At 73.8% G+C, this 108,437-nt stretch carries 117 protein-coding genes, 1 tRNA gene and 1 pseudogene (1 of these 119 running past the window's edge); 46 read left to right on the forward strand and 73 right to left on the reverse strand.

The genetic code is table 11. From position 1 onward, the window contains the following. Positions 1-117 precede the first annotated feature (117 nt). A complete protein-coding gene (locus tag ABZ452_RS10460; protein WP_357941093.1) occupies positions 118-648 on the reverse strand; it encodes a hypothetical protein in 531 nt (176 codons plus the stop codon). A 99-nt stretch (positions 649-747) separates the two neighbouring features. On the opposite strand from ABZ452_RS10460, the gene ABZ452_RS10465 reads away from it, so the two are divergent. Both ABZ452_RS10465 and ABZ452_RS10470 read left to right on the forward strand, forming a co-directional pair. Beyond that, positions 748-1,968, forward strand: a complete 1,221-nt coding sequence (locus ABZ452_RS10465) for a GNAT family N-acetyltransferase (RefSeq protein WP_357941095.1) — start codon at positions 748-750, stop codon at positions 1,966-1,968. A gap of 99 nt (positions 1,969-2,067) precedes the next feature. Next, positions 2,068-2,502 carry a hypothetical protein gene (locus ABZ452_RS10470; RefSeq protein ID WP_357941098.1) on the forward strand — a complete coding sequence of 145 codons (435 nt, stop codon included), beginning with the start codon at positions 2,068-2,070 and terminating at the stop codon, positions 2,500-2,502. A 37-nt stretch (positions 2,503-2,539) separates the two neighbouring features. Here the strand turns inward: ABZ452_RS10470 and ABZ452_RS10475 are convergent, their stop codons facing one another. The 4 genes from ABZ452_RS10475 to ABZ452_RS10490 all read right to left on the reverse strand — a co-directional run bounded on the left by ABZ452_RS10475 (position 2,540) and on the right by ABZ452_RS10490 (position 5,467). Beyond that, entirely contained in the window at positions 2,540-3,010 is a 471-nt protein-coding gene (locus ABZ452_RS10475) for a ribose-5-phosphate isomerase (protein ID WP_357941100.1), read from the reverse strand. A gap of 72 nt (positions 3,011-3,082) precedes the next feature. Beyond that, complete coding sequence (locus ABZ452_RS10480; RefSeq protein ID WP_357941102.1) at positions 3,083-4,282, reverse strand: DUF1015 family protein; 1,200 nt, start codon at positions 4,280-4,282, stop codon at positions 3,083-3,085. A gap of 78 nt (positions 4,283-4,360) precedes the next feature. Next, positions 4,361-4,723 carry a hypothetical protein gene (locus ABZ452_RS10485; RefSeq protein ID WP_357941104.1) on the reverse strand — a complete coding sequence of 121 codons (363 nt, stop codon included), beginning with the start codon at positions 4,721-4,723 and terminating at the stop codon, positions 4,361-4,363. 120 nt (positions 4,724-4,843) lie between these two features. After that, positions 4,844-5,467, reverse strand: coding sequence for a disulfide bond formation protein DsbA (locus ABZ452_RS10490; protein ID WP_357941106.1), 624 nt, complete (start codon positions 5,465-5,467; stop codon positions 4,844-4,846). 224 nt (positions 5,468-5,691) lie between these two features. Between ABZ452_RS10490 and pepN the strand changes: the two genes are divergently transcribed. Further along, positions 5,692-8,238 carry an aminopeptidase N gene (pepN, locus tag ABZ452_RS10495; protein WP_357941108.1) on the forward strand — a complete coding sequence of 849 codons (2,547 nt, stop codon included), beginning with the start codon at positions 5,692-5,694 and terminating at the stop codon, positions 8,236-8,238. A 139-nt stretch (positions 8,239-8,377) separates the two neighbouring features. Here pepN and ABZ452_RS10500 read toward each other — a convergent pair whose 3' ends face one another. The 16 genes from ABZ452_RS10500 to ABZ452_RS10575 all read right to left on the reverse strand — a co-directional run bounded on the left by ABZ452_RS10500 (position 8,378) and on the right by ABZ452_RS10575 (position 22,032). After that, complete coding sequence (locus ABZ452_RS10500; RefSeq protein WP_357941110.1) at positions 8,378-8,791, reverse strand: DUF5130 family protein; 414 nt, start codon at positions 8,789-8,791, stop codon at positions 8,378-8,380. Continuing rightward, positions 8,778-9,065 (reverse strand): hypothetical protein, encoded by a 288-nt coding sequence (locus ABZ452_RS10505; protein WP_107076375.1) that lies wholly within the window; start codon positions 9,063-9,065, stop codon positions 8,778-8,780. Before ABZ452_RS10505 ends, ABZ452_RS10500 begins: the two co-directional genes overlap by 14 nt. 74 nt (positions 9,066-9,139) lie before the next feature. Next, on the reverse strand, positions 9,140-10,603 hold the full coding sequence (locus tag ABZ452_RS10510) for an amidase (RefSeq protein WP_357941112.1): 1,464 nt from the start codon (positions 10,601-10,603) through the stop codon (positions 9,140-9,142). Between the two features lie 72 nt (positions 10,604-10,675). Next, a complete protein-coding gene (locus tag ABZ452_RS10515) occupies positions 10,676-11,104 on the reverse strand; it encodes a PIN domain-containing protein (protein WP_357941114.1) in 429 nt (142 codons plus the stop codon). Continuing rightward, positions 11,101-11,319 (reverse strand): type II toxin-antitoxin system VapB family antitoxin, encoded by a 219-nt coding sequence (locus ABZ452_RS10520; protein WP_357941116.1) that lies wholly within the window; start codon positions 11,317-11,319, stop codon positions 11,101-11,103. Before ABZ452_RS10520 ends, ABZ452_RS10515 begins: the two co-directional genes overlap by 4 nt. A gap of 28 nt (positions 11,320-11,347) precedes the next feature. Next, entirely contained in the window at positions 11,348-12,358 is a 1,011-nt protein-coding gene (locus ABZ452_RS10525; protein ID WP_357941118.1) for an amidohydrolase family protein, read from the reverse strand. Next, positions 12,358-12,882 carry a 3-hydroxyanthranilate 3,4-dioxygenase gene (locus ABZ452_RS10530; RefSeq protein WP_262284602.1) on the reverse strand — a complete coding sequence of 175 codons (525 nt, stop codon included), beginning with the start codon at positions 12,880-12,882 and terminating at the stop codon, positions 12,358-12,360. Before ABZ452_RS10530 ends, ABZ452_RS10525 begins: the two co-directional genes overlap by 1 nt. Beyond that, positions 12,879-13,301, reverse strand: a complete 423-nt coding sequence (locus ABZ452_RS10535) for a RidA family protein (RefSeq protein WP_357941121.1) — start codon at positions 13,299-13,301, stop codon at positions 12,879-12,881. The genes ABZ452_RS10530 and ABZ452_RS10535 overlap by 4 nt, the downstream gene beginning before the upstream one ends. Beyond that, complete coding sequence (locus ABZ452_RS10540; protein ID WP_357941123.1) at positions 13,298-14,071, reverse strand: fumarylacetoacetate hydrolase family protein; 774 nt, start codon at positions 14,069-14,071, stop codon at positions 13,298-13,300. Before ABZ452_RS10540 ends, ABZ452_RS10535 begins: the two co-directional genes overlap by 4 nt. After that, positions 14,068-15,132 (reverse strand): 4-hydroxy-2-oxovalerate aldolase, encoded by a 1,065-nt coding sequence (dmpG, locus tag ABZ452_RS10545; RefSeq protein ID WP_357941125.1) that lies wholly within the window; start codon positions 15,130-15,132, stop codon positions 14,068-14,070. Before dmpG ends, ABZ452_RS10540 begins: the two co-directional genes overlap by 4 nt. Then, positions 15,129-16,118 (reverse strand): acetaldehyde dehydrogenase (acetylating), encoded by a 990-nt coding sequence (locus ABZ452_RS10550; protein ID WP_357941127.1) that lies wholly within the window; start codon positions 16,116-16,118, stop codon positions 15,129-15,131. The genes dmpG and ABZ452_RS10550 overlap by 4 nt, the downstream gene beginning before the upstream one ends. After that, the gene (locus tag ABZ452_RS10555) at positions 16,115-16,909 is read right to left on the reverse strand and encodes a fumarylacetoacetate hydrolase family protein (protein ID WP_357941129.1); all 795 of its coding nucleotides are present in this window, start codon (positions 16,907-16,909) and stop codon (positions 16,115-16,117) included. The genes ABZ452_RS10550 and ABZ452_RS10555 overlap by 4 nt, the downstream gene beginning before the upstream one ends. A gap of 56 nt (positions 16,910-16,965) precedes the next feature. Further along, a complete protein-coding gene (locus ABZ452_RS10560; RefSeq protein ID WP_357941957.1) occupies positions 16,966-18,447 on the reverse strand; it encodes a 2-hydroxymuconic semialdehyde dehydrogenase in 1,482 nt (493 codons plus the stop codon). Positions 18,448-18,467: 20 nt separating this feature from the next. Continuing rightward, complete coding sequence (locus tag ABZ452_RS10565) at positions 18,468-19,802, reverse strand: NAD(P)/FAD-dependent oxidoreductase (RefSeq protein ID WP_357941131.1); 1,335 nt, start codon at positions 19,800-19,802, stop codon at positions 18,468-18,470. Further along, positions 19,799-21,133 carry a kynureninase gene (kynU, locus tag ABZ452_RS10570; protein ID WP_357941133.1) on the reverse strand — a complete coding sequence of 445 codons (1,335 nt, stop codon included), beginning with the start codon at positions 21,131-21,133 and terminating at the stop codon, positions 19,799-19,801. Before kynU ends, ABZ452_RS10565 begins: the two co-directional genes overlap by 4 nt. A gap of 14 nt (positions 21,134-21,147) precedes the next feature. Then, entirely contained in the window at positions 21,148-22,032 is an 885-nt protein-coding gene (locus ABZ452_RS10575) for a tryptophan 2,3-dioxygenase family protein (protein WP_357941135.1), read from the reverse strand. A 142-nt stretch (positions 22,033-22,174) separates the two neighbouring features. On the opposite strand from ABZ452_RS10575, the gene ABZ452_RS10580 reads away from it, so the two are divergent. From ABZ452_RS10580 to ABZ452_RS10590, 3 genes are all read left to right on the forward strand, one after another. Then, positions 22,175-22,645 (forward strand): Lrp/AsnC family transcriptional regulator, encoded by a 471-nt coding sequence (locus tag ABZ452_RS10580; protein WP_357941137.1) that lies wholly within the window; start codon positions 22,175-22,177, stop codon positions 22,643-22,645. Positions 22,646-22,736: 91 nt separating this feature from the next. After that, complete coding sequence (locus tag ABZ452_RS10585; protein WP_357941139.1) at positions 22,737-23,246, forward strand: hypothetical protein; 510 nt, start codon at positions 22,737-22,739, stop codon at positions 23,244-23,246. 12 nt (positions 23,247-23,258) lie between these two features. Then, entirely contained in the window at positions 23,259-24,194 is a 936-nt protein-coding gene (locus ABZ452_RS10590) for a class F sortase (protein WP_357941141.1), read from the forward strand. Positions 24,195-24,201: 7 nt separating this feature from the next. On the opposite strand, the gene ABZ452_RS10595 is transcribed toward ABZ452_RS10590, so the two are convergent. After that, positions 24,202-24,741 (reverse strand): HNH endonuclease, encoded by a 540-nt coding sequence (locus ABZ452_RS10595; protein WP_355060238.1) that lies wholly within the window; start codon positions 24,739-24,741, stop codon positions 24,202-24,204. A 206-nt stretch (positions 24,742-24,947) separates the two neighbouring features. On the opposite strand from ABZ452_RS10595, the gene ABZ452_RS10600 reads away from it, so the two are divergent. The 3 genes from ABZ452_RS10600 (at position 24,948) to ABZ452_RS10610 (ending at position 28,179) form a co-directional block, all read left to right on the forward strand. Continuing rightward, positions 24,948-26,075: a mechanosensitive ion channel family protein gene (locus ABZ452_RS10600; RefSeq protein ID WP_357941144.1), complete on the forward strand. Its 1,128-nt coding sequence runs from the start codon at positions 24,948-24,950 to the stop codon at positions 26,073-26,075. 249 nt (positions 26,076-26,324) lie between these two features. Then, positions 26,325-27,710: an MFS transporter gene (locus ABZ452_RS10605; RefSeq protein ID WP_357941146.1), complete on the forward strand. Its 1,386-nt coding sequence runs from the start codon at positions 26,325-26,327 to the stop codon at positions 27,708-27,710. Between the two features lie 79 nt (positions 27,711-27,789). After that, on the forward strand, positions 27,790-28,179 hold the full coding sequence (locus ABZ452_RS10610; protein WP_357941959.1) for a globin: 390 nt from the start codon (positions 27,790-27,792) through the stop codon (positions 28,177-28,179). A 40-nt stretch (positions 28,180-28,219) separates the two neighbouring features. Here ABZ452_RS10610 and ABZ452_RS10615 read toward each other — a convergent pair whose 3' ends face one another. From ABZ452_RS10615 to ettA, 4 genes are all read right to left on the reverse strand, one after another. Beyond that, the gene (locus ABZ452_RS10615) at positions 28,220-28,804 is read right to left on the reverse strand and encodes a YbjN domain-containing protein (protein ID WP_357941148.1); all 585 of its coding nucleotides are present in this window, start codon (positions 28,802-28,804) and stop codon (positions 28,220-28,222) included. A 131-nt stretch (positions 28,805-28,935) separates the two neighbouring features. Then, positions 28,936-29,604 carry a hypothetical protein gene (locus ABZ452_RS10620; protein WP_357941150.1) on the reverse strand — a complete coding sequence of 223 codons (669 nt, stop codon included), beginning with the start codon at positions 29,602-29,604 and terminating at the stop codon, positions 28,936-28,938. After that, positions 29,601-30,044, reverse strand: a complete 444-nt coding sequence (locus ABZ452_RS10625) for a thioesterase family protein (RefSeq protein WP_357941152.1) — start codon at positions 30,042-30,044, stop codon at positions 29,601-29,603. Before ABZ452_RS10625 ends, ABZ452_RS10620 begins: the two co-directional genes overlap by 4 nt. Continuing rightward, positions 30,037-31,713: an energy-dependent translational throttle protein EttA gene (gene ettA / locus ABZ452_RS10630; protein WP_357941154.1), complete on the reverse strand. Its 1,677-nt coding sequence runs from the start codon at positions 31,711-31,713 to the stop codon at positions 30,037-30,039. Before ettA ends, ABZ452_RS10625 begins: the two co-directional genes overlap by 8 nt. 306 nt (positions 31,714-32,019) lie before the next feature. On the opposite strand from ettA, the gene ABZ452_RS10635 reads away from it, so the two are divergent. Further along, positions 32,020-33,420, forward strand: coding sequence for a trehalose-6-phosphate synthase (locus ABZ452_RS10635; RefSeq protein WP_091269672.1), 1,401 nt, complete (start codon positions 32,020-32,022; stop codon positions 33,418-33,420). Between the two features lie 35 nt (positions 33,421-33,455). Continuing rightward, a complete protein-coding gene (otsB, locus tag ABZ452_RS10640) occupies positions 33,456-36,017 on the forward strand; it encodes a trehalose-phosphatase (RefSeq protein ID WP_357941961.1) in 2,562 nt (853 codons plus the stop codon). 62 nt (positions 36,018-36,079) lie between these two features. Here the strand turns inward: otsB and cobA are convergent, their stop codons facing one another. The 3 genes from cobA to cobC form a co-directional block, all read right to left on the reverse strand. Continuing rightward, positions 36,080-37,357 (reverse strand): uroporphyrinogen-III C-methyltransferase, encoded by a 1,278-nt coding sequence (cobA, locus tag ABZ452_RS10645; RefSeq protein WP_357941156.1) that lies wholly within the window; start codon positions 37,355-37,357, stop codon positions 36,080-36,082. 124 nt (positions 37,358-37,481) lie between these two features. After that, on the reverse strand, positions 37,482-38,552 hold the full coding sequence (gene cobT / locus ABZ452_RS10650; protein ID WP_357941963.1) for a nicotinate-nucleotide--dimethylbenzimidazole phosphoribosyltransferase: 1,071 nt from the start codon (positions 38,550-38,552) through the stop codon (positions 37,482-37,484). Next, positions 38,552-39,634, reverse strand: a complete 1,083-nt coding sequence (gene cobC / locus ABZ452_RS10655; RefSeq protein ID WP_357941158.1) for an Rv2231c family pyridoxal phosphate-dependent protein CobC — start codon at positions 39,632-39,634, stop codon at positions 38,552-38,554. The genes cobT and cobC overlap by 1 nt, the downstream gene beginning before the upstream one ends. Before the next feature lie 133 nt (positions 39,635-39,767). Between cobC and ABZ452_RS10660 the strand changes: the two genes are divergently transcribed. Beyond that, positions 39,768-41,900 carry a transglycosylase domain-containing protein gene (locus ABZ452_RS10660; RefSeq protein ID WP_357941160.1) on the forward strand — a complete coding sequence of 711 codons (2,133 nt, stop codon included), beginning with the start codon at positions 39,768-39,770 and terminating at the stop codon, positions 41,898-41,900. A 118-nt stretch (positions 41,901-42,018) separates the two neighbouring features. Here ABZ452_RS10660 and ABZ452_RS10665 read toward each other — a convergent pair whose 3' ends face one another. Both ABZ452_RS10665 and ABZ452_RS10670 read right to left on the reverse strand, forming a co-directional pair. After that, positions 42,019-42,588, reverse strand: coding sequence for a GNAT family protein (locus ABZ452_RS10665; protein ID WP_357941163.1), 570 nt, complete (start codon positions 42,586-42,588; stop codon positions 42,019-42,021). After that, positions 42,585-43,949 (reverse strand): cobyrinate a,c-diamide synthase, encoded by a 1,365-nt coding sequence (locus tag ABZ452_RS10670; protein ID WP_357941165.1) that lies wholly within the window; start codon positions 43,947-43,949, stop codon positions 42,585-42,587. The genes ABZ452_RS10665 and ABZ452_RS10670 overlap by 4 nt, the downstream gene beginning before the upstream one ends. Before the next feature lie 135 nt (positions 43,950-44,084). Here ABZ452_RS10670 and ABZ452_RS10675 point away from each other — a divergent pair, with 135 nt between their 5' ends. Both ABZ452_RS10675 and ABZ452_RS10680 read left to right on the forward strand, forming a co-directional pair. Continuing rightward, positions 44,085-44,900, forward strand: coding sequence for an SURF1 family protein (locus tag ABZ452_RS10675; protein WP_357941167.1), 816 nt, complete (start codon positions 44,085-44,087; stop codon positions 44,898-44,900). Between the two features lie 96 nt (positions 44,901-44,996). After that, positions 44,997-45,734, forward strand: coding sequence for a hypothetical protein (locus ABZ452_RS10680; protein WP_357941169.1), 738 nt, complete (start codon positions 44,997-44,999; stop codon positions 45,732-45,734). Positions 45,735-45,776: 42 nt separating this feature from the next. On the opposite strand, the gene ABZ452_RS10685 is transcribed toward ABZ452_RS10680, so the two are convergent. The 4 genes from ABZ452_RS10685 to ABZ452_RS10700 all read right to left on the reverse strand — a co-directional run bounded on the left by ABZ452_RS10685 (position 45,777) and on the right by ABZ452_RS10700 (position 49,797). Then, the gene (locus tag ABZ452_RS10685) at positions 45,777-47,369 is read right to left on the reverse strand and encodes an ATP-dependent DNA ligase (protein WP_357941171.1); all 1,593 of its coding nucleotides are present in this window, start codon (positions 47,367-47,369) and stop codon (positions 45,777-45,779) included. 99 nt (positions 47,370-47,468) lie between these two features. Further along, positions 47,469-47,675 carry a hypothetical protein gene (locus tag ABZ452_RS10690; protein ID WP_151464953.1) on the reverse strand — a complete coding sequence of 69 codons (207 nt, stop codon included), beginning with the start codon at positions 47,673-47,675 and terminating at the stop codon, positions 47,469-47,471. Between the two features lie 79 nt (positions 47,676-47,754). Beyond that, positions 47,755-49,107: a dipeptidase gene (locus ABZ452_RS10695; protein WP_357941965.1), complete on the reverse strand. Its 1,353-nt coding sequence runs from the start codon at positions 49,105-49,107 to the stop codon at positions 47,755-47,757. A gap of 36 nt (positions 49,108-49,143) precedes the next feature. Continuing rightward, positions 49,144-49,797: a hypothetical protein gene (locus ABZ452_RS10700; RefSeq protein WP_357941173.1), complete on the reverse strand. Its 654-nt coding sequence runs from the start codon at positions 49,795-49,797 to the stop codon at positions 49,144-49,146. 110 nt (positions 49,798-49,907) lie between these two features. Between ABZ452_RS10700 and ABZ452_RS10705 the strand changes: the two genes are divergently transcribed. Then, positions 49,908-50,309 carry a rhodanese-like domain-containing protein gene (locus ABZ452_RS10705; protein ID WP_357941967.1) on the forward strand — a complete coding sequence of 134 codons (402 nt, stop codon included), beginning with the start codon at positions 49,908-49,910 and terminating at the stop codon, positions 50,307-50,309. Positions 50,310-50,511: 202 nt separating this feature from the next. Here ABZ452_RS10705 and ABZ452_RS10710 read toward each other — a convergent pair whose 3' ends face one another. From ABZ452_RS10710 to ssb, 3 genes are all read right to left on the reverse strand, one after another. Next, the gene (locus tag ABZ452_RS10710) at positions 50,512-52,053 is read right to left on the reverse strand and encodes a cobyric acid synthase (RefSeq protein WP_357941175.1); all 1,542 of its coding nucleotides are present in this window, start codon (positions 52,051-52,053) and stop codon (positions 50,512-50,514) included. Then, positions 52,050-53,063, reverse strand: a complete 1,014-nt coding sequence (locus tag ABZ452_RS10715) for a cobalamin biosynthesis protein (protein WP_357941177.1) — start codon at positions 53,061-53,063, stop codon at positions 52,050-52,052. Before ABZ452_RS10715 ends, ABZ452_RS10710 begins: the two co-directional genes overlap by 4 nt. 93 nt (positions 53,064-53,156) lie before the next feature. Continuing rightward, positions 53,157-53,954 (reverse strand): single-stranded DNA-binding protein, encoded by a 798-nt coding sequence (ssb, locus tag ABZ452_RS10720; protein ID WP_357941179.1) that lies wholly within the window; start codon positions 53,952-53,954, stop codon positions 53,157-53,159. Between the two features lie 277 nt (positions 53,955-54,231). On the opposite strand from ssb, the gene ABZ452_RS10725 reads away from it, so the two are divergent. After that, positions 54,232-54,642, forward strand: coding sequence for an HPF/RaiA family ribosome-associated protein (locus ABZ452_RS10725; RefSeq protein WP_357941181.1), 411 nt, complete (start codon positions 54,232-54,234; stop codon positions 54,640-54,642). An 88-nt stretch (positions 54,643-54,730) separates the two neighbouring features. Continuing rightward, positions 54,731-55,756 (forward strand): alpha/beta hydrolase, encoded by a 1,026-nt coding sequence (locus tag ABZ452_RS10730; RefSeq protein ID WP_357941183.1) that lies wholly within the window; start codon positions 54,731-54,733, stop codon positions 55,754-55,756. A gap of 16 nt (positions 55,757-55,772) precedes the next feature. Here the strand turns inward: ABZ452_RS10730 and ABZ452_RS10735 are convergent, their stop codons facing one another. Next, positions 55,773-56,504 (reverse strand): hypothetical protein, encoded by a 732-nt coding sequence (locus ABZ452_RS10735; protein WP_357941185.1) that lies wholly within the window; start codon positions 56,502-56,504, stop codon positions 55,773-55,775. Between the two features lie 167 nt (positions 56,505-56,671). On the opposite strand from ABZ452_RS10735, the gene ABZ452_RS10740 reads away from it, so the two are divergent. Continuing rightward, a tRNA-Arg gene (locus tag ABZ452_RS10740) sits at positions 56,672-56,744 on the forward strand. A gap of 247 nt (positions 56,745-56,991) precedes the next feature. Here ABZ452_RS10740 and ABZ452_RS10745 read toward each other — a convergent pair. The 4 genes from ABZ452_RS10745 to ABZ452_RS10760 form a co-directional block, all read right to left on the reverse strand. Further along, entirely contained in the window at positions 56,992-57,666 is a 675-nt protein-coding gene (locus ABZ452_RS10745) for a cytidylate kinase family protein (RefSeq protein ID WP_357941969.1), read from the reverse strand. Between the two features lie 132 nt (positions 57,667-57,798). After that, entirely contained in the window at positions 57,799-58,353 is a 555-nt protein-coding gene (locus ABZ452_RS10750; RefSeq protein ID WP_357941187.1) for an alpha/beta hydrolase, read from the reverse strand. Between the two features lie 105 nt (positions 58,354-58,458). After that, entirely contained in the window at positions 58,459-59,205 is a 747-nt protein-coding gene (locus tag ABZ452_RS10755) for a phosphotransferase (protein ID WP_357941189.1), read from the reverse strand. 65 nt (positions 59,206-59,270) lie between these two features. Continuing rightward, entirely contained in the window at positions 59,271-59,705 is a 435-nt protein-coding gene (locus tag ABZ452_RS10760) for a hypothetical protein (RefSeq protein ID WP_357941191.1), read from the reverse strand. Positions 59,706-59,904: 199 nt separating this feature from the next. On the opposite strand from ABZ452_RS10760, the gene ABZ452_RS10765 reads away from it, so the two are divergent. Beyond that, the gene (locus tag ABZ452_RS10765; RefSeq protein ID WP_357941193.1) at positions 59,905-60,093 is read left to right on the forward strand and encodes a hypothetical protein; all 189 of its coding nucleotides are present in this window, start codon (positions 59,905-59,907) and stop codon (positions 60,091-60,093) included. Between the two features lie 58 nt (positions 60,094-60,151). Here the strand turns inward: ABZ452_RS10765 and ABZ452_RS10770 are convergent, their stop codons facing one another. The 5 genes from ABZ452_RS10770 to ABZ452_RS10790 form a co-directional block, all read right to left on the reverse strand. After that, complete coding sequence (locus tag ABZ452_RS10770; protein WP_357941195.1) at positions 60,152-60,706, reverse strand: GrpB family protein; 555 nt, start codon at positions 60,704-60,706, stop codon at positions 60,152-60,154. Between the two features lie 44 nt (positions 60,707-60,750). Then, on the reverse strand, positions 60,751-61,296 hold the full coding sequence (locus ABZ452_RS10775; RefSeq protein ID WP_357941198.1) for a hypothetical protein: 546 nt from the start codon (positions 61,294-61,296) through the stop codon (positions 60,751-60,753). Positions 61,297-61,389: 93 nt separating this feature from the next. Further along, a complete protein-coding gene (locus ABZ452_RS10780; RefSeq protein ID WP_357941200.1) occupies positions 61,390-61,962 on the reverse strand; it encodes a GrpB family protein in 573 nt (190 codons plus the stop codon). Positions 61,963-62,067: 105 nt separating this feature from the next. Next, entirely contained in the window at positions 62,068-62,676 is a 609-nt protein-coding gene (locus ABZ452_RS10785) for a dihydrofolate reductase family protein (protein WP_357941202.1), read from the reverse strand. Continuing rightward, positions 62,649-63,440 (reverse strand): class I SAM-dependent methyltransferase, encoded by a 792-nt coding sequence (locus ABZ452_RS10790; protein ID WP_357941204.1) that lies wholly within the window; start codon positions 63,438-63,440, stop codon positions 62,649-62,651. The genes ABZ452_RS10785 and ABZ452_RS10790 overlap by 28 nt, the downstream gene beginning before the upstream one ends. An 80-nt stretch (positions 63,441-63,520) precedes the next feature. Here ABZ452_RS10790 and ABZ452_RS10795 point away from each other — a divergent pair, with 80 nt between their 5' ends. Continuing rightward, positions 63,521-64,369: an alpha/beta hydrolase gene (locus tag ABZ452_RS10795; protein WP_357941206.1), complete on the forward strand. Its 849-nt coding sequence runs from the start codon at positions 63,521-63,523 to the stop codon at positions 64,367-64,369. 54 nt (positions 64,370-64,423) lie between these two features. Here the strand turns inward: ABZ452_RS10795 and ABZ452_RS10800 are convergent, their stop codons facing one another. Beyond that, a complete protein-coding gene (locus ABZ452_RS10800) occupies positions 64,424-64,870 on the reverse strand; it encodes a hypothetical protein (protein WP_357941208.1) in 447 nt (148 codons plus the stop codon). 84 nt (positions 64,871-64,954) lie between these two features. Between ABZ452_RS10800 and ABZ452_RS10805 the strand changes: the two genes are divergently transcribed. From ABZ452_RS10805 to ABZ452_RS10825, 5 genes are all read left to right on the forward strand, one after another. Beyond that, on the forward strand, positions 64,955-65,794 hold the full coding sequence (locus tag ABZ452_RS10805; protein WP_357941210.1) for a class I SAM-dependent methyltransferase: 840 nt from the start codon (positions 64,955-64,957) through the stop codon (positions 65,792-65,794). Between the two features lie 109 nt (positions 65,795-65,903). Continuing rightward, positions 65,904-67,079, forward strand: coding sequence for an ATP-binding protein (locus ABZ452_RS10810; RefSeq protein ID WP_357941212.1), 1,176 nt, complete (start codon positions 65,904-65,906; stop codon positions 67,077-67,079). Next, positions 67,069-68,271, forward strand: coding sequence for a hypothetical protein (locus ABZ452_RS10815; protein WP_357941214.1), 1,203 nt, complete (start codon positions 67,069-67,071; stop codon positions 68,269-68,271). Before ABZ452_RS10810 ends, ABZ452_RS10815 begins: the two co-directional genes overlap by 11 nt. Next, entirely contained in the window at positions 68,241-68,957 is a 717-nt protein-coding gene (locus ABZ452_RS10820) for a response regulator transcription factor (RefSeq protein WP_357941216.1), read from the forward strand. The genes ABZ452_RS10815 and ABZ452_RS10820 overlap by 31 nt, the downstream gene beginning before the upstream one ends. Positions 68,958-69,030: 73 nt before the next feature. Beyond that, on the forward strand, positions 69,031-69,774 hold the full coding sequence (locus ABZ452_RS10825; protein ID WP_357941971.1) for a hypothetical protein: 744 nt from the start codon (positions 69,031-69,033) through the stop codon (positions 69,772-69,774). A gap of 7 nt (positions 69,775-69,781) precedes the next feature. Here the strand turns inward: ABZ452_RS10825 and ABZ452_RS10830 are convergent, their stop codons facing one another. The 3 genes from ABZ452_RS10830 to ABZ452_RS10840 all read right to left on the reverse strand — a co-directional run bounded on the left by ABZ452_RS10830 (position 69,782) and on the right by ABZ452_RS10840 (position 72,279). Further along, positions 69,782-70,774 (reverse strand): DJ-1/PfpI family protein, encoded by a 993-nt coding sequence (locus ABZ452_RS10830; RefSeq protein ID WP_357941218.1) that lies wholly within the window; start codon positions 70,772-70,774, stop codon positions 69,782-69,784. Positions 70,775-70,778: 4 nt separating this feature from the next. Beyond that, positions 70,779-71,435, reverse strand: coding sequence for an isochorismatase family protein (locus tag ABZ452_RS10835; RefSeq protein ID WP_357941220.1), 657 nt, complete (start codon positions 71,433-71,435; stop codon positions 70,779-70,781). A gap of 94 nt (positions 71,436-71,529) precedes the next feature. Continuing rightward, positions 71,530-72,279: a lysophospholipid acyltransferase family protein gene (locus tag ABZ452_RS10840; protein WP_357941222.1), complete on the reverse strand. Its 750-nt coding sequence runs from the start codon at positions 72,277-72,279 to the stop codon at positions 71,530-71,532. Positions 72,280-72,390: 111 nt separating this feature from the next. On the opposite strand from ABZ452_RS10840, the gene ABZ452_RS10845 reads away from it, so the two are divergent. Then, on the forward strand, positions 72,391-73,038 hold the full coding sequence (locus ABZ452_RS10845; protein WP_357941224.1) for an alpha/beta hydrolase: 648 nt from the start codon (positions 72,391-72,393) through the stop codon (positions 73,036-73,038). A 19-nt stretch (positions 73,039-73,057) separates the two neighbouring features. Beyond that, positions 73,058-73,450, forward strand: coding sequence for a VOC family protein (locus tag ABZ452_RS10850; protein WP_357941226.1), 393 nt, complete (start codon positions 73,058-73,060; stop codon positions 73,448-73,450). A 54-nt stretch (positions 73,451-73,504) separates the two neighbouring features. Here the strand turns inward: ABZ452_RS10850 and ABZ452_RS10855 are convergent, their stop codons facing one another. From ABZ452_RS10855 to ABZ452_RS10885, 7 genes are all read right to left on the reverse strand, one after another. After that, complete coding sequence (locus ABZ452_RS10855) at positions 73,505-75,565, reverse strand: glycogen debranching N-terminal domain-containing protein (RefSeq protein WP_357941229.1); 2,061 nt, start codon at positions 75,563-75,565, stop codon at positions 73,505-73,507. Then, positions 75,565-75,936: an SCP2 sterol-binding domain-containing protein gene (locus tag ABZ452_RS10860; protein WP_357941231.1), complete on the reverse strand. Its 372-nt coding sequence runs from the start codon at positions 75,934-75,936 to the stop codon at positions 75,565-75,567. The genes ABZ452_RS10855 and ABZ452_RS10860 overlap by 1 nt, the downstream gene beginning before the upstream one ends. A gap of 163 nt (positions 75,937-76,099) precedes the next feature. Then, positions 76,100-76,516 (reverse strand): CBS domain-containing protein, encoded by a 417-nt coding sequence (locus ABZ452_RS10865; protein WP_357941233.1) that lies wholly within the window; start codon positions 76,514-76,516, stop codon positions 76,100-76,102. A gap of 75 nt (positions 76,517-76,591) precedes the next feature. Then, a complete protein-coding gene (locus tag ABZ452_RS10870) occupies positions 76,592-77,032 on the reverse strand; it encodes a PPOX class F420-dependent oxidoreductase (protein WP_357941235.1) in 441 nt (146 codons plus the stop codon). 4 nt (positions 77,033-77,036) lie between these two features. Beyond that, positions 77,037-78,062 carry an aspartate-semialdehyde dehydrogenase gene (locus ABZ452_RS10875; RefSeq protein WP_357941237.1) on the reverse strand — a complete coding sequence of 342 codons (1,026 nt, stop codon included), beginning with the start codon at positions 78,060-78,062 and terminating at the stop codon, positions 77,037-77,039. Between the two features lie 233 nt (positions 78,063-78,295). Continuing rightward, positions 78,296-79,642 carry a pitrilysin family protein gene (locus tag ABZ452_RS10880; RefSeq protein ID WP_357941239.1) on the reverse strand — a complete coding sequence of 449 codons (1,347 nt, stop codon included), beginning with the start codon at positions 79,640-79,642 and terminating at the stop codon, positions 78,296-78,298. Continuing rightward, positions 79,639-80,931, reverse strand: coding sequence for a pitrilysin family protein (locus ABZ452_RS10885; RefSeq protein ID WP_357941241.1), 1,293 nt, complete (start codon positions 80,929-80,931; stop codon positions 79,639-79,641). Before ABZ452_RS10885 ends, ABZ452_RS10880 begins: the two co-directional genes overlap by 4 nt. Before the next feature lie 81 nt (positions 80,932-81,012). Here ABZ452_RS10885 and ABZ452_RS10890 point away from each other — a divergent pair, with 81 nt between their 5' ends. Continuing rightward, positions 81,013-81,735, forward strand: coding sequence for a phosphodiesterase (locus ABZ452_RS10890; RefSeq protein WP_357941243.1), 723 nt, complete (start codon positions 81,013-81,015; stop codon positions 81,733-81,735). Here the strand turns inward: ABZ452_RS10890 and ABZ452_RS10895 are convergent. Then, positions 81,702-81,917, reverse strand: a complete 216-nt coding sequence (locus ABZ452_RS10895) for a hypothetical protein (RefSeq protein WP_357941245.1) — start codon at positions 81,915-81,917, stop codon at positions 81,702-81,704. The two genes, ABZ452_RS10890 and ABZ452_RS10895, sit on opposite strands and share 34 nt — an antisense overlap. Positions 81,918-82,181: 264 nt before the next feature. Between ABZ452_RS10895 and ABZ452_RS10900 the strand changes: the two genes are divergently transcribed. Genes ABZ452_RS10900 through ABZ452_RS10910 form a run of 3 tightly spaced genes read left to right on the forward strand, consistent with a single transcriptional unit; the run spans position 82,182 to position 83,791 of the window. Then, complete coding sequence (locus ABZ452_RS10900) at positions 82,182-83,267, forward strand: 3-deoxy-7-phosphoheptulonate synthase (protein ID WP_357941247.1); 1,086 nt, start codon at positions 82,182-82,184, stop codon at positions 83,265-83,267. Between the two features lie 49 nt (positions 83,268-83,316). Further along, positions 83,317-83,541 (forward strand): hypothetical protein, encoded by a 225-nt coding sequence (locus tag ABZ452_RS10905; RefSeq protein WP_357941249.1) that lies wholly within the window; start codon positions 83,317-83,319, stop codon positions 83,539-83,541. A 40-nt stretch (positions 83,542-83,581) separates the two neighbouring features. Next, positions 83,582-83,791, forward strand: a complete 210-nt coding sequence (locus ABZ452_RS10910) for a hypothetical protein (RefSeq protein WP_357941251.1) — start codon at positions 83,582-83,584, stop codon at positions 83,789-83,791. Between the two features lie 60 nt (positions 83,792-83,851). Here the strand turns inward: ABZ452_RS10910 and ABZ452_RS10915 are convergent, their stop codons facing one another. The 3 genes from ABZ452_RS10915 to ABZ452_RS10925 are packed head-to-tail and all read right to left on the reverse strand — an operon-like array spanning position 83,852 to position 85,045. Beyond that, positions 83,852-84,391, reverse strand: a complete 540-nt coding sequence (locus tag ABZ452_RS10915; protein WP_357941253.1) for a DUF1360 domain-containing protein — start codon at positions 84,389-84,391, stop codon at positions 83,852-83,854. A 31-nt stretch (positions 84,392-84,422) separates the two neighbouring features. Next, positions 84,423-84,746 (reverse strand): hypothetical protein, encoded by a 324-nt coding sequence (locus ABZ452_RS10920; RefSeq protein WP_357941255.1) that lies wholly within the window; start codon positions 84,744-84,746, stop codon positions 84,423-84,425. Further along, positions 84,746-85,045 carry a DUF6158 family protein gene (locus ABZ452_RS10925; protein ID WP_313718536.1) on the reverse strand — a complete coding sequence of 100 codons (300 nt, stop codon included), beginning with the start codon at positions 85,043-85,045 and terminating at the stop codon, positions 84,746-84,748. The genes ABZ452_RS10920 and ABZ452_RS10925 overlap by 1 nt, the downstream gene beginning before the upstream one ends. A 122-nt stretch (positions 85,046-85,167) precedes the next feature. Between ABZ452_RS10925 and ABZ452_RS10930 the strand changes: the two genes are divergently transcribed. Further along, positions 85,168-85,590 carry a hypothetical protein gene (locus tag ABZ452_RS10930; RefSeq protein ID WP_357941257.1) on the forward strand — a complete coding sequence of 141 codons (423 nt, stop codon included), beginning with the start codon at positions 85,168-85,170 and terminating at the stop codon, positions 85,588-85,590. 25 nt (positions 85,591-85,615) lie between these two features. Further along, positions 85,616-85,945 carry a DUF3817 domain-containing protein gene (locus tag ABZ452_RS10935; RefSeq protein ID WP_357941259.1) on the forward strand — a complete coding sequence of 110 codons (330 nt, stop codon included), beginning with the start codon at positions 85,616-85,618 and terminating at the stop codon, positions 85,943-85,945. Between the two features lie 9 nt (positions 85,946-85,954). Here ABZ452_RS10935 and ABZ452_RS10940 read toward each other — a convergent pair whose 3' ends face one another. Continuing rightward, a complete protein-coding gene (locus ABZ452_RS10940) occupies positions 85,955-86,473 on the reverse strand; it encodes a DUF6232 family protein (protein ID WP_357941261.1) in 519 nt (172 codons plus the stop codon). A gap of 498 nt (positions 86,474-86,971) precedes the next feature. Here ABZ452_RS10940 and ABZ452_RS10945 point away from each other — a divergent pair, with 498 nt between their 5' ends. Then, positions 86,972-87,940: an NlpC/P60 family protein gene (locus ABZ452_RS10945; RefSeq protein WP_357941263.1), complete on the forward strand. Its 969-nt coding sequence runs from the start codon at positions 86,972-86,974 to the stop codon at positions 87,938-87,940. Positions 87,941-88,008: 68 nt separating this feature from the next. Here the strand turns inward: ABZ452_RS10945 and ABZ452_RS10950 are convergent, their stop codons facing one another. From ABZ452_RS10950 to ABZ452_RS10960, 3 genes are all read right to left on the reverse strand, one after another. Continuing rightward, a complete protein-coding gene (locus ABZ452_RS10950) occupies positions 88,009-88,998 on the reverse strand; it encodes a sigma-70 family RNA polymerase sigma factor (RefSeq protein ID WP_357941973.1) in 990 nt (329 codons plus the stop codon). 460 nt (positions 88,999-89,458) lie between these two features. Continuing rightward, positions 89,459-90,406: an N-acetylmuramic acid 6-phosphate etherase gene (gene murQ / locus ABZ452_RS10955; RefSeq protein ID WP_357941265.1), complete on the reverse strand. Its 948-nt coding sequence runs from the start codon at positions 90,404-90,406 to the stop codon at positions 89,459-89,461. Beyond that, positions 90,403-91,317, reverse strand: a complete 915-nt coding sequence (locus ABZ452_RS10960; RefSeq protein ID WP_357941267.1) for a MurR/RpiR family transcriptional regulator — start codon at positions 91,315-91,317, stop codon at positions 90,403-90,405. The genes murQ and ABZ452_RS10960 overlap by 4 nt, the downstream gene beginning before the upstream one ends. 301 nt (positions 91,318-91,618) lie before the next feature. Between ABZ452_RS10960 and ABZ452_RS10965 the strand changes: the two genes are divergently transcribed. Beyond that, complete coding sequence (locus ABZ452_RS10965) at positions 91,619-92,305, forward strand: SDR family NAD(P)-dependent oxidoreductase (RefSeq protein ID WP_357941269.1); 687 nt, start codon at positions 91,619-91,621, stop codon at positions 92,303-92,305. Here the strand turns inward: ABZ452_RS10965 and ABZ452_RS10970 are convergent. Beyond that, complete coding sequence (locus ABZ452_RS10970; RefSeq protein ID WP_357941271.1) at positions 92,290-93,021, reverse strand: dTMP kinase; 732 nt, start codon at positions 93,019-93,021, stop codon at positions 92,290-92,292. The genes ABZ452_RS10965 and ABZ452_RS10970 overlap by 16 nt on opposite strands. A gap of 151 nt (positions 93,022-93,172) precedes the next feature. Here ABZ452_RS10970 and ABZ452_RS10975 point away from each other — a divergent pair, with 151 nt between their 5' ends. The 5 genes and pseudogenes from ABZ452_RS10975 to ABZ452_RS10995 all read left to right on the forward strand — a co-directional run bounded on the left by ABZ452_RS10975 (position 93,173) and on the right by ABZ452_RS10995 (position 95,587). Beyond that, the gene (locus ABZ452_RS10975) at positions 93,173-93,754 is read left to right on the forward strand and encodes a nucleotidyltransferase (RefSeq protein ID WP_357941273.1); all 582 of its coding nucleotides are present in this window, start codon (positions 93,173-93,175) and stop codon (positions 93,752-93,754) included. A 56-nt stretch (positions 93,755-93,810) separates the two neighbouring features. Further along, entirely contained in the window at positions 93,811-94,020 is a 210-nt protein-coding gene (locus ABZ452_RS10980) for a hypothetical protein (protein WP_357941975.1), read from the forward strand. Positions 94,021-94,030: 10 nt separating this feature from the next. Next, positions 94,031-94,808, forward strand: a pseudogene (locus ABZ452_RS10985) (metallophosphoesterase). Further along, complete coding sequence (locus ABZ452_RS10990; protein ID WP_357941275.1) at positions 94,799-94,945, forward strand: GPGG-motif small membrane protein; 147 nt, start codon at positions 94,799-94,801, stop codon at positions 94,943-94,945. The pseudogene ABZ452_RS10985 and the gene ABZ452_RS10990 overlap by 10 nt, the downstream one beginning before the upstream one ends. A gap of 147 nt (positions 94,946-95,092) precedes the next feature. Then, positions 95,093-95,587 carry a TspO/MBR family protein gene (locus ABZ452_RS10995; protein ID WP_357941277.1) on the forward strand — a complete coding sequence of 165 codons (495 nt, stop codon included), beginning with the start codon at positions 95,093-95,095 and terminating at the stop codon, positions 95,585-95,587. A 36-nt stretch (positions 95,588-95,623) separates the two neighbouring features. On the opposite strand, the gene ABZ452_RS11000 is transcribed toward ABZ452_RS10995, so the two are convergent. Beyond that, positions 95,624-96,397: a peptidoglycan DD-metalloendopeptidase family protein gene (locus ABZ452_RS11000; protein WP_357941279.1), complete on the reverse strand. Its 774-nt coding sequence runs from the start codon at positions 96,395-96,397 to the stop codon at positions 95,624-95,626. A gap of 262 nt (positions 96,398-96,659) precedes the next feature. Between ABZ452_RS11000 and ABZ452_RS11005 the strand changes: the two genes are divergently transcribed. From ABZ452_RS11005 to ABZ452_RS11025, 5 genes are all read left to right on the forward strand, one after another. Beyond that, positions 96,660-98,000, forward strand: a complete 1,341-nt coding sequence (locus ABZ452_RS11005) for an ABC transporter substrate-binding protein (RefSeq protein ID WP_357941281.1) — start codon at positions 96,660-96,662, stop codon at positions 97,998-98,000. A 71-nt stretch (positions 98,001-98,071) separates the two neighbouring features. Then, a complete protein-coding gene (locus ABZ452_RS11010; protein WP_357941283.1) occupies positions 98,072-99,118 on the forward strand; it encodes a sugar ABC transporter permease in 1,047 nt (348 codons plus the stop codon). A gap of 1 nt (position 99,119) precedes the next feature. Further along, positions 99,120-100,079 carry a carbohydrate ABC transporter permease gene (locus tag ABZ452_RS11015; protein ID WP_357941285.1) on the forward strand — a complete coding sequence of 320 codons (960 nt, stop codon included), beginning with the start codon at positions 99,120-99,122 and terminating at the stop codon, positions 100,077-100,079. A gap of 61 nt (positions 100,080-100,140) precedes the next feature. Then, on the forward strand, positions 100,141-101,211 hold the full coding sequence (locus ABZ452_RS11020; protein ID WP_357941287.1) for a LacI family DNA-binding transcriptional regulator: 1,071 nt from the start codon (positions 100,141-100,143) through the stop codon (positions 101,209-101,211). A 36-nt stretch (positions 101,212-101,247) separates the two neighbouring features. Then, a complete protein-coding gene (locus ABZ452_RS11025; RefSeq protein WP_357941977.1) occupies positions 101,248-102,891 on the forward strand; it encodes a glycoside hydrolase family 13 protein in 1,644 nt (547 codons plus the stop codon). A gap of 54 nt (positions 102,892-102,945) precedes the next feature. On the opposite strand, the gene ABZ452_RS11030 is transcribed toward ABZ452_RS11025, so the two are convergent. From ABZ452_RS11030 to xylA, 4 genes are read right to left on the reverse strand one after another with little or no spacing between them, the layout of a single operon-like run. Next, a complete protein-coding gene (locus ABZ452_RS11030) occupies positions 102,946-104,361 on the reverse strand; it encodes an MFS transporter (protein ID WP_357941289.1) in 1,416 nt (471 codons plus the stop codon). Positions 104,362-104,415: 54 nt separating this feature from the next. After that, positions 104,416-105,525: a DUF5925 domain-containing protein gene (locus ABZ452_RS11035; protein ID WP_357941291.1), complete on the reverse strand. Its 1,110-nt coding sequence runs from the start codon at positions 105,523-105,525 to the stop codon at positions 104,416-104,418. Positions 105,526-105,568: 43 nt separating this feature from the next. After that, a complete protein-coding gene (xylB, locus tag ABZ452_RS11040; RefSeq protein ID WP_357941293.1) occupies positions 105,569-107,014 on the reverse strand; it encodes a xylulokinase in 1,446 nt (481 codons plus the stop codon). 11 nt (positions 107,015-107,025) lie between these two features. Beyond that, positions 107,026-108,213 (reverse strand): xylose isomerase, encoded by a 1,188-nt coding sequence (xylA, locus tag ABZ452_RS11045; protein WP_357941295.1) that lies wholly within the window; start codon positions 108,211-108,213, stop codon positions 107,026-107,028. A gap of 52 nt (positions 108,214-108,265) precedes the next feature. Between xylA and ABZ452_RS11050 the strand changes: the two genes are divergently transcribed. Next, a protein-coding gene (locus tag ABZ452_RS11050) for an ROK family protein (protein WP_357941297.1) crosses the window boundary here: on the forward strand, positions 108,266-108,437 show its 5' portion. It continues 1,088 nt past the right edge of the window; only the first 172 of its 1,260 coding nucleotides appear in the window; it begins with the start codon at positions 108,266-108,268; its stop codon lies off the right edge, out of view.

Consider the following 108,437-nt stretch of genomic DNA (forward strand, 5'->3'; position numbering starts at 1 on the left):
GCGGCGGGCGGGTTATGGGGCGGGCGGGGGGGGTGGTGTGCGCCGGGGGGGGGGGGGGGGCGGGGGCGGGGGGCGCGGGGGGGGGGGGGGGCCCGCCCCGCCCGCGGCCACGGTGGTTCAGTTGCCGGTCACCCAGTTCCAGGCCGAGACCACCCATTCGGTCTGCTGGAGGTAGGCCACCCCGACGCCCACCAGGAAGAGTGCGGTCACCAGGTGCGCACCGCGCGCGCTGCGCCGCACCCGGCCGAGCTGCCGCTCCAGGACCAGCCGGCCGAGCAGGCGGGCCAGAGCGAACAGGCCGGCCGCGGTGAGCAGGCTGAGCACGAAGGTGAGCAGCGGGGCGGTCAGATCGCCCCGGCCGGAGATCGCCCAGATGCCCCAGCAGACGAAGGCGAACAGCCCGCCGGCCGCGCTCCACTCCCCGCCCTTGCGGAGCTGGGCGACATGCCAGCCCACCGGCCGGCGGGGGGCCGACTCGGCGGTCCAGTCGCCCGCGTCGACCGTGGGGAACGGCTCGGTCCGGGGCGTACGCGACTGGCCGACCGCCGCCACCCCGCGCCGGAACGCGTCCCGCTGCGAGGGCACCACGGCGGGCTGCGGCGGCACCTCGACCGTCCGCTCGGCCCACGGCTGTGTCTCGTCCGCCATCTCGTGTCCTCCCCCTCGACCGACGCCGGCCACGGTTCCGAGGGTAGCGAGCCGGCAAATCGGGTGCCGACCACGACGGTGATGGGTTACACACACCGGATGACCGACGCGCTGGTCCCCCGGGCCGAGGACTTCGACGAGATCTCCGCACTGCTGACGCTGGCCTTCCACGGCGATCTCGACCCCGAACTGCGGGAGGTCGAGCGCGTCGTCTTCGAACCGGACCGGTCGCTGCTGGTCCGTGACGGCGGGACCGCCGTGGCGCATGCCGGCGCGTTCAGCCGCGAGCTGGCCGTGCCCGGGGCCAGCGTGCCGGCCGCGCACGTGACCATGGTCTCGGTCGCCCCGACACACCGCCGGCGAGGGCTCCTCACCGGCCTGATGCGCCGGCAGCTCCGCGAGATCCACGACGCCGGCCGCGAGCCGCTCGCCGTCCTGTGGGCCAGCGAGGGCCGGATCTATCCCCGGTTCGGCTACGGCCTGGCCGCGCAGCGGCTCGTCCTGGCCGGCGACACCCCCGGGCTGCGCCTGCCGGACCCGACGCCCGCCGAGGGCACCCTCCGCCTGGACCGCCCGGCGCCGCACCGGGCCGAGCTGGCCCGGCTGTACGAGCGGGTGCGCGCCGACCGCCCCGGCTGGTCGCGCCGGGACGAGCGCTGGTGGGCGTACGTGCTGGCCGACGTGAAGGGGCTGCGGGGCGGCGCCACCGAGCGCCGGGTGCTGCTGCACGAGGGGCCGGACGGCCTCGACGGGTACGCCCTCTACCGGACGAAGGAGGAGTGGGCCGACACCGGGCCGCGCGCCGAGGTCCAGGTGGGCGAGGTGGTGGCCGCCCGGCCGGAGGCGTACCTGGCGCTGTGGCGGCTGCTGCTCTCGATCGACCTGACCCGCCGGGTGTCCTTCTCGATCGCCGCCGTGGACGAGCCGCTGTTCCGGCTGGTGGACGAGCCGCGGCAGCTCAACGCCCGGCTCGCCGACGCCCTCTGGGTCCGCGTCGTGGACGTGCCGGCCGCGTTGGCCGCCCGGCGGTACGCCACCGATGTCGACGTCGTGGTCGAGGTCACCGACGACCTGCTGCCGGAGAACAGCGGCCGGTGGCGGCTGGTCGGCGGCCCGTCCGGGGCGGAGTGCACGGCCACCTCGGCGCCGGCCGCGCTGGCCTGCGACGTCCGCGCCCTCGGCGAGCTCTACCTGGGTGGGGCCGGCCTGGCCGCGCTCACCGCCGCCGGGCGGGTGCGGGAGCTGGTCCCGGGCACGGCGGCGGCGACGGCACCGGCGCTCGGCTGGCACCGGGCCCCCGCTCCCATGGAGGTCTTCTGACCGACCGCCCCGGATCTCGGCGACCTGCCGTCAGCTCCGGACGGCAGCTCGCCAACATCTCGGGTCGAAGCGTGACCCCCCGGGCGGTACGGTCGGCTGATGGGGGATGCGGATCGGCGCCGGCGGCGGCTGCGGCACCACGGCGACACCGGGACACCGGAGCGCGAGGACGCGAGCGCGAGCACGGCAGCCGTGCACGACGACGACGCCCCCCGGTCGCCACGCGGCGCCAGACGCCCCGAGCCGGAGACATCGTCGGACGACGGCTCCAGGTCGCCGCGCGGCGCCAGACGCGCCGAGCTGGAGTCGTCGGAGCATCGGGGCCGGCGGGCGGGCCCGCCCGCCGAGGAGGGCGAGCGAGGGCTGCGCGGCCTGGTCGGCTCGGGTTCCTCGCAGGTGAGCGTGACCGCCGCGCTGCGGGCGCGGGACGCCGCCCGGCCGACCGACGAGGACCTGGCCGAGGCCGAGGCCCGGGTGGTCATCGTCCGCCGCAACTGGGTGCCCCGCGAGGAGCTGCCCCGCACCGGGCGGTGACGGGCGCGACCCGACGGCCGCACCCGTCGGCGGCGCGTCAGGCGGGCAGGTCGGGGAGCTCGCGGCTCTGCTCGTAGTCGGCGACCTGGGCGATCCGGCGGGCGTGCCGCGGGTTGCCGGAGAACGCGGTGGTCAGGAACGCCTCCACCAGGGCGGTGGCCTCGTCGAGGGTGTGCTGCCGGGCGCCGACCGCGATGATGTTGGCGTCGTTGTGCTCGCGGGCCAGCTGGGCGGTGTCGATGTTCCAGGCGAGCGCCGCCCGGACTCCGGCGATCTTGTTGGCGGCGATCTGCTCGCCGTTGCCGGACCCGCCGATCACCACGCCGAGGCTGCCCGGGTCGCCGACCACGCGGTCCCCGGTGTGCAGGCAGAACGCCGGGTAGTCGTCGTCCGGGTCGAAGGCGTGCGGGCCCACGTCGACCACCTCGTACCCCTGCTTGGCCAGGTGGTTGGCGAGGTGCACCTTCAGCTCGAAGCCCGCGTGATCGGATCCCAGGTAGACGCGCATACCGCGCAGTCTGACAGGCCCGCCCCCGTGCCGGCGCGCGGGCGGCGGCACGGAGGCGGATTCGTCACACGGTCAGCGGGGCAGTTCGGCGACGACCAGGCCGGCCCGCGCCTTCGGGGTGAACCAGGTGCTCTTGCGCGGCATCTTCTCCCGGGCCAGGTTGACCGCGACGAAGTCGTCCACGGTCACCGGCGCCACGAGGACGGCCAGCTCGGCCCGCCCCGCGTCGACCTCGCCGGTGAGCCAGCTCGCCGGGTAGTCGCCGCCCACGTAGGTGATCCGCTTGTCGCCCGGGTCGAGGCCGAGCGCGTCGCGCAGCAGCAGCCGCTCGACCAGGGCGTGGTCGAGGTTCTCCAGCCGGCCGCCACCGACGTGCGGCAGGCGCACCGCGTACCCCTGGCCGGCGAGGTGGAGGTGCACGGCGCCGCCGGTCGCCGGGACACCGGCCGGGCCGGCGACCGGGGTGATCTCCGCGCCTGCGGCGCGGAGCCGGTCGAGCAGTTCGTCCGGGGTGGTGGTCAACTCGCTGACCAGCCGGTTGTAGGGCTGGATGGCGACCGAGGCCGGCGTGGTGATCACCGACAGGAAGCGCGGAAAGCCGCCGGTCTGCGCGGCCAGGCTGCGGTGGTTGCCGTCGGCGACCACCAGCTCGCCGCCGCCCGCCAGGGCGGTCAGCTCGTCCTGCGCCGAACCCGGGCCGAGCAGCCAGATGGCGTGGGTGCGGCCGGCCTGGTCCACGTCGGTGGCGGCGGGGGCGCCGGCCGACTCGGTCGCCGCCGCGAGCGCCGCGTGCAGCTCGTCGCCGCGCCCGGTCTGGAGCAGGAGTACGGGCGAGAGCAGGTGACCCAGCGTCTCGGCCAGGGCGACCCGCTCCCGCACCTTGGCGATGAACACGTCCTCGTTGCGGATCACCAGGCCGGGCTCGTCGGCGCGGGTGGAGATCTGGTCGGTGTCGACCATGGCGAACAGCCCGTACGCGTTCTCCTCGCCCGGCGCGCTGATCCGGTAGAGGACCACGACCTGCTCGGCGGGGGTGTAGCTGCCGTCCGCCTTGGCCTCGGCGAGGCGGGCCACCGCGTCGGGGAGCGCGTCGAGGAAGGACTTCCCGAGGCTCCCCGGCGCCCGGTGAGGCATCTCGATGCCCAGGGCACTGTGCGGATTCGCCTCGACGATGGCGGTGATCTCCGCGTCGTCGGCGAACTCGTCGTAGTTCTGCGCGCCGGTGCCGCCAGTGGTGATCCAGGCCCGGGCGATCGGATGCACGACCGTCATGCCCGCTGACGCTACCCGCGCCGTCGGGACCGCTGGTGCCGGACCCGCACGCCGTCCACCAGATGAAAGGCGACCCGGTCAGCCGTTGCGGTGCCGGCCGGGGGCCGGTCGGCGGCCCGGCGTCGGGGCGGCCGGGCGGGCGCCGCCGCCGGACGTGGTGAGTCGGACCGTCGTCGTCCCGGCCGGGGCCGGGCGGCCGGCCGCGGCGCCGGTGCGGACCGCGCCGGGTGCCCGCGCGGGCAGGCCGGCGTCGGCGGGCGGGGTCATCCGCGAGGTCGCCACCACCCGGGCGACGCCGACCACGATGGGCGGGGCCAGCAGGTCGGCCATCTCGGCCGGGACCGCCGGCCAGTCGCCCTCGGCCACCGACCAGTACGTCGCACCGGAGTCCCCGGTCGCCGGCTCCGGCGCCTCGTCGGACAGGTGGCGGTGCTTACCCATGGGAACGCCTCCAGGAGCTGCCGGGCTGCGGCCCCGGGCGGGCCGCCGGCTGGGACACCCGGTGAAACGAGCCCCGCACCGGCCCGGTGACGGGGCGGCGCGGGGCTCGTCCGGCGCGGCTCAGTCGAAGACCGGGCCGACCTCACGGGTGCGCTTGAGCTCGTAGAAGCCGGGCGTGCCGGCCACCAGCAGGACGCCGTCCCAGAGCCGGCCGGCCGCCTCGCCCTTCGGCGCCGGGGTGATCACCGGGCCGAAGAAGGCGACCTGGCGGCCGTCCGGGCCCGGGGCGTGGATCACCGGGGTGCCCACGTCGGTGCCGACCGGCCGCATGCCCGCCTCGTGGCTGGCCCGCAGCGCCTCGTCGTACTCCGTCGACTCGGCGACGTCGGCGAGCGCCGGGTCCAGGCCGACGTCGGTGAGAGCACCGGCCAGCATCTCCCGGCCCAACTCCTCCTTGCCGAGGTGGATCCGGGTGCCCATCGCGGTGTAGAGCTTGCCCAGCGTCTCCCCGCCGTGCGCCTGCTCGACGGCGATGCAGACCCGCACCGGGCCCCAGCCCTTCTTCATCAGATCCTGGTACTGCTCCGGCAGGTCCCGGCCCTCGTTGAGCACGGACAGGCTCATCACGTGGAACCGGATCTCCACGTCCCGGACCTGCTCGACCTCCAGCAGCCAGCGGGAGGTGATCCACGCCCACGGGCACAGCGGGTCGAACCACATGTCCACGGCGACACGTTCGGTCACGGTGTCATCCCTTCACGACTTCACGCGCCGGAGCTCCGGCGCCTTCCCCTCCGATCCTCACCCCATGCGGCATCGACCGGTACCGGAATGAGAGCGTGACCTCGGCCACCGAAGGGTGACCGTGCATGGAAGACTCGGTTTCGGACGGCCGTCACGAGCGGGCCGGGAGGCCGGTGCCGCGGGGCGCGGCGAGACGAGTGGGATGGAGACGAACAGTGCCGGGAGTGCGCAACCTGACCCAGGTCGAGGCCACCGAGCGGGCCCGCCTGCTCGACGTCACCGGGTACGACATCAAGCTTGACCTGTCGACCGCGGTGCAGGCCGACGGCCGCACGTTCCGGTCGGTGACCGAGGTCCGGTTCCGCTGTGCCGAGCCGGGGGCGAGCACCTTCATCGAGACGGCCGCCGAGTCGGTGCGGTCGGCGACGCTGAACGGCACGCCGGTCGACCTGTCCGGCTGGTCGGCCGAGAAGGGCCTCACCCTCACCGGTCTGGCCGCCGAGAACGTCCTCGTGGTCGACGCCGACTTCGGTTACTCCAACAGCGGGCAGGGCCTGCACCGCACGGTCGACCCGGTCGACGGCGAGACCTACCTCTACAGCCAGTTCGAGACGGCCGACGCGCAGAAGGTGTTCGCCTGCTTCGACCAGCCCGACCTGAAGAGCGTCTACACCTGGCACGCCACCGTCCCGGAGCACTGGCGGGTGGTGTCCAACATGCCGGTGGAGCGCGAGGAGCCGGCCGGCGAGGCGCTCAAGACCGTCCACTTCGTCGAGTCGGCGCGGATGAGCACCTACATCACCGCGCTCTGCGCCGGCCCGTACCACGAGGTGCGCGACAGCCACGACGGCATCGACCTGGGTGTCTACTGCCGGGCCTCGATGGCGCAGTACATGGACGCGGACGACCTGTTCCTCATCACCAAGCAGGGCTTCGACTTCTTCCACGAGAAGTTCCAGGTGCGCTACCCGCTGCCCAAGTACGACCAGCTCTGGGTGCCGGACTTCAACGCCGGCGCCATGGAGAACTTCGGCTGCGTGACGCACGCCGAGTCGCACTACATCTTCCGCTCGCAGGTCACCGACTTCGAGTACGAGCAGCGGGCCAACACGATCCTGCACGAGCTGGCGCACATGTGGTTCGGTGACCTGGTCACCATGCGCTGGTGGAACGACCTGTGGTTGAACGAGTCGTTCGCCGAGTGGGCCAGCCACTGGTGCAACACCCACGCCACCCGCTTCTCCGACGCGTGGACGACCTTCCTGTCCATCCGGAAGAACTGGGGTTACCGGCAGGACCAGCTCTCCTCCACCCACCCGGTCTACTGCGAGATGCCGGACCTGGAGGCGGTCGAGGTCAACTTCGACGGCATCACCTACGCCAAGGGCGCCAGCGTGCTCAAGCAGCTCGTCGCGTACGTGGGCGAGGAGCCGTTCCTGGCCGGCCTGCGGGCCTACTTCGGCAAGCACGCCTGGGGCAACGCCACCTTCGACGACCTGCTGTCCGAGCTGGAGACGGCCTCCGGCCGGGAGCTGCGCAAGTTCGCCGCCCAGTGGCTGGAGACCGCGCAGGTCAACACGCTGCGCCCCGAGGTGGTCATCGGCGCCGACGGCGCGTACGAGCAGGTGCTGGCGCGGCAGGAGGCCCCGGCCGGGCACCCGACGCTGCGGACCCACCGGATCGGGGTGGGCCTCTACGACCTGACCGGCGGGCGGCTGCTCCGGCGGGAGCGGGTCGAGGTCGACGTGACCGGCGAGCTGACCGAGCTGTCCGTGCTGCACGGCAAGCCGGCCGCCGACGTGCTGCTGCTCAACGACGACGACCTGACCTACACCAAGCTGCGGCTGGACGAGCGGTCGATGGCGACCGTGGTGCAGCACATCGCCGGGTTCGAGTCGTCGCTGGCCCGGGCGCTGTGCTGGACCGCCGCCTGGGACATGACCCGCGACGCCGAGCTGTCGGCCCGCGACTACGTGGCGCTGGTGCTGGCCGGGCTGCCGGCGGAGACCGACATCAACCTGGTCACCGCCACCCTGCGCCAGGCCACCACCACGCTCACCTTCTACGCCGACCCGGCCTGGGCGCCGACCGGCTGGGCCGACCTGGCCCGCGCCGCCCGCACGGCGCTCGCCGCGGCCGAGGAGGGCAGCGGCTTCCAGCTCGCCTGGGCCCGGGCGTACGCCTCCGCGGCCCGCTCCGGCGAGGACCTGGCCACACTGCGCGGCTGGCTGGAGGGCGGCGAGGTGCCGGCCGGGCTGACCGTGGACACCGAGCTGCGCTGGACCGTCCTGCAGTCGCTGGTGGCCAACGGCGCGGCCGGGGCCGCCGAGGTGGAGGCCGAGCTGGCCCGCGACCGCACCGCCAGCGGCGAGCGGGAGGCCGCGTACGCGCACGCGCTCGTGCCGACCGCCGAGAACAAGGCCGCGGTGTGGGCACAGCTCACCGGCCCGGAGGCACTGCCGAACTGGCGCAACCGGGCGCTGCTGCAGGGCTTCACCCACCCGGCGCAGGTGGAGCTCACCGCGCCCTACCGGGAGAAGTACTTCGCCGCGGTGGCGCAGGTGTGGGCGCAGCGGGACAGTGAGCCGGCGCAGGAGTTCGTCCAGCTCGCCTACCCGGCGTACCTGGTCGAGGACGACACGGTGACCGCCACCGACGAGTGGCTGACCCAGGAGGGGCAGCCGGCGCCGCTGCGCCGGCTGGTGGCCGAGGGCCGCGACGGCGTGGCCCGGGCCCTCAAGGCCCGCGCCCGGGACGCCCGGACCGCCTGACCGAGGAGCACGCGGCCGGGGCCGGCGCGGGTGGGAACCCGCGCCGGCCCCGGCCGTTGTCGTCTGGACAGGCTGACGGCACCGACGGGAAAGCCCGGCCCGCGAGACGCGGGCCGGGCTTCGTCGTGTGCGGGAGGGCTCAGCCCTTGCCGGCGTGGCTGGCGAGCTGGTCGAGGCCCTGGATGATGCCGCCGGCCAGGTCGCCGCCGCCGAACGAGGCCACCATGGAGAGCGCGGCCAGCTTGGCGTACGTGTCCGGGATGCGCTTGCGCGCGTAGCGGCCGGTGACGATCTCGAGCTGCCGCTGGTTGGGCGACACGGCGATCAGCACCGACTTGTCCGGCTCGGCGAGCTGGCGGTGCAGCCGCCCGGCGTGCTCCCGGATCGGCTCGTCGAGGCCGCCCACGTAGACCGAGAACACCAGGCCGGTGCCCTGGTCGGCCAGGCGGAGCGCCTCGTCGATGCGGAGCAGCTGACGGGTCGAGAACGGCCCGTCCAGGACCTCCGGCGGGTTACCGGTCCCCGTCGCGGCCTGCTTCTCACCAACGGTCACTTGCGCCTCCGGTTCCACCGGCCGGTGCCTCCCGGCCGGCCTGCTCCTGCTTGCGGCTGGTCAGCGCCGGCGCCTGCGCGCCGGCGGCCAGTGCGGTGCCGGCCGAGTCGGCCAGCTGCTCCGGACGGCCCAGGAACCAGACCGGAGTGAAGTCGAAGGGCCGGCCCGGCCGGTAGCGCTTCGCGCCGCCACCGCCGCCGCCGCGACTGCCGGCGGCCGCCAGTCCGGCGATCACCAGCACGGCGGCCGCCGGGATGCCGACGAAGACCAGCAACGTCTCGGTAACAGACAATCCCAACGCCCCCAGGCGGAAAGAGAGACCAGGAATGTTCCGGGTCGGGTGGACGGTCATGACGACGCGCGCCCGACTCCGCTTGTGCTGTTCACGTTAGCGGAGTCGACGGCCCGCCAGATTGCGGGGTGCTGATCCCACCCGCCACAGCCGTGCTCCACTTGCGCGGCAGTGCCTATCAATGTCGCGTCGTCGCCGTACCGGCCGGTGAGCAGCACGCCGACCGGCATCCCGTCGCCGGTGCGGCCCACCGGCAGCGAAACGGACGGGTCGCCGGTGACGTTGAAGATGGCGCAGTACGGCGAAAACCGCCGCTGCCGGTCGAAATCCTCGGCCGGATCGAGGCTCGCGAACGCCCCGACCGGTGCCTGCGGCGCGGCCAGGGTCGGGCAGAGCAGCAGGTCGCAGCCGGCGGTACGGCGCACGCCACGGCGTACCTGGGCCTGGAGTTCGCCGAGCGCGGTCATCAGCGGGCCGGCCCCGACGGCCGTGCCCCGGGCCCGGAGGAAGCGGGTCAGCGGCAGCAGGTCGCTCTCCCGTTCGGTCGGCACCGGGGCGAGCGCCAGCACGTACCAGACGGTCTCGAAGAGCGGCCACGCCTCGGGGCCGAGCGGCGCGGGGACGTCGACCACCTCGTGGCCGGCCTCGGTGAGCAGCGCGGCGGCCCGGTCGACGGCGGCCACGCAGTCGGGGTGGACCGGCTCGTCGGCGAGCATCGGTGCGGTGAACCGGCCGATCCGCAGCCGGCCCGGCGCGGCGGCCCGGGCGGCGCCCAGGTAGCCGCCGGTGGGCGCGGCCGGCGGCAGGTAGGGCTCACCGGGCACCGGTTGCGCCAGGACGTCCAGCAGCGCGGCCGCGTCGGTCACGGTCCGGCCGAGCGGGCCGCTGATGGGCAGCCCGAACGCGCCGAAGCCGACCGGGCCGCCGGAGACCAGGCCCCGGCTGGGCTTGTAGCCGACCAGACCGCAGAGTGCCGCCGGGATGCGCAGCGAGCCGCCACCGTCGGAGCCCTGCGCCACGGGCACCAGGCCGCCGGCCACGGCGGCCGCCGCCCCGCCGCTGGACCCGCCCGCGGTGTTGGCGAGGCCCCACGGGTTGCGGGCCGGCGGCGCGACGAGGCCCTCGGAGTAGAGCGAGCAGCCCAGCTCGGAGGTGGTGGTCTTGCCGAGGCTGACCATTCCGGCGGCGGCCATGAACCGGACCACGTCGGCGTCGACGGGCGGCACGAAGTCGGCGAACGCCGCCGAGCCGAAGGTGGTGCGGACTCCGGCGGTGAGCGTGAGGTCCTTGATGGCGGTCGGCACCCCGTGCAGCGGGCCGCGCCGGTCGGCCGGCACCGCGTCGGCGGCGGCCGCGGCGGCCCGCGCGCGTTCCGGGGTGACGGTGACGAACGCGCCGAGGGTGTCGGCGAGCGCGTCCACCCGCCGCAGGTGGTGCTCGACCAGCTCCACGCTGGACAGCTCACCCCGGCGGATCGCGGCGGCCTGCTCCAGGGCGGTCAGGTCGTGCGGCTCGGCCATGCCGTCATCCTGCCCGGTCGGCGGCCGGATAATCGGGCGACACGACCGTCGGGCACGACTCGCTCCAAGCGGTCAGGACAGGGTTCCGGGTGGCGCCACCCATTCAGATCGAGGACCACCGACCGCCGCCAACAGGTCGAAGTCGCGGTCGTAGTGCAGAACGGTCGCGGAGTACTCGGCGGCCACTGCGGCAACCGTGAGGTCGACCGGACTGACGGCCCGATGATGGCCACGCGCGGTCAGCGCCAACTGCAGGTCCCTGGCGCGGGTCGGGACAGCGGGGGTTATCGGCAGGTCGACCATGACCTGAGCGCGACGGGCGCGAATCGTCATGGCGTCGCGGAAATCGCGCGCGCTACGCCCGTCCTCGAGATCCAGCGGAAGACATGTCGCCGCCAGCCGCTCCTCAAGCAGCACGGTCACCCGCTTCGCGACCACGGGCAGACGCAGCCGTGCCCACGCCGAGGTGTCGACCAGGTAGAGGCCGGCAGGCACCGTCACGCGGCGCCCTTCTCACTGTCGGGGGTCTTGTCGTCGTCGACGATGCCCGTCCAGTCGCGGTCGATCGACAGGAGCTCCCGGATCGCCTCCATCCGCTCACTTCGCTCTGCGACCAGCCGCAGGGCCGCATGGATCGTGTCCTTCTTGCTCTTGGTGCCGAGCTCCCGTCGCGCTCGTTCGAGCAGCTCATCATCAAGATCGATAACAGTCTTCACCCAGCAAGTATATACGACGTGGCGAGCTCTATATACTGACCTTGCCGAGGAAATGGAGGGCGTTGTCGCCGAGGAGCTTGGCCCGCTGCGCATCGGTGAGGAAGTCCGCCTTGCGGACCACCTGCCCGACCGGGCGCTCCCCCAGCGGGTACGGGTAGTCGCTGCCCACGAGCACCCGGTCCTCGCCCATGGTGTCGACGAGCAGCCGCAGCGCCGCCGGCTCGAAGACCACCGAGTCGACGCTGAACCGGTCGACGTAGGCGCTCGGCGGGGCGCTGGACGCGCCGCGGACCAGGTCGCCGCGGCGGTGCCAGGCGTTGTCCGCGCGGCCCAGCCAGAACGGGAAGCTGCCGCCGCCGTGCGCGAAGCAGATCCGCAGCGTCTCGGGCACCCGGTCGAAGACCCCGCCGAGGATCAGCGCCAGCACCGACAGGTGCGTCTCGGCCGGCATCCCGGTCAGCCAGCGGGCCATCCACCGGTCCAGCCGGGGTCCGCCCGGCATGTCCCACGGGTGCACGAAGACCGGCGCGCCCACCTCGGCGCAGTGGGTCAGGAACTGCACGATGCCGGCGTCGTCGAGGTCGCGGTCGCCCACGTGGTTGCCGATCTCCACCCCGGCGTGCCCGGCGGCCAGGCAGCGGTCCAGCTCGGCGCAGGCGGCGTCCGGGTCCTGCAACGGCACCTGGCAGAACGGCACCAGCCGGTCCCCGCCGCCCGCGGTGACCGCCAGGGTGAGGTCGTTGAAGATCCGGGCCACCTTGACGGCCTGGTCGGCCGGGCGGTCATAGCTGAAGAACACCGGGGTGGGCGAGACGACCTGCACGTCGACGCCGTCGGCGGCCATGTCGGCGAGCCGTGTCTCCGGGTCCCAGCACTCCGCGCCGACCGGCCGGAACTCCGTCTCCCCCACCATGATCATGGCGGCGCGCTCGGAGTCCACCCGCAGCCAGGGCCAGCCGGACCCGCCGCAGGCCGCGGCGAGGTCCGGCCACCCCTTGGGTACGACGTGCGTGTGCACGTCGACGACGGGTGGGCGCATCAGCCCTTGCCCGGGTGCAGCGCGCCGCAGTTGGTGCAGGTGCGGGCCTTCTCGTCGGCGTAGAACGCCGCGAAGACCGGCGGCAGGTCGGCGGCGATGTCGCGCACCTGGAGCTCCACCTCGTGCACCTTGTGGCTGCACTCGGTGCAGTACCACTGGAACTTCTCCAGCGTGCCCTCCTCGCGGACCCGCTCGATCACCATGCCGATCGAGCCGGCCTCGGGGCGCTGCGGCGAGTGCGGGGTGTTGCGCGGCAGCATCCACATCTGACCCTCGCGCACGTGCACCGTACGCGGGCCCTCGGGCAGCATGAGGTTGATGTGCATGTTGCCCTTGACCTGGTAGAAGAACTCCTCGTACGGGTCGACGTGGAAGTCGGTCCGCTGGTTCGGGCCGCCGACCACCATGACGATGAAGTCGTCGCTGCCCGGCAGCATCTCCTTGTTGCCCACCGGCGGCTTGAGCAGGTGCTGGTTCTCCCCGATCCAGCCGGAGAAGCTGAACGGCTCGGCGATCTCACTCATGACGGACCTCCCGACGGAAGTAGGGCCACGGCCTGCATCTCGATCAGCAGGTGCGGGTGCGGAAGCTGGTGCACGGCCACCGTGGTCCGGGTCGGCCCGGTGACGTCGAAGAACTCCGCCCACACCTCGTTGTAGCCACCGAAGTCGTTCATGTTGACCAGGTAGCTGGTGACCTGCACCAGATCACTCAGGTCGGCGCCGGCCGACTGGAGCAGGTCCCGGATGTTCTCGATCACCGCCCGGGTCTGCGCCCGGATGTCGAGGTCGGTGGTGCCGAACTCGTCCACCGCCACACCGGCGAAGGTGTTGTCCGGCCGGCGCGACGACGTACCCGAGACGAAGACGAACCCGCCGGCGACCTTGACGTGCGGGAACGCGCCGCGCGGCACGGCCTTCCCGGCCACCACCCGGGCCGTCATGAGGCCGCCTTCAGCGTCGCCGTGCCGAGCTTCTCCACGACGGCGCGGACGTGCGCGCCGGGGCGCAGCGGCACGGCGGCGGTGGCCGCGCCGGCCAGGAAGACCCAGCCCTTGCGCAGCCGGACACCGTGCCGGCCGGCCAGGCGGATGCCCTCGTCCAGGGCGCGGCGCGGGTCGCCGAGGATCGCCGCGGTCGAGCCGACCTGGGCGACCCGGCCGTCGATCTCCAGCAGCACGCCGAGGTTGTCCAGGCCCTCGGGCACGGGCGACCAGGGGCCGACGACGAACGCGGCGGCCGAGGTGTTGTCGGCCACGACGTCCGGCAGGGAGAAGGTGAAGTTGGCGTACCGGGAGTCGATCAGCTCGATGGCCGGCGCCACGGCGCGGACGGCCCGGGTGAACGCGCCGACCGGCTCGCCCGGCTCGGGGAGGCGGTCCAGCAGGAACGCCACCTCCGGCTCGACCCGGGGGTGAATGAAGCCGGCCACGTCGACCGTGCCGCCGTCGGGCACCCGCATGCTGTCGGTGAGCCGGCCCCAGATCACCTCGTCGACGCCGACCTGGGCCATCTTGGCCTTGCTGGTCAGCCCCATCTTCAACCCGACGAGCCGCTCGCCCCGGTCGAGGCGACGCTGCAGCAGCGCGGCCTGCACGGCGTACGCGGCGTCCACGTCGAGGCCGGTCTCGGCGGCGAGCTGCGGGATCGCGGTGGCCGTGTCGGCGGCCGCGCCCAGCTTCTCGGCGATCCCCGCGATGTCCGGTCCGATCATGCCGCGTCCCCCTTGCCGGCCAGGTCGAGTGCCACGTCCACGATCATGTCCTCCTGGCCGCCGACCATGCGGCGCCGACCCAGCTCGACGAGGATCGATCGGACGTCCACCCCGTACTTCGCGGAGGCCCGCTCGGCGTGGCGGAGGAAGCTGGAGTAGACCCCCGCGTACCCGAGGGAGAGCGTCTCCCGGTCGACCTGGACGGGCCGGTCCTGGAGCGGGCGGACCAGGTCGTCGGCTGCGTCCATCAGCGCGAACACGTCGCAGCCGTGCTTCCAGCCGTGCAGTTCGGCGACCGCGACGAAGACCTCCAGCGGGGCGTTGCCGGCGCCCGCGCCCATGCCGGCCAGCGACGCGTCCACCCGGACGGTCCGGCCGTGCGGGGCGTCCGCGCCGGCCGGCCCGGGGCCGGGGATGCGGCCGTGCTCGACGGCGAGGACGCTGTTGGCCACGCCGAGCGACAGGTTGTGGTGGGCGTGGATGCCGATCTGCGTCTCCGGGTCGAGCACCTGCCGGTAGGCGTCGACCCGCGCGGCCACGTCGGACATGAGCAGCCGCCCGCCGGAGTCGGTGACGTAGACGCAGTGCGCCCCGTACGACTCCATGAGCTTGGCCTGGGCGGCCAGCCCGGCCGGGTCGTTCATGTGCGACATCATGAGGAACCCGGAGACGTCCATGCCGTTCTCGCGGGCCCAGGAGATGTGCTGGGCGGAGATGTCCGCCTCGGTGCAGTGGGTGGCGATCCGCACGCTGGTCACACCGAGCGCCTTGGCCGCCTTCAGGTCGGCGATGGTGCCGATGCCGGGCAGCAGCAGGGTGGTGAGCCGCGCGCCGGTCAGCACCTCGGCGGCGGCGGCGATCCAGTCGGCGTCGCCGGCCGCGCCGTGGCCGTAGTTGACGCTGGAGCCGGCCAGGCCGTCGCCGTGCGCCACCTCGATGGCGGCCACCCCGGCCGCGTCCAGCGCGGCGGCGATCGTCCGCACCTGGTCCACCGTGTACCGGTGCGCGATGGCGTGCATGCCGTCGCGCAGCGTCACGTCCTGGATGTAGAGGTCGGTCATCGCGCGTCCGCCTTCCGGAGCGTGACCAGCCGCTCGGCGGTGCGCAGCGCGGCCGAGGTCATGATGTCGAGGTTCCCGGCGTACGCGGGCAGGTAGTGCCCGGCGCCGGAGACCTCCAGGAAGACCGACACCTGGAGCCCGGCGAAGTGCCGGCCCAGCACCGGCGCGTACGTGTCCACCCGGTCGAACTGCACGTCCTGCTTGAGCCGGTAGCCCGGGACGTACTCCTGCACGGTCTTCACCATGTCGGCCACCGAGGCGGCGATCGCGGTCCGGTCGGCGTCGGCGTCCGGGCAGAGGCAGTAGACGGTGTCCCGCATGAGCAGCGGCGGGTCGGCCGGGTTCAGCACGATGATGGCCTTGCCGCGCTCGGCGCCGCCGACCACCTCGATGGCCCGGGCCGTGGTCTCGGTGAACTCGTCGATGTTGGCCCGGGTGCCCGGCCCGGCCGACTTCGAGGCGATCGAGGCGACGATCTCCCCGTACGCGACCGGGGTGACCCGGCCGACCGCGTGCACGATCGGCACGGTGGCCTGCCCGCCGCAGGTCACCATGTTCACGTTGGGCTCGTGCAGGTGCTCGTCGAGGTTGACCGGCGGCACCACGTACGGGCCGATCGCGGCCGGCGTCAGGTCGACCACGGTCCGGCCGTGCGCGCGCAGCACCGCGTCGTGGTGCCGGTGCGCGCCGGCCGAGGTCGCGTCGAAGACCAGCTCGACGTCGGCGAACTCCGGCATGGCGACCAGGCCGTCCACGCCCTCGGCGGTGGTCGCCACGCCGAGCCGGCGGGCCCGGGCGAGGCCGTCGGACGCCGGGTCGATGCCCGCCATCGCCACCATCCGCAGGCTCGCCTGGGAGCGCGAGGAACGCAGCGAAGCGGAGTCCCGCAGTCGCGACCCATCAGCAGCACTGCTGAGCCGCAGCACCTTGATCATCAGGTCGGTGCCGATGTTGCCCGACCCGAGCACCGCCACGCCGACGGTCATGAGGCCTCCTTGGAGAAACAGGTCCGCACCGAGCCGAGCCCGGAGATGCGCGCCTCGTACGCGGCGCCGGGCGTCACGGGCACCATCGGGCCCAGCGCCCCGGACAGCACCACGTCCCCGGCCTTCAGCGGGTCGCCGGCGCGGGCCATGGTGCCGGCCAGCCACTCCAGCGCGTGCAGCGGGTTGCCGAGGCAGGCCGCCCCGGCGCCGACCGAGACCGGCTCGCCGGCGTGCTCCAGCACCATGCCGCAGAGCCGCAGGTCCACGTCGGCCAGCCGGCGCGGCGCGGTGCCGAGCACGAACAGCCCGCTGGAGGCGTTGTCCGCCACCGTGTCCACGATGGAGATGTCCCAGCCGGCGATCCGGGAGTCGACGATCTCGATGGCCGGCAGCACGTGGTCGACGACCCGGATGAGGTCGACGGTGGTGACCCGCTCGTCGGGCAGGTCCGCGCCGAGCACGAAGGCGATCTCGGCCTCCACCCGGGGCTGGAGCAGCCGGCTCATCGGCACCTCGACGCCGTCGCCGACCGCCATGTCGTCGAAGAGCACGCCGAAGTCGGGCTGGAAGACCCCGAAGTTCTCCTGCACGGCGCGCGAGGTGAGGCCGATCTTCGCGCCGACCCGGCGGTGGCCCTTGCCGAGCCGCTGCCGGGTGTAGACCTGCTGCACCTGGTAGGCCGCCTCGATGTCGCCCTCCGGCAGCAGCCGCCCGCGCAGCGGCGGGCACGGCTTCTCCTCCTGCCGGGCCACGGCCAGCTCCCGGTTGGCGGCTTCGATGTCGACGGTCATCCCGGCTCCTCGCTGCGAACGCTTACGGCGCGAGCCATTCTGCCCCGAGTGCGCACTCATGAGAGGTCCACGCAGACGTTGGTGAGTTCGGAGTAGAAGTCGAGCGAGTGGACCCCGCCCTCCCGGCCGATGCCGGAGGCCTTCACCCCGCCGAACGGGGTGCGCAGGTCGCGCAGGAACCAGGTGTTCACCCAGACGATGCCGGCGTCCAGTCGGGACCCGGCCCGGTGCGCCCGCCCCACGTCCCGGGTCCAGACCGTCGCCGCCAGGCCGTAGTCGGTGCCGTTGGCCAGGGCGTACGCCTCGTCCTCGTCGTCGAACGGCGCGACGTGCACCACCGGGCCGAAGATCTCCTCGGTGTTGGTGCGGGCGTCCGGGCCCAGCCCGGTGAGCACGGTCGGCTGCACGTACGCGCCGCCGTCACGGGCGTCGCCGAAGCGCGGCGTCCCGCCCCCGGCGCGCACCTCGGCGCCCTCGGTGCGGGCCAGGTCGTAGTGGCCGAGCACCTTGTCCCGGTGGGCGTGCGAGATCAGCGGCATGTTCACGGTCGCCTCGTCGGCCGGCCAGCCGTACGCCAGCTCGTCGGCGCGCTTGGCCAGCCGGGCGGTGAACTCCTCGAAGACCGGCCGCTGCACGTAGATCCGCTCGGTGCAGAGGCAGACCTGGCCGCCGTTGGTGAAGCTGGACCGGACCGAGCCGGCGACCGCCGCGTCCAGGTCGGCGTCGGCGAAGACCAGGCCGGCGTTCTTGCCGCCCAGTTCGAAGCTGACCGCCTTCACCCCGTCGGCGGCGGCCCGCATGATGGCGCTTCCGGTGGCCGACTCCCCGGTGAAGGTGATCGCGTCGACACCCGGGTGCCGGGTGAGGTGCTCGCCGGCCGAGCCGGGGCCGAAGCCGTGCACCAGGTTAAACACGCCCTCGGGCACGCCCGCCGCGGCCATCACCTCGGCGAGCAGGGTCGCCGACGCCGGGGTCTCCTCGCTGGGCTTGACCACCACGGCGTTGCCGCAGGCCAGGGCAGGGGCGACCTTCCAGGTGAGCAGCAGCAGCGGCAGGTTCCAGGGCACGATGATCGCGACCACGCCGACCGGCTTGCGGACCGCGTAGTTCAGCGCCCGGCCGCCCGTCGGGGTGACCGTGGTGAACGACTCGGTCGGCGCGGTCGCCACGATCTCGGCGAACGCCCGGAAGTTGGCCGCACCGCGCGGGATGTCCAGCGTGCGGGCCTGGGAGATGGCCTTGCCGGTGTCGGCGACCTCGGCGGCGACCAGGTCGTCGAAGCGGCGCTCCAGCTCGTCGGCGACCCGGCGGAGCACCTCGGCGCGCTCCCGCTCCCCCATCCGGCCCCACGGGCCACGCAGCGCCGCCCGGGCGGCGGTCACCGCCTCGTCCACCACGGACTCACCGGCCTCGACCACCTCGAAGACCGGTTCGCCGGTCACGGGGCTGCGCTTGGTGAACCGCGGCCCGGCGTCGGTGAAGGAACCGCCGACGAAGTTGCGCAGCAGGCCGGGGCCATCCGGCGCGTGCCCGGCCATCAGCCGGGGATCCCAGAGGGTCATCCTCGCCTCCCTCGGCCGAGCGCCACGGCCACGCCGGCCAGAGCCGCCACCGCGCCGGCGGCCACCGCACCCACCACCCGGTACTGGCGGCGCACCCGGCGGCGCACCTCGGCGTACGGGGTGGTGGAGAACGAGACCAGCTCGTACTGCGAGACGTAGCGGCCGGGCAGGGCGCGCTCCAGCGCGTGCTCGATCTTCTTGCGGGTCTGGAACACCGGCGAGGCGACCTTGTCCCGCATCTCCACGAAGTTGGTCAGCGCCATCCGGGCGATCGCCTCGGCGTTGGCCTGCCTGCGGTGCTGGAACAGCGGCAGCGCCGACGCCCACTGGTCGCCGCACTCGTCCAGGCAGCGGTCCAGCTCGACCACGTCCTCGAAGGCGCAGTTCGCGCCCTGGCCGTAGAACGGGACGATGGCGTGCGCCGCGTCGCCGAGCAGGCCGACCCTGCCGGCCACCTGCCACGGGGTGCAGCGGACCGTGCCGAGCACCCCGACCGGGTTGTGCTGGTAGTCGTCCACCAGGTTCGGGGCGAGCGGCACGAGGTCCGGGTAGTGGGTGGCGAAGTACGTCTCGATGGCGGCCGGGCTGCCCAGCGAGGCGAAGCTCTGCGTGCCGTGGGTCGGCCAGAACAGCGTGCAGGTGAAGGAGCGGTCCGGGTTGGGCAGCGCGATCATCATCGAGGTGCCGCGCGGCCAGATGTGCAGCGCGCCCGGGTCCAGGGCGAACTCGCCGCCGATCGGCGGGATGGTGAGTTCCTTGTAGCCGTAGTCGAGGAAGTCGAGGCTCTCGCTCACCGCCCCGTACGCCAGCAGTTGCCCGCGCACCGCGGAGCCGGCGCCGTCCGCGCCGAGCACCACCGAGGCGGTCTCGCCGACCTTGCCCTGCGGGGTCTCGAAGGTCATCTCGCCGGTGACCGGGTCGAGCCCGACGAGCCGGTGGTCGAAGGCGATCCGCACGCCGGGCAGCGCGGCGGCGGCGTCGAGCAGCGCGTTGTTCAGCGCGCCCCGGCTGATCGAGTTGATCGCCCGGTCGCCGGAGACGCTGTACGACTGGAACTGCGGCTCACCCTCCACCGGGTGGATCATTCGGCCGCGCATCGGCAGCGCGTCGGCCATGACCTGGCGGTCCAGGCCGATCCGGCGCAGCGCGTCCAGGCCGCGCTCGGAGAGCGCCAGGTTGATCGAGCGGCCCCGCTCGACCTTCCCGGCGCGCGGGTCCGGCCGCCGCTCGTAGAGGGCGACCGGGTAGCCGCGCCGGGCCAGGAAGCAGGCCAGCAGGCAGCCGGCCAGCCCGGCACCGACGACGGCGATCTCCTCGCGTTCCGTGCTCATGAGGCATGCCCGCCTTTCGTTCGCGACTGCGGGGCTCGCAAACCCTGCTCACTCCTCGCGCTCACCGGCACGGTCGCGGCCAGCGCGTCGGCGACCCGCCAGCAGTCGTGGTACGTCGAGTAGAGCGGCACCGGCGCGAAGCGCACGATGTCGGGCTCGCGGGCGTCGGCGATCACGCCGTGCTCGTGCCGCAGCCGCTTGGTCAGCTCGTTGGCGCTGCCCGTGCCGATCCGCACGGAGAGCTGGCAGCCGCGGCGGGCCGGGTCGCGCGGGGTGACCACGGTCAGCGGCCGGTCGGTGGTCACCTCGTCGAGCAGCCGCTCCAGGTAGCCGGTGAGCCGGAGGCTGCGCTCGCGCAGCGCGGGCATGCCGACCGAGTCGAACAGCTCCAGCGAGGTGCGCACCGGGCCCATCGCGAAGATCGGCGGGTTGGAGATCTGCCACGCCTCGACGGTGGCCGGCGGCCGGGACACCGGGGTCATCTCGAACCGGGTGGCCGCCTCGGTGCTCCACCAGCCCTCGAAGCGCGGCAGCTCGGGGTCGCCGAGGTGGCGCTCGTGGACGAAGACGCCGCCCAGCGCGCCGGGCCCGGAGTTCAGGTACTTGTAGGAGCACCAGGCGGCGAAGTCGACGTCCCAGTCGTGCAGGGCCAGGGGCACGTTGCCCGCCGCGTGCGCCAGGTCCCAGCCGACCACCGCGCCGGCGGCCCGCCCGGCGGCGGTGATCGCCGGGATGTCCATGAGCTCGCCGGTCAGGTAGTTGACCCCGCCGAGCAGCAGCAGCGCGACGGTGTGCCCCTCGGCGGCCAGGAAGTCCAGGACGTCCTGGGTCCGCAGGGTGTCCTCGCCGGGCCGCGGCGCGAGCCGGACGACGGCGGTGTCCGGGTCGAGGCCGTGGAAGCGCGCCTGGCTGCGCACCGCGTAGCTGTCCGAGGGGAAGGCGCTGTCCTCGATGACGATGCGGGTCCGCTCGCCGGCCGGCCGGTAGAAGCTCACCATGAGCAGGTGCAGGTTGACCGTGAGGGAGTTCATCACCACGGTCTCCGCGGGGCGCGCGCCGACCAGTCGCGCGGCCGGCGCGGTCAGGAGTTCGTGGTACGGCAGCCAGGGCCGCTCCGCCTCCAGGTGCCCCTCCACGCCCAGCCGCCGCCAGGCGTCCAGGTCGGCGAGGAGTTCCTCCCGGGTGGCCCGGGGCTGCAGGCCCAGCGAGTTGCCGGCCAGGTACGCCACCTCGGGATAGCGGCCGCCCTCGGCCGGCGGCACGAGGAACAGGTGCCGGTGGCCGGGGTCGGCGGCGTCGCGGGCGCGCGCGTCTTCTTCAGGGGTGTGCATGCTGCTCTCTCCGGTCACATCACGGTACGGGCCGACCACAGCTCCGGGAAGACCACCCGGGCCATGCTCCGCTGCAACCAGGCCAGCCCGGCGGAACCGCCGCTGCCGACCTTGGCGCCCATCGAGCGCTGCACCGCCTTGATGTGGTGCCAGCGCCAGTCGCCGAACCCTTCGGCCACCTCGGTCAGCGCCTCGCCGAGCAGGCGCAGGTGGTTGTCGGGGCCACCGTCGGCGTAGATCCGCACCCAGGCCGCCTCGACGGCGGGGTGCGACTCGTGCTCGATCGCCACGTCCCGCTCTAGCAGGTCGGCGGGCAGCTCGAAGCCGCGCCGGGCGAGCAGCGCCACCACGTCGTCCCAGAGGCTCGGCGTGGCCAGCGCGGCGGTCAGCTCGGCGTGCACCTCGGTCTGCCGGCGGAACGGGCGGATCAGCGCCGGGTCGCGCAGGCCGAGCAGGAACTCCAGCTGGCGGTACATGGCCGACTGGAAGCCGGAGCCCTCGCCGAGCCGGTCGCGGAAGCGGTTGAAGTCGGCCGGGGTCATCCAGCGCAGCCCCTGCCAGGCGGCGTTGAGCCCCTCCAGGTGCAGGGCCGCGCGGCGCAGCGGGGGCAGCGCGTCCCAGATCCGGTTGGCCCGCAGCTCGCGCTGGGCGTGCCGCAGCTCGTGGCAGGTCAGCCCGAAGTACAGCTCCATGATCTGGCTGACCATGAGGAAGGACATCTCGCCCGGATCGTCGCTGAGCGGCTGCTGAAGCTGGTGCAGCGTGCTCGCGTGCACGTACGCGTCGTAGGGCACCCGGTCGGCGAACTCCAGGGTGGGTTTGCCACCGTTGCGCGCCGCCCGGGCCGCCCGCTGCTGCGGGGTGGCCGGCCGCACCGCCGTCGTCTGTTCCACCGTCATCTCCCTCCGTACGCCGGGGTAGACGACATGATGCCGCTGGTTGATCCGCAGATGGAATGCCTGTTCGACGGCGCTACGGTGGTCTCACCTGTCGCGCCGAAGGCGTCTTCGGCCCTCGACTTCACGGAAGGAAGGTCACCGCGTGGACGACATGGACTGGGCGCTGCTGCGCGAACTCCAGGCCGACGCCCGACTCTCGTACAGCGAGCTGTCCCGTCGGGTGCACCTGTCCCCGCCAGCCGTGGCCGAGCGGGTGCGGCGGCTGGAGGAGTCCGGGGTGATCACCGGCTACCACGCCCACGTGGACCTGACCCGGGCCGGCCGGACCGTGCTCGCGCTGATCCGGATGTCCTGCTACGGGTCCCGCTGCATCCTGAACGACCCCGCCGTGGCGGACTGGCCGGAGATCATGGAGATCCACCGGATCACCGGCGACGCGTGCAGCATGCTCAAGGTGGCGGCCGGCACCATGGGCGAGTTCGAGGGGGTCATCGACCGGCTCGCCCCGTACGGCCAGCCGTCCAGCACCATGGTGCTCTCCACCCCGCTGGACTGGCACCCGGTCACCCCGCTCCCGCCGCCCGGCGCGTCCCCTACCGGCCGGCGCCGCTGATCCGCCCCGGGTTTGCCCCCAGGTCAGGGGGAATGCATCCCGCGCTGCCCGTCAGCAGGATTCCGGTGCGCCGCACCGGAAGGGGGGAATCATGCGAGGGCTCCTGTCACACCGCGCGCTCTGGGCCGTTCTGGGCCTGCTCGGCCTGGTCGCGGCGTTCGTCCTGACCACCGCGTCGCCGGTCCGCGCCGGGGAGAACGTCTTCGTCGAGGTCACGCCGAACAGCGTCCAGGCCGGCTCCCGGGTGAGCATCCGGGCCAGTTGCGATGACAACAACGACCGGCAGGCCCAGGTCACCTCGGACGCCTTCGGGCGGGTGATGCTCCGGCCGGACAACGGCTTCCTCACCGGAGCGGTCACCATTCCCGGCAACAAGGCGCCCGGTGACTACCCGGTGAACCTGGACTGCTCCAACGGGAAGACGGCCTCCACCATGCTCACCGTGCTGAACATGGCCCAGCCCAGCAAGGGCCCGGCGACCGGCGGCGGGGGCACGGCGGGCGGCCGGGGTCCCGGCTCGCTGCTGCTGGTCGGCGGCCTGGTCGTGGTGGCCGTGGTGGCCGGGGTGGGTGCCCGCCGCAAGACCGGTAGCCGCGTCTGACGAGGTGCGTCCATGGCCCGCTCACCGCGCCGCCACGACCGCACCGGCCGCCGACCGGACCCGCGCCGGGCCGCCGGCGCCGACCGCCGGGGGACCGAGGACACCGCTCGCGCTCCAGAGGACACCGCTCGCGCTCCAGCGGGCCGCCGGGAGCGCCGGGGCCGGCACCGGGCCGGGTCCCGGTTCGGGGCCGGGCTGCGCCTGGTGTCCCGCGCCTCGCGCCGGTTCGCCCGCGTCGCCGGCCACGCCTTCTCCGCCAGCGTCACCACCGCGGACCCGCAGGCCCGCCCGGTGCCGCCGGCACGACAGGCCGCCGGCCGCTGGCGGTACGCCGCCCAGCGCGGTCCCGGCGCCCCGGTGCTGGTGGTCGCGGCGCTCATGGCGCTGATCGTGGCGATGCTCGGGGTGGAACGGTTGACCGGCATCAGCATGCTGCCGGAGCAGCTCACCGCGGGGCTGCGCCCGCCGCCGAAGAAGTTCCCGGTGCTGTCCGGGAGCCCGCCGACGGACCTCACCATCGGCAAGATCGACCTGCGGGCGCCGGTGCACCGGGTCGGCATCGCCCCGGACGGCAGCATCGCGGTGCCGGACGTCGGCCGGGCCGGCGAGGCCGGCTGGTACGAGCAGGGGCCCACCCCCGGGCAGTACGGCCCGGCCGTCATCGTCGGGCACGTCGACACCACCACCGGGCCGGCGGTCTTCCACGACCTCAAGAACCTCGACGACGGCGACCGGATCGAGGTGACCCGGCAGGACCGCTCGGTGGCCGTCTTCGAGGTGACCTCGATCGAGCGGTACGGCAAGGAGCGGCTGCCCGTGCGGGAGGTCTACGGCGACTTCAGCCGGCCCAACCTGCGGTTGATCACCTGCGGCGGCCGCTGGGTGGGCGGCGAGACCGGGTACGCCGACAACCTGGTGGTCTACGCCTCGCTGGTGAAGGCGCGGTGAGCGCCGCTCAGGCCGCCTCGGGCTCCGGCTCGCGCAGGTCGAGCCAGTCCGCCCAGCGCGGGTCGGGCGCCCGGTGGCCGAGCACCCGCCAGGCCGTGCCCTTTGGGGCCGCCGGCAGGTTGTGCAGCCGCCAGCCCAGCTCGGCCGGCGTCTTGTCGCCCTTGGTGTGGTTGCAGCGGGCGCAGGCGGCGACCACGTTCTCCCAGGCGTGCCGGCCGCCCCGGCTGCGCGGGAAGACGTGGTCGATGGTCTCCGCCGGGCCGCGGCAGTAGGCGCAGCGCCAGCCGTCCCGGGCGAAGATCGCCCGGCGGGAGAGCCCGACGTGGGTGCGGTAGGGGACCCGGACGTAGCGGGTCAGCCGGACCACCGAGGGGACCGGGAGCGCGTTGCGCGCGCTGTGCAGGATGCCCTCGCCGTCGGCCACGCAGACGGCCTTGGCGGAGAGCACGAGGATCGCCGCGCGACGCACCGACACGACACACAGGGGCTCATAGGTGGCGTTGAGAACGAGCGCACCGGAGCCCGCCGCGGGTCGTATGTCAGGCATCGCGCTCACCCTCCCGGTCCAGCCGCTCCGGCCACCATGGCGCCGGGCGCGCCCCGCGGGCAGCGGGGAACGACACCGACGCCGGCCGGATCACCGACGTCCGTTGCGCCAATAGTCCCTGATCGCGCCCCGGATTGCACGCACTAATCCGGGGTACCCTCGTGAAGCTTTTTCCGCCCGTGTCAGGATGACCGGTTCCGCCCGGCATGATCGGTCCGCGGCGCCCTCCAGCGGGCCCGGGGCGGGTCGCCAGCGGGCGCCCAGCGGTGTTGCGGTACGAAGGCAGGGTGAGTCTCTCCGACCTGATCGCCACCGTTTTGTCCGCCGTTTCCGACCGGCGCCCGGACTGCCAGGGCAGCAGCTCCTGCGAGTGGGTGTACAAGGTCACCAACTCCGCCTGGTTCGCCGAGAGCAGCTACTGGATCCTGCTGAAGCCGCTGCGGATCGTGCTGATCCTGCTGCTCGCCGTGGCCGCCCGCTGGGCGCTGCACCGCACCATCAACCGGCTGGTCCGGACCACCACCGAGGGCGCGGTGCCCACCATGCTCCGCCCGCTGCGGGAGCGGATCCCCAGCGCCACGCTCGAACCGGAGCAGTTCGTGCCGGAGCGGCGGCGGCAGCGCGCCGAAGCGATCGGCTCGGTGCTGCGCAGCATGGTCACCGCGTTCGTCTTCGGCATCGCCCTGCTCATGGTGCTCAAGGAGTTCAGCTTCGACCTGGCCCCGCTGCTGGCCAGCGCCGGCATCGCCGGTGTGGCCCTCGGCTTCGGCGCGCAGAGCCTGGTCAAGGACCTGATCGCCGGCCTGTTCATGCTGATCGAGGACCAGTACGGCGTCGGGGACACCGTCGACCTGGGTGAGGCGACCGGCGTGGTGGAGGCCGTGGGCCTGCGGGTCACCACGGTCCGGGACGGCCGGGGCGTGCTCTGGTACATCCGCAACGGCGAGATCGTCCGGGTCGGCAACAAGAGCCAGGGCTGGGCCCTGGTCGTGGTCGACCTGCCGATCGGCTTCGCCGGCACCGAGGAGGCCACCGCGGTGCTGCGTACGGCGGCCACCTCGGTGGCGCTGGACCCCGAGCTGGCGCCGCAGATCGTGGAGGAGCCGGAGGTGCTCGGCGTCGAGCAGATGACGGTCGACGGCGCGGTGATCCGTACCGTGGTGAAGACCACCGCGGACGGGCAGTTCGCGGTCGGCCGCGAGCTGCGCCGCCGGCTCGCCGAGGCACTGGAGAACTCGGGCATCACCGCGCGGATCGCGGCGGCCCGGCTCTATGCCGCCCCGCCGACCCGCGCCGCTGGCGGCGGCGAGACGGGCACCGGCGGGGCCACCTGACCCGCGTCGCCGGTCGGCTCGACGGGCCGGACGATTTTCGGGGGTCGCGCACCGCGCGGCCCCTCGGGTATCGTCCGTTCGTTCAGTCGGAGATGTGACGATCAATCCGTTCACCCTAGCTAGTTGTCAGACGATCGGGCAGAATCCGGTGAACACGCTCCCCAAAGGAGCGTGCTGGTGTCCTCGCTGATCCGTAGATCTGACGACGGTTTCCAGGTCGCGCCATCACGAGTGGTCGATCCGGAAACGATGGAGGCGACGGTGTCCGACGAGCGACCCGCCCAGGAGGGGCCGGCCACCTTCCGCGACGTGTTCAGCCTCGCGGAGTTCCGCGTCCTCTTCACGGCGAGCGCTCTGTCCTGGATCGGTGACTACGTCGCGAAGGCCGCGGTAACCGTCCTCGTCTACCGGCAGACCGACTCGGTGGCACTGTCCGCCGCCGCGTTCGCGGCCAGCTACCTGCCCTGGCTGGTCGGCGGCCCGCTGCTCTCCGCGCTCGCCGAGCGCTACCGGTACCGGCAGGTCATGGTGGCCTGCGACGTGGTCCGGATGCTCCTGATGGTGCTGGTCGCCCTGCCCGGGGTGCCGCCCTGGGCGGTCCTCGCCCTGATCTTCGCGGCCACGCTGGCCAACCCGCCGAGCCAGGCCGCCCGGTCCGCGCTGATGCCGCAGATCCTCGCCGGCGACCGGCTGGTGGTCGGCCTGTCGATCTCGGTGAGCAGCGGACAGGCCGCCCAGGTCCTCGGCTACCTGCTCGGCGCGGCGGTGGCCGCGGTCAGCCCGGCCGCCGCGCTGCTGATCAACGCGGCCACCTTCGGCCTCTCCGCGGCGCTGGTCCGCTTCGGCCTGCGGGACCGGCCGCCGGCCATGACCGAGGCGCACCGCAGCCACCTGCTGCGGGAGACCGCGGAGGGGTTCCGGCTCGTCTTCGGCCGCCCGGTGCTGCGCGCCATCGCCGTGCTGGTGTTCAGCGCGATGGTCTTCTCGATCGTCCCCGAAGGGCTCGCCGCGGCCTGGGCCGCCGAGCGGGCCGGGGACGGCATGGACACCGGCACCGCGCAGGCGGTCATCATGGCCGCCAACCCGGTCGGGTACGTGCTCGGCGGGCTCGCCGTCGGGCGGCTCGTCGGCCCGGCCCGCCGGCTGGCCCTGATGCGCCCGCTGGCGGTGATCGCGCCGGCGGTGCTGGTCCCGGCGCTGCTCGACCCGCCGCCGGTCGTGGTGGCGCTCCTCGCCGCCGCGTGCGGTTTCGCGGTGGCGGGGCTCATCCCCGTCGCCAACGGGCTCTTCGTCCAGGCGTTGCCGGAGGGCTACCGGGCCCGCGCGTTCGGCGTGATGGCCAGCGGGACCCAGATCATCCAGGGTGCCGCCGTGCTGGCCACCGGGGCGCTCGCCGAGCGGTTCTCCATTCCCTCCGTGGTCGGCGTGTGGAGTGCCGCCGGCGTGCTGCTCATGGTCCTCGCGGTGCTCACCTGGCCGCGCCCGGCGACCGTACAGGCGGCTGTCGATTCCGCCCGGGCGGAATCCGCCGCCACGGCGGCCCCCGACGGGCGGAGCGGGCACACCCCGGGCCGCGGGGCGGCGGCGGGCGACCGGTCCGGCGAGCGCGGCCGGCGCCGGCACGCGGTGACCTGACTCCCGCCGGCAGGTGGGCGTGGGCCGTCCCCGGGCGGCACCTGGCAGGATGGGTGGCGTGACTTCCCCAGGCGAGTCGATGACCCTCTTCGAGGCGATCGGCGGCGAACCCACCTTCCGCAAGCTGGTGGACGAGTTCTACGCCGGTGTCGCCACCGACCCGCTGCTGCGGCCGATGTACCCGGAGGAGGACCTCGGCCCGGCGGCCGACCGGCTGACCCTCTTCCTCATCCAGTACTGGGGCGGCCCGCACAACTACTCGGAGCAGCGCGGCCACCCACGGCTGCGGATGCGGCACGCCCCGTTCCGGATCGGCGCCGTCGAGCGGGACGCCTGGCTGCGCCACATGCGCCGGGCGGTCGACCGGCTCGACCTGCCGCCGCAGCTCGCCGCCGCGCTCTGGGACTACCTGGAGCGGGCCGCCTATTTCATGGTGAACGTGATGGAGGACCCGGCGGCCGAGGGCTGACCGGGGGCGGTGGGCGGGCCGTGACGGCCGCCCGGAGCAGTCAGAGCAGGGCGCCCTCGTCGTGCAGCCAGTCGACGAAGGTGGTGGCCACCGCCGCGCCGCAGTCGAGCATCTCGACCAGCAGCGCGTCGTGGGTGCCGGCGCCGAGCGGGACCTGGAGCTCCGCGTAGATGGGCAGCTGGCCGCGCTCGGTCGGGTCGCCGATGTAGGCCTTGCAGAACCGCCGGGTGTGGTTCCACTCGTTGACCACCCGGTAGGCGCGGTCGGCCCAGTCCGGCGGGACCGTCGCGTGCGGCCGGGCCCGCATCACCAGGATCTCGTCCTCGGGGCCCTCCAGGGTGACCAGCACCGCGTGCCGCTCCCACATGGCCAGCAGGTTCCCGTCGCCGTCGGCCAGGTAGCGCACGTCGAGCAGGTCGAGCGCGTCGCAGACCCGGCGGAGGGTGACCGGGGCGACGGTTGCCGGCATGTCGGCGATCACGGGCCGCTCGGCGGCCGCCGCGTCGTCCGCCGGCTGACGGGGGGTCGGTGGTCCGACCCGGACGGTGTCATCCACTGTGATCCCGCTTCGAGTTTCCGGGTCGCCGCCTCCGGCGGCACCTGGGCGCCATGACCACCACGGCATCGCTCGCGCACCTCACTCCCCAGCGGATCCAGCCGCCTACGGTGCGTTGGATCCGAGGATGGACGGTACCCGGACAGCCGGCAGGAGGCATCCCCCCAACGGTCGCCCCAAACCGGAAGAATGACCATGGGTCATCCGTTCGGATGAACTCCGATGGGCCTCAGTGCGAGGTCCGCGACCTTCCGCGACCAGGCCGCTCCGTACGGTCCGACGAGGCCGACCCAACGGCCGGCGACACGCACCTGAACGTCGCCGGCGCCGAGGAAGCCCATCCGGACCAGCCCCTGCACCAGCCGTTGCGGCACCTCCACCGGGGCGTCCGGCGCCTCGTCCGGGGTCACCACCACCGCGACGTGGTCCAGCAGCGCGTCCCGCAGCGCCCGCTGGCCCACCGCCCGGCCCGCCACGCCGTGGGTGGCCGCCTCGCGCAGCGTCCCGGCCGCCGCGGCGGCGATCCGCTGGACCTCGGCGGCGGGCAGCGCCTCCACCGCCCGGCTGGCAGCCGGGGGCAGCGGCCAGCGCCACCCGTCGTCCCGGCGCCGGGGCAGCGCGTCGCCACCCGCCGACAGCTCCGCCAGCAGCTCCCCCGCCGCCACCGTGGCGTCGCCCGGCGCCGTGCCGGAGACGGTCCGGACCACGAGCACGTCCCACGGCAGCCGGGCCCACAGGGCGGTGTGCCCGGTTTCCGGCACCGGCCGGAGCCGGACCAGGGTGCCCGGGTCCAGCCGGACGAGGCGGGCCAGGAACGCGCCCGCGTCGGGCACCCCGTCCAGCCCGTGCCGTGCGGCCGGCGTGGTCATGCCGCGAGCCCGGGCGCGTACCGGAGCAGGAAGGCCCGCTCCTCCGGGGAGATCCGGCGGGGCCGCTGCGCGGCCAGGTCGAACGGGACCAGGACCGAGCGGGCCCGGCTGGCCAGCACGTCGCGGTCGTAGAGCTCGTAGGCGACGGTGAAGGACGCCGCCCGGATCTCCTCCACCCACAGCTCGATCCGGACCGTGGGGGCCGCGTCCGCGGTGGCCCGGCCCAGCGCGTAGTCGACCGGGCGCAGGTAGTCGACCTCGTGCCGGCGGATGACCACCCCGTCGGCGAACGAGCCCACTCCCCACGCCCGGCCGCCCGCGAACATCATCGCCACCCGGGCCTCCTCGTAGAGCGTGAGGAAGCGCGAGTTGTTGACGTGGCCGTACGCGTCCAGGTCGGACCAGCGCAGCGCGCAGTCGTAGACGAACCGGTCAGTCACGGGTGAGCTTGCGGTACGTCACCCGGTGCGGCCGGGCGGCCTCCGCGCCGAGTCGGTCGATCTTGTTCTTCTCGTACGCCTCGAAGTTGCCCTCGAACCAGAACCACCGCGCCGGGTTCTGGTCGTCGCCCTCCCAGGCCAGGATGTGCGTGGCGACCCGGTCGAGGAACATCCGGTCGTGGGAGATGACCACGGCGCAGCCGGGGAACTCCAGCAGCGCGTTCTCCAGGCTGCCGAGCGTCTCGACGTCGAGGTCGTTGGTCGGCTCGTCGAGCAGGATCACGTTGCCGCCGATCTTGAGGGTCAGCGCCAGGTTGAGCCGGTTGCGCTCGCCGCCGGAGAGCACCTTGGTCGGCTTCTGCTGGTCCGGACCCTTGAAGCCGAACGCCGCGATGTACGCCCGGGACGGCATCTCGACCTTGCCCACGAGGAGGTGGTCCAGCCCGTCGGAGACCGTCTCCCAGACCGTCTTGTCCCCGGCCAGGCCGGCCCGGCTCTGGTCGACGTACGACAGGGAGACCGTCTCGCCGACCCGGACCGAGCCGCCGGTCGGCTCCTCCAGGCCCACGATGGTCTTGAACAGGGTGGTCTTGCCGACGCCGTTCGGGCCGATCACGCCGACGATGCCGTTGCGCGGCAGCGAGAAGCTGAGGTTGTCGATCAGCACCCGGTCGCCGAACGCCTTGACGAGATCCTTGGCCTCGATCACGGTGCTGCCCAGGCGCGGGCCCGGCGGGATCTGGATCTCCTCGAAGTCCAGCTTGCGGGTCTGCTCGGCGGCGGTGGCCATCTCCTCGTAGCGGTCGAGGCGGGCCTTGGACTTGGTCTGCCGGGCCTTGGCGTTCGAGCGGACCCATTCGAGCTCGTCGTCGAGGCGCTTCTTCATCTTGGCGTCGCGCCGGCCCTCGACCGCCATGCGGGCGGCCTTCTTCTCCAGGTAGGTGGAGTAGTTGCCCTCGTACGGGTAGGCCCGGCCGCGGTCCAGCTCCAGGATCCAGTTGGCCACGTTGTCGAGGAAGTACCGGTCGTGGGTGATGGCGATCACCGTGCCGGCGTACTTGGCCAGGTGCTGCTCCAGCCACTGCACGCTCTCCGCGTCCAGGTGGTTGGTGGGCTCGTCGAGCAGCAGCAGGTCCGGCGCCTCCAGCAGCAGCTTGCACAGCGCCACCCGGCGGCGCTCACCGCCGGAGAGCTGGATCACGTCGGCGTCCGGCGGGGGGCAGCGCAGCGCGTCCATGGCCAGTTCGAGCTTGGAGTCGACGTCCCAGGCGTCGGCGTGGTCGAGCTCCTCCTGGAGCTTGCCCATCTCCTCCATCAGCTCGTCGGTGTAGTCGGTCGCCATCTGCTCGGCGATCTTGTTGAACCGCTCGAGCTTGGCCTTGGTCTCCGCGACCGCCTCCTCGATGTTGCCGAGGACGGTCTTGGCGTCGTTGAGCGCCGGCTCCTGGGCCAGCATGCCGACGGTGTAGCCGGGCATGAGCCGGGCCTCGCCGTTGCTCGGCTGGTCCCAACCTGCCATGATCTTGAGGAGGCTGGACTTACCGGCGCCGTTCGGGCCGACCACACCGATCTTGGCCCCCGGCAGGAAGTTCAGCGTCACGTTGTCGAGCACGACCTTGTCGCCGTGCGCCTTGCGCGCCTTTTCCAGGACGTAGATGAACTGGGCCACGGTGCGGGCTACCTCCGTCGGTTGCGATCGCGAGCTGCGGGCGCGGGCGCGGGCTTCGAGGTCCGCCCGCCGCCGCCGGCCGGGCCGGCCGCGCGCACGCCATCGTCAATCCTGACAGGTACGGCCCGCTCCGCCCACATCGCCCCGCCCCCGAGGACGCGGCGCGCCGCCGCTGTCGACAAGATCACGATGTGGGTTCGGCGCTTCCGGGACGGGTAGGGAACTCCGGCACGGGGCAACAGAGGCCGCAGCTACGCTCAGTACGCTCAGCGCGGTGGACCCGTCAGCAACCGGAGGTGGCCGATCGTGACCGTCCGTAGCTCCTTTGTCGTTGTGGCGAACCGACTGCCGGTCGACGAGGTGAGCACACCCGAAGGGCGGCAGTGGCGACGCAGCCCGGGCGGCCTGGTGACCGCGCTGCACCCGGTCCTCGCCGAGCACCAGGGCACCTGGGTGGGCTGGGCCGGCGGCACCGGCGCCGCCCCCGAGCCCTTCGACCTGGAGGGGATCCGGCTGCACCCGGTGCCGCTGAGCGCCGAGGAGCTGGAGCGCTACTACGAGGGGCAGTCCAACGCGACGATCTGGCCGCTCTACCACGACGCGGTCGAGACCCCGGCCTACAAGCGGCGCTGGCGCGAGGCGTACCGGTTGGTCAACGCCCGGTTCGCGGAGGCCGCGGCGGACGTGGCGGCCGAGGGCGCCACGGTCTGGGTGCAGGACTACCAGCTCCAGCTCGTGCCGGCGATGCTCCGCGAGCTGCGGCCGGACCTGCGGATCGGGTTCTTCCTGCACATCCCGTTCCCGCCGATCGAGCTGTTCATGCAGATGCCGTTCCGCACCGAGATCCTGCGCGGGCTGCTCGGCGCCGACCTGGTCGGCTTCCAGCAGCGGCTGGCGGCGCAGAACTTCGTCCGGCTGGCCCGGCACCTGCTCGGCCTCCGCTACGAGGGGCAGATGATCCAGGTCGACGGCCGGCAGGTGAAGGCCGGTGCGTTCCCCATCTCGATCGACACCCGCGAGATGGAGCGGCTGGCCGAGGACCCGGCGATCCAGGCCCGGGCCAAGCAGATCCGCGAGGAGCTGGGCAACCCGAAGACGATCATCCTGGGGGTCGACCGGCTCGACTACACCAAGGGCATCGAGCTCCGGCTGAAGGCCTTCCGCGAACTCCTCGCTGACGGAAAGTTGACAGTCCCCGACGCGGTCATGGTGCAGGTCGCCACCCCGAGCCGCGAGCGCGTGGAGCACTACCAGGCACTTCGGGTGAAGGTCGAGCGCGAGGTCGGCCGGATTAATGGCGAATTCGGACGGGTCGGCGTGCCGGCGGTGCATTATCTGCATCAGTCGTACAGTCGCTCCGAACTTGCCGCGATGTACGTCGCGGCAGACGTGATGATGGTGACCCCGCTGCGAGACGGAATGAATCTGGTGGCCAAGGAGTACGTCGCATCGCGCGCCGACCAGGGCGGCGCGCTCGTGCTCAGTGAGTTCGCCGGCGCCGCCACCGAGCTGCGCCAGGCCTTCCTGTGCAACCCGCACGACCCCGACGCGGTCAAGGACGCGCTGCTGCGCGCCGTGCACGTCGAGAAACCCGAGGCCCGCCGCCGGATGCGGATAATGCAACGCCACCTGCGCAGCCACGACGTCGGCCACTGGGCCAAGTCCTTCCTGACCGAACTCGGCGTGCCCGATGCGGAGGCTGCGTGAGCCCGAACGCCACCACCACTCCGCCCGGCGGGGTGATGGATCCCGAGCTGCGCGCCGCCATCGGCCGGATCGCCCGGGTCCCCCAGCTCCTGGTCGCCTGCGACTACGACGGCACCCTCGCGCCGATCGTCGAGGACCCGAGCAAGGCCGTGCCGCTGCCCGAGTCGGTGGCCGCGGTCCGTGCCCTGGCGTCCCTGCCGCAGACCAGCGTCGCGGTGGTCTCCGGCCGCGCGCTGCGCGACCTGGCCACGCTCTCCCGGCTGCCCAGCGAGGTGCACCTGGTCGGCAGCCACGGCTCCGAGTTCGACATCGGCTTCGTGGAGCGGCTCACCCCGGAGCTGATCGCGGTCCGGCACCGGCTCCGCAACGAGCTGCGCGAGATCGCCGCGGCCCACCCGGGCATCCGCCTGGAACGCAAGCCGGCCAGCGTCGCCGTGCACACCCGCGGGGTCGACCCGCAGGTCGCGGCCGCGGCCATCGAGGCGGTCCGCAGCGGCCCCGCCACCTGGGAGGACGTCACCGTCACCCAGGGCAAGGAGGTCATCGAGCTGTCGGTGGTGGCGACCCACAAGGGCACCGCGGTCGACCAGCTCCGCACCCAGCTCGCGGCCAGCGCGGTGCTGTTCATCGGCGACGACGTCACCGACGAGAACGCCTTCGGCAACCTGCACGGGCCGGACGTCGGCATCAAGATCGGTCCGGGTGACACCCGGGCCGACTACCGGGTGGCCGAGCCGATCGAGGCGGCCCGGGCGCTGGGCCTGCTGCTGGAGACCCGGCGGCACTGGCTGTTCGGCGAGCGGGCGGTGCCGATCGAGCGGCACTCGATGCTGGCCAACGGCCGTACCGTCGCGCTGCTCACCCCCGAAGCCAAGATCACCTGGCTGTGCCACCCGAAGCCGGACTCGGCGGCGATCTTCGCCGACCTCGTCGGCGGCAGCCCGGCCGGGCACTTCACGGTCGGCCCGCAGCGGGGCGGCATCCCGCTGGGCCAGCGCTACCGCAGCAACACCATGACCGTGGAGACCCGCTGGTCCGGCCTCACCGTGACCGACTGGCTGGACCTGCCGGCGAAGGAGACCACACCGGACGGCCCGGTGGTCGTCACCGGCGACTCGACCCTGGTCCGGGTGCTCAGCGGCACCGGGCGGGCCCGGATCGAGTTCGCCCCGCGCCCCGAGTTCGGCCAGGTGGCCGTGCAGCTCCAGCCGCTGGACGACGGACTGCTGGTGCTCGGCTCCAACGAGCCGGTGGCCCTCTACTCGCCGGGCGTCGAGTGGGAGGTCACCAGCGACGCCGGCTACGAGACCGCCAAGGCCGTGGTGGACCTGTCGGCCGCTGGCGGCCAGGTGGTGCTGGAGCTGCGCTTCGGCACGCAGAGCCTGGAACACCACCGGGTGCCGATCCACGAGCGGCAGGCCGCCGCCGAGCAGCCCTGGAAGGACTGGGTGGCCTCGCTGCGGCTGCCCGCCAGCGCCCGGGACCTGGTGGCCCGCAGCGCGCTCACCCTGCGCGGGCTCTGCCACGAGCCGACCGGCTCGATCCTCGCCGCGGCGACCACCTCGCTCCCCGAGGAGCTGGGCGGCGTCCGCAACTGGGACTACCGCTACTGCTGGCTGCGGGACGCGGCCATGTCCGCCCGCGCGCTGGTCGACCTCGGCTCCACCGAGGAGGCCGAGGGCCTGCTGCGCTGGGTCGACGGCGTCATCGACCGCACCGGCGGGCACCCGGAACGGCTGCACCCGCTCTACACGGTCGACGGCTACGAGCTGGGCGCCGAGGCGGTCATCGACACCCTGCCCGGCTACGCCGGCTCCCGGCCGGTCCGGGTCGGCAACCTCGCCAACCACCAGCTCCAGCTCGACGTCTTCGGCCCGGTCGCCGACCTGATCGCCGCGGTGGCCGACGCCCGGGGCTCGGTGCGCGACGACGAGTGGCGGGTGCTGGAGAACATGGTCGAGGCGGTCCGCCGCCGCTGGCACGAGCCCGACCACGGCATCTGGGAGGCCCGCCTCCCGCCCCGGCACCACGTTTTCTCCAAGGTCATGCTCTGGATGACCGTCGACCGGGCGCTGCACGTGGTGCGGCAGCACGGCGGCGAGGACCGGCCGGAGTGGGTCGAGCTGCGCGACCGGATCGCCGACAACGTGCTGGAGCACGGCTGGCACCCGGAGGCGGAGGCCTACAGCGTCGCCTACGGCTACGAGGAGATGGACGCCTCGTCGCTCTGGATCGGCATCTCGGGGCTGCTCGCCGGGGACGACCCGCGCTTCCTGTCCACGGTGCTGAAGATCGAGGCGGAGCTGCGCAGCGGCCCGGTCGTCTACCGCTACCACTGGGACGACGGCCTGCCCGGCCGGGAGGGCGGCTTCCACATCTGCACGGCGTGGCTCATCGAGGCGTACCTGCGCACCGGCCGGCGCACCGACGCGGAGGAGCTGTTCGTCCAGATGGTCGACACGGCCGGGCCGACCGGGCTGCTCCCCGAGCAGTACGACCCGCTCGCCGAGCGCGGGCTGGGCAACCACCCGCAGGCGTACAGCCACCTCGGGCTGATCCGTTGCGCCCTGTTGCTGGACAACATGCTCAAGCAGTGACCTGACCGGCCACGACGGCGGCCCGGGACCGACTGGTCCCGGGCCGCCTGCTTGCCGGTGGGTCAGGTGTCGAGGGTCCCGACCACGTCGCCGACCACGACGATGGCGGGTGGGCGGAGACCCGCGGACTCGACGTCGGCGGCCACCGCGCCGAGGGTCGAGCGGAGGGCCCGCTGCCCGCTGGTGGTGCCCTCCTGGATCACCGCGGCCGGGGTGTGCGCGGGCCGGCCGTGCGCCACGAGGGTGGCGCTGATCGCCGCGAGGTTCCGCAGGCCCATGAGGATCACCAGCGTGCCGCGCAGGCCGGCGAGGGACTCCCACCGGACCAGGGAGTCGGGCGAGTCGGGCGCGACGTGCCCGGAGACGACGGTGAACTCGTGCGCCACCGCGCGGTGGGTGACCGGCACCCCGGCCGCGGCGGGCACCGAGATCGCGCTGGTCACCCCGGGCACCACGGTCACCGGCACCCCCGCCTCGGCGCAGGCCAGCAGCTCCTCGCCGCCCCGGCCGAAGACGTACGGGTCGCCGCCCTTGAGCCGGACCACGACCTTCCCGGCCCGGGCGCGGTCGACCAGGATCCGGTTGATCTCCTCCTGGGCCCGGGCCGGCCCGTACGGGATCTTGGAGGCGTCGACCAGCTCGACGTCGGCACGCAGCTCGTCGAGGAGCAGACCGGGGACGAGCCGGTCGGCGACCACCACCTCGGCCTCGGTGAGCAGCCGCCAGCCCTTCACGGTGATCAGCTCGGGGTCGCCCGGCCCCGCGCCCACCAACGCCACCCGGCCCACCGACGGCGCGACCGCGGCGGCCTCGGACCCGCCGGCGCCCGGCACGGCCGGCCGAGCCGGCGCGGCAGCGGCGCCCAGCTCAGCGGTCGGCTGCCCGGCGCGGGCGGCCAGCAGTTCGCGGACCGCGTCGCGGACGCTCATGGCGCGGCGGGGGTCACCGCCGCCCAGCACGGCCACGGTGACCGGGCCGTGCCGGGTCACCGCCGGGGTCCACGCGGTGGCGGCGGCCCGATCGTCGGCGCGGACGCAGAAGACGCGGCGCTCGGCGGCGGCGGCGCTCACCGCGGCCGCGGCGACCCGGTCGTCCACGGCGACCTGGACCAGCCAGGCGCCGTCCAGGTCGCCGGGGGCGAACCGGCGCGGCTCCCAGCGCAGCCGGCCGGCGTCCACGTGCGCCCGCAGCGCCGGGGTCAGCTCCGGCGCCACCAGCAGGACGTCCGCGCCGGCGTCGAGCAGCGCGGGCACCCGCCGGGTGGCCACCGCTCCCCCGCCGACCACGACCACCCGCCGGCCGGCCAGCCGCAACCCGAGGGGGTACGGGTTGCCGCTCACGTGACCGCCTCCCCGCCGGACCGGGCCCGCCGCGCCATCCGCCCGGCACCGCCCCGACGCGGCACGCTGAGCCCTCCTGTCGGCGCACCACGACGCGGCACGCTGGCCCGCGGGCTGCGCGCGCTCACTTCTCGGCCACTCCCGCCGAGTCGAAGGTGGCGACCTCGTGCAGCACCCGGACGGCGCCGGTGACGACGGGGAGCGCGAGCAGCGCCCCGGTGCCCTCGCCGAGCCGCAGCCCGAGGTCGATCAGCGGGTCCAGGCCGAGGTGCCGCAGCGCGGCCGTGGCGCCCGGCTCGGCCGAGCGGTGCCCGGCGACCATGGCCCCGACGGCGTCGGGCGCGAACGCGGCGGCCGCCAGGGCGGCGCTGACCGCGATGACGCCGTCCAGCAGCACCGGCACCCGGCGCGCGGCGGCGCCGAGGACCAGCCCGGCCAGCGCGGCGTGCTCCAGGCCGCCGACCGTGGCCAGCACCCCGAGCGGGTCGGCGGGGTCGGGCGCGTGCCGGTCCAGCGCGGCCCGCACCACGCCGACCTTGCGGGCGTACGTCTCGTCGTCCACCCCGGTGCCCCGCCCGGTCGCCGCCGCCGGGTCCACCCCGGTGAACGCGGCGATCAGCGCGGCGGCCGGGGTGGTGTTGCCGATGCCCATGTCACCGGTGAGCAGGATGCCCGCCCCGGCGTCGACAAGTTCCCCGGCGACCCGGATGCCGGTCTCCACGGCCGCGCGCGCCTCGTCGCGGGTGAGCGCGGCGGTGACCGTCAGGTCCCGGGTGCCGGGCCGCACGTTCGCCGCGATCAGGCGGGGGCCGGCGGGGTCGGCGGCGGGGTCGGCCGGGAACGGGGTGGCCACGCCGACGTCCACCACGGTGACCGAGGCGCCGGCCTGCCGGGCGAACGCGTTGACCACCGCGCCGCCGGCCAGGAAGTTGCCGATCATCTGGGCGGTGACCTCCTGCGGCCACGGGGTGACGCCCTGGGCGTGCACGCCGTGGTCGCCCGCGAAGATCGCCACCGCGGCCGGCTCGGGCAGCGGCGGCGGGCAGGTCCCGGCGAGGCCGGCGAGGCGTACGGAGAGCGGCTCCAGGGCGCCGAGCGAACCGGCGGGCTTGGTCAGCCGGCCCTGGAGTTCGCGGGCCGCCGCCATGGCGGCCTCGTCGAGCGGCCGGATCGCCGCGACGGTGGACTCCAACATCATGCCTCCAGGATCTCCGCCAGCACGTCCGTGAAGGCGTCGGTCGTCGCCGGATCACGCACCGCGATCCGCAGCCAGTCCGGGCCCAGCCCGGGGAAGGTGTCGCCGCGGCGCACGGCCCAGCCACGCTCGCGCAGCCGCTCGCGGACCTCGGCGGCACCGGCCAGGTGGACCAGGACGAAGGCGCTGGCGGGGCGGCCGACGACGCGTACCCCCGGCAGGCCGGACAGGCGGGCCACCAGGTGGTCGCGGTCGGCGGCGAGCCCGGCGGCGATTTCGCGCTCGGCCGCGGCGGCGGCGGGGGACGCGCAGGCGGTCGCGGCGGCGAGCGCCGGGGTGGAGACCGCCCAGAGCGGCTGGGCGGCGGCGAGCCGGGCGAGCAGCGCGGGGTCGCCGAGCAGGTAGCCGATGCGCAGCCCGGCCAGTCCCCACGTCTTGGTGAGGCTGCGGACCACCAGGAGGCCGGGCAGGTCGCGGCGGGCGGCGAGCGACTCGGGCTCGCCCTCGACGCCGGGGGCCGCCGTGGTGTCGGCGAACGCCTCGTCGACCACCAGCACCCGGCCGGGGCGGGCCAGCGCGGCGAGCGCCCCGGCGGGGTGCAGCACGGAGGTGGGGTTGGTGGGGTTGCCGAGCAGCACCAGGTCGGCGTCGGCGGGCACCCGGGCCGGGTCCAGCCGGAAGTCGTCGCCCGCGTCGAGCAGCACCCGTTCGACGGTGTGGCCGGCGGCCCGCAGGGCGGCCTCCGGCTCGGTGAACTGCGGGTGCACCACCACCGGCCGCCGGGCCTCGCGCAGCGCCCGGGCGATCAGCACGAAACCCTCGGCGGCGCCGGCGGTGAGGAGTACCTCCTCCGGGGGACGCCCGTGTCGGGCGGCGACGGCGGCCCGGGCGGGGCCGGGATCCGGGTACGCGGCCAGCGCGCCCATCGCGGCGACCAGCGGGTCGGCCAGCCACTCCGGCATGGGGGCGCGTCGGACATTGACCGCCAGGTCCACCAGACCCGGCGTGGCCTCGGCGTCCCCGTGGTGGCCGAGGTCGGGCTCGGCCGCCGCGGCGGCGGTCCCGATCAGCTGAGCACGCATGTCCGCGATCCTGCCGGGAAGCCGCCGCCCGGGACAGCGCATCCCGGCGTGGGCCGCGTCACCACCGCTGAACCCCCTCGCCCGTTTATGAATTCTTCTCATTTCCGAATCGGAAATGTCATAGCTTGACCATGTGAGCAACCGACCCCTTGCCTCCGCTGGTCGTGCCGTGCCCCTCCTCCGCGCCGGACTCATCGCCGGCATCGTGGTCGCCGCCGCGGCCTATCCGCTGGCCGCCGTCACCGGCATCGGGGCCAAGGCCACCGCACACGCAGTGGAGCAGAAGACGAACATCCTCAAGACCGCGCTGCCCGCCGAGACCTCGTACCTGTACGCGCCGGACGGCAAGACCGTGCTGACGATGTTCTACGAGGAGTACCGGCAGTACACCAAGATCGACGAGATGTCGCCGAACATCCAGCAGGCGATCGTCGCCGCCGAGGACAACCGCTTCTACCAGCACCACGGCGTCGACCCGAAGGGCGTGGCCCGCGCCTTCGTGTCCAACGCCCGGTCCGGCGGCGTCTCCCAGGGCGCCTCGACGATCACGATGCAGTACGTCCGGATGGCCCTGCGGGACAGCGCGAAGACGCCGAAGGAGGTCCAGGAGGCCACCCAGCAGACCAGCCTGCGCAAGGTCAAGGAGATGCGCATGGCGCTGGACATCGAGAAGCACGTCAGCAAGGAGCAGATCCTCGAGCGCTATCTCAACTCGGCCTACTTCGGCCACCGGGCGTACGGGATCTACGCGGCCTCGCAGATCTTCTTCTCCAAGACCCCGGCCACCCTCACCCCGGTCGAGGCGGCCACCCTCGCCGGCCTGGTCAAGTCCCCCTCGGAGTACGACCCGATCACCTCCGACCAGAAGGACGCCACCGCCCGGCGCAACTACGTGCTCGACAACATGAGCCGCCTCGGCTATCTCTCGCCGGACGCGGCGGCGGCGGCGAAGGCCGAGCCGATCAAGCTGCGGCTCACCGACCCGCCGAACGACTGCGCCTCGATCAACAACCAGTACCGCACCTGGGGCTTCGCCTGCGACTACCTGAAGAACTGGTGGAGCGCGCAGCCCGCGTTCGGGGAGAACCGGCTCGAACGGATGGACAAGCTGCGCCGCGGCGGTTATCGCATCGTGCTCGCCCTCGACCCGAAGATCCAGGCGGCGGCGGAGAAGAACGTGGGCGCGAAGGACGGCACGGGCAGCCCGTTCGCCAACGGCATCGTGGTCGCCGAGCCGGGCACCGGTCGGATCAAGGCGATGGCGGTGAACCGGAACTATTCGCTCGACCTGAGCGAGAACCCGAACAGTTCCAACCCGGAGGCCGGCCCGAACATCAAGGCGAACTATCCGAACACGGTCGCGCCGCTGCTCGGCGGGGGCACCCTCCCCGGGTACCAGGCCGGATCGACGTTCAAGATGTTCACGATGCTCGCCGCCCTCAACTCCGGGACGAAGCTCTCCGACACCATCAACTCGCCGTACCGCTACCAGTCCAAGGTCTACGACGGGTGGGCGCCCTCGAACGCCAGCGGCGCGATGACCGGCGTGCAGACCATGTGGTCCGGCTTCGGCAAGTCGGTGAACACCTTCTTCGTACAGCTGGAGGAGCAGGTCGGCGCGGAGAAGGGAGTACGCCTGGCCGAGCAGCTCGGGCTGCGCTGGCGTACCGATGTGGACCGCGAGCACGCCGCGCCGGACAAGGCGAACAAGTGGGGCGCCTTCACCCTGGGCGTCTCCGACGCCACCCCGCTGGAGGTGGCGAACGCGTACGCCGCGGTCGCGGCCGACGGCCGGTACTGCGAGGCGATCCCGGTCAACTCGATCATGAACCGGGACGGCACGCCGGCCACGTACCGCACTCCGGGCGGGGTCCAGCGGGAGGTCGCCAAGCCGCGCTGCCGGCAGGTGGTGAGCGCCGACGCGGCCCGGGCGGCCACCGACGCGGCCCGCTGCCCGACCGGCGACACCCCGGCCAAGGGGGGCTGCGGCGGCTGGTCGACCGCGGACAGCGTGCGGGGCACGGTCGGCCGCCCGGTCGCCGGCAAGACGGGTACCACCGACAGCACCCGGTCCGCCTGGTTCGCCGGCTACACCCCGGAACTGGCCGCGGCGAGCTTCATCGCCGACCCGGACAACCCGTTCAACGCGGTGGGTGACGGGTTGTCCCAGGTGCCGGTCAACGCGGTGGCGATGACCCTGCGCGACGCCCTGAAGGGCCAACCCACCCGCCAGTTCACCCCACCGTCCGACCAGATAGTCGGCTGACCCTCCCCGAACCGCCCGGGGGTGCGCCCGGGCCAGTTGATCAAGAGGTTTGCGCGCGGAGTCCCTCGATTCCCGACGCAAACCTCTTGATCAACTTCCGTCCCGGGGCCAGTGCGGGTCAGCGGAGGTCGGCGCTCACGAAGGACCAGAGTTCCAGGTCCACCCGGGCGCCGTGGACGAAACCGGCGTTGCGGAGCAGGCCCTCGTAGCTGAAGCCGGCCTTCTCCGCCACCCGGCGGGAGGCGACGTTGCCGGGGGCGACCCGCAGCTCGACGCGCTGGAAGCCGTGCTCCAGGATCAGCGCGATGGCGACCGCGTCCACCGCCTCGGCGGCCAGCCCGTAGCCCCGGGCGTGCGGGGCGATCGCGTAGGACACCTCGGTCAGCCGGGCGCCCCAGTCGGTGCGGCGGGTCCAGAGGCAGCCGATCACCCGCCGGTCCTCGCGGCGGATCACCGCCCAGTGGTCGCCCTCGCCGCTGTCCCGGCGCTGCCGGGCCAGCTCGGTGCACCAGGCCCGCCCGTCGATCTGCCCCGACGCGTCGGCCAGCGGCAGCCAGCGCTGGGTCTGCCGGTCCGCGAACACCTCGTCGACCGCCTCGGCGTCCGCCGCGACGAGCTGGCGCACCTCGGTGCGCGGGGTGGAGACGGTCAGCGCCGGGAACCGGCGCACCGCCACCTGCCCGATCACGCCGGAGCCTCCGCGGGGGCCACGGCCGCCGCGACCAGCCGGGCCGCCAGCTCCGGGTACGCGGCCCAGTGCGGCACGAGCTGCGAGGCGTGCACCCCCCGCCACACGAAGCCCTCCGGGGCGCCGCCCTCCCAGCGCCAGGCCGCCCGCTCGCCCGCCCGCGGGGTGAGCACCGCGGCGTGCTGCTTGTGCCCCACCACCGTGGTGCCGGCCGGGGCCACCACGCTGTCGACGGCCGCGGTCGCCTCCCGGTAGCCGACCACCACGCCGTCCCGGCTGGCGCCGACCGCGTCGAGCACCCCACACATGGGCAGGCCGTCGAGTTCCCGGGCCAGCCAGAGCAGGCCGGCCCCCTCGGCGATCACGGGACGGCCGGTGCGGGCCAGCTCGGCCACCGCGATGCAGAGCCGGCGGTTGGCGGAGAGCTGCTCCGCGTACGTCTCCGGAAGCCCGCCGCCGACGACCAGCGCGCGGGTGCCCGCGGGCAGCGACTCGTCGCGCAGCGGGTCGACGGTGACCACCTCGGCGCCGGCCGCGCGCAGCAGCTCGGCGGTCTCCGGGTGGCTGTAGCTGCCGCCCGGGCCGCCGGCCAGCGCTACCACCGGCCGCTCCCCGGTCGGCGGACCCGCCGGCTCCGGCGACCACGGCGCGGCGGCCAGCTCCGGGGCGGACCGGGCCAGCGCCAGCAGCCGGTCGAGGTCGACCGTGGCGGCGGCCGCCTCACCGAGGCGGCGCACCGCCCGCTGGGCCTCGGCGTCGCGCTGGACCACGGGCACCAGGCCGTGCCGGCGGGCGGGCAGCACCGGGGGCAGCTCGTGCCGGCGCAGCGCGCCGTAGACCGGCACCCCCACGTCGTCGAGCGCCTCGCGCAGCATCGCCTCGTGCCGGGGCGAGGCCACCCGGTTGAGGATCACGCCACCCAGCCAGAGCTGCTCGTCGTAGGCCCGGAAGCCGTGCACCAGGGCGGCCACCGACTGGCCCATCGCCGCCACGTCGACCACCAGCACCACCGGGCTGCGCAGCGCGGTCGCGACGGCCGCCGTGGACTCGGTCTCCGGCCGGCCGGCGATCGAGTCGTAGAGCCCCATGGTGCCCTGGACCAGCGCGAAACCCGCGTCGGCGGCGCCGTGCGCGAACAGCGGGGCGATCCGCTCCGGGCCGACCAGCCGCGGGTCGAGGTTGCGCCCCGGCCGCCCGGCGGCCAGCCCCAGGTAGGCCGCGTCGACCTGGTCCGGCCCGATCTTGAACCCGGCCACGTCCAGCCCGCGGTCGGCGAGGGCCGCGAGCAGGCCGAGCGAGAGGGCACCGGTGCCGTGCCCCGAGGAGGGCGCGCTCAGCACGACGCGCGGCACGACGGTCATCATCGACTCCTGCTCTGGGGTGGTTTCCGCCCGCGTGACCATACCCGCCCCGACCGACGCGCGGCGGCCGGCGACCGGCCCGTTCCGGCCCGGTGCGGGCCAGTGGCGCCGCTCATACGGGTAGCCTTGGCCAACGTGTACCGGTTCCTGCTGACCCCGCGCTGGCTCGGCTATCTCGCGCTGACCCTGGTCGCGGCCGCGGTGATGGTGTTCCTGGGCAACTGGCAGCTGGACCGCTACCGGGGCCGGACGGCGATCAACGAGCGGATCGACGCCGGCGCCACCATGGCACCCGCGCCGCTGCGCGACGCCCTGCCGGCCCCGACCGGCGGCCCGGGCACCACCGGCCCGGCCCCGGCCGACCGGCTCACCTGGACCAGGGTCACCACCACCGGCCGGTACGACAGCGCCAACGTCGTCCTGGTCCGCGGCCGCACCGTCGACAACAAGGTCGGCTTCGAGGTGCTCACCCCGCTGGTCCTCGCCGACGGCAGCGCCGTGCTGGTCGACCGCGGCTGGGTGCCGCCCGTCCCCGGCGGAAACGCCACCACCCAGCCGGAGGTGCCGGCCGCGCCGGCCGGCGAGGTGACGGTCACCGGCCGGCTGGTGTCCAGCGAGAGCGGCGGCGGCGCGGTCGACCGGCGCGACGGCAAGCTGGAGACCCGACGGATCAGCATCCCCCGCCTGGCGAAGCAGCTTCCCTACCCGGTCTCCGGCGGCTACGTGCTGCTCGACCAGCAGACGCCGGCCGCCGACCCGGCGTTCCAGGCGGTGCCGATCGGGCACACCAACAACTGGCAGAACTTCGGCTACGTGGTGCAGTGGTGGCTCTTCGCCGCCATGAGCCTGGTCGGCTACGGCTGGGTCGCCCGCCGCGAGGCGCGCCGGCTGGCCGGCCTGGACGGGCCGCGCGAGCCGGTGGACCGGGCGGCCGAGCCGGCCTCCGCCTGAGCCGGTCGAGGCGTCCGGACCGGACCTTCGGCGGGCACACCGGGCGACGGGGACGCTGTAGGGTCCGCCCATGATCGTGAACCGTGGGGGGTCGCGGTGACCCCTGATCCCACGATGCCGCTGGCCGCCGAGCCCCCGACCCCGGCGACGTACGACCCGTGGGCCGCCATGCCGCCGGCCGGCGCGCCGCCCACCGAGCGGTTCCCGGCGCTGGCCGCGCCACCGGCGGATCCCCCGGTCACCACCGCGCAGTTCCCGGCGCCGGCCGCGACCCCGGCGCCACCGGCGGCCCCGCAGTTCGCCGCTCCGCCGGCCACCGCCCCGTTCTCCGCGCCGCCCGCGACCGCGCAGTTCCCGGCGCCACCCGCGCAGTTCCCCGCGCCGGCCGCGCAGTTCCCGGCGGCACCCGCGCAGTTCTCCGCGCCACCCGCGCAGTTCTCCGCGCCGCCCGCTCTGCCGGCGGGTCCGCTGCCGCCGGCGCAGTCGGTGGTGGCCGTGCAGATCGGCGAGATCATGGTGACGCCGCCGGTGATCCGCACCCCGGCCGGCGTCCTGCCGCTCGCCGGCGCCTCCTGGCACGTGATGGACCACTGGCAGAAGGAGGAGAAGGTGGCCACCTGGGCGGTGGTCGCCGCGGTCCTGGGCTTCTTCTGCCTGACCGTGTTCAGCCTCCTCTTCCTGCTGATCAAGGAGACGCGGCACCACGGCACCGTGCAGGTGACGGTGACCAACGGCGGCTACCAGTACGTGGCCCGGATCCCGGTGGCCGACCAGTTCCAGGTGCAGCAGATCAACAACCAGGTCAACTACGCCCGGTCGCTGTCGGTCGCCTGAACCGCGCGCCGGAGGTGCCCGCGCCGCCTCCGGCCCGCCGGGTCAGCCGGTGACCCGGCCGGCGTGGATGGCCCGGACCGCGTCGATGGTGTCCGCCTCGGCGGCGGTCTTGTCGTCCCGGTAGCGGATCACCCGGGCGAAGCGGAGCGCCATCCCGCCCGGGTAGCGGCTGCTCGTCTGCACCCCGTCGAAGGCGATCTCGACCACCTGCTCCGGCCGGACCCGGACCACCCAGTCACCCTTCTCCACGGCCAGCCCGAGGAAGCGCTCGGTCTGCCAGCGCAGCAGCTCGTCGGTGAGCCCCTTGAACGTCTTGCCGAGCATGACGAACTCGCCCGTGCGGGGGTCCCGGGCGCCCAGGTGCAGGTTGGAGAGCCAGCCCTGCCGGCGGCCGCTGCCCCACTCGACGGCGAGCACCACGAGGTCGAGGGTGTGCCGCGGCTTCACCTTGACCCAGGCCGCGCCGCGCCGGCCGGCGTCGTAGGGCGCGGCGGGATCCTTGACCACCACCCCCTCCTGGCCGGCGTCGACCGCCGCCGCGAACGCCGCGGCGGCCTGCTCGGGGTCGTCCACCTCGACCCGGCCGACCAGCAGCATCGGGTCGACCACGCGGGCCAGCGCGGCCCACCGCTCCCGGCCGGGCAGGTCGATCAGGTCGACGCCGTCGAGGTGCAGCAGGTCGAAGAAGTACGGAGTCAGCACCGTCTCGCCGGTGCGCTCGGCCGCGGCGAGCACGGCGGGCGCCACCGGTGTCCCGCCGGTGGTGCTCGGGGTGATCCGCCGGGCGGCCCGGCTGGAGGTCTCCTGGAAGGGCAGCGGCCGGCCCTCGGCGTCCAGCCCGATCGCCTCGCCGTCGAGCACCAGCTCGCGGGCGGGCAGCGCGCGGACGGCGGCCACGACCCCGGGCAGCCGGCCGGTGATGTCGTCGAGGCTGCGGGTGAAGACCGCGATGTCCCGGCCGGACCGGTGCACCTGGATGCGGATGCCGTCGAGCTTGACGTCGACCACCGCCGGGATGCCGGTGGCGGTGAGCGCCTCGTCGACCGAGGGCGCGCTCTGCGCCAGCATGGGGGCGAGCGGGCGGCCCACCTGGAGCCCGAACCCGGCCAGTGCGGCCGCCCCGCCGGCCAGCGCCGCGACCGCCACCGCCCGCAGGTCACCGGCGAGCAGCAGGGCCCGCCGCACGGCGGCGACCGGCACGTCGGCGGCCCGGGCCACCGCCTCGGTGAGCAGGCCGGCCTGGGCGCCCTGGCGCAGCTCGCCGCGAAACAGGCCGACCAGCAGCCGCTGCTCGTCGGCGGTGGCCGCGGCGAAGAGCCGGCCGAGCAGCTCACGCCGCCGGGCCTGCGAGCCCGCGCCGCCGACGGCCGCGATCTCCTCGATCGCCGCGTCGACACCACCCACGGTCAGGCTCGGCTCGGCGGCCGGCGGAGGCAGGTCACGCAGGCTCGCCCAGCCCACCCCGGTCTGCCGTTGCCGCAGCTCGCCGGCCAGGTAGCCGGCGCCCGCCGGCACCTCGTCGGGATCGAGCGACCGCAGGGCGGCGGCCAGCAGCTCCACCTTGGCCCGTCGGCCGCTGGTGGCGCCCACCGCCGCCGACGTGGCCGCCAGCTCAAGGAAGCGCACGTCCCTCATCCTGCCAGCCACCCCCGACACCGGGGCGATTCCCGATCGCGGAGAGTCGGCGTCCCCCCAGGGCGTCAACTCTCCACGATCGGCGAAACGGCGGCCGGCTCAGGCCGAGACGGGCTCCTCGATGCGGAGGCCGCGGGCGCGCACCTCGTCGGCGACCCGGGTGAGCAGCGTGTCGAGCGCGACCAGCACGGCGGAGAGTTCACCGAGCTGGTCCTTGAGCGTGTCCTCGGGCCACGCGGAGACATCGACGTCCCCCAGAGCACTGACGGCGGCCTGGAGCCGCGACATCTCGTCGTTCGTACGCATGTTCGAGAGGCTATAACACCCCGTCGCCCGACACACCGCAAACTCCGACATCGGCCCCGAAGTTACGGTTTCGACACCCTCAGGGGCGGTTCGCGCCCACCTCGGCGACCTTCCCGAGCAGCAGTGCCTCGGCCACGCAGACCCGGGCGAACTCGCCCAGGTGCAGGCTCTCGTTCGGCCCGTGCGCGCGGGCGTGCGGGTCCTCCACACCGGTCACCAGGATCGCCGCGGAGGGGAACATCTCCTGGAAGGTGGCGATGAACGGGATCGACCCGCCCACGCCGATGTCCACCGGGTCGGTGCCGTCCCAGGCGCCCCGGAACGCCGCCCGCGCCGCCTCGAACATCGGCCCCGTGGCGTCGATGACACAGGGCGCGCCGTCGTGCTCGAACGTCACCGTCACCTGGGCGCCCCAGGGGGCGTGGTTCTCCAGGTGCGCGATGAGCGCCGCGTACGCCTTCTTCGGGTTGTCGCCCGGCGCCAGCCGCACGCTCAGCTTCGCCTTGGCGGCCGGGACCAGCGCGTTCGGCGCCTCCCCGGTGGCCGGGGCGTCCACGCCGAGGATCGCGAGGGCCGGCTTGGTCCAGAGCCGGTCGGTGATCCGTCCGGTGCCGAAGAGCTGCGCGCCGTAGACCAGCCCGGCCTCGGCGCGGAACCGGTCCTCGGGGTAGTCGACGCTGGCGCCCTCACGGCCGACCAGACCGTCGACGGCCACGTTCCCGGCGTCGTCGTGCAGCGTGGCGAGCAGCTTCACCAGCGTGGTGAGCGCGTCGGGCACCGCGCCGCCGAACATCCCGCTGTGCACGGCGTGGTCGAGGGTGCGCACCTCCACGAAGCAGTTGACGATGCCGCGCAGCGAGGTGGTCAGCGCGGGCACGCCGACGTCCCAGTTGGTCGAGTCGGCGATGACGATCACGTCCGACGCCAGCTCGTCGCGGTGCGCGACGAGCAACTGCTCCAGCGAGTCCGAGCCGTACTCCTCCTCGCCCTCGATGAAGAGGACCACGCCGACCGGAAGCTGGTCGCCGTACGCGCGCAGCGCGGCGATGTGCGCCATGATGCCGGCCTTGTCGTCGGCGGCGCCGCGGCCGTAGAGGCGGCCGTCCCGCTCCACCGGCTCGAACGGGTCGGACTCCCAGAGCGACAGGTCGCCGACCGGCTGGACGTCGTGGTGGGCGTACAGGAGGACGGTGGGCGCGCCGGGCGGCGCCGGCTTCGTCCCGATCACCGCCGGCTGGCCGCCGGAGCGCACGATCTTCGTGTCGAGGCCGCAGCCGCGCAGCAGCTCCGCCACCGCCTCGGCGGAACGCTCGACGTGCGAGTGGTCGAAGCCCTCGAAGGCGATGCCCGGGATGCGGACGAGTCGCTCGAGGTCGGCACGGACGCCGGGCAGTTCCCGCTCGACGGCGGCCCGCACCTCGGACTCGGACATGATCGGTGTGGTCATGACCGGAATCGTATGCCGGCCTTACCTGGCCTCGCCGTCCGAGCCCGCCCACCCGGACCGGCGAACGTAGTAGCGGTCCGCGTCGTGCGGCAGGTCGGGGGCGCCGTCGACCACCAGGTCCACCGCGGCCCCGGTGCCGTCGGCGGCGAAGTGCGCCCGCTCCCCGGCGTGCCAGCGGCGCAGCTCGGGCAGGATCGCCGCGCCGTCGCGGGCGAGCGCCCGGGACAGCCGCAGCCCGGCCGGCGCGGTGACGAGCACGGACAGGGTCAGCTCCGGCCGGATCGCCGCCCGGGCGGCGCTCACCCCCTCCACGATCAGCACCGGCCCGGGCGGCACCGGCACCGGCCGGTCCAGGAAGCGCCGGCGCACCCAGCTGTACCGGCGGTAGGCCCCCGGCCGTCCCGCGCGGACCGGTCCGAGCACCGACTCCTCCAGCCGGGACCAGAAGGTGAGCTGGTCGTCCCAGCCGTCGAGCAGGTCGTCGGTGCGGACCACCGGCGGCCGGGCGCCGCCGGGCAGCGCCGCGAGGGCGTCCGCGAGGCGCGTCGCGAAGACGCTCTTGCCCGCGCCGCTCGGCCCGTCGACCGCCACGAGTCGGGTACGCCCCAACCGCGCCGGACCGGCCAGCACCCGCCGGGCCAACCCGGCGTACGCCTCGACCACCGCCACCGTCACCCGGCCGACGTTAGCCGTCCCCCGTCCGCTGGATCCTGCGGCACCAGCAGGCCGTTCGCCGGGCGGGCCCGCCGTGCCGTGGGCATCATCGGGAGGTGCTCCATGACGTGATGAGTCCGGGCGTCGACGCCCTTCTCGAACAGGCTCGGGCCGGCCTCCGCCGGCTCACCCCGCACGACGCCGTCGAGGCGGTCCGTACCGGGGCGCTGCTGGTCGACACGCGCACCGAGGCGCAGCGCCGCGAGCAGGGTGAGCTGCCCGGGGCGATCGTCATCGACCGGACCGTGCTGGAGTGGCGGCTGGATCCGGCCAGCGCCTGGCGCATCCCGGAGTCGACCAGCTACGACCGGCAGATCGTGCTGGTGTGCCGGCAGGGCTACAGCTCCAGCCTGGCGGCCGCCGGCCTCCAGGCGCTCGGCCTGCGCCACGCCACGGACATGATCGGCGGCGTGCAGGGCTGGCGGGAGGCGGGCCTGCCGATGTCCGACCGCCCCGCCGACGTCCGCTACTGACCCCTCACCCGCCCGGCGCGCCGGCCCGTCTGGGCCACCGCCGCCCGGCCTGCTCCCACCGGGGACGCGCACCCATTCCGCTCAGGCCGTCGGCGCGGTCGGGCCGCGGGCCGCCGCCCGGCCTACCCCCACCGAGGACGCGCCCGTCCCGCTCAGGCCGCCGGCACCCGGCCTGCTCCCACCGGGGGCGCGCCGAGCCCGCTCAGGCTGGCGGCGCGCCGGGTGGGATGAACGGAAGGCCCGCGGGCGGGCCGGACTCGATCAGCCGCCACAGCGCGTCGGTGTCGAGGTGCTCCTCGACCAGGTCGCCGAGCAGGTCCAGCGTCCGCTCCCGCGCGGCGGCGAACGAGGTGTCCGGGGCGACCTTGAACCCGGTCCGCCCGGCCAGCACGGCGACCTCGCTGAGGAACCGGCGCCGAAAGGCGTCGGACTGGAAGGCGCCATGCCAGTGGGTGCCGTGCACCGCGCCCAGCCGGGCTCCCTCGCCGGTGCCGTCGGCGTAGCGGAGCAGCGGCGGCAGCCCGGGATCGGCGGCCGAGACCTGGCCGTGGTGGATCTCGTAGCCGTGGACCGGCACGTCACCGGCGGCGGTGCCGGCGACGCGCCGGACCGTCTTGCGCGGGTCGAAGGTGATCTCGACGGGGAGCAGCCCCAGGCCGGGCACGCTGCCCTGCCGGCTCTCCACCGGGTCGTGGACGGCCCGGGACAGCATCTGGAACCCACCGCAGATGCCGAGCAGCGGCTTTCCGGCGGCGGCGTGCGCCAGGACGGCGTCGGCCAGGCCGCTCTCCCGTAGCCAGGCCAGGTCGGCCACGGTCGACTTGGAGCCGGGCAGCACCACCAGGTCGGCGGCGGCCAGCTCCGCCGGCTCGATGGTGAGCCGCACCCGGACGCCGGGCTCGGTGGCCAGCGCCTCGACGTCGGTGGCGTTGCTGATCCGGGGCAGCCGGACCACCGCCACGTCGAGCCATTCGGTGCCCCGAGGGGCCGCCGGCCGGCCGAGCACCCGCCCGTACGCGAGCGAGTCCTCTGCGTCCAGCCAGAGGTCGAGCGCCCAGGGCAGCACGCCGAGGGTCGGGCGGCCGGTGACCCGGTGCAGCATGTCCAGCCCCGGCCGGAGCAGCCCGAGGTCGCCCCGGAACTTGTTGATCACGAAGCCGGCCACGAGGGCCTGGTCGGCCGGATCGAGCAGCGCGACCGTGCCGAACATCGAGGCGAACAATCCGCCCCGGTCGATGTCGCCGACCACGATGGCGGGCAGGCCGGCGTGCCGGGCCAGCCCCATGTTGACGTAGTCGCCGGCCCGCAGGTTGATCTCGGCCGGGCTGCCCGCGCCCTCGCAGATCACCACGTCGTACTCGGCGCGCAGCTCGGCCAGCGCCGCGTACGCGGTCTCGGCGAGGCGGGGACGCAGCTCCCGGTAGTTGCCGGCGGTGACCGTGTCGACCGCCTCGCCGAGCAGCACCACCTGGCTGGCGTGGTCGCTGCCCGGCTTGAGCAGCACCGGGTTGAAGCGCAGGTCCGGGGCGAGCTTGCAGGCGGCGGCCTGCATGGCCTGGGCGCGGCCGATCTCCCCGCCGCGCCCGTCCGGCCCGACCACCACGGCCGAGTTGTTGGACATGTTCTGCGCCTTGAACGGGGCCACCGACACGCCCCGGCGGCGCAGCCAGCGGCAGATGCCGGCGGTGAGCACGCTCTTGCCGGCGTCGGAGGTGGTCCCGGCGACCAGCAGCCCGCCGCTCATCGCCCGCTCCCCCGTCGCGGCCGGGCGAGGGCGCGCAGGGCGGCGCGGCCGGTCGCGTCGACGAGGCGACCGGCCGTCACCGGGTAGGCCGCCGCGAGGCCCAGCGCCGCCAGGCCGACCGCGCCGGAGATCCGGGCGGCCCGCTTCAGGTGCCGCGCCTCGGGCCGGGGCCCGTCCCCGAGGAACGGCCGGGTCTCCTCGCGTCCGAAGTAGACGTTGCGCCCACCCAGCCGGACGCCGAGCGCCCCGGCCATCGCCGCCTCGCACTGGCCCGCGTTCGGGCTCGGGTGGTCGTTGCGGTCCCGTCGCCAGACCCGCCAGGCGGTGGCACGGTCCCCGTGCGCGGTGGGCGCCACGGCGACGGTGAGGAGCCCGGTCAGCCGGGCGGGGATCAGGTTGAGCAGATCGTCGAGGCGGGCGGCCGGCGTGCCGAAGCGCGCGTAGCGGGGTGAGCGGTGGCCCACCATGGCGTCGAGCGTGTTCGCCGCCCGGTAGCCGAGCAGGCCGGGCAGCCCGGCGACGGCGCCCCAGACCAGCGGGGCGACCACCGCGTCGGAGGTGTTCTCGGCGACCGACTCGACGGTGGCCCGGGCCAGTTCCGGCTCGTCGAGCGCCGACGGGTCGCGCCCGCAGAGGTGGTTGAGCCGGCCCCGGGCGGCCGGCAGGTCACCGGACTGCAACGCCCGGGCCATCAGCCGCGACTCGTGCCGCAGGGTGCGCCCACCCAGCACCGTCCACGTGCCGGCGGCCACCAGCGCGGCCCGGGCCACCGGGTGCCGCCGCGTGGCGAGGCCGGCCACCGCCCCGAGCAGCACCGGAGCCCCCACCGCGAGCGCGGTGAACGCCGCGCCGGCCGATCGCTCGGGTCGGTAGACGCGCCGCTCCAGGGCGCCGGCCGCCCGGCCGAAGCCGGCCACCGGGTGCCACCGCCGGGGATCGCCGAGCAGCGAGTCCAGGGCGTAGCCCGCCACCAGTCCCGCCGCGTTCGCCATGGCGGTCGCCTGCCGCACCCGCACCACCTCCGGCCGGCCAGCCTAGCCGTACGGCGGGGTGGCCACGCCGGCGTCGCCACCCCGCTCCCCCGTTGCACGATCCGGGGCTGCTCAGGCGGGCACGGGGGCCCGCCCGCGGCCCCGCCGGCCACGGCCGGTCCCGGTGACGCCAGCAGCCGCCCCGGCCGGGTCCGGCTCGCCGGTGGCCGGCTCGGCGCCCGGCTTCCCGCGGACCGGCTCGGCGCCCAGCTCGTCGTCGGCCGGCTGGTCGTCCGGCTCGGCGGCCAGTTCGTCCGGCTCGGTCGCCGGGCTGTCGGGCCGCTCGTCGAACGGGTCGGCCAGCTCGTCGAGGTCGCCGGCCGTCGTGTCCAGCCCGGCGGAGAGCCCGACCCGCGGGGTGTCGTAACCGGGCGGCGGGAACTCGTCGTCGAACGGCCGGTCGTCGAGCGACGCGGGGGCCTGCCCGACCGGCACCGGCTCGGTGGCCTCGCCGTGCACCCGGCTCTCCGCCTCGGCGTCCTCGACGGTGCTGGTCGTCATGCTCGGCCGGTTGCGCAGGAACCGGGCCCGGCCCCGGGACAGGTCGTGCCCGACGGCGACCGCCTCCAGCTCGTAGAGGGTGCGGTGGTTGCCGGCGTCGTCGGTCCAGTCGCGGGTGTAGAGGCGGCCGGCCAAGACCACCGGGTCGCCGACCGCCACCGAGGCGGCCACCCCCTCGGCCAGCTTCCGCCAGCAGTTCACCCGCACCCGCAGGCTGTTGCCGTCGACCCAGCGGCCGCTCTCCCGGTCGAGGCGGCGGGCGGTCGACGCGACCTTGAAGTTGGCCACCAGGGTGTTGCTCTGGGTGGTCCGGCGCCACTCCGGCGCGGTCAGCACGTTGCCGACGATCGTGACGTACGTATCGAACATCGCCCCTCCCAAGGGAACTCGGCTTGTGTGGCGAGCCTCGGCCGGGCACCGGCCGCGGGGCGACCGTCCCCGGCCGGGCTGTGGACGACCGGGCCGGCTGTGGACAACCACCTGATCAAGGTCCCCGTCTGCTAGGACCAGTGGCCCTATGGCCCTGACCTGCGAAGGAACATGATCAGCAGGCCGGGTTCCGGACGCGCCCGGAATGGGTATGGACTTGATCAACCGAGAGAAAGGGAGCGACGATGCTTCTCCGAGACGCCTGCGAGGCCCGGCGATGAGCGCCGTGGCGAACCCCGCGACCGTGGCTGAGTGCCTGCGGGTCGGCGCCGGGTTCTCCCAGGGCGACCGCACCTGGATCGCGGAGCAGTTCGCGACCCTCGACGCCCGGCTCGCCGGGTTCCACGCCGACGCCACCGAGCTGGAGGTGACGGTCAAGGACCGGAACGCCCGGGGTCAGAAGGTCACCCTGGAGTGCTGGATCGCGGGCCGGCAGAAGATCGTCACCACCTCCGCCGAGGAGGACCTGCACGCCGCGCTCAACGACGTCCGGGACGACCTGCGCCGCCGGCTCAACGACGCGAAGACCCGCCAGGAGCCGCGCCACAACAAGCACCTGCGCGAGATCGACCAGCCCGAGGGTGTCCCCGCGCAGGCCGCCGAGCGGGCCGACGCGGAAACCGCCTGAGGCCGTCCCCCGCCCCCGCCCGCACCCGGTGCCGGCGGGCGGGGGCGGGGGCTACCGCCGGGTAGCTTGGCGGCGTACCGTCGCGGTCGTGGAACCCGACGTGCTGGGACCGCCGTACGAGCGGCAGACCATCGACCTGGGCACCGACGACGAGGGACCGGTCGTCGCGACCCTGGTCCGCCGGCGGGCGGAGCGCCCGACCGGCCGGGCCGTGCTCTACGTGCACGGCTTCGTCGACTACTTCTTCCAGACCCACGTCGCCGACTTCTTCGCCGAGCGCGGTTGGGACTTCTACGCGCTCGACCTGCGCAAGTACGGCCGCAGCCTGCAACCGCACCAGACCCCGAACTTCTGCCGCGACCTGAGCGACTACTTCCCCGAGCTGGACGCCGCCGCGAAGATCATCCGCGAGGACGACGGGCACGACACCCTGCTCGCCATGGGCCACTCCACCGGCGGCCTGATCATCTCGCTCTGGGCGCACGCCCGCCGCGAGGCCGGCCTGGTCGACGGGATCGTCCTGAACAGCCCCTTCTTCGACATCAACGCGCCCTGGCTGGTCCGCCGACCCCTCGCGGCCGCCGTCTCCCGGCTGGGCCGCCGGGCGCCGCAGCGCATCCTCCCCTTCGGGCTGGGCACCGTGTACGGCGAGAGCCTGCACGCCGACCACCGCGGCGAGTGGCGCTACGACCTGGCCTGGAAGCCGCTCGCCGGGTTCCCGGTGCGGGCCGGCTGGATCAACGCGATCCGCGCCGGCCAGCGCCAGCTCCGGGCCGGCCTGGACATCCCCGTGCCGGTGCTGCTGGCGTGCTCCACCCGCAGCTACCGGGGCACGAAGTGGCACGACTCGGCCACCCTCGCCGACGCGGTGCTCGACGTGGAGCACATGGTGCGCTGGGCGCCCCGCCTCGGCCGGCACGTGACCCTGGCCCGCTTCGACGGCGGGCTGCACGACCTGACCCTGTCCGGCCCCGCCGTACGCGAGAAGGTCTTCACGGAGGTCGGGCGATGGGCGGAGGGCTTCCTCGGGGCCGGGCCGACCGAGCCGGAGCCGGCCGCGCCGGCGCCGCGGCGGCCGGCCGACGAGCCGGCCGGCACGACCGCCGAGAGCTGAGCTGGGCCGGTCCGCGTTACTCGGCGGTCGCGGCCGCCAGGGCCGACCGGATCCGGTCGAACGTCGCGACCGGGTGACCACCGCCCTCCGACGGCAGCAGGAGGCCCAGGCAGCGCAGCGAGAGCTCCCCGTCGAGCGCCTCGACGCCGAACACGGGCGCGCCCACGTACCCGGACGGCAGCTCGGTGGTGACGCGCACCTCGCCGCCGGCCCGGGCCACCCGCTCGATCACCGCCTCCAACGGCCGCGACCCGTCGTCGCCGAGGCCGAGCGCCAGCACGAACGCCGAGCCGGGCTCCGCGCCGACCCGCGCGACCGCGTCGGCCGGCGCGGCGACCGCGTCGGTCACCTGCTGGGTACGCCAGCTCCAGCCCCCGTCCTCGGCGTGCCCGTGCAGCCCGCCCGTCGGCATGGCGGCCAGGCCGATCTCCGGCAGGTGCAGCCACCGGTCGGCGAAGTCGGGCAGCACGATCGGCTCCGCCGCCGCCTCGGCCGGCTCGGTGAGGCTCGGCCGCAGGCCGATCTCCCCGTACGGTGTCCGGGTGGTAGCGGAGGCGGTGAGCAGCCACTCGTGCACCACCTCACCGTCGTCGGTCGCGCCCACCAGCTCGCTGTAGAAGAAGGCGGTGCCGAAGGTCGTGCCCGGCGCACCGGGCCCGTCCGACCCGCTCACGGGCAGGATGGCGCGGCCGAGGAGCTGGCACAGCTCGTACGCGATCTCGTTCTCGGTTTCCTGGTCGAGCAGCACGACGCCGAGGGTACAAACCGGCCGGGCGGCGGTGGCCCGTGACCCGGATATCCGGGATGCCCGCGGCGACCGGGCCGTGGGACGCTGAGCAGGACGTGGCCGCGCCCACCCGTTCCCCCGGCGAGCCCGGGGTCGGCGGTACCCTCTTGGCGCGACACCGTCGACGCGCGCCCGTAGCTCAGCGGATAGAGCAGGGGACTTCTAATCCCAAGGCCGCAGGTTCGAATCCTGCCGGGCGCACCCTTCCCACCGCAGGTCAACGGCTTTGCGTTGCCCGGCCAGTTCGATCACCACCGCTCCCGTACGGCCAGGTCAGCCCAACAGCTGCTTCGCGGCCTCGTCCACGGCGGCCCGCTCGATGTCCGGCAGGGCGTGGGCGTAGCTGTTCATGGTCAGCCCCATCTGGCTGTGACCGAGCACCATCACGGTCCGGGGCGAGACACCGGAGACGAGCAGGAACGCCGCGGGTCCGGGGCCAGCGGCGTTCCTACGCTGGACGGAAGAACCAGGCCGGCTGCTGGGGCTCGTCGTTGTGCACGACGATGTCGGCGTGACGGGTCGGGCGGACCTTAGCGAAGTAGAGCTTCTGGGAGGGGATGTAACGCTCGCGCCAGCGCCTCTCGACGTCGGCTCGAGATGACACCCGGCGGTCTCGGACGGCGGCACGATCCACGGTCTTCTCGAATGCCGTCGACACGAAGATGCGCAGGTCCCACCGATCAATCAGCTCCGGGCGCATGAGGAAGACGCCGTCGAAGACCAGCACGGCGTCGGCGGGGGCAGTCGTGACCGGCGGGGACACCGCAGCATCCGCGGTGCGGTCGTAGACCGCGTGTTGGAAGCGCCGGTCTCCGCCTGGTCCGAGCGGATCGAGCAGAACCCGGTTCAACGCGTCGTAGTTGTGGGTGTCGAAATAGCAGCCTTCGGCCGAGTACTCGCCGCGCGGATAGCGCTGCGCCCGCGGGAAGAGGAAATCGTCGATCGTCGCGCGGATGACGTTGCGGCCCTGTGTGCGCAGGGCGACGGCCAGTTCGTCGGCGAGGGTGGTCTTGCCGGCGGCGGGCGGTCCGTCGATGGCAACCCGCGTCGGGTGTGCGACGGCGATGGACCCGACTGCCTCAGCCAGGCGGCCGAGCATCTCGTCGCGGGTGCCGTGGTCCATGTCCTGCTCCGTCATGGTCTCGCGAAGGTCGCCGTGTCGGGGGCTGGGAGTGAACACCGCCGCTGAGTCCGTGGGATCGGGTCATGACCGCTACGGGATCGGGACGGGCGGTTCGATCTCATGATTCGCCGGTCAGCGGATATGGGACGGCGCGGGCCAGAGAACCCGGTCGAGGAACTCCTCAATCGCCGTGGCCATGTCACCCAGCACCGTCGCAGACCTGGCAAGTGGCCCCGGGACGCGGAGCCCGTGATCAGCACCCGCTACCTCGAACACATGCGGTGACAGCTCGCGAGCAAGTTCCGGACGCCAACTGCTGTCCGCCGTGCCGCCAATGAGCAGGCAGGGAGCGCAGGCCCGGCGCAGACCGTCAACCACCTCTGAACGGTGCAGCAACGGCGTGATCCAGATCGCCGGCAGCTCGTGGTCGGCGGCAAGACCTGTGGCGAGGGTGCCGAGGGAGTGGGCAATGATCAACGGCTCGGGTAGTCCACAAAGCGCCGCCGTTATCTGCTCAACTGCCCACGGTCCCCGTGCCTCCGGGTCTGGTGGAACATCACCGCTCCATGACATGTGGTGCATCTGCGCGCCGCGCATCCGTGCGGCATCGACGGCGAACAACTGGTGGGGAACGTGCCAGCAGCCACCACTGCCCGGAATGACCAACACCGTGCGCTGCGTCGTCATGTCATCCTCTCCGGCGGCAGAACCCCGCCAAGGCCGCAGGTTCGGATCCTGCGGGCGCACCACCGTCACCGCAGGCCAGCGGCTTCGCGCTCCCGGTCGGGACGATCACCATAGTGCGGCAACGAACGTCTCCTGGCTCACCTCGAGGTAGGCGAGTTCGCGTCGGGTCCAGGCGAGCACTTCGGCAGAGCGTGCGCGGGGAACGGAGGCCGCCTGGTCATCGAGGATGTCCCGCCAGAACGCCTCATTGCGACGTAAGCGCTCGCGGATCGCGGCTGGTAGGCGGCCACGGTCCGCCGGGCTCAAGCCGTAGGCGTCCGCCAGGATCCGCACCTGCCGGGCCTGTTCTGTCGCGGGTCCCCGGTCGGGTCGCGACGAGATGCACCAGGCCCACGCCATGTACCCCACGTCCTCCAACGGGAGGCCGGGCGCCGCGAAGTCGAAGTCGATGAACGCCACCGGCCGACCGTCGCGGAAGACCGTGTTGTTCGGACCGGGGTCGTGATGGCACACCACCTCACCCCCGAGACCGGACGCCAGCTCACGCGTGCGGTCATGCAGTCGTCGCAGCAGCGTCGCGGCCTGTCCGACCTGATCGTCGGTGAAATGCCGCCATCGTGGAGGAACGTGGCCGGGCACGAACGACAGGATGTCGCGGCCGTGTTGGTCCCACCCCAGGTGCTGAGGGCAGCCGTCGAAGCCCGTCTTGGCGAGATGAACCAGCAGCCGCGCCACGAAACGCGACGCAGGCGAGGCCGGGCGACGGACCGTGTCTCCGACCCGGACCACACCGGCCGTCAAGCGGCCCCCGGCCAAGGGTCGTTCCACGCCATGCTCGCGGTCATGACCCATCTCGCGACCCTAACGGGCCGTGCAGACCGCATCACCGCAGTCCCGCCCGCTGTCGGCCGGCGGCGCTACGCCCAGGGCGGGGTGTATCGGCTCACGTAGTCGCGCGCGCGAGGGAGCGGGTCATGCCAGTACTGGTCCGGCATGCGGTGGTGCTGCTCCGCGCAGAATTCCGCGAGACTGTTCGTGATCTTGACGCCCTCCAGTGGGTGGCCTTCGAAGTCGGTGTTGACCGACAACAGAAGCGGCTCGGGATTCCAGCCCGAGTGGTCGAACGCCCAGCCATCCCAGACCGCGTAGGTGTGGACGACCTGCCCCTCACCCGCAAGCCGCACCGCCGTAATCTCGATCGGCCGGTCGGGGTAGGAATCTCGGCAGGCCCAGGCGAGGACGTGACACGCACCGGCAGCGAAGAACGCCTGGTCCGTGCGTTCCCAGGCGACGCGCTGATCGGACCGCTCGATTGCCGTCCGACGAAACGCCCCCGCTGCCCTGGCTCCCATGACCCGGACGTTAGTGGATGGCCCGACCCGTCTCCTCGTGCCGCCGAACGCGCCCGTGTCGCCCCAATCCCCGGCCTTCCAGGAGATCAGCGGGATCGGGTGGGGCGACCTCCTTCGCTCAGGCACCACGAGGGCTACTGTCAGAACCCCCGGCCACCCCTAGGCCAAGCCCACTTCGCGAAACCCCACGGAGAGCGCCGTGAGCGTCGACCCGAGCCCGCCGGTCCGGGAATACATCGGCCTGATCTGGATCGAAGACAAGCCCGGCATCCGCCTGCGCATTCTTGCCACGTCTTCCGATGAGGCGAGGTCGCGCGTCACCGAGGAGCACGGAGAAGGGCACGTCATGTCCATTTGGAACGAGGAAGACGCATCGAGCCCGCGGTAGGACCGACAACTGACCGACCGCTCAGGCCATCGGTCGGTGAGCACTACGGGTGGAAGTGTCAGCCCTCCGGGGACTGCCGCCAAGCGGACTCGTTCCACAGGCGGGCCTCAGCCAACAGCTGGGTCATCGTCTCCTCCTTCGCGGCACCGTAGCGGGCGCGGCTGTCGGGATGCAGCTCGGCGGCACGCCTCTTCGCCGCCTCGTACCGGCGGGCGGCGGCGGGGTTGGCCTCGAGGTAGGCGCGGAAGACCCGGTTCTCTTGGGGCACCAGCGACGCGACGCCGAAGACGTGGAGGTGCTGGCTCCGCTTCCCGGCGGTGTCCTTGGCGAAGAACAGGTGGTCGCTGTCCTCGGGGAAGACCATCGGGCGATAGACGTACCCGAGCTGTTCGAGGGGCCGGAGGTTGGCGACGACCGCGTCGACCTCCGGCACCACCGCCATGATGTCTATGATGGGCTTGGCCGCCAGGCCGGGAACACTTGTGGAGCCGATGCGTTCGACGCTCAGCGCCTCGGGCAGGGCCTCCGACAACAGCCGCCGCTCGGCCTCGAACCGCTCCGGCCAGGCCAGGTCGTAGGGCACCACCTCGACCACGCGTGCGTCGTCCGTCACGTCGGTACCGTAGCGGCCGGGTAGGGCCGAGCCGGCCCCTGTCGCTATGCGTGGGGCGCGCACATGCTCCGGGCATCGCGCTCCCAGTCGCTTCCCACCAGGGCGACGGGGTAGCCGATTTCCGTGACCTGCTTGTCCCCGCTCTCCACGGAGAACCGTATCGACAACGGCTCCGGCTGAAATGCGATCGCACACTCGAAGTTCAGCTCGACCAGGAGCTGACGGGTGCCGCCCGGGGGCAACGTCGGCCCTTCTCCCGTGCTGCGCACCACGACGCCCGGCCTCTCCGCTCGGACCTGACGTACCGTGACGGGCGCCGGGCCGGTGTTGATCAACGTCAGCTGCCCGGACAGTTCGACCGATCCCTGGGCGGACGAGCCTCCCAGGTTCGCCGATACCGGTAGGGCGACGAGAGCGACCACGGCGTTCCGCTCCTGCTCGGCGCGCGAGTCTCGCCACTCTCCGACGGCGAGGCCGCCCAGCACAGCGCCGACCACGAAGGCAGCGACGAGCCGCACGGTCAGGAGGCGGTCGGCGGTGGTGCTGCCCAACTCCGCCGGCTGGTGGTGCTGCTCGTCCAGGTCGATCACTGCATGCTCCGCGACATGCGCGCCAGCGTAGAGTTCGCCGCCGTCCGCGTGTGGTCCGCAGCCACCCGGCACCCGGTGCCGGAGGTGCACCCGCTACCCGGCCGGAATGCCGGCCTTCCTCTCGATCTCCCTGACGAAGTCCCGCTTCTCCCTGGTGTACCGGGCCGGGTCGCCAGCGTGCCGGGCGGCGAGGCCCTGTTTGAGCGCGAGGTAGGCGGCGACGTCCTCCGGGTGCGAGCGGAGGTGGTCGCGGAAGGCGATGAGACGACGCCAGTAGCGGCCACCGTGCTCGGTGACGTGCAGGTGATGCGTCCGGAAGGTGGCGGGGTCTTGCGGACCCTTCCGGAAGACGCGGCGGCTCGGGTCGTCAGCCTCGGATTCGGGTGTGTAGACGTAGCCGATGCCTTCCAGCGGTGCGATGACCGCTGGAAATTCGTCGAGGCTCGGCACGGCGGCAAGGATGTCGATCACGGGCTTCGCCGCCAGGTCCGGAACCGCCGTGCTTCCCACGTGCTCGATCGCGATCAGTGAACCGCGCAGCGTGTGTCGCAACAGCTCCGCCTCTTCGGCGTACCGCGCCGGCCAGTCCGGGTCATACGGGCGTAGGCGAACGGGAGCCTGCCGGTACCAGGCCGCGCCGGCCGGGGGCGGGGTGGTCGCATCCATGCACCCCTTCATACCGGCCCCGGGGATCCCGGCGCGGGCGTGGCGGGTCGGCGGCGGGACACCAACCGCGCCACGTCCAACGTCGACCGACGCACATCCGCGGGCTCAGACGTTGCCGAAGGACGGCGCGCCGGTGCTGTCGTACGTCAGCATGGTCACCCCGGTGCCGGAGGTGCGGGTGCCGGTCAGGCGCAGGCCCGCCGGAGGCACGCCGTCGGCGAAGAGTCGCTGCCCGCGCCCCAGCACCACCGGGAAAACCAGCAGCTGGTACGTGTCGATGAGCCCCTCCCGCATCAGCGACCGGGCGAGCGCGCCGCTGCCGTGCACCTGGAGCTCACCTCCGGGGCGGTTCTTGAGTTCGCTGATCGCGGCGGCCAGGTCGCCGTCGAGGCGGTGCGAACCCGACCAGGTCAGCTCGTCGTCGCGGGTGGTGGCGACGTACTTCGGCAGCCGGTTCAGGGGGTTGTCCGGTCCGCCCTCGGCCGGGTCGGTCACGTGCGGCCAGTAGGCGGCCATGATGTCGTAGGTGCGGCGGCCGAGCAGCAGTGCCTCGGCCCGCTCGAAGGTCTCGCCCATCCACCCGCCGACCGTCTCGTCGAAGTGCGGCGGCAGCCAGCCGCCCAGGTCGAACCCGCCGGTGCGGTCCTCCTCCTGCCCGCCCGGGGCCTGCATGACGCCGTCCAGGGTCAGGAACGTGGTGATGGTGAGTCGCATGACTGTCCCTCCTTCGTGGCCGGCCCGCGCCGGCCTCCACCCTGCCGACGGCCGAGGAACAACCGATTCGACAGCCCAGCCGCACCGAGGTTGTGAACTAGGCCATAGCTCCGGGGCCACCGTAGGGCCTGCGGGCGAACAGGTACGCCGCCGGCCGGCCGCCCCTCCCCCGGCGCTTGCCACATGGTCGCGGTGACCACGAGGCCCGCCGCCGCGAGCAGCCCGGTGATCCCCTCCGGGCGGGCGAAGTGCACGTCGAGCGACACCGGGTGGCCGTAGGCCCGGTCGCGGCGGACGTGCTCGTCGTCGCCCCCGTGAAAGCCGAGCAGCGTGTGGCCGCCGGGTGCGAGCACCCGGTGGAACTCGGCGAACACCCGGGGCAGCAGCTCGCGCGGCAGGTGCACGATGGACCACCAGCTCAGCACCCCGCCCAGCCGGCCGTCGGGCAGGTCCAGCGCGGTCATCGAGCCGACCTCGAAGCACAACCCGGGGTACGCCCGCCGGGCCAGCGCGACCATCCGCGGCGACAGGTCGACGCCGAACGCGTCGACGCCGAGGGCCGCCAGGTGGGCCGTGACGTGGCCGCGGCCGCAGCCGATGTCGGCCACCCGTCCACCGGCGGCGCGGGCCAGTTCGGCGAAGGCGCCGAGCGGCGCCCGGTCCAGCGGCAGCTCCGGCAGCTTGGCGGTGACCAGCGCGGCGTAGTCGACGGCGACCGTGTCGTACGCGGCCCGGGTCTCGGCCAGGTGAACGGGCTCGGTCATGCCCCGACCGTATCGGTGTCGATCCGCTCGTACACCGACACGGGTCGGCGGTGGGAGCCGGGTCGACGTAGTCTCCGCTCATGGTGACCGAGACGGATCTCCGCCTGGGCGACGGCCGCACGCTGCACGTCTACGACACCGGCGGGTCCGACCGGCTTCCCGTCTTCTGGCACCACGGCACGCCGAACATCGGCGCTCCGCCCGCGCCGCTGTTCGCGGCGGCCGACCGGCTCGGTCTCCGCTGGGTCTCCCACGACCGCCCCGGCTACGGGGGGTCGACGCCGCTGCCGGGGCGCGACATCGCCTCCGCGGCCGCCGACGTCGCCGCGGTGGCCGACGCGCTGGGTCTCGACCGGTTCGCGGTGCTGGGCCACTCGGGCGGCGGCCCGCACGCCCTGGCCTGCGGCGCGCTCCTGCCCGACCGGGTGGTCGCGGTGGTGGTCGGCGCCGGCCTGGCCCCGTACGGCGCGGCCGGGCTGGACTGGTTCGCCGACATGGTGCCCGCCGGGGTGGCGTCGTTGCGGGCGGCCGCCGCGGGGCGGGCGGCCAAGGAGGCGCATGAGGCTTCGGGCGTCGCGTACGACCCGGAGTTCACCCCGGCCGACCTGGCCGCGTTGCACGGCGAGTGGTCCTGGTTCGACAGTGTGGTGGGCCCGGCGGTGCGGGCCGGCCCGGGCGGGCTGATCGACGACGACCTGGCGTACGTGCATCCGTGGGGCTTCGACCCCGCCGAGGTGACGCCGCCGGTGCTGCTGGTGCACGGCGGGCGGGACGGGGTCGCGCCGGTGGCCCACGCCGAGTGGCTGGCCGGGTGCTGTCCCACCGCCGAGCTGCGCCGCTACCCGGAGGACGGGCACATCTCGGTGCTGCGCCACGCCGAGCCTGCGCTGGAGTGGCTGCGCGGGCGCGCCGACGAGGCGCCCCGGTAGGTGGTGGGTAGCGCTCACCCACCGTGGATGTCACAGCGGCGCCCGGCCGGACCGTCACTCGCAGATCCGCCAGCCGCCGTCCTCCTTGACGAGGACGAACGCCTGCGTCGTGGTGGTGCCGCTGCTCGGGGTGAAGCGGACCTGTGCCGAGCCCCCGACCCGTCCGTTGTTGTTCGTTACCTGCAACCCGACGATCCGATAGCCGGTCAGCGCGGGCTGAGCGGACTGCTGCCGGACGAAGTCCTCCTGGCTGACCCGGTCGCGCACCCGCCCGCAGAGCTGGCCGTACGCCGTGGGGTAGTCGCGGCTGACCAGCGCGCCGGCGAAGGTGTCCACGGCGGTCCGGGCCGGACCGGTGGCGTCCTGCACCACGCGGTAGAGGACGAAGCCGCCGACGACGCCGCCCACGCAGCACAGCGCGAGCACCACGCCGACGACGGTGAGCACGACCCGGGTCGTGTTCGACTTCCTGGGCGGCACCATGGCCGGTTGGTACGCCATGTCCGCAGGGTAGGAGCACCGCGCCAGCGGCCCGGACGGTAAAAACCGGGTGACCGGCCGCCGAGGGGCGTCCACCATCGATGGATGCCGCAGCATCGACCCGCCGAGCCGGACATCACGCGCTACTACACGGAGGTCTTCGTCGAGGCGGACCGGTTGGACCGGTCGCCGCAGGGACGGCTGGAGGCGTGGCGCACGCGCGACCTGCTCACCCGGCTGCTGCCGGCGCCGCCGGCCGAGGTGCTGGATGTCGGCGGTGGCCCCGGCGCGTACGCGGGCTGGCTCGCCGCGGCCGGGCACCGGGTGCACCTGGTCGACCTGGTGCCGGCGCACGTCGCGGCGGCCCGGGCGACGTACCCGGGGATCACCGCGACCGTGGGTGACGCGCGGAGCCTGCCGCTGCCCGACGGCGCGGCCGACGCCACCCTGCTGCTCGGCCCGCTCTACCACCTGCCCGACCGGGCGGACCGGGTGGCGGCGCTGCGCGAGGCGGCCCGGCTGACCCGGCCCGGTGGCCCGGTGCTCGCGGCCGTGATCAGCCGCAACGCGGCCCTCATGGACCTGACCGTTCAGGGGCGGGTGGACGAGCACAACCGTGCGCTGCTGCGGGGGGAGTACGCCACCGGGGTGAACGACCCGCGGAGCGGCTTCACGACGGCCTACTTCCACCGGCCGGCGCAGGTGGTGGACGAGTTCGTCGCGGCCGGCCTGCCGGTCCCGGCGGTGTACGGGGTGGAGGGTCCGCTGTGGCCGGTGCTGAACGCGCTCGGCACCGGCCCGGCCGAGCGGCTCTTCGCCGACGCGGTGGCGTGCGCCGAGGCGTTCGAGCGGGATCCGGCGGTGCTCGGGGCCAGCGCCCACCTGCTCGCCGTGGCCCACACCGGAGCGGACCGGAGCCGGCCGGCCGGCGGGACATCTGCATAGCGACGCGCCGCGTACCGAGGGTGACCAGGTCCCGGTAGGCGTGTTATTCTCCGGCGTCGATCTACCGTGCGGACCCGACCGGGTCGCTGCCGGAAGGACACCTCCCCCGATGCCGGTCGTAGCCGCCACGACCCTGCCGCCGTCCCCGCTGGACCGGCCGGCGGGCGGCGCGTTCACCCTGATCTTCACGACGCTGCCGGCACTGCTCCGGCTCACCTGCGGGCTGGTCGCCGCGGTGGTCGCGCTGTCGGTGCGCACCCCGCCGGTCCGGGTGGCCCTGCTGGTTCCGGCGATCGTCGCGCTCACCGCCTGGTCGGTCTGGTACGCGGCCCGCGCGCTCCGGTACGGGTTCACCGGCGCCCTGGTGGCCGGCGACGTGGCGCTCACCACCGCGGCCGGGCTGGCGATCCCCTGGCTGGTCGCGCCGGAGGTGCTGCCCGGCGAGGGGAGCTGGATGGCGGTGCTGGCCAGCACCACCGTGATCAATGCGCAGGCCACCGCCCCGGCCCGCTGGTCGGTCCCGGCCGGGCTGCTGGTCACCGCCGCCTACGCGACCGGCGCCGCGCTGGCCGGCAACCCGGTCGAGGCGCGCGCGCACGCCGGGACGCTGCTGGTCCAGACCGGCTGCGCGGCCGTGATGACGGCGGTCATGCGCCGCCGGATCGGGCGCGCCGACGCCGCCTTCGCCGACTATCAGCGGCTCTCGCGGGAGGCCGTGGTGGGGCGGGCCGCCCGGGAGGCCGAGCGGCGGCAGAACCGGGACCTGCACGACACCGTCCTCGCCACGCTCACCATGGTCGGGCTCGGCGCGGTGCCCGGCCCGTCCGCCGCGCTGCGCGAGCGGTGCGCGGCCGATCTGCGTACCCTCACGGCCCTGGCCGACGCGCGCGCGACGCCGGCCGGCGCGGTGGCCCTCGACGAGCGCCTGCGGGCGGTCCTCACCCGGCTGCCCGAGCTGACCGTGGACGCGGCGCTCGCGCCGTGCCGGGTGCCGGCGACGGTCGCCGCGGCGCTCGCCGACAGCGCCGCCGCCGCGCTGGCCAACGTGGTCCGGCACGCGCCGGGCGCCGCCACCACGCTGCGCCTGACCGGGGACGCCGACACCGTCGTGGTCGAGGTGGCCGACGACGGCCCCGGCTTCGACCCGGCCACCGTCCCGGCCCACCGGTACGGGTTGCGCGAGTCGATCCACGGCCGGATGTCCTCGGTGGGCGGCCGCGCGGTCGTGACCTCCGCTCCTGGCGCCGGCACCCGGATCCGGCTGGAGTGGTCCGGTGGCCACTGACTCGGGAGCGCTCGGGACCGGCACGGCGGTTCCGGCGATCGTGCGGCAGCGGGCGCCGGAGCGCGCCGGGCCGGGGGCGGCCGCGACCGCGGCGCACGCGGTGGGCGACGCCTCGGACCGGGGCGCGCGGATCGCGGCGGTGGTCATCGCGCTGGCCTGGCACCTGGCGATCGGGTTGCCGGGGCTGCTCACCTCGTGGTCCCGGCTGGCCGCCCCGCCGGTGGTCGCCGCCGGCTGGCTGGTGACCGCGGCGGTCGGCGTCGCGGCCGGCGTACGCCTGCTGCGCGGCGGGCTGCCGCCGGCCCGGCTGCTGGCGGTTGCCCTGCTGGTCGTCGACGGGGTGGTCTTCGCGGCGGCCGGTGAGCGGCAGCTCTTCACCGCCGGCAACTGGGTGTGGGGCGGCCTGGCGTGGTTCTTCCTGCTGGTGCTCTGGCGGCGGCCGGTGGGCTGGCTGCTCGCGCTGCTCGCCGCACACGCGACGATCGCCCTGGCCGCGGCGGTCCTGCACGGCGCGACCGCCCCGGCCGACCTCAGCCGCTACGCCATGTACGTCTACGGCACCTCGTCGCTGCCGGTGGCCGTCTTCGCCGGGGCGGCGGCGATCGCCGCGCTGGCCCGGGACCGGGCCTCCACCGCCGCGGCGGCTCTGGCCGTGGAGGCGGAACGGGACGCGGCGGAACGGGCCCAGCGGGAGCGGCAGGCGCGCCTGGCTCTGGCCAGCGGCACCGCCGAGGAGGTGCTGGCCGCCCTGGCGGCCGGTGACGCCGACCCGGCCGACCCGGCGGTACGCCGCCGCGCCGTGCTGGCGGCGGCCCGGCTGCGCCGGTTGATCGCCGAGTCGGACGACGTGCCGGATCCGCTGCTGCACGAGCTGCGTGCCGCGGCGGACCTGGCGGAACGGAACGGCCTGCCGATCGAGCTGGTCGCCGTCGGGGCGCCGCCGGAGCTGCCGGTCGAGGTCCGCCGGCGGCTGGCCGACCCGGCGACCGCGGCGCTCGCGGGCGCCCGGGGCTGGGCCCGGCTGACCGTGGTGGCCGGCCCGGACGAGGTGGTGGTCAGCCTCGTCACCCCCGACCACGACGGGCCGGACGCGACCGGCCCGCCCGGCGGGGACGGGGACGGGCCGGTGGAACACCTGCACGAGCGGGACGGGGAGATCAGATGGACGCAGACGCGGTGGCGGAGGACGTGACCGGCGGGCAGCCGGTGGGCGTGGCGATCGTGGACGACCATCCGGTCGTGATCGACGGGGTACGGGCCTGGCTGGCCGGGGAGCCGCGGCTGCGCGTGCTGGCCACCGGGGACGATCCGGACATGGTGCTGCGGGCCGCCCCGGAGGCCGCGGTGGTCCTGCTCGACCTGCGGCTGCACGGGCGGATGGTGCTCGACAAGCTCGCCGAGTTGAGCACGGCGGGCCGCCGGGTGGTGGTCTACTCGGAGCACACCGACCCGGAGACGATGCTGGCCGCGCTGGACGCCGGCGCGGTGGCGTTCCTGGCCAAGCACGAGGGTCGGGAGCACTGCGTGGCGACCGTGCTCGCCGCGGCGAGCGACCGCCCGTACGTGCCGCCGGCGCTGGCCGGGGCGATCGTGGGCGATCCGCGCCCCGACCGGCCGGCCCTGTCGGACAAGGAGCGCGAGGCGCTGCTGCTGTGGTTCCAGTCGATGTCGAAGGCGTCGGTGGCGCGCCGGATGCGGATCAGCGAGCACACCGTGAAGCAGTACGTGGACCGGGCGCGGATCAAGTACACCCGGGCGGGGCGGCCGGCGGCCACGAAGGCGGCGCTGCTCGCCCGGGCGATTGAGGACGGCCTCGTCCGGCCGGAAGATATCGGCATCTACCGGTCACAGGCGTCCGCCGACCGGCCGACCCCCTAACGGGTGTCATGACAGCCACCCCCGGGTGGGCCAGGCTCGACGTATCGCCAACCGCCACCGGGAGGTCGTGACCGTGCAGGAGGACGCCGCACCCTTCTTCATCGGGCCGCACCGCTTCGACGCGGATGACGATCCCACCCATCCCCTGCTCGACCGGCGCTACGCGCTGCTCCCGGAGCCGGGCGAGCGGCGGCTCGGGCAGCACCGGCTGCTGGTGGCCGGTCATCTGCTCGGCCCCACCGACGACCTCCGGTCCTGGGCGCTGCCCACCCCGGCGACGGTCACTGTGACCGACCGGCGGCTGGCGTACGTCTGCACCGGCTCCGAGCTGTCCCTGGTCTCCGGGCGGGACGGCCGGACGGACGCCCGGCACCGGCGCCCGGTCCGGCTGTCCCGCCTGGTCAGCGGCCAGATCCGCTGGCAGTGGCCGTCCCGGCTGGAGCTGGCCGAGAGCCCCGACGGCACCGGCGAGCTGCGGGTGGTCTGCGACGCGCTGCGCACCATCCGGCAGCCGGCGCTGGCGCTCGCCGGCCCGGTCGACCTGGTCGCCGCGCTGACCCGGCAGGTACGCCGCTCGGTGGCCGCGTTCCGGTTGGCCCGCCCCGAACTGGTCGACCTCTCCCCGCCGGAGCGGGACACCCTGGCGGTCCGGGTGAGCCCGACGCCCGGCCCGACCCGGGGTGCGGTGACCCTGCCGGGTTCGCTGCCGGTCGAGTTCCTGTCCCGGGAGGACTACTACCGCCCGGCGGTGGCCGAGCCGCCGGCCTGGCCCCGCCAGGACGTCCCGGCGCGGGACCGCCCCGGCTCCGCCTGCTGACCCGCGCTCAGCCGACCAGCCGCAGCGCGGCCGGGTCGGTGCGTCCCCGGGCGCGCAGCCGGCGCAGCATCCGGGCGTCGGTGAAGCCGACCGTGCGGGCGGCGGCGTCCACGGTGGCGCCGTGCCCGATGAGGTGCTCGGCCCGTTCCACCCGCAGCAGCTGCTGGTAGCCGAGCGGGGTCAGCCCGGTGGCCTGCCGGAACAGCCGGCTCAGGGTGCGTTCGGCGACCCCGCAGGCGGCGGCCAACTCGGCCAGCGGCAGCGGCTCGGCGTAGTGCGCGTCGATCAGGTCCTGCGCCCGGTGCACCGCGTCGGAGAGGTGCGACCGGTGCCGCATCATGGCGCTCGCCTGCTGCTCGTGGCCGTTGCGGCGGGCGTACACGACGAGGGTGCGGGCGATCCGGGCCGCCACGGCGGGGCCGTGCCGGGTGGCGACCAGGTGCAGCGCCACGTCGATGCCGCTGGCGATGCCGGCGGAACTGACCACCCGGTCGTCGACCACGTAAAGCACGTCCCGGACCACCCGGGCCGCCGGGTGCCGCCGCGCCAGCTCGTCCTGCACGTCGTGGTGGGTGGTGCACCGCCGCCCGTCGAGGAGGCCGGCCCGGGCGAGCGCGAAGGCGCCCGCGCAGACGCTCGCCACGGTGCCGCCGGCCGCGTGGTGCTCCGCCAGCCGCCGCAGCTCGTCCGGCCCGACCGGCCCCGCCGGGCCGTGCGCCGACAGCCGCCACCCGGGTACGACGACCAGGTCGTCGCGGTGCAGCGCGGGCCAGTCGACGGTGGCCCGCAGCGACACCCCCTGCACGGTCGGCACCTCGGTGGTGGCGGCGACGTAGTGCAGGCGGTAGTCGTACCCGAGGTCGGCGGCGGCGGAGAAGACCTGGGCCGGCCCGGCGAGATCCAGCAGGTGCAGCTGCGGCACCAGGAGGAACACGACGGCTCCCGGTCGCGGCGCGGCGCCCGGCGCGCCGGGCTGGAGTCGCGGGTCGACCCGGCTCATGGGATCAGGCGCCGATCGGGAGCGCGTCCACGACAGCTCCAGGTCGCGGCGCGGCGTCAGAGGCGCCGAGCTGGAGTTGTCGCACGACGTCGGCGACGGTGCGCACGGTGGCGAACCGGCCGGCCAGGGCGTACTCGGTGCGGGCGGTCATCTCGGCGGTGGAAAGGGTGCGCGGGTCGGCCAGGATCCGCTCCAGCGGGGCGTCGGCCGGCAGGTCCCGGTGCGGGGTGGGGAAGGTGACCGTCGCGTCGGTCACGAACGTCATCTCGTACCCGAGGTCGCAGCCGACGCGGGCGGTGGTCTCCACGCACTGCTCGGTGCGGATGCCGCAGACCGTGACCGCGCGGATCCCGGCCAAGGTGAGCACCTGCTGGAGGTTCGTGGTGGTGAAGGCATTGTGCGAGGTCTTGACCAGCGTCGGCTCCCCGGGCACCGGGGCGAGGCCGTCGATCAGCCGGACGTGCCCGGAGGCCGGGTCGAAGACGCCACCGGTGCCCGGCTCGGCGTGCAGGACCCAGACCACCAGGTCGCCCCGGCGGCGGGCCGCGTCGACGAGCCGGTTCACCTGGTCGACGATGTCCGGCTGGGAGGCGTAGGCCCAGATCGGGCGCTGCCGGAAGGACTCCTGAACGTCGATGACGACGAGTGCTGCTCTGCTCATGGGCTCGATCCTGGCCGGGCGGGCGCCGGGCCGGCAGACACCATCATGCCGGGATGCGGAACGATCCGGCCAGGTGCGGGTGCCCCGGCGCGGGTCAGGGGGTGGGGGCGCGGCGGCCCGGGCGGTCCAGCTCGGCGGCCTGCTCGGGGGTGGGCGCGGTGCCGCCCAGGTGGGCGGGCTGCCACCAGGTGTCGTCCGGGCCGGCGGGCTGGTCCGGGTATTCGCGCTGGGCCCGGTCGACCAGCGCGGTGAGCCGGGTGCGCAGCTCGGCGGTCAGGGCGTTGCCGTCCGGGTAGGCGGCGGGGTCCATGGGTTCGCCCACCAGGATGGTGATCGGGGTGTGCCGCCGGGTGAGGGTGCGCGGCCGCCCCTTGGTCCACAGCCGCTGGGTGCCCCAGAGCGCGACCGGCAGCAACGGCACGCCGGCCTCCTGGGCCATCCGGGCCGCGCCGTTCTTGAGGTCCTTGACCATGAAGGAGCGGCTGATCGTCGCCTCCGGGAAGACGCCGACCACCTCGCCGCGGCGCAGCGCGCTCACCGCCGAGGCGTACGAGCCGGCGCCGGCGGCCCGGTTCACCGGGATGTGCTTCATGCCCCGCATCAGGGGGCCGGAGACCTTGTGCCGGAAGACCGAGTCCTTCGCCATGAACCGGACCAGCCGGCCGGAGTCCCGGGCGCCGTACCCGCAGAAGATGAAGTCGAGGTAGCTGACGTGGTTCGAGGCCAGCACCGCCCCGCCGGTGCGCGGCACGTGGTGGCTGCCGTCGACGCGCAGGCGCAGGTCGAGAGCGCGGAACATCGTCTTGGCGGCGAGGATCACGGGCGGGTACACGAGTTCCGGCATCCGCCAACTTTACCCCGAGTAGGTTACGGGACCGTAGGGGCGGAAGTCCCCTCGCTCTGCCGTCGGCAGAGCGGGTGGCGGGCGGCGCGCCGGTGCGGCCAGCATGGCGGGATGACCGATCGCGGCGCACTGCTCTGGATCCACGGCGGCGGGTGGCGGGCCCGTTCCGAGGAGGACGGGGCCGCGCTCGCCCCGCTCGGGCTGCGGGTGGTGCCCGCGACCTACCGCTTCGCGGCCGAGGCCGGCTGGCCGGCCCAGCTCGACGACGTACGCGCCGCCGCGCGGGCCGCCCGCGCCACGGCGGGCGGGCTGCCGCTGCTGGTCGGCGGGGACTCGGCCGGCGCCATGCTGGCCCTGCACCTGGGCCTGCGCGGGGTGGACCGGCCGGGCGACGTCCGGGGCGTGCTGGCCTACTGGGCGCCGGTCGACCCGCTGGAACCTCAGTGGCGGCGGCTGCGCCGGCACGACGACCCCTGGGCGGGCCTGCTCGGCCACCCGCCCGCCTCCGGTGATCCGGCGACCGTCGACGCCACCGTCGCCAGCCACCTGGGCTCGGGCGTGCCGGTGCTGCTCGTGCACGGCCGCGACGACGCCGCCGTGCCGGCCGCCCAGTCGGTCGGGCTGGCCACCCGGCTGCTCGCCGCCGGCCACCCGGCGCACCTCTGGCTCACCCACGGCGGGCACGCGCTCGACCTGGCCCGCCCCGACATCCGGGCGGTCACCGCCGCGTTCCTGGACACCGTCCTCCCGCCCGCCTGAGCCGACTACGGTGCAGGGCATGCCCGATCTCACCGCGATCGTCATCCACTGCCGGGATCCCTACCTGCTCGCCCCGTTCTGGAGCACGGTGACCGGGCTGCCCGTGGTCGAGGAGGACCGGGCGAAGCTGGCCGACCGGTCGCTGGAGCCGGACGAGTCGGTGCTGCTGCGCGACCCCGCCGGCCGCCGGCCCGACGTCTGGATCAGCCCCGTCGAGGACCTGCCCGGCGCCGGCCGGATCCACCTGGACCTGGTCGGCGACGCGGAGGAACGGGCTGCCGTGCTGGAGGCGGGCGCGACCGTGGTCCGCGAGCTGCCCCGGTGGACCGTGCTGGCCGACCCGGAGGGCAACGAGTTCTGCCTGCTCCCCCGCAGCGAGGCGCACGGCGACGCGCTGCTGCCCGGGCACTGAGCCCACGGCGGCGCGCCGCCGGCCTCCCGGCCGGCGGCGCGCGGGCGCCTCGGGTCAGGAGGCGAGGTTGTGCAGGTCCAGCCGGCCCCGGGCGAAGGCGTCCACCCGGCCCCACCGGCCCGGGATGTCCAGCACCTCGATGCGACCCATGCCGACCGGCAGCCGCGGGTCCACCGCGAGGTGCCCCTCGTGCGGTTCCAGCCCCAGCATCGTCCGGATCAGCAGCAGCGGGGTCCCGGTCGACCAGGCCTGCGGGCTGCACGCCGTCGGATACTCCACCGGGAACTTGGTCAGCTCCCGCTGGTAGCCGCCGAACGCCTCCGGCAGCCGCCCGTCGAAGTACCGCGCCGCGTCCAGGATGCCGTTGGCGACGGTGGCGGCCTCCTCGGCGAAGCCGTATCGGCGCAAACCCCAGGCGATGAACGAGTTGTCGAACGGCCAGATCGTGCCGTTGTGGTAGCCGATCGGGTTGTAGCGGACCTCGCCCTCGGCCAGCGTGCGTACGCCCCACCCGGAAAAGAGCCGCGGGCCGACCAGGTGCGCGGCGATCTGCCCCGCCCGGTCCTCCTGCACGATGCCGCTCCACAGCAGGTGACCGATGTTGGAGCTGAGCACGTCGCACTGCCGGCCGTTCGGGTCCAGCCCCAGGGCGTAGAAGCCGCCGTCGGCCACCCACCAGTCCCGGTTGAACCGCTCCTTGAGCTCCGCCGCCTCGCGTTCCAGCTGGTCGGCGTACGCGGGGTCGCCCCAGAACTCCCGGGCCAGCCGGGCGGCCCGCACCTTCGCGTCGTACGCGTACCCCTGCACCTCGCAGGTGGCCCGCGGGAACGGCGGCAGCGTGCCGTCGGAGTACGAGAGGGAGTCCCAGGAGTCCTTCCAGCACTGGTTCTCCAGGCCGGTGTCGGTGTTGCGCCGCTCGTACCAGATGTAGCCGTTGCCGACCAGGTCGGCGTAGTCGTCGAGCCACTTCAACGCGGCCCGGCACTCGCGTTCCAGCTCCTTGACCAGCGCGACGTCGCCGCTCCACTTCTCGTACTCGTCGAGCAGCACGATGAACAGCGGCGTCGCGTCCACCGAGCCGTAGTACGGGGAGTGCGGCTGCTCCTCGAAGGCGGCCGTCTCGCCGTAGCGCATCTCGTGCAGGATCCGCCCCGGGTCCTCGTCGCGGAAGTCGTCGAACCGGGTGCCCTGCAACGCGCCGAGGATGCGCAGCGTCGTCTTCGACATCTCGGGCGCGAACGGCAGCACCTGGAGGCAGGTGAAGATGCTGTCCCGGCCGAACATGGTCATGAACCAGGGCAGGCCGGCGGCCGGCAGCGTCTGCCCGCCCAGCGAGAGCGGCGAGAACCGCAGCGCTGCCAGGTCGATCAGGCTGCGCCGGTACGTCGACGCCACCTGGCCGTGCTCGCTGTTCACCTTCGGCGCCTTGGCGATCCACTGCTCCAGGTCGTGCTGGAGGGCCAGCCGCTCGGTGCCGTGCGCGCGCAGCCCCATCCGCAGGTCCCGGCCGCCCGGGCCGACCGCGTGCGTCTGCACGTCGATGGCCGTGTCCCACTGCTCGTTGGGTTCCAGGTGGATGGTCCAGGCGAACCCGTTGCGGTCGTAGCGGGCCGGCCGGGAGGCGGCGATGACCGTCTCCCGCCGGAAGTTGCCCCGTCGGTAGCCGAGCCGCAGCTTGTCGGACTCCGCCTCGGCGTAGGTCTCGCCCTTCTTGTTGAGGATCTCGTCCTTGACCTGGAAGAGGTCGGCGAAGTCGGAGCCGGCGTCCATCCGGATCTCCAGGTCCACCGCCTTCTCGTCGTGGTTGAGGATCGTCAGCGTCTCCCGGAAGCTGCCGCCCACCGCCCGCTCCCGGATGATCGACAACTTGGCGTCGATGTAGTGCGTCGCCATGCCCGGCACCAGGAAGAACCGGGCCTCGTAGTACTGCAGGTCGTCGTAGGAGAGCGCGTTGAGGCGCTCACCGTTGACGGTCAGCACCCATTTCGACAGGAACCTCGTGTCGATCGAGAAGAGGCCGGTCGGCTCGGTTGGCGTGGCCTCGATGTCACCGGTGTCCTCGGAGACCACGAACGTGTTGCCGTCCAGGATCCGGACGGTGTTGCTCCCGGGCATCAGGCAGCCCTCCTCTGAAACGAGTGGTGCGGCCCGCGCGAATCCGACGGACCAGGGAAGATCCGTTCCACCTGCAACACCAGACGCAGGTCGCCGGAGACCGTCATGTCCCCGCGCAGCAGCGCCGCGATGGTGTTCTCCTGGCCGCTGACCAACTCGCCGAAGAGCCGCGGCTCGGCACCCACCACGGTGTCGGCCTCCTGGTCCTCCTGACGGACCCGGAGGTTGCCCCGGTCGATCTCCAGCAGCCAGTGCGTGGTCTGCGGTCCCTCGTGCAGGTCGAACCGGAGCGTTCCGGAGGTTTTGGCCAACAGCGGTTCGAACCCCCGCCGGTCCAGGTCCTCGAAGAATCTGGTCGTGGTCATGTCCATCGGGCGACTCCTCCCGCGATCCGCACCCTCCGACGTCCGAGGACGGGTCCCCGCCCGGGTACGGGGTCAACCTCGCCCGGTTCGGGTGAGTCACCAGCCCGGAGCCCCGGACGTGCGAACGCCGGCCCCCGAATCGGGGGCCGGCGTCACCGCGGCGGACGGGTCAGTTGTTCGGGTCGTCGGCGCTGACGTCCGCGAGCACCGACTGGGGCTCCCGCTCCACGGCCAGGTCACCCATCGACACCAGGCCGATCAGGCGGCCGTCCTCGGTCACCGGCAGCCGGCGTACCCCGTAGGTGCGCATCAGGTCGGCGGCGGCCACCGCGTCGTCGTACTGGCTGACCGTCACGACGTCCTTGCTGGTGATCTGGTCGAGCTTCGTCGCGCTGGGATCAAGGTTCTCGGCCACGCCCCGGACCGTGATGTCCCGGTCCGTGACGATGCCGACCACGTTGTCGCCATCGGTCACCACCACGTCGCCGATGGCGCTGTCGCGCATCTCCTGCGCCGCGGCGGTGAGGGTGTCGCTGCCGGCCATCGTCACCAACCGGGTCGTCATGAACTCTCCGACCGTTGTCATGGTGCTCCCCTCTCGGTGTCGGCACCGCGGTCTACCCGGCGCCCGGGGCGAGGTAACGCGGGCCGGCGTCGGCGGTCAGCCGCGCGGCGGCATCCCGTAGAGCCGCTCGACGTGCAGCCGGAGCACCAGCCGCCGCTCGGCCACCATGGCCCGCCGGAAGTCGTCCCAGTCCGGGTGTTCGCCCTGCACCGCCCGGTAGAGCCCGACCAGTTCCTCGACGGTCGGGTCGTCCGGCCGCTCCGCCACCGGGGTCAGCTCGGCGCGGGCCTCCGCCACCGCGTACGCCCAGCCGTCCTCGCTGCTCACGTGGAAGCTGGCCCGGGGGTCGCGGCGCAGGTTCGCGGTCTTCGCCCGGCCGTCGGTCACCGAGATCCGGATCAGCCCGGCATCCCGGTCGAAGGAGTGGACCACGGTGGACAGTTGGGGCCGGCCGTCGCGCTTGAGTGTGGCGAGCACGCCGAGCCGGCGGCTCGCCACGAGGTCGGTCAGGGCCTGCCGGGTCCGCTCGTCCGCCATGGGGTCAGCGCCCTTCCGCGGCGACGAGCTCGGCGAGCTGCACGGCGTTGAGCGCCGCGCCCTTGCGCAGGTTGTCGTTGGCGCAGAACAGGGCGAGGCCGTGCTCGACGGTCTCGTCGGCCCGGATCCGCCCGACGAACGTGGGGTCCTGACCGGCCGCCTCCAGCGGGGTCGGCACCTCGTGCAGGGCCACACCCGGCGCGCCGTCGAGCAGCTCACGGGCCCGGGCCGGGGTGATCGGGCGGGCGAAGCGCGCGTTGATCTGGAGGGAGTGGCCGGTGAACACGGGCACCCGGACGCAGGTGCCGGAGACCTTCAGCCCGGGGATCTCCAGGATCTTGCGGCTCTCGTTGCGCAGCTTCTGCTCCTCGTCGGTCTCCGAGGAGCCGTCGTCGACGATCGAGCCGGCCAGCGGGAGCACGTTGAAGGCGATCGGGCGGGCGAACGAGCGCGGCGCGGGGAACTCCACGGCCGACCCGTCGAAGGCCAGCCCGGCGGCGTGCTCGGCGACCTTGCGGACCTGCTCGTCCAGCTCGGCCACGCCGGCCAGGCCGGCACCGGACACCGCCTGGTAGGTGGCGACCACCAGGCTGACCAGCTCGGCCTCCTGGTGCAGCGGGCGCAGCACCGGCATGGCGGCCATGGTGGTGCAGTTCGGGTTGGCGACGATGCCCTTGGGCCGGTTGGCGAGGGCGTGCGGGTTGACCTCGGCGACCACGAGCGGCACCTCGGGGTCCATCCGGTACGCCGAGGAGTTGTCGATGACGACCGCGCCGGCCTCGGCGACCCGGGGCGCGAGGTCCCGGGCGGTGCCCTTGCCCGCCGAGAACAGCACGATGTCCAGGCCGCGGTAGTCCGCGGTGGCCGCGTCCTCGACGGTGACCTCGCCGTCGCGCCAGGGCAGCGTGCGCCCGGCCGACCGGGCCGAGGCGAACAGCCGCAGCTGCTCCGCCGGGAACTCGCGCTCCGCCAGCACCTGCCGCATCACGCCACCGACCTGGCCGGTGGCCCCCACAATGCCGATCCTCATGCCGGCGAGGCTACCCAGCCGGGCGGGGCCGGCGGGAAGTCTTTCCCAGCGCGCGGGCCGCCGACCAGCGGGGCGCCCTTCGGCGATCGGGCCGTCGACCGGCAACGACACGGGCGATCGACGGGCTGCCGACGGAGAATCCCCGGCTGTCCGCGGCCCGGGCCGGAGCATCCGCGCCCGCGGCCCGGGCGCACGCGACCGCTGGGCGCGACGGGAATCACATCCCCGGCCGGTCAGGACGTGTGGTCGACCACCTCGCCGAGGCCGGCGGCCACCAGCTCGTCCCGGATCACCGCCGAGTCGCCCTCGACGACCAGGGTGAGCGACTCCGGGTGCAGGTGGGCGGCGGCCGCCGCGGAGACCTCCTCGACGGTCGCGGCGAGCAGCGCCTCGCGCAGCCGGGCGTGGTAGTCGTCCGGCAGGTCGTGCACGACCAGCGTGGTCAGCGCCGAGGCGATGGCCCGGGGGCTCTGCAGCTCGACGGAGAGCTGGCCGGCCCGCCAGGAGCGCGCCACCGCCAGCTCGTCCTCGGTCACCCCGGTCAGCCGGGTACGCGACACCTCGCCGACCGCCTCGACCAGGGCCGGCGCGGTCACCGCGGTCTGCACCCCGGAGCTGATGGCGAACCGGCCGAACCGGCGGGACGAGGCGAAGTCGCCGCGGATCCCGTACGTGTAGCCGCGCACCTCGCGGATCAGGTGGTTGAGCCGGGAGGTGAAGGCACCGCCGAGCACCGTGCCGGCCAGCGTCATCGGCACGTGGTCCGGGTGGGCGCGGTGCGGCGACGGGTGCCCGAGGCGGAGCGTGGACTGCACCGAGCCGGGCCGGTCGACCAGGATGATCCGCCGCCGGTCGGACAGCGGCACCTCGATCGGGCCGCCCTTGTCCGCCGCCGCGCCGCCGGCCCCGGTGAACACCGTCGCGGCGAGCGCGTCGAGGTCGATCCGGTCCAGGTCACCGGCGACGATCAGCGTGCCGGGGCGGATGAACCACTCGGAGTGGAAGACGGTCACGTCGTCCACGTCGAGGCCGGCCACGCTCTCCGGGTCGCCGTACATCGGGCGGCCCCAGCGGTTGTCCGCGCCGAACAGCTCGGCGCGCAGCACCGCGTCGGCCCGGGGGCCCGGGTTCGCCCAGTCCATCCGCAGGGCGGTCACCTCGTCGTCGCGGACCCGCCGCACGTCGGCCGGGTCGAGCTTCGGCGTCCGCACCGCCTCGGCGAGCAGCTCCACGGCCGCGCTCAGCCGGTCCACCGGCACCTGCACGCTGACCTGGAACGAGTCCCAGTCCAGGCCGGTCACCAGCTCGGTGCCGAGCGCCTCGATGGCCAGGGCGTACGCGGTGGCGTCCCGCTGCGCGGTCCCCTCCTCCAGCGCCTTGGCCAGCACCCCGCCGAGCCCCTCCTTGCCGACCGGCTCCCGGCCGGCGCCGCCGTCGAGCAGCAGCAGCGCGACGGCGAGGTTCTGCCCGGGCAGGTGCGCGGCGACGACCTGCCCGCCGGCGGCCGACCGGCGGACCACCTGCGGGAACCGGTACGGGCGGGCGGCGCCCGGCCCGGGACGGGTGGCGATCAGCGTCATGAGGTCTCCTCGGGCTGGTAGGTCAGGGTCGCCCGGTCGGCCGCGCCGAGCAGCTCGCTGGCCTGCTCGGCGATCTGCTCGGCGGTGACGGCGAGCCAGGCGGGCAGCCGCTCGCCGGCGCTGTTTGGGTCGCCGAACTGGGTGGCGTACCGGCCGAGGGTGTCCGCCCGGCCGTCCACGGTGGACATCTGCCGCCACCACATGGTGCTCAGCAACGCCTTGGCCCGGTCCAGCTCGGCGGCCGTCACCGGCACGGTGGCCAGCTCGTCGACCACCTCGGCCAGCCCGTCGCGCAGCCGGTCGGCGGACACCCCGGGGCGGGCCGTGGCGGTCGCGATCAGCGGCGCCGGCGCGTGCGCCAGGTCCACCCCGTACGCCCCGACCAGGTCCGGCTGGGCGATCCGCTCGCCGTCGGCGAGCCGCTGGTAGAGCCGGCTCCCCCGGCCGCTGCCCAGCACGGTGGCGAGCACGGTGGTCACGTCGTAGCCGGTGGTGCCGAACGGGTGGGTGCGGTGCGCGACGTAGACCCGGGGCGCGGGCACGTCGGCGGTGACCGTCTCCACCGCGGGCCGGCCGGTGGCGGGGACGGCGCGCCCGTCCGGGGCCGCCGGGATGTCCTCGCGCGGCGGCAGCCCGCCGAAGTACTTGTCGGCCAGCGCGAACACCTCGGCGGCGGTGGTGTCGCCGACGACGGTCAGCACGGCGTTGTTCGGCGCGTAGAAGGTGCGGTGGAACGCCTGGAAGGTGGCCAGGTCGGCGGCGTTCAGGTCGGCCATCGAGCCGATCGTGGCGTGGTGGTAGGGATGCCCGGGCGGATAGAGCAGCGGCAGCAGCCGCAGCCAGGCGTCGCCGTACGGCACGTTCTCGTAGCGCTGGCGGCGCTCGTTCTTCACCACGTCCCGCTGGTTGTCCAGCGTCTCCTGGGTCAGCGCGGGGACCAGCCCGCCCATCCGGTCGGCCTCCAGCCAGAGCGCCAGCTCCAGGTGCTCGGCCGGGACCGTCTCGAAGTAGTTGGTCCGGTCGGGGTTGGTGGTGGCGTTGAGCGAGCCGCCGGAGCCCTGGATGAGCCTCATGTGCTCGGTCTTCGCCACGTTGACCGAGCCCTCGAACATCAGGTGCTCGAAGAGGTGGGCGAAGCCGGTCTGACCCGCCGGTTCGTGGCGGGAACCCACGTCGTACCAGATGTTCACGGCGACGGCGGGGGCGGTGCGGTCCTCGCTCACCACCACGCGCAGACCGTTGTCCAGTCGGGTCGTCTCGATCGGCCAGGGGTAACCGCTGTCGGGCATGGCACGACGCTATCCGATCTCGCGGGTGGAAAGGTGACGTGCGGGGAGCATCGTCGCCGCGCGCCGGGGTACTCGCCCGGCATGCCCACCCCCGCATCGTCCGCGGTCGAACGCGCCGCCCTCCTGCTCGCCCGGCTCCGGCGTGCCCGGCTGCTGCATCCCGCCGGCCGCACCTTCTCCGCCGAGGCGATGATCTGGGGTACGCCGGGCCCGCCGACCGGCGTGCCGCTGCTCGACCTGCCCGGCCGGTGGCCGGCCACGGTCCGCCTGTCGAAGGGCGTGCCCACCCCGGGACGCTGGCCGGACGTGCTGGGGGTGGGGATCCGCCTGCACCGCGACCCGGAGCCGCCGGTGGATCTGCTGGCCAGTTCCAGCGCCGCCGCACCGGTGCTGCGCCACCTGCCGCTGCCCCGCCGCGGCTTCACCGGGACGTACACCTCGATCATGTCCTACCGGGCGGGCCGGCGGCGGGTGTACCTGGCCGTGCTGGCCGACCCCGACTCGCCGGAACTGGGCCGCGGCCTGGCCGAACTCCCGGCGGCGGCCGGCGACGACGGGCCGCGGCTGGTGCTCGCGGTCGCGTCCGCGGTCGGGCCGTGGCGGCCGTTCGGCGAGGTCCGGCTGGGCGGCCGGCGCGGCGCCCCGGAGGACGCCGCGCTGGCCTTCGACCCGGTCGGGAACGTGCCGCCGGGCCTGCGGCTGGCCGGTCCGCTCGCCTGGCTGCGGGACACGACCTACCGGGGCTCGCGGCGGTCCCGGGGCGCCACCGCTCAGTCGGGGGGCTCGACGGGGGTGACGGTCTGATCGGAGGTCCGGTGCTCCAGCACCGTGTCGGGGGCGGCGTTGCGGTCCTCCTCCCGGATGTCCGATTCGGCGAGGATCGCGTCGGCCTGCGCCTCCGGGTCCTCGCTGCCCACCGCCGCCTCCTCGGGCAGCAGGTGGGCGCGGGACTCGATCCGGTCCTGGTCGCTCTGGTGGTGACTCATGCAGTCCCCATACCCCCGCCGGGCCGCGGCGTACCCGGCGAGCGGGTGGGACCCGTCCCTGGCGTCGGGTACGCTGGCGGGCGTGACGCGGTCGTATCGATGGTTTAGGCAGCCGGCTGGAGGAGCCGGTGACTCGACCATGAGCTGACGTCACTTCCTCTTCGAGCCGGCCGGGCAGGGATGATTCCCTGCCCTTCTGCATACGAGCAGCCGGCTCGATCCCGGGCGCCGGCCCCGGGCACGGTCGGCGGAAGGAACCCCACCGTGACGACCCCGGACGCCCATCGGGTCATCGACCAGCGGATCGACCGTGTCGTGCCGCTGACCACCCCCGCGCTGCTGCACCACCACCTGCCCCTGGAGGACTCCCTCGCCGAGGCTGTGGTGGCCGGCCGGCGTGCCGTCGGCCGGGTGCTGGACCGCGCCGACGACCGGCTGCTGGTCGTGGTCGGCCCCTGCTCGGTGCACGACCCCGCCGCCGCCCTGGAGTACGCGGGCCGGCTGCGCCAGGTCGCCGACCGCCTCGCCGACGACCTGCTCGTGGTGATGCGGGTCTACTTCGAGAAGCCACGCTCGACCGTGGGCTGGAAGGGCCTGATCAACGACCCGGGCCTGGACGGCTCGGGCGACGTGAACACCGGCCTGCGCACCGCCCGGGCGCTCCTGCTCGACGTGCTGCGGCTGGGCCTGCCGGTGGGCTGCGAGTTCCTCGACCCGATCACGCCGCAGTACATCGCCGACACGGTGGCCTGGGGCGCGATCGGCGCCCGGACGGTCGAGAGCCAGGTGCACCGCCAGCTCGCCTCCGGCCTGTCCATGCCGATCGGCATGAAGAACCGCCCCGACGGCAGCATCGCCACCGCGGTGGACGCCATCCGGGCGGCCGGCGTGCCGCACGTCTTCCCCGGCATCGACGTCTCCGGCACCCCGGCGATCATGCACACCCGGGGCAACGCCGACGGTCACCTGGTGCTGCGGGGCGGCGGTGGCCGGCCCAACTACGACGCGGAGTCGGTGGCGGGAGCGCTGGACCTGCTGCGCGCGGCCGGACTGCCCGAGCGGGTGGTGATCGACGCCAGCCACGCCAACAGTGGCAAGGACCACCGCAACCAGCCGCTGGTCGCCGCCGACGTGGCCGCCCAGCTCGCCGCCGGCCAGCGCGGCATCGTCGGCATCATGCTGGAGAGCTTCCTCCAGCCCGGCCGCCAGGACCTCGACCCCACCCGCGAGCTGGAGTACGGCAGGTCGGTGACCGACGCCTGCATCGGCTGGGACACCACGGCCGAGGTCCTCGACCACCTCGCCCAGGCCGTCCGCACCCGCCGCGCCACCCTCCCCACCCCCGCGTGAGCGGCGGCTGGGGACGTTTGACCGATTCGGGCCCGGGTAGCTGGTCGGCGTGACCGACGACGCGCCCGTGACCGAGCAGCCGGACACCCGGCAGCTCGACGAACTGCTCGACGACATCTTCCGTGGCCAGGAGCGGATGAGCCAGGCGGACATCTACCGCCGGGCGGTGTCCGCCGAACTCCCCGCCGACCTGCTGTCCCGGATCGACGCGCTGCCCGAGGGCGAGTACGCGGTCGACGAGGCGGCCGACCTGCTCGGCGGGACGGTGGCCTGAGCCACCGGCGAGGCGGCCCGAGGACGGAGAGGACAGCGCCATGACCGACCGCAACGAGGAACAGGAGCACCCTCCGGCCCTCGGCCAGCCGCCCGAGGGCACGGACACGCTGCCGGAATCGGACTTCGCCGGGGAGCACGACCAGACCGCGGTGTCCGACGACGTGATCACCGGTGAGGACCGCGACGAGCGGGAGCCGGAGGCGTCGCGCGGCTGGGCCGGTGAGGACCACGGCACGACCCCCACCTGAGACCGGGAGAAGGCGAGAGGGGGCCGGCGCGTCGCGCCGGCCCCCTCTCGCGTCGTGCGGTCACTCCTTCCGGTGCCCACCCTCGGCCGCCTGCTGGGCCACCGCGTACCCCATCTGGAGGAAGTCCGAGGCGGCCACCGCGGTCAGCGCGGTGGCGACGAGCCGGGTCAGCCGGGGGGCCAGCACCAGCCCGCCGGTGAGGCCGGTGGCGACCCAGACCGCCAGGCAGAACGGGCAGCTCAGCAGCTCGCCGACGGCGTGCCGGGTGGGGCTGCCCTGGTCACGGACCTGTTCCATCACCTCGCCGCTGCCGATCGGGTGGTCGTACCGGGTGAACGGCGCGCGCAGCGGGCTGGTGATCGCGTCCTTGGAGAGCAGCCGGCTCAGCTTGTGGGTCGCGATGGCGAGCAGCACCACGTCCGAGGGCGCGGGCCGCTCCGGCACCGGGCGCCCGGTCGCCTTGACGAGGCCGACCAGCGACGCGGTGACGGCGCCGTACGTGCCCATGGCCGCCAGGTAGCCGCCCAGCGGGCGGTACTCGTGCGGCGCGTACGCCTGGCGCAGCCGCGCCACCTTCTGTTTCAGGCCACTCCCGGTCACCCGGCCTCCTCGTCTCGTCGTGGCGCCCGGCTCAGCCGGCGTTCAGGTTGTCGGACACCTCACGGGCGAGGTTGGACAGGATCTCGTCGGCCATCCCGTGGTCGGTGCCGGTCAGGTCGAGCCGGACCCGGGCGCCCCCGGCGTCGGCCGGCTCCACGTCGATGTCCGCCGACCAGCCGGCGGACTGGGAACTCCAGCGGGCCCGCATGTCCTCGGCGTCGACCACCTCCACCTGGTGCGTGCCGGAGCGGCGCAGTTCCTCGGGCAGCCAGGCCGATGACCGGTCCGGGTCGGTGGCCGTGTTGAACACGACCTCGGGCGGCGCGGACATGCCGCGCTCGGCGTGGTTGCTCATCAGGCGTCCCGGAGTCGGCTCGGGTCGACCTCCCGGCCCGGGTTCCGGGCCAGGTACTCGGTCTCCAGCTCGGCGGTGCGGCGCAGGTGGTTGGCGAGCGCCGAGTCGGTGGCGTGCCGGAGGGTGTCCAGGCGGGTCCGGTGCAGGCTCTGCATCTCCCGGATCAGGTCCTCGTCGCCGAGTTCGGCGGGGTCCACCCCGAGCAGCTCACCGTCGACCTCGTGGGTGCGGGCGTGGTCGCCGTCCCACTCGGTCACCCGCTGCTCCGGGCTGGCGTCCCGGCGTACTGATTCGGTCATCGTCGCCCCCTCGTCTCGTTCGGGCTGGCGTCTAGACGGATGCCCAGCCGGGGTGTCACCAAACCCGACCCGGCTACGACACCGCGTCGGAGACGGCCGGTGGGCCCGGTACCCTCGATGGCATGAAGCGGCTCTGGACACCGGCGTGGATCGCCCGCCACGTGGCCATGGTCGTGCTGGTGGTGGGCTTTCTCGGGCTGGGCTGGTGGCAGGTCACCCGGGCCGCCGGGGGCAACACGCTGAGCTTCGGTTACGCGATCGAGTGGCCGGTCTTCGCGGCCTTCGTAATCTTCGTCTGGTGGCGTGAGCTGCGGCACACGCTGCGGGCCGAGCGCGAGGAGCGGACCACCACCCCGGCGCCGCCGGCGGCCGACGGCGCCGAACCGGCCGTCGCCACCCCGGCGGTACGCCGGCCGGTGCGGGTCAGCCGGGTGCCGGTCGCCCCGACCGGCGGGGCCGACGACGGCGAACTGGCCGCGTACAACCGCTACCTTGCATGGTTGAACGCCAACCCGGGCGCGAGGCCCGGCGACTATCCCGGCTGAGGCCGGTGCGGAAGGACGGACGACGGTGGGCGGAGCCTTTACCCGGTACCGCGTGATCGCCTGGATCGTGGGCGTGGCGCTGGTGGTGCTGGTCCTGATCGGCATGCCGCTGAAGTACGGCTTCGACAACCCGACCGTGGTGGCCGTGGTCGGCACCGCGCACGGCTGGCTCTACATGATCTACCTGGCGCTCACCTTCGACCTGTCGCGCCGGGCCGACTGGCCGCTCAAGCGGATGCTGCTCGTGATGCTCGCGGGCACCGTGCCGTTCGTCTCCTTCTACGCCGAGCGCCGGGTGAGCCACTGGATGGCCGCCGAGCAGGCGACGCGGACCCCGGAGCCGGTGGCCGGCTGACCCGGCGGGTCAGCGGTTCGGCCGCCACGCCTCGGCCGCCGGCGGGGCCGTCCAGCCGCCGTGACGCGCACCCTCCCGGGCGCGTAGCAGGGCCCGGGTGACCTGGCCGAACTGCCGCTCGTTGTCGCTGCTGAACAGCAGCACCTCGGTGCCGCGGACGCGGCCCCACAGCTCGTGCGAGGGGGGCCGCCAGCGGTCCCCGATCAGCACGAGCAGCAGCGGCAGCAGCCCGACCGCGCCCAGCGTGAGGTACGCCGCCGCGGTGAGCCGTTGCAGGCCGCCGGTGAAGCCGAGCAGCACACCGACCGCGCCGATCAGGGCCGCGGAGACGGCCACCGCCCGGAGGGCGAGCCGGTCGTGCGGGCCGCGGGCGGTCCAGAGCTGGGTGATGTCGGCGATCGGCCAGCTGTTGCGGCCCACGGTGAAGCGCTCGCCGGTGACCACGATGCCGGGCCGGGCGTAGAGCAGGGTGGACGCGACCGCGCCCGGCGACCGGGGCGGTCGGGTGGTGGAGCCATCGGTCTGCATGGCGGCCTCCCGGGGGTTCGCGGGCCGGGACCGCCGGCGCGCGACGCCCTTGCCGCGCGGCGGGATTCCCGGACTCCGCGCTTCATTGTGTTGCGGGCGCGCCACCCGGGCCGGACGTTTTCCCTGCCCAGGGGCCTGCCGCCGGGCAGATGCCGCGCCGGGAAACAGGAGTGATTTCCGTCTTTGTCATGACTTTGCGGCGCGTTGCCTGGCGACATCCGCCCAGAACGACGAATCGGGCCACTGGTGCGATCCGCCCACCCGGCTCCGGCGCCACGACGCCCCGCCCGCGAACCGGTCACCAAGCGTCACCGGCACCAGCGGCACTTCCTGGCACTTTGCCAACTTTCGCCCCTGCTTCAACTCCCCGTCACTCCGGTCACGGGTTAGGTTGGGCAGGCCGGTCCGGTCGACCGCCATCCAGCCGGATGGCCCCGGGCCGGTGTCGCCGGGTGGCACGCCCGCGCCGGCGAGGTGTCGGAGAGGAGCTTTCCGCTCTTGTCGTCCTTACGGATCCTGCTGCGCTCGCTGGCGGTGGCGGGCCTCTCGGCCGCACTGCTCGCCCCGGCGTCGGTGGCTCGGGCCGAGCCCACCCCCGCCGAGCTGACGAAGCAGATCGAGAAGTCCTCGACTGAGCTGGAGCGAATCGTCGAGTCGTACAACAAGCTCAACGAGGAGATCAAGGCCAACAAGGCCACCGCGGCCGCGTTGCAGGCCAAGATCGGCCCGTTGCAGGAGCAGGCCGAGCGGAGCCGCGCCGACGTCGGCGCCATCGCCGCCACGGCCTACAAGACCGGGGGCATGCGCACCGTGCAGGCCCTGCTGGAGCCGGGCGGGCCGGCCACCCTGCCGGACCGGCTGGGCACCCTGGACCAGTTGACCCGCCAGCGGCAGCAGACCATCACCGGCTTCACCGAGAGCCAGCGCCGGCTGATCGACCAGAAGACCCGGCTCGACGCCACGCTGGCCCGGGAGGCGGCGCAGGCCAAGCAGCTGGTCGCCGGCAAGAAGAAGATCGAGGCGGACCTGGCCCGCCTCTACGAGCTGCGCCGCAAGGCGTACGGCCGGGCCACCGAGGCGCCCGCTCGGTCCAGCTCCGCCGGCAGCGCCCCGGCCATCTCCGGTTCCGCCGGTGTGGCCGTGCGCTACGCCTACGGCGCGATCGGCAAGCCCTACGGCTACGGCGACGACGGCCCCGGCAGCTACGACTGCTCCGGGCTGACCCTGGCGGCCTGGCGGGCCGCCGGCAAGTCCCTGCCGCACAACGCGGCCATGCAGTGGGACGCCACCTCCCGGATCAGCCGCGGCTCGCTGAAACCCGGCGATCTGGTGTTCTACTCCGGCCTCGGGCACGTGGCCCTCTACGTGGGCAGCGGCCAGATCATCGACGCGCCCAGCGCGGGCCGCAACGTCAACAAGCGCGACATGGACATCATGAGCATCGCCGGCTACGGCCGCGTGCGCTGACCCGGACGGCGAACGGCCGGCGTCCCCCTATCGGACGCCGGCCGTTCGTCGAATCCATTACTACCAGCTCAGGCCGCCTGCAGCCCCTCCGCGCGGGCCAGCTCACGGAGCCGGCCGAGGGCCTGGATCTCCAGCTGGCGGATCCGCTCCCGGGAGAGCGAGAACCGCGAGGCGACCTCGGTCAGCGAGTGCTCGCGCCCGTCCTCCAGGCCGTAGCGGGCCCGCATGATGCCGGCCGAACGGTCGTCGAGGTGGTTGAGCAGACCCTCGATCCGCTGCCGCTCCAGACCGGTGAGGACGATCTCCTCCGGCGACGGGGCGTCACTGTCGGCGACCAGGTCGCCGAGGTTGGTGTCGCCGTCGTCGCCCACCGGGGTGTCCAGCGAGACGGTGTCCTGCGACCAGCGGCGCAGCTCGTTGACCCGCTCGACGGTGACGCCGAGCGCGGCCGCGATCTGCTCCGGCTCCGGGTCGCTGCCCAGCTCACGGGTGAGCTGGCGGGCCACGTTGCGCATCCGGTTGACGTCCTCGACCAGGTGCACGGGCAGTCGCACCGTGCGCTCCTGCTGGGCGATCGCCCGGCTGATCGCCTGGCGGATCCACCAGGTCGCGTAGGTGGAGAACTTGTAGCCCCGCTCGTAGTCGAACTTCTCGACCGCGCGGACGAGGCCGGTGTTGCCCTCCTGGATCAGGTCCAGCATGGGCATGCCCGACCGCACGTAGCGGCGGGCGATCGAGACGACCAGTCGCAGGTTGGCGCGGATGAACAGATCCTTCGCGCGCTCACCCTCGGCGACCAGCCGCTCCAGGTCCTCCCGGTCGACGCCGGCGGGGACGCGGTCCTCGCCGAGCAGGTGCTCGGCGTAGAGGCCGGCCTCGATCGCCTTGGAGAGATCGACCTCCTTGGCGGCGTCCAGCAGCGGCGTCCGGGAGATCTCGTGCAGGTAGACGCCGACCAGGTCTCGCTCCTCGGCGACCTCGTCGGTACGCATGCCGATGTTCTTGTCCACGATTGCCACGGTCCCCTCGCTCGCGCCGGTTGCCCGGTTCCTTGCCATCCCCACGTTCATCAGCCCTCCCCGTAACCTCCGCTGTGCCCGTAGGTGCTGACACCTACACAACAGATGAGACGCGTCGGGGATTCCATGTCGTGAGTCGAAACTGTCACGAATGCCTGAGTAGTAGCTGAGAGCCCGGTCCATGTTTGCTGTCAGGACCCCTGCCCGGGTGGCTCGCGCACGCCCCGGTCGGAGGGCGTCGGAGCAGCGGAATCGTCGCCCGCTCAGGAAATCGCACCATTGCGAATTCCATGAACACAGCGACCCGCGTCACCGCGTGATTGCGATCCTGGTCACTGCGAGATACGCGTCGGCAGGCCGGTCGGTTCAGCCACGGGTGAGGATTACCCCACGGCTGGTTGAACAATCCGCAGCGGCAGGGACGTCCCCTCCCGCCGCGTGACGCGCGTCGCACCCGTGGTGCGGACGCGGCCGGGAGGGGATCCGGCCGGCGGGGGCGTCAGGAGGCGAGCAGGGCGAGCGCGCCGCGTACCTGGTCGGCGGAGCGGGCCAGGGCGGCCCGGGCGGCGGACACCTCGGCGCCGGAGACCAGCGAGACGAGGGCGGTCTTGAGGTCGCCGTCGGCCTCGTTGAGGGCGCCGCGGCAGACCTCCTCGGCGCAGCCGGTGGCCTCCATGAGAATCGAAATCATCCGGCCGCGCAGTTTCGCGTTGGTGGCCACCATGTCGATCATCAGATTCGAGTAGACCCGGCCGAGGCGCACCATCACCGCCGTGGAAAACGTGTTCAGCACCAGCTTCTGCGCGGTGCCCGCCTTCATGCGGGTCGACCCGGTGACCACCTCGGGTCCGGTGTCCACCCCGATGAAGACGTCCACCGACCCGGCGGCCTCGGCCTCCGGATTGGCGCAGAGCAGCACCGTCGCCGCCCCCTGGGCCCGGGATGCGGCGAGCGCCCCGAGGACGTACGGGGTGCGCCCGCTGGCGGCCAGCCCGACCACCAGGTCGCCGGGGCGTACGCACTCGGCGGCGTCGGCGGCGCCGCCGCGCTCGTCGTCCTCGGCGTCCTCGACGGCCCGCCACATGGCCTCGGGGCCGCCGGCCAGGTGCGAGCAGAACCAGTGCCGCGGCGAGTTGAAGGTGGGCGCGAGTTCGGCGGCGTCGAGCACACCCAGGCGGCCGGACGTGCCGGCGCCGAAGTAGTGCACCCGGTTTCCACCGCGCAGCGCGGCGACGGCCAGGTCGACGGTCTCGGCGATCTCGTCGAGGACGGCGGCCACCGCGGCGGGCACCCGCCGGTCCGCCTCGTTGATGACGGTGAGCACGTCCCGGGTCGACATGAGGTCGAGGTCGAGGCTCTGCGGGTTGCGCCGCTCGGTGGGGGCGCCCACCCGGACCACGGGCCGCACGGCGGGCATCTCGTCCCGCTCCACCCGTCCCGCCGTCATGCCCGCCTCCGGCCGGCGCCCACCCGGTGCGACTGGACCGCCTCGGCGGTCGCCTCCAGGGCCTTGCGGGCCTTGGCCCGGTTTCGCGCGGCCACCCCGACGAAGAGGCAGTCGACCACGGTGAGCTGGGCCAGCCGGCTGGCCATCGCGCCGGAGCGGTAGGTGGTCTCGCGGGCCGCGGTGGTCAGCACGTGGTCGGCGACCTCGGTGATCGGCGAGCGGGGGAAGTTGGTCAGCGCGACCGTCGTGGCGCCCCGGGCGCGGGCCTGGTCGAGCACCTCGATGACGTCCGAGGTGGTGCCGGTGTGCGAGATGCCGACGGCGACGTCGCCCCGGCCGAGCAGGGCGGCCGAGGTGAGCGCGGTGTGCACGTCCGGGAAGTAGAAGGCGGTGCGGCCGATGCGGTGCAGCTTCTGCTGGAAGTCCGAGGCGACGAAGCCGCTGGCGCCGGCCCCGTAGACGTCGATCCGGCCGGCCGCGACGATCGCCTCGACCACCTGCTCGCAGACGGCCGGGTCGAGCTGCTCGGCGGTTTCCTCGACGGCCCGCGCGTCGTTGAACGCGATGGTGGCGATGATCTGCGCCAGGTCGGCGCCGGGCGGGATGTCCCCGCCGACCACCCGGGCGTCCGGTGGCTCGATCCGGCGGGCGGCCTCGGCGGCGAGCCGGATGCGCAGCTGGGGGTAGCCGTCCATGCCGACCGACCGGCAGAACCGGATGACGGTGGCCTCGGATGTCTCGGCGGCGGTGGCGAGGTCGGTGATGGTGCGCCGGGCGGCGTCAGCCGGGTCGGCGACGACCAGCCGGGCCACCCGCTGCTCGGCCGGGGACAGCGAGGGCAGCAGCCCGCTGATGTGGACGATCAGTCCACCGGGCTCGTGACTCGCAGAAATCTTCGGACTCTTCGCCACGGATGAAACTTACTTTCATGAGGCGTGACCGTCAACCATGACGGCGCGTATCGGGAAAAGTACCGCCTTCCGCGCCCGCCCCCCGCGCCAAGGGTCCCATTCCCGCAGCCCGGCCGCCTCCTCCGCTCCGGTCGACTCCGCCGAGCCGGGCGACGGGCGGCTCCGCCGTCGCGCCTGCCGGATCGGCCGGACGGCCGCGCCGAGGTCACCGGTCGGCCGGACCCGCAGGCCGGAGGGCATCGACCAGTCCGGATGCCCGCCCCGGTCACCGGCGGCCCGGCCGGGCGGCTAGCGTGGGCGCATGGCGGAGCGCACGGTGCTGGTGACCGGGGGGACGGGCGGGCTGGGCGGTGCGGTGACCGCCGCCTTCCGCACGGCCGGCTGGCGGGTGGTCGTACCCGAACGGGAGGGTGCCGGGACGGCGCCGGCGGCCGGGGAGGTCCGGATCGCGGCGGACCTGCTGGACCCTGAGGGGGCCGCGCGAGCGGTGGCCGTCGCCACGGCCGAGCCGGCCGCGCCGCTGCGCGCCGTGGTCAACCTGGTCGGCGGGTACGCGAGCGGCGGCCTGGTGCACGAGACGCCGATCGAGGAGTTCGACCGGATGCTGCGGGTCAACCTGCGGCCCACCTACCTGGTCACCCGGGCCGCGCTGCCGCACCTGGTGGCGGCCGGGGGCGGCGCGGTGGTCTGCGTGTCGGCGCGGGCCGCGGTGGCACCCTTCCCCGGCGCGGCCGGCTACGCCACCGCCAAGGCGGCCGTGCAGGCCTTCGCCAACGCCGTGGCCGTGGAGTACCGGCCGCGCGGGGTGCGCTGCAACACCGTGCTGCCCAGCGTGATCGACACCCCGGCCAACCGGGCCGCCCAGCCGGACGCCGACCACGGCCGCTGGGTCCCGCCGGCCGAGATCGCCGCGGTGATCCGCTTCCTCGCCTCCGACGAGTCGGCGCCGACCAGCGGGGCGAGCGTCCCGGTCTACGGGCGGGCCTGAGCCGGCACGGGTTCACCCTGCCCCGCCCCGCCCGACGGCGGGCCGGTGCCGGACGGGCCCGGCCCGGCCGGGGGCGGCGGGTCGCCCGGGAGCCACTCGGTCAGGTGCGCGCGGATCCGGCGGGACACCTCCTCCGGGGTGCCGTTGCCGTCGACCACCACGAAGCTGCCGTACTCCGGCAGGGTCCGGTACGCCGTGGCCGCGGCGCTGAGCCACCGCATGCTCTCGTGGTCGGTGCCGCGCCGCTCGATCCGCCGGTACGCCTCGGCCGGGTCCAGGGTGAGCAGGAAGGTGACCCGGGGCGGCGGGAAGACCCGGTAGCCGGCCCGGGCCAGCCGTTCCCAGCGCTGCCCGCCGTGCGCCCGGATGCTGGCGTACTGGCAGGCGGACCAGCGGTCCATCACCGCCGTCCGGCCGGTCACCAGGCAGGTCAGCAGCGCGAGCGCGATGGCCAGCCAGCGGAGGACGGACTCCAGGGCGAGCAGCCCGTTGCGCCCGACGAGCCGCTGCGCGTCGGGCCGGCCGACCCGCTGGGCGAGCCGGCCGAGCCAGCGGCGACCGCCGGCGTTGCGGTGGTAGGTGGCGGGATGGCCCGCGGCCGTGAGCGCCTCGGCGAGCCGGTGGGCCTGGGTGGTCTTGCCCGAGCCGTCGATGCCGATCAGGGCGACGGCGCGCAGTCGGGCCCCGCCGCGCCGCACCCGCAGTGACCTGGCCACCCTCCCGAGATTATCCGACCCGTGCTCGGCCTGGCGGTTTGTCGGCATTGTCACCGGCACGTCGGGGCGCGCCCCCAACAGGTGTGGCCGACCCGTTCGCCGGGTACGCAACTTCATTCCCACCGCCACCCACGACGACGGGAGACCCAGAATGGCCGAGCGCGGGGACGAGACCCTGGTGCACACGCTGAAGAAGGTCGCCGCCGTGCTCAAGCAGTCCGAGATCCCATTCGCGCTGGGCGGCAGCTTCGCCGTGTACGCCCACGGCGGCCACTCCAGCGACCACGACGTGGACTTCCTGATCCGGCAACAGGACGTGGAGCGGGCCCTGGAGGCGCTGGTCGAGGCCGGCTTCACCGCCGAGCGCCCGCCGGAGGACTGGCTGGTCAAGGTCTATGACGAGGGCCGGATGGTGGACCTCATCCACCGGCCGATCGAGACGCCGGTCACCGAGGAGACCTTCGCCGACACCATCGTGCGGCCGGTCGACGCCATCCACATGCCGGTGCTCTCGGCCAGCCAGCTCATGGTCCACAAGCTGCTGAGCTTCTCCCAGCACTACTGCGACTTCGCCCGGGCCCTGCCGCTCGCCCGCTCGCTGCGGGAACAGATCGACTGGGAACGGGTACGGAAGGAGACGCAGCACTCGCCGTACGCCGAGGCGTTCCTGGTGCTGCTCGACCGGCTCGACGTGCTGCCCGGCGGCGCGTCCGGAGGAAGGGAGACCCCGTGACCGGACACCACGGCGACGCGCCGCCCGACGAGTACGTCGAGGCGGAGATCCAGAGCATGTTGGCCGAGGACCCGGACGTCGCCGAGCAGGGCATCACCGTGGTGCGCCGCGAGCGCGGCCTGGTGCTCTACGGCGAGGTGGAGAGCCCGAACCGGCGGGAGGAGATCCTGCGCCGGGTGGCCGAGCGCTTCCCGAACCTGCCGGTCACCAGCGACATCGGGGTGATCCGCAAGCAGGCGCCGACCCAGGTCGAGGAGCTGCCGTGAGGGGGGTTCGATGGTGATCCGCATCGCCGCCGTCGGCGACGTGCACCTGGACGAGGACGTGGTCGGCCGGTTCCGACCGGCGCTGGAGGAGTTGCCCGACTGCGCCGACGTGCTGCTGCTCGCCGGGGACCTGACGCGGCACGGGACCGAGTCCGAGGCGCGCTGCGTGGCGCAGGAGTTCGGCGACCTCGGCGTGCCGGTCATCACCGTCCTCGGCAACCACGACCACCAGTGCGACCAGGTGCCGCAGGTGGTGAAGGTGCTGGAGGACGCCGGGATCACCGTCCTGGAGGGGAACGGCGTCGTGCTGGAGTGCGCGGAGGGCCGGCTGGGCGTGGCCGGGGTGAAGGGGTTCGGCGGCGGGTTCGCCGGGCGGTGCGCCAGCGACTTCGGCGAACCGGAGATGAAGGCGTTCGTCCAGACGACCAAGGACAGCGCGGACTCCCTCGCCGCGGCGCTGCTCGGGCTGGACTGCGACGTGCTGGTCGCCCTCACCCACTACTCCCCCGTGCCGGACACCCTGGCGGGCGAACCGCTGGAGATCTACCCGTTCCTCGGCTGCTACCAGCTCGGCCAGGCCATCGACTCGGCGCCCACCGCGCTGGCCCTGCACGGGCACGCCCACCACGGCGCCGAGCGGGGCACCACCCCGGGCGGCGTACGCGTCCGCAACGTGGCGCACCCGGTCATCAAGCAGGCCTACAGCATCTTCCACCTCGGTGATCACCTGGACTGAGAAGCAGGTTTCCCGGATCCGACGAACGGGTATCCGGCCGACATGGAGCTGATTCTCTGGATTCTCGCAGTCGTACTGGTGGTCGCCGGCATCCTCGCGTTGTTCCGCCGGCAGATCCTGTGGGGCATCGTCCTCATCATCGTCGGCCTGCTCGTTGGGCCGGGCGGCGTCAGCATCTTCAGCAATTAGCCGTCGACCTCCCACCACCCCTGGACCCGCCGGGGTCGCGGGGTCCGAGAGCTCCGTCCTCCCAGACAGGAGCCTCCCGGATCCGGCGGCCCCGGCGCCGTGCTGCGCGGGCCGTTTGCCCACCCCGCGGGCCGGGCACCCGGCGGTATGACGATCTCGGGAAGCCTCCGGCGCGTCGGCCGCGGGCGGAAGTGGTTGGCGCTGCTGGGCTTCGGCGCCGCGGTGACCGTCGCGGCGGCCGTCGGCGCGCTCGGCGTGCGCAACACCCAGGAGGAGTACGCCGATCTCGCCCAGCCGGGGTGGGCACCGCCGTCCTGGCTCTTCGGCCCGGTCTGGACCGTCCTCTACGGGTTCATCGCGGTGGCCGGCTGGCTGGTCTGGCAGCGGGCCGGCTGGGGGCCGGCGCTCGGCGCCTGGGTCACCCAGCTGGTCCTGAACGCGGTCTGGACCCCACTCTTCTTCGGCGCCGGCCGCTACGGGCTGGCGTTCGCCGACATCGTGCTCATGTGGCTGGCCATCGGGGTCACCGTGGCGCTGTTCCGGCGGGTCTCCCGGCCGGCGACGCTGCTCCTGCTGCCGTACTGGGCCTGGGTGACCTTCGCGGGCGCGCTCAACCTCGCCATCTGGCAGCTGAACCGGTGAGCGGCGCGGGGCGGCCGGCCCCGCGCCCACCCGACCTCAGCAGCGCGGCACGCCGGGGATGTACCCGTCGTAGCCGGTGTAGACGTACGCGTCGGAGATGAACCGGCCGGAGCCGATCCGGTCCCAGATCGAGCTGGTCCCGTAGGTGCCCGTGACGCTGGTGCCGCTGGTCTGGCAGTAGATGGTGACGTTGGCGCCGTCGGCCACCGAGCCGACCGCGCTGTAGCCGGTGCCCGGGCCGGACCGTACCGTCAGCGCGGCGCCGGCGGTGTTCACCGTGCCCGCACCGGTGTTCGAGCCGGAGCAGCCGTTGTCGCTGGTGTAGGTCCTGGTCCCCCAGTAGAGGGCGAGCGCCCCGTTGAACCGGACCTGGATGTCGTTGCCGTTCAGCCGCTGCTCGTAGTGCAGGTGCGGCCCGGTGGAGCCGCCGGTGCTGCCCACGTAGCCGATGACCCGGCCGTAGCCGACGGTCTGCCCGACGGAGACGTTGAAGCTGCTCAGGTGGGCGTAGTAGGTGGTGTAGCCGTTGCCGTGGTCGATCCGGACGTACTTGCCGTAGCTGGTGCCGCCGAGGTCGGTGACCCGGTCGACGGTGCCGGGCGCGCTGGCCACCACCGGGTCGCCGAGGTCGTCGGTGCGGTTGAAGTCGACGGCGTAGGCCGGGCTGTGGTCCGACCGGGTCTGTCCGGACCAGGACTGGTTGCAGGGGAACGGAACCTTGAACGTCGGCGCGGCCATGGCCGGCGCCGCCGGGATCAGGGCCACGAGGACGGCGGCCACCGCCGCGAGGCTGAACCAGCGTTTGCGCATCCACTGCCTCCTATGTTGAAAGTTTTCGATCTGATACGGACAGGGTGGCAGAAAGTTCCATCGATGGGAAGAGGCCCCGCCGAGGGCGGATCAGCGCAGCGTGGGAGCGTGCCCACGGCCGGTGAGCGGGTTTCCGGATTGTTACCGGGCCGTGTCCGGCAGGGGGTGGACCGGACGCGATGCAAGCGCTTACATGTGGGGACGACCATCGGACCGGCGCGGGTTCGATTTCCCCCACGCGCCGGCAAGGAAGGAGATCGGCATGGCGTTTGCCAGATCGCGCCAGGCTCTCGCGATCGCCGGCGTTCTGGGGCTGGCGCTCGGCGTCACCGCCTGCGGCACCGGCAACGACAAGAAGAGCGGCAACGCGAGCAAGCCCGAGTGCGCCCCTTACTCCAAGTACCAGGGCCACGACGGCAAGAAGGTGACGATCTACTCGTCGATCCGGGACATCGAGGCCGACCGCCTGGACCAGTCCTGGAAGCAGTTCGAGGACTGCACCGGCATCGACATCGACCACGAGGGCTCGGGCGAGTTCGAGGCCCAGCTGGGCGTCCGGGTGGACGGCGGCAACGCCCCCGACCTTGCCTTCATCCCGCAGCCGGGTCTGCTCAAGCGGTTCGTCGACTCGGGCAAGATCAAGACGGTCGGCGCCGACACCAAGGCGCTGGCCGAGCAGAACTTCTCCCCCGACTGGCTGAAGTACAGCACCGTGGACGGCAAGCTCTACGGCGTGCCGCTCGGCTCCAACGTGAAGTCCTACGTGTGGTACTCGCCGAAGACCTTCAAGGAGAAGGGCTGGTCCGTTCCGACCACCTGGGACGAGCTCATCACGCTGAGCGACAAGATCGCGGCGAGCGGCACCAAGCCGTGGTGCGCGGGCATCGAGTCCGGTGACGCCACCGGCTGGCCGGCCACCGACTGGATCGAGGACGTGCTGCTTCGCACCCAGGGGGTGGAGGTCTACGACCAGTGGACCACCCACGGCATCCCGTTCAACGACCCGAAGGTCGCCGACGCGGTCAACAAGGCCGGCACCATCCTCAAGAACGAGAAGTACATGAACGGCGGCTTCGGCGGCGTGAAGAGCATCGCCACCACCTCCTTCCAGGAGGCCGGCACGCCGATCACCACCGGCAAGTGCGCCATGCACCGGCAGGCGTCCTTCTACGCCAACCAGTGGCCGGAGGGCACCAAGGTGGCCGAGGACGGCGACGTCTTCGCGTTCTACTTCCCGGCTGTCGACCCGGCCAAGGGCAAGCCGGTGCTGGGTGCCGGCGAGTTCGTCTCGGCGTTCGCGGACCGTCCCGAGGTCCAGGCGGTGCAGACCTACCTGGCCTCCGGCGAGTACGTGAACAGCCGCGCCAAGATCGGCGACTGGCTGTCGGCGAACAAGAAGCTCGACATCAACAACGTCCCGAACCCGGTGGACAAGCTCTCCGTCCAGATCCTGCAGGACCCGAAGACCGAGTTCCGGTTCGACGGCTCGGACCTGATGCCGGCCGCGGTCGGCGCGGGCACCTTCTGGAAGGGCATGGTCGACTGGATCAACGGCAAGGACACCACCACGGTGCTGAACGGCATCGAGGGCAGCTGGAAGTGATCTGAGGCGGTGGCCCGGTCCGCGACGCGGGCCGGGCCACCGCCCGCAACCGAACCCTTGAGGGAGGGTCGATGGAGTTCGACTTCGCGGCGGAACAGCCGAAGTTCCTCATGCTGATGTACGGGCTGATCGCTTTCGTCGCGGTGGTGGGCGGTCTGCTCCTGCTCCTCGACGTGGTGCCGGCCTGGTTCGACCGCCGCCGGGAGGCGAGGCTGGTCGCGGCCGTGGCGAGCGGTACGCCCCTGCCCCGCCGGCGCAAGCCGCGGGAAGGCCTGTTCGCGCTCTTCTTCCTGTTGCCGACACTGCTGTTCCTCGCCGTCGGGCTGGTGGTGCCGGCGATCCGGACCACCCTCCTCTCGTTCATGGACAAGGACAGCAGCAACTGGGTGGGCCTGGCCAACTACACCTGGATGTTCTCCGAGGACTCCATCGTCCGGGTGCTGATCAACAGCCTGATCTGGGTGCTGCTGGTTCCGCTGGTGGCCACCGCGTTCGGCCTGATCTACGCCGTCCTCGTGGACAAGGCCCGGTTCGAGTCGGTGGCCAAGTCCCTGATCTTCCTGCCGATGGCGATCTCGTTCGTCGGCGCCGCCATCATCTGGAAGTTCGTCTACGCCTACCGGGGCGACGGCGACCAGATCGGCCTGCTCAACCAGATCGTCGTGAGCCTGGGCGGCGAACCCAAGCAGTGGCTGCTGGAGTCGCCGCTGAACACCCTGCTGCTCATCGTGATCATGATCTGGATCCAGGCCGGCTTCGCCATGGTGGTGCTCTCCGCCGCAATCAAGGCCATCCCGGCCGACATCGTCGAAGCGGCTCGCCTCGACGGCGTCTCCCCGTGGCAGATGTTCTGGCAAATCACCATGCCGAGCATCCGGCCGGCGGTGATCGTCGTGGTGGTGACGCTCTCGATCGCCACGCTCAAGGTCTTCGACATCGTCCGGACCGCCACCAACGGCAACTACGACACCAGCGTCATCGCGAACGAGATGTACAACCAGGCGTTCCGTTACGGCGAGCCCGGGCAGGGCTCCGCACTCGCGGTCTTCCTCTTCGTCCTGGTCATCCCGATCGTGATCTACCAGATCCGCAACCTGCGCCAGCAGCGGGAGGGCTGACATGACCACCGCCACCCCCACCGTCGGAGCCGGCGTCCAGGCCACCGGGACGCCCGGCCGGGCCGCCCGGGTCCGCAAGCGGCTGAACAGCCGCACCGCCACTGTGGTCTCGATCGTGCTCGCGCTGCTCTGGACGGTCCCGACCTTCGGCCTGTTCATCTCCTCGTTCCGGCCCGAGAACCAGATCAAGACCACCGGCTGGTGGACGTTCTTCAGCGACCCGCAGTTCACCCTGGAGAACTACCAGGAGGTGCTGTTCAGCACCGGCTCGTCCGGGCAGCTGGCCAGCTACTTCATCAACTCGCTGGCGATCACCATCCCGTCGGTGCTCTTCCCGATCGCCTTCGCCTCACTGGCCGCGTACGCGTTGGCGTGGATCAAATTCAAGGGGCGGGACTGGGTCTACATCGCGATCTTCGCGCTGCAGATCGTGCCGCTGCAGATGGCGCTCGTGCCGCTGCTGAAGTTCTTCTCCACCGGCGTCACCATCGCCGGGATCCAGGTGCTTCCCGCCTGGGACCTGGTCGACGAGCAGAAGTTCGCGCAGGTCTGGTTCGCGCACACCTGCTTCGCGCTCCCGTTCGCCGTCTACCTGCTGCACAACTTCATCGCGCAACTGCCGGGCGAACTGATGGAGTCGGCACGGGTCGACGGGGCCACCCACCCCAAGATCTTCCGGACCATCGTCCTGCCGCTGATCACCCCGGCGCTGGCCGCGATCGGCATCTTCCAGTTCCTCTGGGTCTGGAACGACCTGCTGGTCGCGCTGATCTTCGCGGGTGGCGGCGACGAGACGGCCCCGCTCACCGTCCGGCTCGCCGAGCTGGCCGGCACCCGGGGCAACGAGTGGCAACGGTTGACGGCCGGCGCGTTCGTGTCGATCGTCGTACCGCTGATCGTGTTCCTGTCCCTCCAGCGCTTCTTCGTGCGAGGCCTGCTCGCCGGCAGCGTCAAGGGCTGATCCGCTGCTCCGCCGCCGCCGGTCCCCGGCGGCGGCGGGCGCGGCTCGGAGCGGGGAACCAATGACGAAGATTGACGATGTCGCCCGCCTGGCCGGGGTGTCCACGGCCACCGTCTCCCGGGCGCTGCGCGGCCTGCCGACGGTCTCGGCCGCGACGCGCCGCCGGGTCCTCGCCGCCGCCGAGCAGCTCCAGTACGCCGTCTCGCCGAGCGCCTCCCGGCTGGCCGGCGGGAAGACCGGCACGGTGGCCGTGGTGGTCCCCCGGATCACCCGCTGGTTCTTCGGGACCGTGGTCGAGGCGGTCGAGGACTACCTCCACCAGAACGGCTACGACCTGCTGCTCTACAACCTCGGCGGGCGGGAGCAGATCCGGCAGCGGGTGCTGCGGCCGGCCAGCCTGCACAAGCGGGTGGACGCGATCATCCTGGTCGCCACCCCGCTGCGCCCGGCCGACCTGACCGCGCTGACCAAGCTGGCCCTGCCCGGCGTGACCATCAGCTCCGGCAGCGGGGTGCCCGGCTGGCCCTACGTCCGGATCGACGACGTGGCCGCGGCGCGGACCGCCACCCGGCACCTGCTCGACCTCGGTCACACCCGGATCGCGCACATCTCCGGCGACCCCGACGACGAGCTGGCCTTCACCACCCACCTGGACCGGCGGCGCGGCTACCAGGAGGCGCTGCGCGCGGCCGGGCTCCGGCCCGACCCGAGCCTGGACGTCGAGTCGCAGTTCACCGTCGACGGCGGCACCCGGGCGACCGCCGAGCTGCTGGCCCGGGGCGAGCCGCCGACCGCGATCTTCGCCGCCTGCGACGAGATGGCGATGGGCGCGATGACCGCGCTGCGTGACGCGGGCCTGCGGGTGCCCCAGGACGTCAGCGTGATCGGCATCGACGACCACGACCTGGCCGGCGTGCTCGGGCTGAGCACCATCGCGCAACCGGCCGCCGAGCAGGGGCTGCTCGCCGCCCGGATGCTGATCGACCCGCTGGGCGGGCGCGTCGCCCACCCGTACGCCGGGCTGGTCCCGGCCCCGCGCGACGCGGAAGCCGACGACGGTTCGCCCGCCTCGGTGATCCTGCCCACTCGCCTGGTGGTGCGCGAATCGACCGCGCCGCCCCGGGCAAACTGAACAGATTCGTCCCGTACGCACGACAGGGAGAAGGCGCTGAACACCGACGCGACGCAGGAGACCCCGGCCACCGGCTGGTGGACCGAGGCCGTCATCTACCAGATCTACCCGCGCTCGTTCGCCGACTCGAACGGCGACGGCATCGGCGACCTCCCCGGCATCACGGCGCGCCTCGACCACCTCAGCGAGCTGGGCGTCGACGCGATCTGGCTGTCGCCGTTCTACCCGTCCCCGCAGGCCGACGCCGGCTACGACGTGGCCGACTACCGGGACGTCGACCCGCTCTTCGGCACCCTGGCGGACGCCGACAAGATGATTGCCGAGGCGAAGGCGCGCGGCCTGCGGGTGATCGTCGACCTGGTGCCGAACCACACCTCGTCCGACCACCGCTGGTTCCAGGAGGCCGTCGCGGCGGCGCCGGGCAGCCCGGAGCGGCAGCGCTACGTCTTCCGCGACGGCAAGGGCCCCCAGGGCGCCGAGCCGCCGAACGACTGGGAGAGCGTCTTCGGCGGGCCGGCCTGGACCCGGCTGCCGGACGGCCAGTGGTACCTGCACCTCTTCGACACCGGCCAGCCCGACCTCAACTGGGGCAACCCGGAGGTGCGCGCCGAGTTCCTGGACATCCTCCGGTTCTGGCTGGACCGGGGCGTCGACGGGTTCCGGGTGGACGTGGCGCACGGCCTCATCAAGCAGGCCGACCTGGCCGACTGGCAGGAGCCGCAGGAGATCCTCTCCGGTCAGGACGTGGACAAGCCGCGCCCGCCCATGTGGGACCAGGACGGTGTGCACGACATCTACCGGGAGTGGCGTCGGCTGCTCGACTCCTACGACGGGGAGCGGATCCTGGTCGCCGAGGCGTGGGTGGAGCCGGCCGAGCGGCTGGCCCGCTACGTGCGGCCGGACGAGATGCACCAGGCGTTCAACTTCGAGTACCTGCTCGCCGCCTGGACCGCCCCGGCCCAGTACGCGGTGATCACCCGCTCGCTGGAGGCCACCGACAGCGTCGGCGCCCCGACCACCTGGGTGCTGTCGAACCACGACGTGGTCCGGCACGCCTCCCGGCTCGGGCTGGCCGTCGGCGGCGGCCGCCCGAACGGCATCGGCATCGGCGACCCGCAGCCCGACGCCGCGCTCGGCCTGCGCCGGGCCCGGGCGGCCAGCCTGCTGATGCTCGCCCTGCCCGGCTCGGCCTACCTCTACCAGGGCGAGGAGCTTGGCCTGCCGGAGCACACGACGCTGCCCGACGAGGCCCGCCAGGACCCGACCTGGGAGCGCAGCCTGCACACCCAGCGCGGCCGGGACGGCTGCCGGGTGCCGATCCCGTGGGAGGCCGACGCCCCGTCGTACGGCTTCGGGCCGACCGACGCGAGCTGGCTGCCCCAGCCGTCGAGCTGGGCCGAGTACGCGCTCGACCGGCAGCGCGGTGTCGACGGCTCGACCTACGAGCTGTACCGGACGGCCCTGCGGCTGCGCCGCGAGCACGCCCTGGCCCGGGGGCCGCTGCGCTGGCTCTCCTCCGGCGACGAGGTGCTGACCTTCACCAACGGCGGCCTCACCGTGCTGACCAACTTCGGCGCGGAGCCGGTGCCGCTGCCCGCCGGCGCCGAGGTGCTGACGTCGAGCGCTCCGCTGGCGGACGACGCCGTCCCCACCGACGTCACGGTCTGGTACCGCGCCTGACCTGCGCAACGAGGGGCCCCTCCGCAACGCCCGGCGTTGCGAAGGGGCCCCTCCTCACAGGCGGTCGGCGCGGGCGTGCAGAAGGTCGTGGACCTGGGTGATGTCCCGGGGCGAGGTACGGGCGGCCAGCCAGTACATGAACCCGGTCGGGATGAAGAAGAGCTGGAACGCGGCCAGCCCGACGGCGTAGTTCAGCGGCGGCGGGAAGGCCGCCCGCAGCGCCCCGAAGGCCACCCCGACCAGCCCGTTGCCGGCCGCCCGGCCGACCCCGTTGACCAGGTTGCCGAGGCTGTAGACCGTGCCCCGGTGCTCGGGCGGGTTGACGTCGGCGATCAGCGCGAACCAGTTGGGCGAGTTGGCCGAGGTGAGGGCCAGGGCGAGCACGGCGGTGAGCAGGCTCAGCCCCACCGTGGGCTCGGTGAGCACGCTGGCCAGCACCGCCGCGATCACCGCGCCGGCGCTGCCGCCGTCCGGCACGTCGATCCGGATCGGCACGAGGAACAGGACCAGGTAGAACGGCACGGCCGCGAGGATGCCCACCGCCGCGACCAGGGCCCGGCCGCTCGGCGTACGCCGTTGCAGCGCGTCGCCGGCCAGGCCGCCCACGATGGAGAGCACCCCGCCGAGCTGGAACAGGGTCGCGAAGACGCTGCCCACCACCACGGCGGTGGCCGCCGAGTAGCCCTGCGCCTCGGCCCGCTGGCTGAACAGCACCGGCAGCCAGACCAGCGAACCGAACGCGGCCTGCGCGGTCAGCCCCTGGAGGATCAGCCAGCGGTTGGTCCGCCGGGCCAGGATCCGGGGCAGGTCGGTGCGGCTGATCCGGTAGTCGTACTCGCCGCCGGCGTCGAGCGCCGCAGCCAGCTCCGGCTCGCTCTGCCCGCGCCGGATGTCGTACGTGAACAGGTACGCCACGGTGGCGGCCAGGCCGACCACGGTGAGCACCAGGAACGGCCGCCGCCAGTCAGTGGCGCCGAGCAGGCCCCCGGTCAGCGTGCCGGCGAGCGTGCCGACGCCCTGGGACAGCCCCCAGAAGCTCATCACCAGGCCCCGGCGGCGGGGCGAGATCAGGTCGGTGACCACCGAGAAGCCGACCGAGCCGACGGCGCCCAGCCCCACCGCGGCGACGAGCTGCGCGACCAGGAACATCGGGTAGTTCTGGGCGAGGGCGCTGCCCCCGGTGCCGGCCGCCCAGATCAGCGTGCCGACCATGAGCAGCGGCTTGCGGTCGGTGCGGTCGCCGACGTACGCCCAGGCCACCGCGGCGACCGCGCTGACCAGGAAGCTGACCGCGGTGACCAGCCCGAGCAGCCGCTGCGACACCCCCAGCGCGCCGGAGATCGACCCGTACAGCGGCGGGACCAGGCCGATGGCCACGTTGTCCAGCGAGGCGAGCACCACGAACACCACCACGCTGTAGAACCGGTGCGCCGCGTTCCCCCGCCGGGAGACCCTCGTGCCGCTGCTCATGCCGGGCAGCCAATCAGGTGCGGGTCACGGCCGGAACACGGACCCCCGTTCCGGTCAGAGGTAGCCGCCGATCTCGACCGGCACCGCGCCGGCCGGCGCCGTTCCGGCGCGGAGCGCGTACAGCTCGGCGAGGGTGGCGCCCTGTGCCGGGACGCCGGCGGAGGTGCCGAGCCAGTCGGCCCCCTCGGCGTGCGACAGCGGGCCCACCTCGATCCGGGCCAGACAGCGCCCGGGCCGGGTCACCGCCGGGTGCAGCCGGGACAGGTCCTCGTTGGTGGTGATCGCCACCAGCACGTTGCGCCCCTGGCCGAGCAGCCCGTCGGTCAGGTTCAGCAGGCGGGACAGGGCCTGCCCGGTCGTCTGCCGGGCCTCCGCCCGGATCAGCTCGTCGCAGTCCTCGAGGACGAGCAGCCGCCACCGGCGCCGGTCCTCGCCGTCGTCGCCCTCCTCGTGCTCCCCCACCGCCACCTCGGCGAGGTAGGCGGGATCGCCGAAGAGCACCTCGGGGTCGAGGACGCAGTCCACCTGGCACCACTCGCGCCACTCGCGGGCGAGCGCGCGCAACGCCGTGGTCTTCCCGGTGCCCGGGGGCCCGTGCATGAGCAGCAGCCGGCCGGCGATCGTCTCGGGGGTCGCCACCATCAGGGCGTCCAGCCGGGTCGCCGCCGCGGCCGGATAGTTGGCCCGGATCTCGGCCCAGGTGGGCGTGGTGATCCGGCGGGTGTCCCGCTGGGCGCCGCGCCGGGGGTTCTGGTGCCAGAAGCCGATCGGGCCGGTGTCCCGCTGCACCGGCTCGGCCCCGCCCGTGACGATCTCGTCCAGGACCGCCGCGCCGGTCGCCTCGTCGACGGCGGTGACCGTCACCTCCGCGCCCCGGCCGCGCCAGCTCACCACCCGTACCGTCCAGCCGTCGCCACCGGCGAGGCGGGCCTCCCGGTTGCGCTCGATGGCCGTCCGGGTCAGCACCGCCCGCTCGGGCACCAGCCGGGCCCCGGCCCGGACCTTGGCCAGGCGGACCGTACGCGCCCAGGGGTGGCGGCCGGTGACGAAGTCGGTCAGCAGCAGCGTGTCGATGACGTCGCCCGGGCTGTCGACGTCGTCGTACTGGAAGACGGGCAGCGGGCTGCGCCGGGCGGCGTCTCCGGGCGGGGAAGTCGATGACACGCCACGATGATCCCTACCGGTCGGCCGCCCGGCATCCCGTTTATCACCCCGCCCGGTCGACCACCCGGTCCCGGGCCAGGGCGTAGCGCTCGCGGATGGCGGGGACGCCCGGCGACGCGTACTCCTCGGTCTCGCCGGCCGGCCAGGTGGGCGGCGCCGCGCCGCCCAGGGCCACCCAGGCGGCCTGGCGGGCGGCCCCGTCGGCGACGTACTCCCCGGGCGGGGGCACGACCACGGGGCGGCCGAAGACCTGCGGGGCGATGCGGCGGACGGCGGCCGAGCGGGCCCCGCCGCCGACCAGGATGATCCGGTCGGCACGGGCGCCCTGCGCGGTGAGCGCGTCGAGGCCGTCGGCGAGCGCGCAGAGCATGCCCTCGACGGCGGCCCGGGCCAGGTGCGCCGGGGTCGAGGTGCCCAGGGTGAGCCCGTGCAGCGCGCCGGTGGCGCCGGGCCGGTCCGGGGTCCGTTCCCCCTCCAGGTACGGCACCATGACCAGCCCGCCGGCACCGGGCGGGGCGGCCAGGGCCAGCTCGCTCAGGGTGGCCAGGTCGACGCCGAGCAGCGTCGCGGCGGCGTCGAGCACCCGGGCGGCGTTGAGCGTGCAGACCAGCGGCAGGAACCGGCCCGTCGCGTCGGCGAAGCCGGCCACCGCCCCGCTCGGATCGGCGGCGGGCGTGTCGGCGACCGCGAAGACGGTGCCCGAGGTGCCGATCGAGACGACCACGTCGCCCGGTCCGGCCCCGGCGCCGAGCGCGGCGGCCGCGTTGTCGCCGGTGCCCGGCCCGAGCAGGACCGGGCCGCCGGCGCTCGGGCCGGCGTCGAGCGCCGCCGGGTCGAGGTGGCCGGCCACCTCGGCCGGGCCGAGCACGACCGGCACCCGCAGCCGCCGGCCGAAGGCGCGTTCGAGCAGGTCGAGGCGGTATTCGCCGGTACGCGGAGACCAGTAGCCGGTGCCGCTGGCGTCGCCGCGGTCGGTGCGCAGCGCGGCCAGCCCGGGTGCGCCGGCCAGCCGCCAGGTGAGCCAGTCGTGCGGCAGGCAGACGGCGGCCACCCGGTCGGCGTTGGCCGGCTCGTGCCGGGCCAGCCAGCGCAGCTTGGTGGCGGTGAAGCTGGCCACCGGCACGGCGCCGGTCGCGTCGGCCCAGAACCGGCGGCCGGCCTCCCCGCCGCCGGCCTCCTCGATCAGCTCGCGGGCGGCGTCGGCGGAACGGGTGTCGTTCCACAGCAGAGCCGGGCGGACCACCTGCCCCGCCTCGTCCAGGCAGACCATGCCGTGCTGCTGGCCGCCGACCGCGACGGCGGCCACGTCGGCCAGCCCGCCGGCCTCGGCGACGGCCGCCCGCAGGGCCTCCCACCAGGCGTGCGGGTCGACCTCGGTGCCCTCGGGGTGCGGCGCGCGGCCCTGCCGGACCAGCGCGCCGGTCTCCGCGTCCCGGATCACCACCTTGCAGGACTGGGTCGACGAGTCGACCCCGGCGACGAACGGCATGGCGGCCCGCCTCAGCGCGCGCCGAGCAGGTGCTCGACGGCGAGCTGGTTGAGCCGGACGAAGCCGAAGCCCTTCGCGCCGGCCGCGTCCGGGTCGAACTCCTCGAACGCCGAGCGGTCGGCGAGCAGGTCGGCGTAGCCCTCGCCCGGGTTCAGGGTCGGGGTGGCCAGCTCGGCCACCTTGCTGGCGGCCAGGGCCTCGGCCACCTCCGGGTCGGCCCGGAACGCCGCGGCCCGCTCCTTGAGCAGCAGGTAGGTGCGCATGTTCGCCGCCGCCGACGCCCACACGCCGGTCATGTCCTCGGTGCGGGAGGGCTTGTAGTCGAAGTGCCGCGGCCCGTCGTACGCGGGACCGCCGTTCGGCCCGCCGTTCTCCAGCAGGTCCACCAGGGCGAACGCGTTGAGCAGGTCGCCGTGGCCGAAGACCAGGTCCTGGTCGTACTTGATGCCGCGCTGGCCGTTGAGGTCGATGTGGAACAGCTTGCCCTGCCAGAGCGCCTGGGCGATGCCGTGGGCGAAGTTCAGCCCGGCCATCTGCTCGTGGCCGACCTCGGGGTTGAGGCCGACCAGCTCCGGGCGGGCCAGGGTGGAGATGAACGCCAGCGCGTGCCCGACGGTCGGCAGCAGGATGTCGCCCCGCGGCTCGTTCGGCTTCGGTTCGAGGGCGAAGCGCAGGTCGTAGCCGCGGTCGACGACGTACTGGCAGAGCAGGTCGACGGCCTCGCGGTAGCGGTCCAGCGCGGCCCGGACGTCCTTGGCCACGTCGTACTCGGCGCCCTCCCGGCCGCCCCACATGACGAAGGTGCGGGCGCCCAGTTCGGCGGCGAGGTCGACGTTGCGCAGCACCTTCCGCAGCGCGTACCGGCGGATGTCCCGGTCGTTGCTCGTGAAGCCGCCGTCCTTGAACACCGGGTGGTTGAAGAGGTTGGTGGTGACCATCGGCACGACCAGGCCGGTCTCGTCGAGGGCCTTGCGGAACCGGGCGATGTGCTGGTCGCGGGTGGTGGCGTCCGCGCCGAAGGGGATCAGGTCGTCGTCGTGGAAGGTGATCCCGTACGCCCCGAGCTCGGCGAGCCGGTGCACGGCCTCGACGGCGTCCAGGGCGGGTCGGGTGGCGTCGCCGAACGGGTCACGGGCCTGCCAGCCCACCGTCCAGAGACCGAAGGAGAACTTGTCCGCGGGGGTGGGACGGGGCGCCATGGGAACCTCCGGGTGGTGGTGTCGTCCACAATTTGTTCAGTGGTTGAATTAAATGGCGGCGCTGTGGCAGTGTCAAGGGGTGACCAGCGCCAGCACCGCCGGCGCGGTCCGCCAGGGCAGCCTCCGCGAGCTCAACCTCGCGGTCGTGCTCCGCCGGATCGCCACCGCCGACCGACCGCCGTCCCGGGCCGGGATCGCGGCCGGGACCGGGCTGACCCGGGCCA

Origin of the sequence: Micromonospora sp. NPDC005707 (assembly GCF_040631005.1) — a bacterium.
Lineage (GTDB): Bacteria > Actinomycetota > Actinomycetes > Mycobacteriales > Micromonosporaceae > Micromonospora.

Excerpts from the sequence above, each read along its gene's own strand:
- ABZ452_RS10870 (WP_357941235.1), bottom strand. The coding sequence starts at position 77,032 with ATGGCGGACGAGCGGACCCGGCAGGCCCTGACCGACCTCGTGGCGAGC.
- ABZ452_RS10535 (WP_357941121.1), bottom strand. The coding sequence starts at position 13,301 with ATGACGGCCCGGGTGGTGGCCGGGAAGGCCGTGCCGCGCGGCGCGTTC.
- ABZ452_RS10510 (WP_357941112.1), bottom strand. The coding sequence starts at position 10,603 with ATGGCCGAGCCGCACGACCTGACCGCCCTGGAGCAGGCCGCCGCGATC.
- ABZ452_RS10845 (WP_357941224.1), top strand. The coding sequence starts at position 72,391 with ATGACCGATCGCGGCGCACTGCTCTGGATCCACGGCGGCGGGTGGCGG.
- ABZ452_RS10940 (WP_357941261.1), bottom strand. The coding sequence starts at position 86,473 with ATGCAGACCGATGGCTCCACCACCCGACCGCCCCGGTCGCCGGGCGCG.
- ABZ452_RS10760 (WP_357941191.1), bottom strand. The coding sequence starts at position 59,705 with ATGGGAGCCAGGGCAGCGGGGGCGTTTCGTCGGACGGCAATCGAGCGG.
- ABZ452_RS11015 (WP_357941285.1), top strand. The coding sequence starts at position 99,120 with ATGACCACCGCCACCCCCACCGTCGGAGCCGGCGTCCAGGCCACCGGG.
- ABZ452_RS10890 (WP_357941243.1), top strand. The coding sequence starts at position 81,013 with ATGCCCACCCCCGCATCGTCCGCGGTCGAACGCGCCGCCCTCCTGCTC.
- murQ (WP_357941265.1), bottom strand. The coding sequence starts at position 90,406 with ATGACGGCGGGACGGGTGGAGCGGGACGAGATGCCCGCCGTGCGGCCC.
- ABZ452_RS10595 (WP_355060238.1), bottom strand. The coding sequence starts at position 24,741 with ATGCCTGACATACGACCCGCGGCGGGCTCCGGTGCGCTCGTTCTCAAC.
- ABZ452_RS11010 (WP_357941283.1), top strand. The coding sequence starts at position 98,072 with ATGGAGTTCGACTTCGCGGCGGAACAGCCGAAGTTCCTCATGCTGATG.
- ABZ452_RS10585 (WP_357941139.1), top strand. The coding sequence starts at position 22,737 with ATGCGAGGGCTCCTGTCACACCGCGCGCTCTGGGCCGTTCTGGGCCTG.
- ABZ452_RS10470 (WP_357941098.1), top strand. The coding sequence starts at position 2,068 with ATGGGGGATGCGGATCGGCGCCGGCGGCGGCTGCGGCACCACGGCGAC.
- ABZ452_RS10880 (WP_357941239.1), bottom strand. The coding sequence starts at position 79,642 with ATGACGCTGATCGCCACCCGTCCCGGGCCGGGCGCCGCCCGCCCGTAC.
- ABZ452_RS10830 (WP_357941218.1), bottom strand. The coding sequence starts at position 70,774 with ATGAGCCGGGTCGACCCGCGACTCCAGCCCGGCGCGCCGGGCGCCGCG.
- ABZ452_RS10990 (WP_357941275.1), top strand. The coding sequence starts at position 94,799 with ATGGAGCTGATTCTCTGGATTCTCGCAGTCGTACTGGTGGTCGCCGGC.
- ABZ452_RS10685 (WP_357941171.1), bottom strand. The coding sequence starts at position 47,369 with ATGAGGGACGTGCGCTTCCTTGAGCTGGCGGCCACGTCGGCGGCGGTG.
- ABZ452_RS10605 (WP_357941146.1), top strand. The coding sequence starts at position 26,325 with ATGGAGGCGACGGTGTCCGACGAGCGACCCGCCCAGGAGGGGCCGGCC.
- ABZ452_RS10575 (WP_357941135.1), bottom strand. The coding sequence starts at position 22,032 with ATGACGGTGGAACAGACGACGGCGGTGCGGCCGGCCACCCCGCAGCAG.
- ABZ452_RS10910 (WP_357941251.1), top strand. The coding sequence starts at position 83,582 with ATGACCGACCGCAACGAGGAACAGGAGCACCCTCCGGCCCTCGGCCAG.
- ABZ452_RS10795 (WP_357941206.1), top strand. The coding sequence starts at position 63,521 with ATGGTGACCGAGACGGATCTCCGCCTGGGCGACGGCCGCACGCTGCAC.
- ABZ452_RS10930 (WP_357941257.1), top strand. The coding sequence starts at position 85,168 with ATGAAGCGGCTCTGGACACCGGCGTGGATCGCCCGCCACGTGGCCATG.
- cobC (WP_357941158.1), bottom strand. The coding sequence starts at position 39,634 with ATGCGTGCTCAGCTGATCGGGACCGCCGCCGCGGCGGCCGAGCCCGAC.
- ABZ452_RS10980 (WP_357941975.1), top strand. The coding sequence starts at position 93,811 with ATGTTGGCCGAGGACCCGGACGTCGCCGAGCAGGGCATCACCGTGGTG.
- ABZ452_RS10540 (WP_357941123.1), bottom strand. The coding sequence starts at position 14,071 with ATGATCGGACCGGACATCGCGGGGATCGCCGAGAAGCTGGGCGCGGCC.
- ABZ452_RS10750 (WP_357941187.1), bottom strand. The coding sequence starts at position 58,353 with ATGACGACGCAGCGCACGGTGTTGGTCATTCCGGGCAGTGGTGGCTGC.
- ABZ452_RS10920 (WP_357941255.1), bottom strand. The coding sequence starts at position 84,746 with ATGAGCAACCACGCCGAGCGCGGCATGTCCGCGCCGCCCGAGGTCGTG.
- ABZ452_RS10465 (WP_357941095.1), top strand. The coding sequence starts at position 748 with ATGACCGACGCGCTGGTCCCCCGGGCCGAGGACTTCGACGAGATCTCC.
- otsB (WP_357941961.1), top strand. The coding sequence starts at position 33,456 with ATGGATCCCGAGCTGCGCGCCGCCATCGGCCGGATCGCCCGGGTCCCC.
- ABZ452_RS10800 (WP_357941208.1), bottom strand. The coding sequence starts at position 64,870 with ATGGCGTACCAACCGGCCATGGTGCCGCCCAGGAAGTCGAACACGACC.
- kynU (WP_357941133.1), bottom strand. The coding sequence starts at position 21,133 with ATGCACACCCCTGAAGAAGACGCGCGCGCCCGCGACGCCGCCGACCCC.
- ABZ452_RS10615 (WP_357941148.1), bottom strand. The coding sequence starts at position 28,804 with ATGCCGTGGTGGTCATGGCGCCCAGGTGCCGCCGGAGGCGGCGACCCG.
- xylA (WP_357941295.1), bottom strand. The coding sequence starts at position 108,213 with ATGGCGCCCCGTCCCACCCCCGCGGACAAGTTCTCCTTCGGTCTCTGG.
- ABZ452_RS10810 (WP_357941212.1), top strand. The coding sequence starts at position 65,904 with ATGCCGGTCGTAGCCGCCACGACCCTGCCGCCGTCCCCGCTGGACCGG.
- ABZ452_RS10670 (WP_357941165.1), bottom strand. The coding sequence starts at position 43,949 with ATGACCGTCGTGCCGCGCGTCGTGCTGAGCGCGCCCTCCTCGGGGCAC.
- ABZ452_RS10555 (WP_357941129.1), bottom strand. The coding sequence starts at position 16,909 with ATGACCGTCGACATCGAAGCCGCCAACCGGGAGCTGGCCGTGGCCCGG.
- ABZ452_RS10860 (WP_357941231.1), bottom strand. The coding sequence starts at position 75,936 with ATGGACATGACCACGACCAGATTCTTCGAGGACCTGGACCGGCGGGGG.
- xylB (WP_357941293.1), bottom strand. The coding sequence starts at position 107,014 with ATGCCGTTCGTCGCCGGGGTCGACTCGTCGACCCAGTCCTGCAAGGTG.
- ABZ452_RS10840 (WP_357941222.1), bottom strand. The coding sequence starts at position 72,279 with ATGCCGGAACTCGTGTACCCGCCCGTGATCCTCGCCGCCAAGACGATG.
- ABZ452_RS10705 (WP_357941967.1), top strand. The coding sequence starts at position 49,908 with ATGAGTCCGGGCGTCGACGCCCTTCTCGAACAGGCTCGGGCCGGCCTC.
- ABZ452_RS10600 (WP_357941144.1), top strand. The coding sequence starts at position 24,948 with ATGATCGGTCCGCGGCGCCCTCCAGCGGGCCCGGGGCGGGTCGCCAGC.
- ABZ452_RS10485 (WP_357941104.1), bottom strand. The coding sequence starts at position 4,723 with ATGGGTAAGCACCGCCACCTGTCCGACGAGGCGCCGGAGCCGGCGACC.
- ABZ452_RS10850 (WP_357941226.1), top strand. The coding sequence starts at position 73,058 with ATGCCCGATCTCACCGCGATCGTCATCCACTGCCGGGATCCCTACCTG.
- cobT (WP_357941963.1), bottom strand. The coding sequence starts at position 38,552 with ATGTTGGAGTCCACCGTCGCGGCGATCCGGCCGCTCGACGAGGCCGCC.
- ABZ452_RS10805 (WP_357941210.1), top strand. The coding sequence starts at position 64,955 with ATGCCGCAGCATCGACCCGCCGAGCCGGACATCACGCGCTACTACACG.
- ABZ452_RS10565 (WP_357941131.1), bottom strand. The coding sequence starts at position 19,802 with ATGAGCACGGAACGCGAGGAGATCGCCGTCGTCGGTGCCGGGCTGGCC.
- ABZ452_RS10995 (WP_357941277.1), top strand. The coding sequence starts at position 95,093 with ATGACGATCTCGGGAAGCCTCCGGCGCGTCGGCCGCGGGCGGAAGTGG.
- ABZ452_RS10975 (WP_357941273.1), top strand. The coding sequence starts at position 93,173 with ATGGCCGAGCGCGGGGACGAGACCCTGGTGCACACGCTGAAGAAGGTC.
- ABZ452_RS10785 (WP_357941202.1), bottom strand. The coding sequence starts at position 62,676 with ATGCGACTCACCATCACCACGTTCCTGACCCTGGACGGCGTCATGCAG.
- ABZ452_RS10965 (WP_357941269.1), top strand. The coding sequence starts at position 91,619 with ATGGCGGAGCGCACGGTGCTGGTGACCGGGGGGACGGGCGGGCTGGGC.
- ABZ452_RS11000 (WP_357941279.1), bottom strand. The coding sequence starts at position 96,397 with ATGCGCAAACGCTGGTTCAGCCTCGCGGCGGTGGCCGCCGTCCTCGTG.
- ABZ452_RS11005 (WP_357941281.1), top strand. The coding sequence starts at position 96,660 with ATGGCGTTTGCCAGATCGCGCCAGGCTCTCGCGATCGCCGGCGTTCTG.
- ABZ452_RS10875 (WP_357941237.1), bottom strand. The coding sequence starts at position 78,062 with ATGAGGATCGGCATTGTGGGGGCCACCGGCCAGGTCGGTGGCGTGATG.
- ABZ452_RS10530 (WP_262284602.1), bottom strand. The coding sequence starts at position 12,882 with ATGAGTGAGATCGCCGAGCCGTTCAGCTTCTCCGGCTGGATCGGGGAG.
- ABZ452_RS10885 (WP_357941241.1), bottom strand. The coding sequence starts at position 80,931 with ATGCCCGACAGCGGTTACCCCTGGCCGATCGAGACGACCCGACTGGAC.
- ABZ452_RS10820 (WP_357941216.1), top strand. The coding sequence starts at position 68,241 with ATGGACGCAGACGCGGTGGCGGAGGACGTGACCGGCGGGCAGCCGGTG.
- ABZ452_RS10550 (WP_357941127.1), bottom strand. The coding sequence starts at position 16,118 with ATGACCGTCGGCGTGGCGGTGCTCGGGTCGGGCAACATCGGCACCGAC.
- ABZ452_RS10725 (WP_357941181.1), top strand. The coding sequence starts at position 54,232 with ATGAGCGCCGTGGCGAACCCCGCGACCGTGGCTGAGTGCCTGCGGGTC.
- ABZ452_RS10475 (WP_357941100.1), bottom strand. The coding sequence starts at position 3,010 with ATGCGCGTCTACCTGGGATCCGATCACGCGGGCTTCGAGCTGAAGGTG.
- ssb (WP_357941179.1), bottom strand. The coding sequence starts at position 53,954 with ATGTTCGATACGTACGTCACGATCGTCGGCAACGTGCTGACCGCGCCG.
- ABZ452_RS10525 (WP_357941118.1), bottom strand. The coding sequence starts at position 12,358 with ATGCGCCCACCCGTCGTCGACGTGCACACGCACGTCGTACCCAAGGGG.
- ABZ452_RS10695 (WP_357941965.1), bottom strand. The coding sequence starts at position 49,107 with ATGTCCGAGTCCGAGGTGCGGGCCGCCGTCGAGCGGGAACTGCCCGGC.
- ABZ452_RS10480 (WP_357941102.1), bottom strand. The coding sequence starts at position 4,282 with ATGACGGTCGTGCATCCGATCGCCCGGGCCTGGATCACCACTGGCGGC.
- ABZ452_RS10835 (WP_357941220.1), bottom strand. The coding sequence starts at position 71,435 with ATGAGCAGAGCAGCACTCGTCGTCATCGACGTTCAGGAGTCCTTCCGG.
- ABZ452_RS10780 (WP_357941200.1), bottom strand. The coding sequence starts at position 61,962 with ATGGATGCGACCACCCCGCCCCCGGCCGGCGCGGCCTGGTACCGGCAG.
- ABZ452_RS10460 (WP_357941093.1), bottom strand. The coding sequence starts at position 648 with ATGGCGGACGAGACACAGCCGTGGGCCGAGCGGACGGTCGAGGTGCCG.
- ABZ452_RS10925 (WP_313718536.1), bottom strand. The coding sequence starts at position 85,045 with ATGACCGAATCAGTACGCCGGGACGCCAGCCCGGAGCAGCGGGTGACC.
- ABZ452_RS10690 (WP_151464953.1), bottom strand. The coding sequence starts at position 47,675 with ATGCGTACGAACGACGAGATGTCGCGGCTCCAGGCCGCCGTCAGTGCT.
- ABZ452_RS10610 (WP_357941959.1), top strand. The coding sequence starts at position 27,790 with ATGACCCTCTTCGAGGCGATCGGCGGCGAACCCACCTTCCGCAAGCTG.
- ABZ452_RS10620 (WP_357941150.1), bottom strand. The coding sequence starts at position 29,604 with ATGACCACGCCGGCCGCACGGCACGGGCTGGACGGGGTGCCCGACGCG.
- dmpG (WP_357941125.1), bottom strand. The coding sequence starts at position 15,132 with ATGACCGACCTCTACATCCAGGACGTGACGCTGCGCGACGGCATGCAC.
- ABZ452_RS10855 (WP_357941229.1), bottom strand. The coding sequence starts at position 75,565 with ATGCCCGGGAGCAACACCGTCCGGATCCTGGACGGCAACACGTTCGTG.
- ABZ452_RS10950 (WP_357941973.1), bottom strand. The coding sequence starts at position 88,998 with ATGGCAAGGAACCGGGCAACCGGCGCGAGCGAGGGGACCGTGGCAATC.
- ABZ452_RS10590 (WP_357941141.1), top strand. The coding sequence starts at position 23,259 with ATGGCCCGCTCACCGCGCCGCCACGACCGCACCGGCCGCCGACCGGAC.
- ABZ452_RS10560 (WP_357941957.1), bottom strand. The coding sequence starts at position 18,447 with ATGGCCGGGCACGCGCCGGATGGCCCCGGCCTGCTGCGCAACTTCGTC.
- ABZ452_RS11020 (WP_357941287.1), top strand. The coding sequence starts at position 100,141 with ATGACGAAGATTGACGATGTCGCCCGCCTGGCCGGGGTGTCCACGGCC.
- ABZ452_RS10755 (WP_357941189.1), bottom strand. The coding sequence starts at position 59,205 with ATGGGTCATGACCGCGAGCATGGCGTGGAACGACCCTTGGCCGGGGGC.
- ABZ452_RS10895 (WP_357941245.1), bottom strand. The coding sequence starts at position 81,917 with ATGAGTCACCACCAGAGCGACCAGGACCGGATCGAGTCCCGCGCCCAC.
- ABZ452_RS11030 (WP_357941289.1), bottom strand. The coding sequence starts at position 104,361 with ATGAGCAGCGGCACGAGGGTCTCCCGGCGGGGGAACGCGGCGCACCGG.
- ABZ452_RS10865 (WP_357941233.1), bottom strand. The coding sequence starts at position 76,516 with ATGACAACGGTCGGAGAGTTCATGACGACCCGGTTGGTGACGATGGCC.
- ABZ452_RS10745 (WP_357941969.1), bottom strand. The coding sequence starts at position 57,666 with ATGGACCACGGCACCCGCGACGAGATGCTCGGCCGCCTGGCTGAGGCA.
- ABZ452_RS10710 (WP_357941175.1), bottom strand. The coding sequence starts at position 52,053 with ATGAGCGGCGGGCTGCTGGTCGCCGGGACCACCTCCGACGCCGGCAAG.
- ABZ452_RS10790 (WP_357941204.1), bottom strand. The coding sequence starts at position 63,440 with ATGACCGAGCCCGTTCACCTGGCCGAGACCCGGGCCGCGTACGACACG.